General features: G+C 34.0%; 102 protein-coding genes and 1 other RNA gene (1 of these 103 running past the window's edge). 50 read left to right on the top strand and 53 right to left on the bottom strand.

Translation table 11 applies throughout. The features are described from left to right. The 9 genes from EIG86_RS11975 to EIG86_RS11935 all read right to left on the bottom strand — a co-directional run. A protein-coding gene (locus tag EIG86_RS11975; protein ID WP_127846418.1) for a phytoene desaturase family protein crosses the window boundary here: on the bottom strand, positions 1 to 147 show its beginning. It extends 1,320 nt beyond the left edge of the window; 147 of the gene's 1,467 nt are visible here — the first part of the coding sequence; the start codon lies at positions 145 to 147; its stop codon lies off the left edge, out of view. A gap of 1 nt (position 148) precedes the next feature. Next, positions 149 to 1,048 carry a MerR family transcriptional regulator gene (locus EIG86_RS11970; protein ID WP_127846417.1) on the bottom strand — a complete coding sequence of 300 codons (900 nt, stop codon included), beginning with the start codon at positions 1,046 to 1,048 and terminating at the stop codon, positions 149 to 151. A gap of 139 nt (positions 1,049 to 1,187) precedes the next feature. Then, a complete protein-coding gene (gene map / locus EIG86_RS11965; RefSeq protein WP_127846416.1) occupies positions 1,188 to 2,009 on the bottom strand; it encodes a type I methionyl aminopeptidase in 822 nt (273 codons plus the stop codon). 4 nt (positions 2,010 to 2,013) lie between these two features. Next, complete coding sequence (locus EIG86_RS11960; RefSeq protein WP_127846415.1) at positions 2,014 to 2,436, bottom strand: BT0820 family HAD-type phosphatase; 423 nt, start codon at positions 2,434 to 2,436, stop codon at positions 2,014 to 2,016. A 12-nt stretch (positions 2,437 to 2,448) separates the two neighbouring features. Further along, complete coding sequence (locus EIG86_RS11955; RefSeq protein WP_127846414.1) at positions 2,449 to 3,021, bottom strand: thioredoxin family protein; 573 nt, start codon at positions 3,019 to 3,021, stop codon at positions 2,449 to 2,451. Then, positions 3,018 to 4,538, bottom strand: a complete 1,521-nt coding sequence (gene gpmI / locus EIG86_RS11950; protein WP_127846413.1) for a 2,3-bisphosphoglycerate-independent phosphoglycerate mutase — start codon at positions 4,536 to 4,538, stop codon at positions 3,018 to 3,020. The genes EIG86_RS11955 and gpmI overlap by 4 nt, the downstream gene beginning before the upstream one ends. A 52-nt stretch (positions 4,539 to 4,590) precedes the next feature. Continuing rightward, positions 4,591 to 5,331, bottom strand: coding sequence for a M15 family metallopeptidase (locus EIG86_RS11945; RefSeq protein WP_127846412.1), 741 nt, complete (start codon positions 5,329 to 5,331; stop codon positions 4,591 to 4,593). Continuing rightward, the gene (locus EIG86_RS11940) at positions 5,331 to 5,768 is read right to left on the bottom strand and encodes a GNAT family N-acetyltransferase (RefSeq protein ID WP_240032219.1); all 438 of its coding nucleotides are present in this window, start codon (positions 5,766 to 5,768) and stop codon (positions 5,331 to 5,333) included. Before EIG86_RS11940 ends, EIG86_RS11945 begins: the two co-directional genes overlap by 1 nt. Before the next feature lie 5 nt (positions 5,769 to 5,773). Further along, positions 5,774 to 6,322, bottom strand: a complete 549-nt coding sequence (locus EIG86_RS11935) for a ClpP family protease (protein WP_127846410.1) — start codon at positions 6,320 to 6,322, stop codon at positions 5,774 to 5,776. A gap of 123 nt (positions 6,323 to 6,445) precedes the next feature. Between EIG86_RS11935 and EIG86_RS11930 the strand changes: the two genes are divergently transcribed. The 5 genes from EIG86_RS11930 to EIG86_RS11910 all read left to right on the top strand — a co-directional run bounded on the left by EIG86_RS11930 (position 6,446) and on the right by EIG86_RS11910 (position 10,458). Further along, on the top strand, positions 6,446 to 6,874 hold the full coding sequence (locus tag EIG86_RS11930) for a hypothetical protein (protein ID WP_127846409.1): 429 nt from the start codon (positions 6,446 to 6,448) through the stop codon (positions 6,872 to 6,874). A 68-nt stretch (positions 6,875 to 6,942) separates the two neighbouring features. Continuing rightward, positions 6,943 to 7,389, top strand: a complete 447-nt coding sequence (locus tag EIG86_RS11925) for a DsrE family protein (RefSeq protein ID WP_127846408.1) — start codon at positions 6,943 to 6,945, stop codon at positions 7,387 to 7,389. Between the two features lie 11 nt (positions 7,390 to 7,400). Next, entirely contained in the window at positions 7,401 to 9,035 is a 1,635-nt protein-coding gene (locus EIG86_RS11920) for a bifunctional metallophosphatase/5'-nucleotidase (protein WP_127846407.1), read from the top strand. A 20-nt stretch (positions 9,036 to 9,055) separates the two neighbouring features. Next, positions 9,056 to 9,484: a DsrE family protein gene (locus EIG86_RS11915; protein WP_127846406.1), complete on the top strand. Its 429-nt coding sequence runs from the start codon at positions 9,056 to 9,058 to the stop codon at positions 9,482 to 9,484. Beyond that, positions 9,484 to 10,458: a YeiH family protein gene (locus tag EIG86_RS11910; RefSeq protein ID WP_127846405.1), complete on the top strand. Its 975-nt coding sequence runs from the start codon at positions 9,484 to 9,486 to the stop codon at positions 10,456 to 10,458. The genes EIG86_RS11915 and EIG86_RS11910 overlap by 1 nt, the downstream gene beginning before the upstream one ends. A gap of 57 nt (positions 10,459 to 10,515) precedes the next feature. Here EIG86_RS11910 and EIG86_RS11905 read toward each other — a convergent pair whose 3' ends face one another. Genes EIG86_RS11905 through msrB (EIG86_RS11895) form a run of 3 tightly spaced genes read right to left on the bottom strand, consistent with a single transcriptional unit; the run spans position 10,516 to position 11,923 of the window. Beyond that, complete coding sequence (locus tag EIG86_RS11905) at positions 10,516 to 11,046, bottom strand: hypothetical protein (RefSeq protein ID WP_127846404.1); 531 nt, start codon at positions 11,044 to 11,046, stop codon at positions 10,516 to 10,518. After that, positions 11,033 to 11,440, bottom strand: a complete 408-nt coding sequence (gene msrB / locus EIG86_RS11900) for a peptide-methionine (R)-S-oxide reductase MsrB (protein WP_127846403.1) — start codon at positions 11,438 to 11,440, stop codon at positions 11,033 to 11,035. Before msrB (EIG86_RS11900) ends, EIG86_RS11905 begins: the two co-directional genes overlap by 14 nt. A 6-nt stretch (positions 11,441 to 11,446) precedes the next feature. Beyond that, positions 11,447 to 11,923 (bottom strand): peptide-methionine (R)-S-oxide reductase MsrB, encoded by a 477-nt coding sequence (gene msrB, locus EIG86_RS11895; RefSeq protein WP_127846402.1) that lies wholly within the window; start codon positions 11,921 to 11,923, stop codon positions 11,447 to 11,449. A 123-nt stretch (positions 11,924 to 12,046) separates the two neighbouring features. Here msrB (EIG86_RS11895) and EIG86_RS11890 point away from each other — a divergent pair, with 123 nt between their 5' ends. From EIG86_RS11890 to EIG86_RS11875, 4 genes are read left to right on the top strand one after another with little or no spacing between them, the layout of a single operon-like run. Next, positions 12,047 to 12,868: a M48 family metallopeptidase gene (locus tag EIG86_RS11890; RefSeq protein WP_127846401.1), complete on the top strand. Its 822-nt coding sequence runs from the start codon at positions 12,047 to 12,049 to the stop codon at positions 12,866 to 12,868. 12 nt (positions 12,869 to 12,880) lie between these two features. Beyond that, positions 12,881 to 14,200 (top strand): MFS transporter, encoded by a 1,320-nt coding sequence (locus EIG86_RS11885; protein ID WP_192901735.1) that lies wholly within the window; start codon positions 12,881 to 12,883, stop codon positions 14,198 to 14,200. A gap of 11 nt (positions 14,201 to 14,211) precedes the next feature. Continuing rightward, a complete protein-coding gene (locus EIG86_RS11880) occupies positions 14,212 to 15,141 on the top strand; it encodes a phosphatase domain-containing protein (protein WP_127846400.1) in 930 nt (309 codons plus the stop codon). A 2-nt stretch (positions 15,142 to 15,143) separates the two neighbouring features. Beyond that, positions 15,144 to 16,022 (top strand): diacylglycerol/lipid kinase family protein, encoded by an 879-nt coding sequence (locus EIG86_RS11875; RefSeq protein WP_127846399.1) that lies wholly within the window; start codon positions 15,144 to 15,146, stop codon positions 16,020 to 16,022. A 64-nt stretch (positions 16,023 to 16,086) separates the two neighbouring features. Here EIG86_RS11875 and EIG86_RS11870 read toward each other — a convergent pair whose 3' ends face one another. Genes EIG86_RS11870 through EIG86_RS11855 form a run of 4 tightly spaced genes read right to left on the bottom strand, consistent with a single transcriptional unit; the run spans position 16,087 to position 20,502 of the window. Next, on the bottom strand, positions 16,087 to 18,411 hold the full coding sequence (locus EIG86_RS11870; protein ID WP_127846398.1) for a M1 family metallopeptidase: 2,325 nt from the start codon (positions 18,409 to 18,411) through the stop codon (positions 16,087 to 16,089). Positions 18,412 to 18,463: 52 nt separating this feature from the next. Next, on the bottom strand, positions 18,464 to 18,958 hold the full coding sequence (locus tag EIG86_RS11865; RefSeq protein WP_127846397.1) for a DUF6702 family protein: 495 nt from the start codon (positions 18,956 to 18,958) through the stop codon (positions 18,464 to 18,466). Then, positions 18,955 to 19,707 carry a hypothetical protein gene (locus tag EIG86_RS11860; RefSeq protein WP_127846396.1) on the bottom strand — a complete coding sequence of 251 codons (753 nt, stop codon included), beginning with the start codon at positions 19,705 to 19,707 and terminating at the stop codon, positions 18,955 to 18,957. The genes EIG86_RS11865 and EIG86_RS11860 overlap by 4 nt, the downstream gene beginning before the upstream one ends. Before the next feature lie 9 nt (positions 19,708 to 19,716). Then, a complete protein-coding gene (locus EIG86_RS11855) occupies positions 19,717 to 20,502 on the bottom strand; it encodes a carboxypeptidase-like regulatory domain-containing protein (RefSeq protein WP_127846395.1) in 786 nt (261 codons plus the stop codon). A 108-nt stretch (positions 20,503 to 20,610) separates the two neighbouring features. Between EIG86_RS11855 and pepE the strand changes: the two genes are divergently transcribed. Genes pepE through EIG86_RS11835 form a run of 4 tightly spaced genes read left to right on the top strand, consistent with a single transcriptional unit; the run spans position 20,611 to position 23,147 of the window. Further along, positions 20,611 to 21,312 carry a dipeptidase PepE gene (pepE, locus tag EIG86_RS11850; RefSeq protein ID WP_127846394.1) on the top strand — a complete coding sequence of 234 codons (702 nt, stop codon included), beginning with the start codon at positions 20,611 to 20,613 and terminating at the stop codon, positions 21,310 to 21,312. Then, a complete protein-coding gene (locus EIG86_RS11845; RefSeq protein ID WP_127846393.1) occupies positions 21,313 to 22,227 on the top strand; it encodes a glutaminase in 915 nt (304 codons plus the stop codon). It abuts the gene before it with no gap. A 51-nt stretch (positions 22,228 to 22,278) separates the two neighbouring features. Further along, positions 22,279 to 22,581 (top strand): Sec-independent protein translocase subunit TatA/TatB, encoded by a 303-nt coding sequence (locus EIG86_RS11840; RefSeq protein WP_127846392.1) that lies wholly within the window; start codon positions 22,279 to 22,281, stop codon positions 22,579 to 22,581. After that, a complete protein-coding gene (locus EIG86_RS11835) occupies positions 22,581 to 23,147 on the top strand; it encodes a phosphatase PAP2 family protein (RefSeq protein ID WP_127846391.1) in 567 nt (188 codons plus the stop codon). The genes EIG86_RS11840 and EIG86_RS11835 overlap by 1 nt, the downstream gene beginning before the upstream one ends. Here EIG86_RS11835 and EIG86_RS11830 read toward each other — a convergent pair. From EIG86_RS11830 to ribD, 3 genes are read right to left on the bottom strand one after another with little or no spacing between them, the layout of a single operon-like run. After that, positions 23,131 to 24,006, bottom strand: coding sequence for an EamA family transporter (locus EIG86_RS11830; RefSeq protein WP_127846390.1), 876 nt, complete (start codon positions 24,004 to 24,006; stop codon positions 23,131 to 23,133). The two genes, EIG86_RS11835 and EIG86_RS11830, sit on opposite strands and share 17 nt — an antisense overlap. Continuing rightward, positions 24,003 to 24,611 (bottom strand): HAD family hydrolase, encoded by a 609-nt coding sequence (locus EIG86_RS11825; protein ID WP_127846389.1) that lies wholly within the window; start codon positions 24,609 to 24,611, stop codon positions 24,003 to 24,005. Before EIG86_RS11825 ends, EIG86_RS11830 begins: the two co-directional genes overlap by 4 nt. Beyond that, positions 24,604 to 25,647 (bottom strand): bifunctional diaminohydroxyphosphoribosylaminopyrimidine deaminase/5-amino-6-(5-phosphoribosylamino)uracil reductase RibD, encoded by a 1,044-nt coding sequence (gene ribD, locus EIG86_RS11820; RefSeq protein WP_127846388.1) that lies wholly within the window; start codon positions 25,645 to 25,647, stop codon positions 24,604 to 24,606. The genes EIG86_RS11825 and ribD overlap by 8 nt, the downstream gene beginning before the upstream one ends. Positions 25,648 to 25,888: 241 nt before the next feature. On the opposite strand from ribD, the gene EIG86_RS11815 reads away from it, so the two are divergent. Both EIG86_RS11815 and EIG86_RS11810 read left to right on the top strand, forming a co-directional pair. Beyond that, entirely contained in the window at positions 25,889 to 26,374 is a 486-nt protein-coding gene (locus EIG86_RS11815; RefSeq protein WP_127846387.1) for a GNAT family N-acetyltransferase, read from the top strand. Between the two features lie 38 nt (positions 26,375 to 26,412). After that, positions 26,413 to 26,790: a methylglyoxal synthase gene (locus EIG86_RS11810; RefSeq protein ID WP_127846386.1), complete on the top strand. Its 378-nt coding sequence runs from the start codon at positions 26,413 to 26,415 to the stop codon at positions 26,788 to 26,790. On the opposite strand, the gene EIG86_RS11805 is transcribed toward EIG86_RS11810, so the two are convergent. After that, entirely contained in the window at positions 26,787 to 27,197 is a 411-nt protein-coding gene (locus tag EIG86_RS11805; RefSeq protein WP_127846385.1) for an acyl-CoA thioesterase, read from the bottom strand. The two genes, EIG86_RS11810 and EIG86_RS11805, sit on opposite strands and share 4 nt — an antisense overlap. A gap of 184 nt (positions 27,198 to 27,381) precedes the next feature. Here EIG86_RS11805 and dnaA point away from each other — a divergent pair, with 184 nt between their 5' ends. From dnaA to ligA, 6 genes are all read left to right on the top strand, one after another. Continuing rightward, positions 27,382 to 28,812 (top strand): chromosomal replication initiator protein DnaA, encoded by a 1,431-nt coding sequence (gene dnaA, locus EIG86_RS11800; protein ID WP_127846384.1) that lies wholly within the window; start codon positions 27,382 to 27,384, stop codon positions 28,810 to 28,812. Further along, complete coding sequence (locus EIG86_RS11795) at positions 28,809 to 29,264, top strand: low molecular weight protein-tyrosine-phosphatase (RefSeq protein ID WP_127846383.1); 456 nt, start codon at positions 28,809 to 28,811, stop codon at positions 29,262 to 29,264. Before dnaA ends, EIG86_RS11795 begins: the two co-directional genes overlap by 4 nt. An 11-nt stretch (positions 29,265 to 29,275) precedes the next feature. After that, a complete protein-coding gene (locus EIG86_RS11790) occupies positions 29,276 to 29,998 on the top strand; it encodes an SAM-dependent methyltransferase (protein ID WP_127846382.1) in 723 nt (240 codons plus the stop codon). Positions 29,999 to 30,071: 73 nt separating this feature from the next. Further along, positions 30,072 to 30,698, top strand: a complete 627-nt coding sequence (locus EIG86_RS11785) for an IMPACT family protein (RefSeq protein WP_127846381.1) — start codon at positions 30,072 to 30,074, stop codon at positions 30,696 to 30,698. After that, complete coding sequence (prmC, locus tag EIG86_RS11780) at positions 30,695 to 31,543, top strand: peptide chain release factor N(5)-glutamine methyltransferase (protein WP_127846380.1); 849 nt, start codon at positions 30,695 to 30,697, stop codon at positions 31,541 to 31,543. The genes EIG86_RS11785 and prmC overlap by 4 nt, the downstream gene beginning before the upstream one ends. 111 nt (positions 31,544 to 31,654) lie before the next feature. Continuing rightward, a complete protein-coding gene (gene ligA, locus EIG86_RS11775) occupies positions 31,655 to 33,658 on the top strand; it encodes an NAD-dependent DNA ligase LigA (protein WP_127846379.1) in 2,004 nt (667 codons plus the stop codon). Positions 33,659 to 33,811: 153 nt separating this feature from the next. On the opposite strand, the gene EIG86_RS11770 is transcribed toward ligA, so the two are convergent. Next, positions 33,812 to 34,726 carry a bifunctional metallophosphatase/5'-nucleotidase gene (locus EIG86_RS11770; RefSeq protein WP_127846378.1) on the bottom strand — a complete coding sequence of 305 codons (915 nt, stop codon included), beginning with the start codon at positions 34,724 to 34,726 and terminating at the stop codon, positions 33,812 to 33,814. 4 nt (positions 34,727 to 34,730) lie between these two features. After that, the gene (locus tag EIG86_RS11765) at positions 34,731 to 35,486 is read right to left on the bottom strand and encodes a 5'-nucleotidase C-terminal domain-containing protein (protein ID WP_127846377.1); all 756 of its coding nucleotides are present in this window, start codon (positions 35,484 to 35,486) and stop codon (positions 34,731 to 34,733) included. Between the two features lie 215 nt (positions 35,487 to 35,701). Between EIG86_RS11765 and EIG86_RS11760 the strand changes: the two genes are divergently transcribed. From EIG86_RS11760 to EIG86_RS11660, 18 genes are all read left to right on the top strand, one after another. Then, a complete protein-coding gene (locus EIG86_RS11760) occupies positions 35,702 to 36,268 on the top strand; it encodes a helix-turn-helix domain-containing protein (protein WP_240032218.1) in 567 nt (188 codons plus the stop codon). A gap of 106 nt (positions 36,269 to 36,374) precedes the next feature. Continuing rightward, positions 36,375 to 38,378: a cation:proton antiporter domain-containing protein gene (locus EIG86_RS11755; protein WP_127846376.1), complete on the top strand. Its 2,004-nt coding sequence runs from the start codon at positions 36,375 to 36,377 to the stop codon at positions 38,376 to 38,378. 63 nt (positions 38,379 to 38,441) lie between these two features. Further along, positions 38,442 to 40,301 carry a M61 family metallopeptidase gene (locus EIG86_RS11750; protein WP_127846375.1) on the top strand — a complete coding sequence of 620 codons (1,860 nt, stop codon included), beginning with the start codon at positions 38,442 to 38,444 and terminating at the stop codon, positions 40,299 to 40,301. Positions 40,302 to 40,403: 102 nt separating this feature from the next. Then, the gene (locus EIG86_RS11745; RefSeq protein ID WP_394342217.1) at positions 40,404 to 40,907 is read left to right on the top strand and encodes a DUF6913 domain-containing protein; all 504 of its coding nucleotides are present in this window, start codon (positions 40,404 to 40,406) and stop codon (positions 40,905 to 40,907) included. Beyond that, positions 40,907 to 41,788: a 4-hydroxy-tetrahydrodipicolinate synthase gene (gene dapA, locus EIG86_RS11740; RefSeq protein ID WP_127846373.1), complete on the top strand. Its 882-nt coding sequence runs from the start codon at positions 40,907 to 40,909 to the stop codon at positions 41,786 to 41,788. Before EIG86_RS11745 ends, dapA begins: the two co-directional genes overlap by 1 nt. A 64-nt stretch (positions 41,789 to 41,852) precedes the next feature. Further along, positions 41,853 to 42,671, top strand: coding sequence for an outer membrane protein assembly factor BamD (locus tag EIG86_RS11735; protein ID WP_127846372.1), 819 nt, complete (start codon positions 41,853 to 41,855; stop codon positions 42,669 to 42,671). After that, on the top strand, positions 42,668 to 43,006 hold the full coding sequence (locus tag EIG86_RS11730) for a DNA-directed RNA polymerase subunit omega (RefSeq protein ID WP_127846371.1): 339 nt from the start codon (positions 42,668 to 42,670) through the stop codon (positions 43,004 to 43,006). The genes EIG86_RS11735 and EIG86_RS11730 overlap by 4 nt, the downstream gene beginning before the upstream one ends. 3 nt (positions 43,007 to 43,009) lie before the next feature. Further along, positions 43,010 to 44,209 (top strand): bifunctional phosphopantothenoylcysteine decarboxylase/phosphopantothenate--cysteine ligase CoaBC, encoded by a 1,200-nt coding sequence (coaBC, locus tag EIG86_RS11725; protein ID WP_127846370.1) that lies wholly within the window; start codon positions 43,010 to 43,012, stop codon positions 44,207 to 44,209. Between the two features lie 4 nt (positions 44,210 to 44,213). Beyond that, positions 44,214 to 45,104, top strand: coding sequence for a type IX secretion system protein PorD (gene porD, locus EIG86_RS11720; RefSeq protein WP_127846369.1), 891 nt, complete (start codon positions 44,214 to 44,216; stop codon positions 45,102 to 45,104). 61 nt (positions 45,105 to 45,165) lie between these two features. Then, positions 45,166 to 46,818, top strand: a complete 1,653-nt coding sequence (gene recN / locus EIG86_RS11715; protein ID WP_127846368.1) for a DNA repair protein RecN — start codon at positions 45,166 to 45,168, stop codon at positions 46,816 to 46,818. A 39-nt stretch (positions 46,819 to 46,857) separates the two neighbouring features. Then, a complete protein-coding gene (locus tag EIG86_RS11710) occupies positions 46,858 to 47,670 on the top strand; it encodes an enoyl-ACP reductase FabI (RefSeq protein ID WP_127846367.1) in 813 nt (270 codons plus the stop codon). A 167-nt stretch (positions 47,671 to 47,837) separates the two neighbouring features. After that, positions 47,838 to 54,935, top strand: coding sequence for a fibronectin type III domain-containing protein (locus EIG86_RS11705; protein WP_127846366.1), 7,098 nt, complete (start codon positions 47,838 to 47,840; stop codon positions 54,933 to 54,935). Positions 54,936 to 55,074: 139 nt separating this feature from the next. After that, positions 55,075 to 63,990, top strand: a complete 8,916-nt coding sequence (locus EIG86_RS14290; protein WP_240032217.1) for a DUF4397 domain-containing protein — start codon at positions 55,075 to 55,077, stop codon at positions 63,988 to 63,990. Between the two features lie 75 nt (positions 63,991 to 64,065). After that, entirely contained in the window at positions 64,066 to 65,073 is a 1,008-nt protein-coding gene (locus EIG86_RS11680) for a glycosyltransferase (RefSeq protein WP_127846365.1), read from the top strand. Further along, positions 65,070 to 66,020, top strand: a complete 951-nt coding sequence (locus EIG86_RS11675; RefSeq protein ID WP_127846364.1) for a YbbR-like domain-containing protein — start codon at positions 65,070 to 65,072, stop codon at positions 66,018 to 66,020. The genes EIG86_RS11680 and EIG86_RS11675 overlap by 4 nt, the downstream gene beginning before the upstream one ends. After that, a complete protein-coding gene (gene coaE, locus EIG86_RS11670; protein ID WP_127846363.1) occupies positions 66,017 to 66,613 on the top strand; it encodes a dephospho-CoA kinase in 597 nt (198 codons plus the stop codon). The genes EIG86_RS11675 and coaE overlap by 4 nt, the downstream gene beginning before the upstream one ends. 63 nt (positions 66,614 to 66,676) lie before the next feature. Further along, a complete protein-coding gene (locus tag EIG86_RS11665; protein ID WP_127846362.1) occupies positions 66,677 to 68,242 on the top strand; it encodes a sensor histidine kinase in 1,566 nt (521 codons plus the stop codon). Positions 68,243 to 68,246: 4 nt separating this feature from the next. Beyond that, complete coding sequence (locus tag EIG86_RS11660; protein WP_127846361.1) at positions 68,247 to 68,969, top strand: response regulator transcription factor; 723 nt, start codon at positions 68,247 to 68,249, stop codon at positions 68,967 to 68,969. A gap of 51 nt (positions 68,970 to 69,020) precedes the next feature. Here the strand turns inward: EIG86_RS11660 and miaA are convergent, their stop codons facing one another. The 5 genes from miaA to EIG86_RS11635 form a co-directional block, all read right to left on the bottom strand. Then, on the bottom strand, positions 69,021 to 69,929 hold the full coding sequence (miaA, locus tag EIG86_RS11655) for a tRNA (adenosine(37)-N6)-dimethylallyltransferase MiaA (RefSeq protein ID WP_127846360.1): 909 nt from the start codon (positions 69,927 to 69,929) through the stop codon (positions 69,021 to 69,023). Between the two features lie 159 nt (positions 69,930 to 70,088). Beyond that, positions 70,089 to 70,889 carry an ion transporter gene (locus tag EIG86_RS11650; protein WP_127846359.1) on the bottom strand — a complete coding sequence of 267 codons (801 nt, stop codon included), beginning with the start codon at positions 70,887 to 70,889 and terminating at the stop codon, positions 70,089 to 70,091. A gap of 139 nt (positions 70,890 to 71,028) precedes the next feature. Continuing rightward, positions 71,029 to 71,745 (bottom strand): potassium channel family protein, encoded by a 717-nt coding sequence (locus EIG86_RS11645; RefSeq protein ID WP_127846358.1) that lies wholly within the window; start codon positions 71,743 to 71,745, stop codon positions 71,029 to 71,031. Positions 71,746 to 71,747: 2 nt separating this feature from the next. Further along, the gene (locus EIG86_RS11640; RefSeq protein WP_127846357.1) at positions 71,748 to 73,484 is read right to left on the bottom strand and encodes a TrkH family potassium uptake protein; all 1,737 of its coding nucleotides are present in this window, start codon (positions 73,482 to 73,484) and stop codon (positions 71,748 to 71,750) included. A gap of 2 nt (positions 73,485 to 73,486) precedes the next feature. Further along, a complete protein-coding gene (locus EIG86_RS11635; RefSeq protein WP_127846356.1) occupies positions 73,487 to 74,851 on the bottom strand; it encodes an exonuclease domain-containing protein in 1,365 nt (454 codons plus the stop codon). A gap of 360 nt (positions 74,852 to 75,211) precedes the next feature. On the opposite strand from EIG86_RS11635, the gene EIG86_RS11630 reads away from it, so the two are divergent. Continuing rightward, positions 75,212 to 75,640: an Hsp20/alpha crystallin family protein gene (locus EIG86_RS11630; protein ID WP_127846355.1), complete on the top strand. Its 429-nt coding sequence runs from the start codon at positions 75,212 to 75,214 to the stop codon at positions 75,638 to 75,640. A gap of 61 nt (positions 75,641 to 75,701) precedes the next feature. Here the strand turns inward: EIG86_RS11630 and EIG86_RS11625 are convergent, their stop codons facing one another. The 7 genes from EIG86_RS11625 to EIG86_RS11595 all read right to left on the bottom strand — a co-directional run bounded on the left by EIG86_RS11625 (position 75,702) and on the right by EIG86_RS11595 (position 85,061). Next, positions 75,702 to 76,214, bottom strand: a complete 513-nt coding sequence (locus EIG86_RS11625) for an NADPH-dependent FMN reductase (RefSeq protein ID WP_127846354.1) — start codon at positions 76,212 to 76,214, stop codon at positions 75,702 to 75,704. 17 nt (positions 76,215 to 76,231) lie between these two features. Beyond that, a complete protein-coding gene (locus tag EIG86_RS11620) occupies positions 76,232 to 77,374 on the bottom strand; it encodes a geranylgeranyl reductase family protein (RefSeq protein ID WP_127846353.1) in 1,143 nt (380 codons plus the stop codon). A gap of 35 nt (positions 77,375 to 77,409) precedes the next feature. Beyond that, positions 77,410 to 78,069, bottom strand: coding sequence for a YggS family pyridoxal phosphate-dependent enzyme (locus EIG86_RS11615; protein ID WP_127846352.1), 660 nt, complete (start codon positions 78,067 to 78,069; stop codon positions 77,410 to 77,412). Between the two features lie 61 nt (positions 78,070 to 78,130). Next, entirely contained in the window at positions 78,131 to 81,730 is a 3,600-nt protein-coding gene (locus tag EIG86_RS11610; protein WP_127846351.1) for a PAS domain S-box protein, read from the bottom strand. A gap of 206 nt (positions 81,731 to 81,936) precedes the next feature. Next, a complete protein-coding gene (locus EIG86_RS11605; RefSeq protein ID WP_127846350.1) occupies positions 81,937 to 83,175 on the bottom strand; it encodes a DUF1015 domain-containing protein in 1,239 nt (412 codons plus the stop codon). 2 nt (positions 83,176 to 83,177) lie between these two features. Then, the gene (locus EIG86_RS11600; RefSeq protein ID WP_127846349.1) at positions 83,178 to 84,068 is read right to left on the bottom strand and encodes a 3-hydroxybutyryl-CoA dehydrogenase; all 891 of its coding nucleotides are present in this window, start codon (positions 84,066 to 84,068) and stop codon (positions 83,178 to 83,180) included. Between the two features lie 27 nt (positions 84,069 to 84,095). Beyond that, positions 84,096 to 85,061 carry a Gfo/Idh/MocA family protein gene (locus EIG86_RS11595; RefSeq protein ID WP_127846348.1) on the bottom strand — a complete coding sequence of 322 codons (966 nt, stop codon included), beginning with the start codon at positions 85,059 to 85,061 and terminating at the stop codon, positions 84,096 to 84,098. Positions 85,062 to 85,294: 233 nt separating this feature from the next. Between EIG86_RS11595 and EIG86_RS11590 the strand changes: the two genes are divergently transcribed. Together EIG86_RS11590 and EIG86_RS11585 are read left to right on the top strand one after the other, a co-directional pair. After that, positions 85,295 to 85,936, top strand: a complete 642-nt coding sequence (locus tag EIG86_RS11590; RefSeq protein ID WP_127846347.1) for a protein-L-isoaspartate(D-aspartate) O-methyltransferase — start codon at positions 85,295 to 85,297, stop codon at positions 85,934 to 85,936. A gap of 4 nt (positions 85,937 to 85,940) precedes the next feature. Continuing rightward, on the top strand, positions 85,941 to 87,230 hold the full coding sequence (locus EIG86_RS11585; protein WP_127846346.1) for a T9SS type A sorting domain-containing protein: 1,290 nt from the start codon (positions 85,941 to 85,943) through the stop codon (positions 87,228 to 87,230). Positions 87,231 to 87,232: 2 nt separating this feature from the next. Here the strand turns inward: EIG86_RS11585 and EIG86_RS11580 are convergent, their stop codons facing one another. Next, the gene (locus EIG86_RS11580; RefSeq protein ID WP_127846345.1) at positions 87,233 to 89,719 is read right to left on the bottom strand and encodes a DUF5686 and carboxypeptidase regulatory-like domain-containing protein; all 2,487 of its coding nucleotides are present in this window, start codon (positions 89,717 to 89,719) and stop codon (positions 87,233 to 87,235) included. Positions 89,720 to 89,728: 9 nt separating this feature from the next. Continuing rightward, the gene (smpB, locus tag EIG86_RS11575) at positions 89,729 to 90,193 is read right to left on the bottom strand and encodes an SsrA-binding protein SmpB (RefSeq protein WP_127846344.1); all 465 of its coding nucleotides are present in this window, start codon (positions 90,191 to 90,193) and stop codon (positions 89,729 to 89,731) included. Positions 90,194 to 90,277: 84 nt separating this feature from the next. On the opposite strand from smpB, the gene EIG86_RS11570 reads away from it, so the two are divergent. Beyond that, positions 90,278 to 91,030 (top strand): DUF6503 family protein, encoded by a 753-nt coding sequence (locus EIG86_RS11570; protein WP_127846343.1) that lies wholly within the window; start codon positions 90,278 to 90,280, stop codon positions 91,028 to 91,030. A 2-nt stretch (positions 91,031 to 91,032) separates the two neighbouring features. On the opposite strand, the gene EIG86_RS11565 is transcribed toward EIG86_RS11570, so the two are convergent. Continuing rightward, positions 91,033 to 91,623 (bottom strand): histidine phosphatase family protein, encoded by a 591-nt coding sequence (locus tag EIG86_RS11565; protein ID WP_127846342.1) that lies wholly within the window; start codon positions 91,621 to 91,623, stop codon positions 91,033 to 91,035. Between the two features lie 3 nt (positions 91,624 to 91,626). Beyond that, a complete protein-coding gene (locus tag EIG86_RS11560; RefSeq protein WP_127846341.1) occupies positions 91,627 to 92,760 on the bottom strand; it encodes an esterase-like activity of phytase family protein in 1,134 nt (377 codons plus the stop codon). Between the two features lie 52 nt (positions 92,761 to 92,812). Here EIG86_RS11560 and EIG86_RS11555 point away from each other — a divergent pair, with 52 nt between their 5' ends. Then, positions 92,813 to 93,004 carry a CsbD family protein gene (locus EIG86_RS11555; RefSeq protein WP_127846340.1) on the top strand — a complete coding sequence of 64 codons (192 nt, stop codon included), beginning with the start codon at positions 92,813 to 92,815 and terminating at the stop codon, positions 93,002 to 93,004. An 80-nt stretch (positions 93,005 to 93,084) separates the two neighbouring features. Here EIG86_RS11555 and EIG86_RS11550 read toward each other — a convergent pair whose 3' ends face one another. The 3 genes from EIG86_RS11550 to EIG86_RS11540 are packed head-to-tail and all read right to left on the bottom strand — an operon-like array spanning position 93,085 to position 95,687. After that, a complete protein-coding gene (locus EIG86_RS11550; protein ID WP_127846339.1) occupies positions 93,085 to 94,128 on the bottom strand; it encodes a peptidylprolyl isomerase in 1,044 nt (347 codons plus the stop codon). 6 nt (positions 94,129 to 94,134) lie between these two features. Beyond that, positions 94,135 to 94,677 carry a gliding motility-associated peptidyl-prolyl isomerase GldI gene (gldI, locus tag EIG86_RS11545; RefSeq protein WP_240032216.1) on the bottom strand — a complete coding sequence of 181 codons (543 nt, stop codon included), beginning with the start codon at positions 94,675 to 94,677 and terminating at the stop codon, positions 94,135 to 94,137. After that, complete coding sequence (locus tag EIG86_RS11540) at positions 94,674 to 95,687, bottom strand: DHH family phosphoesterase (protein ID WP_127846338.1); 1,014 nt, start codon at positions 95,685 to 95,687, stop codon at positions 94,674 to 94,676. The genes gldI and EIG86_RS11540 overlap by 4 nt, the downstream gene beginning before the upstream one ends. Positions 95,688 to 95,858: 171 nt before the next feature. On the opposite strand from EIG86_RS11540, the gene EIG86_RS11535 reads away from it, so the two are divergent. Further along, on the top strand, positions 95,859 to 96,278 hold the full coding sequence (locus EIG86_RS11535) for a nucleoside-diphosphate kinase (RefSeq protein ID WP_127846337.1): 420 nt from the start codon (positions 95,859 to 95,861) through the stop codon (positions 96,276 to 96,278). Between the two features lie 78 nt (positions 96,279 to 96,356). On the opposite strand, the gene rny is transcribed toward EIG86_RS11535, so the two are convergent. From rny to EIG86_RS11515, 4 genes are all read right to left on the bottom strand, one after another. Beyond that, positions 96,357 to 97,919 carry a ribonuclease Y gene (gene rny, locus EIG86_RS11530; RefSeq protein ID WP_127846336.1) on the bottom strand — a complete coding sequence of 521 codons (1,563 nt, stop codon included), beginning with the start codon at positions 97,917 to 97,919 and terminating at the stop codon, positions 96,357 to 96,359. Positions 97,920 to 97,964: 45 nt separating this feature from the next. Next, positions 97,965 to 98,078, bottom strand: a non-coding RNA gene (gene ssrS, locus EIG86_RS11525) — 6S RNA. 52 nt (positions 98,079 to 98,130) lie between these two features. Beyond that, positions 98,131 to 98,424, bottom strand: coding sequence for a cell division protein ZapA (locus EIG86_RS11520; protein WP_127846335.1), 294 nt, complete (start codon positions 98,422 to 98,424; stop codon positions 98,131 to 98,133). A gap of 1 nt (position 98,425) precedes the next feature. Further along, on the bottom strand, positions 98,426 to 98,716 hold the full coding sequence (locus EIG86_RS11515) for a hypothetical protein (protein ID WP_127846334.1): 291 nt from the start codon (positions 98,714 to 98,716) through the stop codon (positions 98,426 to 98,428). Positions 98,717 to 98,866: 150 nt separating this feature from the next. Between EIG86_RS11515 and EIG86_RS11510 the strand changes: the two genes are divergently transcribed. The 4 genes from EIG86_RS11510 to EIG86_RS11495 are packed head-to-tail and all read left to right on the top strand — an operon-like array spanning position 98,867 to position 104,113. Then, on the top strand, positions 98,867 to 100,105 hold the full coding sequence (locus tag EIG86_RS11510; RefSeq protein WP_127846333.1) for a M48 family metallopeptidase: 1,239 nt from the start codon (positions 98,867 to 98,869) through the stop codon (positions 100,103 to 100,105). Positions 100,106 to 100,131: 26 nt separating this feature from the next. Further along, positions 100,132 to 102,351: a RelA/SpoT family protein gene (locus EIG86_RS11505; RefSeq protein ID WP_127846332.1), complete on the top strand. Its 2,220-nt coding sequence runs from the start codon at positions 100,132 to 100,134 to the stop codon at positions 102,349 to 102,351. 19 nt (positions 102,352 to 102,370) lie between these two features. Further along, on the top strand, positions 102,371 to 102,829 hold the full coding sequence (locus tag EIG86_RS11500; RefSeq protein WP_127846331.1) for a Fur family transcriptional regulator: 459 nt from the start codon (positions 102,371 to 102,373) through the stop codon (positions 102,827 to 102,829). A 6-nt stretch (positions 102,830 to 102,835) separates the two neighbouring features. After that, positions 102,836 to 104,113, top strand: a complete 1,278-nt coding sequence (locus EIG86_RS11495; protein ID WP_127846330.1) for an adenylosuccinate synthase — start codon at positions 102,836 to 102,838, stop codon at positions 104,111 to 104,113. Positions 104,114 to 104,276: 163 nt separating this feature from the next. On the opposite strand, the gene EIG86_RS11490 is transcribed toward EIG86_RS11495, so the two are convergent. From EIG86_RS11490 to EIG86_RS11460, 7 genes are all read right to left on the bottom strand, one after another. After that, a complete protein-coding gene (locus EIG86_RS11490) occupies positions 104,277 to 105,092 on the bottom strand; it encodes a hypothetical protein (protein ID WP_127846329.1) in 816 nt (271 codons plus the stop codon). Between the two features lie 88 nt (positions 105,093 to 105,180). Then, entirely contained in the window at positions 105,181 to 106,383 is a 1,203-nt protein-coding gene (locus EIG86_RS11485) for a bifunctional alpha/beta hydrolase/OsmC family protein (RefSeq protein WP_127846328.1), read from the bottom strand. Between the two features lie 275 nt (positions 106,384 to 106,658). Then, the gene (locus EIG86_RS11480) at positions 106,659 to 108,278 is read right to left on the bottom strand and encodes a family 16 glycosylhydrolase (RefSeq protein WP_127846327.1); all 1,620 of its coding nucleotides are present in this window, start codon (positions 108,276 to 108,278) and stop codon (positions 106,659 to 106,661) included. A gap of 166 nt (positions 108,279 to 108,444) precedes the next feature. Further along, the gene (locus tag EIG86_RS11475; RefSeq protein WP_127846326.1) at positions 108,445 to 109,332 is read right to left on the bottom strand and encodes a phospholipase A; all 888 of its coding nucleotides are present in this window, start codon (positions 109,330 to 109,332) and stop codon (positions 108,445 to 108,447) included. A 359-nt stretch (positions 109,333 to 109,691) separates the two neighbouring features. Next, positions 109,692 to 110,384, bottom strand: coding sequence for a hypothetical protein (locus EIG86_RS11470; RefSeq protein ID WP_127846325.1), 693 nt, complete (start codon positions 110,382 to 110,384; stop codon positions 109,692 to 109,694). 682 nt (positions 110,385 to 111,066) lie between these two features. Next, positions 111,067 to 111,525 (bottom strand): MgtC/SapB family protein, encoded by a 459-nt coding sequence (locus EIG86_RS11465; RefSeq protein ID WP_127846324.1) that lies wholly within the window; start codon positions 111,523 to 111,525, stop codon positions 111,067 to 111,069. 211 nt (positions 111,526 to 111,736) lie between these two features. Beyond that, the gene (locus EIG86_RS11460; RefSeq protein ID WP_127846323.1) at positions 111,737 to 112,141 is read right to left on the bottom strand and encodes a hypothetical protein; all 405 of its coding nucleotides are present in this window, start codon (positions 112,139 to 112,141) and stop codon (positions 111,737 to 111,739) included. Between the two features lie 359 nt (positions 112,142 to 112,500). On the opposite strand from EIG86_RS11460, the gene EIG86_RS11455 reads away from it, so the two are divergent. Continuing rightward, the gene (locus EIG86_RS11455; RefSeq protein ID WP_127846322.1) at positions 112,501 to 112,920 is read left to right on the top strand and encodes a ribosomal maturation YjgA family protein; all 420 of its coding nucleotides are present in this window, start codon (positions 112,501 to 112,503) and stop codon (positions 112,918 to 112,920) included. Between the two features lie 43 nt (positions 112,921 to 112,963). Here EIG86_RS11455 and EIG86_RS11450 read toward each other — a convergent pair. Beyond that, on the bottom strand, positions 112,964 to 115,343 hold a 2,380-nt coding region (locus EIG86_RS11450; protein WP_127846321.1), incomplete at its 5' end, for a choice-of-anchor I family protein.

Here is a 115,343-nt window from a genome sequence, read left to right as displayed (position 1 = left end):
GAATCCCTCAGCTTTCATTTGTCTTGCACGTCCTCCAATACCATCGTTTTTTTCAAATATTTGAACATTATTTCCATCTTTAGCTAAATAACATGCTGCTGCTAATGATGAAAATCCAGATCCTATGACAGCAATATTTTTCTTCATTTTATAAATTTAAAGTCAATTCTGATATATCTGTAAACGCTCGAATGCCTAATGGTAGACTTTTATTTTCTTCTAAAAGTTCTACAGCTTTTCTACCTAGAATCCAGTATTGACTATCATTTATACTACAAATTTGTTCTTTGAAGTTTTCTAAATATTCCATCACATTATCTGGCTTGATGGTCAGATAGCTAATAAAAATTGTATTATCAAATAATGAAGATAGGTAAGTTAAATCTTCCATAGGTGTACTTTGGCCTAAAAATATAGCCTTGTATCCATGAGAAAGTATTTCATAATTGGCGTAATACAGACCAATATCATGAATTTCTTCGTTAGGAAGGAACAGGATAAATACTTTATCTGTTTTTGGTGCTTGTTCTTTTTGAAGCTTTTCTATGTTGATAAAAAGCTTTTGCTTCACTAAGTTAGAAATGAATTGCTCATGCGCTGGTGTTATTGTTCCAGCTTGCCATAACATTCCTATATCAATCATTAATGGAATGAAAACATCGTTGTAAATTTCAGAAAAAGTTTTTGTTGTGAGGAGGTTCTCGTATGTTTTCAAGAAAAGTGCCTGGTCGAAATTCATCATGGACACTTTGAAGGATTTCAAAGCTCGACTTGCATTACTTTTACTGGTTGTTATGCTTCTTACTAGTTTTGAAACTTCGTCATCATCCATTTTAGAAATTCTGGATATTTTATATCCATTTTCATTTAAAAATGCAATGTTTAGAATCTTCTGAAGTCCGGTGACACCGTAATTTCTAATATTTGTTTCGGTGCGCTGAGGAGTTAGAACACCATATCTCTTTTCCCACATTCTTATTGTGTGAGCTTTGATACCGCTTAGAGATTCTAAATCCTTTATACTGAAGTTTTGTTTAATATTTCCCATAGTTCCATTTAACAATAATCAAAAATATTAATTATTGTTTCATCTTGTTTAAAAAAACAAGTTAAATATTAAACAACTTGGTTAAAACTTTGCTAATATAAATTTTAGGTATCCGGTTTTGAACTTTTTGAGCTTGGTTTTATTTCAAATTTGCTAAATCCAATCGGAATGGATTTTCTTCTTCAGTTTCGATTCCTAAAGCTTCATAAACATAATCGAAGGTAGAAAGTAATCTAGGTTCACCGTTTACGATTGCGACGTCATGTTCGAAATGAACACTTGGTTGCCCATCCGAAGTCAAAATAGTCCAACCGTCTGGCAGTTGCTTTATACGCTTGGTTCCCATATTTATCATAGGTTCTATGGCAACAGTCATTCCTTCTACGAACTTCTTTCCACGACCGCGTTTACCATAATTAGGCATTTCTGGATCTTCGTGCATTGTTTTTCCTAAACCGTGACCAACTAATTCTCTGACTACGCCATAACCGTGTTTTTCGGTGTGTTTTTGAATTGCATAACCAACATCACCAACACGATTGCCTAATTTGAATTGTGCAATACCTTTATATAATGATTCTTTGGTAACTTTTATAAGTTTTTTTACTTCCTCTGTGACCTCACCGACTTCAAAGGTGTAAGCATGATCGCCATAAAATCCATTTTTTACCGCACCACAATCAATAGAAATAATATCTCCATTTTCTAGAGCTTTTCGGTTTGGAATACCGTGAACTACCTGAGAATTTGGACTCATACATAAAGTATTAGGAAAGTCGTATAATCCTAAAAAACCTGGGACAGCTCCGTGGTCACGTATGAATTCTTCAGCAAGTTTGTCTAGTTCCAAAGTGGTAACACCTGGTTTGACTTCCTTAGCTAAAATTCCTAAAGTTTTAGATACAATTTGTGCACTTTCATGCATCAATGCAATTTCTTCAGGTGACTTTGTAATGATCATTAATTTACTTTTTAAAAATTGATTTAAAAAATCCTCTATTTTTTTCTTCTTTAAATTTACTGTATTCGCTATCCTCACCGATTAATTCTCTATAAATATTTCCCCAACCATGAAAACCTCCTATATTTCTATCATCTATAAAAACATCGGCGTTGATTTTTCTACTTATGTTATCGGAAGTTTCTTCTTCGGGATAACTTTTGTTGATAGCATAAAATGAAATGCCTTTGTCTTCGCAAAACTTTACGGCTTCGTCTAATTTTTCGCCACTTCTATAGGTCCATAAAATTAATGTGAAACCTTCATCTTGAAGCTTCCTGAGTGTTTCAAAAGCAAACAGCATTGGTTTGCCAATATCTGGGAATTTATCTTCCACAATTGTACCATCAAAATCTATCGCTAGTGTTGGTTGTCTAGATGAAATCATAATTAAATTTATTTAGAAATCTTCATAACTGTGTTTATAATCTTGTCCTGAAACAATTTTTAAAACATCACTTTCTAAATTTTCTTGTGCAAACTCTACAAAACGATTAATTTCTTTTCCATCTTTATAAAAAATGATTGTAGGAACGTGATTCACATTAAGTATTTCTCTTTTTTCTTCAGACACTTCTGGAACAACTTTGTCACGATTGACACCGACAATCTTAAGTTTTTCAATGTCAAAATTAGATTCATTTAGAATTTTAATCATTCTAGGGAACTCGCGTCTACTATCTGGACACCAAGTTCCAAGATAAATTTCAATATTGAAATTATTGTTTTTAAGATGTTCTTTAATTTCAGTTAAAACTTTTTCATCAGGTTTGTAAGTTTTGTAATTAGATTCAAACCATTTTTTATTTTTTGTTGCTTTCAATTCCTCTAATGTGAATTCGCCTAGCATTAATTCATATCTCTGAGAAGTAATATCTTCAATAGTTTCGCTTTCTATTTTAAGATTATTAAAACTTGAAAGACCGACAATTGCAACAAGGCTGAAGACTAATATTTTCAATATATTTTTCATTGTAAAAGTGAGTTTTGAGTCATTAAATCTGGCTTCTCGATGTCCATTAAATCTAAAATCGTTGGTGCAATATCACCTAAAATTCCATCTTTTATACTTTTTACATCTTTGTCGACCAAAATGAAAGGTACTGGATTTGTAGTATGTGCGGTGTTTGGCGAGCCGTCTGGATTGATCATCATTTCACTATTTCCGTGATCGGCGATAACAATGACAGCATAATCTTGATTTTCTGCTTCAGTGACAACGTCTTTTAGACATTCATCCACAGTTTCACAAGCTTTTACTGCGGCATCAAAATCTCCGGTATGACCTACCATATCAGGATTTGCAAAATTTAAACAGATAAAGTCCCCATTTTGTTCAGAAATTTCTTTTACGATTTTGTCACGTAATTCGTAGGCGCTCATTTCTGGTTGCAAATCGTATGTTGCAACTTTTGGTGAATTTACCATGATTCTTTTTTCGTCTCGAAAAGGTTCTTCTCTACCGCCAGAAAAGAAAAAAGTGACATGCGGATATTTTTCAGTCTCAGCGGCTCGTATTTGAGATTTGCCGGTGTATTCCAAAACTTCGCCCAGTGTAGCTTTTATATTGTCTTTTTTGAAAACAACATTAATATTTTTGAAAGTATCATCATATTTTGTCATTGTAACAAAATATAAAGGTAAACTCTTCATATCGTTCATTGGGAAGTCTTTCTGACTTAAAGCTTGAGTCAATTGGCGACCTCTGTCTGTTCTAAAGTTGAAGAAAATAACTAAATCACCTTCTTCAATTTTTGCGACAGGTTTGTCATTTTCAGTAATGCAAATCGGCTTGATGAATTCATCTGAAACGCCTTCATCATAACTTTTTTGTAAAATTTCAGATGGATTTTCAGTATAAGCTTCAGCTTCGCCTTTGACTAATAAATCATAAGCTTTTTCTACACGTTCCCAGCGTTTATCACGATCCATGGCGTAATATCTGCCAATAATACTTGCCAATTTAGTGTTTGTTTTATTGAAGTTTTCTTTTAAATCTTCAATAAAACCTTTTCCAGAATGCGGGTCAACGTCTCTGCCATCTGTAAACGCATGCACATATTTTTTAGAAATACCATAATCTTCGGCCGCTTTGGTAAGGCCTTTTAAATGGTTGATATGCGAATGCACCCCACCGTCACTAACCAGACCTAAAAAGTGAACAGCTTTATTATTATTTTTGGCATAATCAAAGGCTTGTTCTAAAACAGGCTCATTTTTTAAAGTATTTTTTTCCACAGCCATATTGATTTTTACCAAATCTTGGTAAACAATTCTGCCAGCTCCCAAATTCATGTGTCCTACTTCAGAATTTCCCATTTGACCTTCTGGAAGTCCAACATTCATTCCGTCAGTACGCAGAGTGGCGTGTGGATATTTTTTGTATAAACTATCTACAAATGGCGTGTTGGCTTTATCTACCGCTGAAACTTCCTTGGATGGAGAAATTCCCCAACCGTCTAATATTGTAAGTATGACTTTTTTTCCCATTGCAGATTATTTTTTGCTAAAATATGAATTATTCATAGATAATTTCAAGTCTTTAAGATGGCATTAAGCTTGGATTGATCCCTAAGCTATATTTTTCAAAATAATTATTCATGAATTCTGAATCTAAAACTAATTTGCCTTCAAAATTCAATTTTTCCCAAGATTTTCGATAATTTTCTGATTGCTGAATGTTTAAAAAAGTCAAGGATTTTGGTTTGTATGAATAATGCCATGGCTCGTATTGAAAACCACTTCTATCGAAATTGTCCGTGTAAACCAGGTGAAACCCAAATCTTTCAGAATTTTTGTCCAACCAGGTTTTTAGCTTGCAAAACGCACCGTTTCCATGATAATTTTCTGCTAAAAGCAAATCTCCTTTAGGTCGAGTAACAGCGCCATCGATTAAGTCGATGTCGGTTCCCCAATGGTGACGTGAAGTTCCGGGAATAGAGGAGAAGGCGATAATTTTTTGAACCGCGCCTTCAGCAGAAAGTTCTTTAGTGTAATTCTTGAATTTTCGTTCCCAAATCGCTTTTTGTCTGGCAAAACTACGGTAACCTGAGACTATTCTTAAATCAATGCCTTCTTGTTTGGCTTCAGATTTCATCTGCTGAAATGCAGAAAGTGTGTCCATTTCCAATGGAATTTCAGATTTGGACAAATGCTTATCATCAATACCTAATACTTGATTGACCTTAATTTCATTTTGAAAAAAACCTCCATAAAACGACCAAGGTAAACTAGAAAAAACTGCTGCTTGACTTGATTTCAACAAAAAATCTCTACGTTTCATTATACAAGTTTTGACATTCTAAAATGTGGTCCGACTTCTGGAATTAAAAATTCTTCGGAAATGATTTCGTAACCAGATTTCTTATAAAATGAAACAGCTGAACTTCGCGCGTTGCACCAAATCCATGAAGGTTGAGTTTCTTTTATTTTAGATTCAGCAAAAACTAGAAGTTTTTTGCCTATGTTTTGTTTCCTAAATTCAGAACTTACTGCCATGCCTCGTAATTGGAATTGTTTTGAACTTTCAATTTCAATACAATTTTTTTTGAAAATACTTAAGATACCTATTATTTCTGAATCAAAAAAAGCACCAAAATGCATGGTGCTTTTTAAATAATCGCCTTCAAAAATACATTCTTCAGCGTTTTTTCCTGGTCTTAAAATTTTATTTCTAAGTGGGATGCAGTCTTCTGCAGAAATATGATTGAAGTGAAGCAAAATATTTATTCTAAAATACCGTCAGCAATTCCGTATTCAACAGATTCTTTGGCATCCATCCAATAATCTCTGTTGAAATCTTTCATCACTTTTTCAAAATCTTGGCCACAATTATCTGCTAAAATTTGAGCACTTAATTCTTTGGTTTTCAAAATTTCTTTGGCTTGAATTTCAATATTTGAAGCTTGCCCTTTAGCACCACCGAGTGGTTGGTGAATCATAACCTTGGCATGTGGTTGAATATAACGTTTGCCTTTTGTGCCAACGGACAATAAAATAGAACCCATAGAAGCCGCCAAGCCGCTACAAATTGTAGAAACAGGACTTTTTAAACTAGAAATCGTATCGTAAATCGCAAAACCATCAGTGACATAACCGCCTGGACTATTGATGTAAAGCTGAATTTCATCTTGACTTTCCATGTCTAGATAAAGCAGTCGGTCGATAACGTGTTTTGCGCTTTTGCCGTCCACCTGACCGTTAAGGAAAATTTTACGGTTTTCTAAAAATTTCTTATCTATTAAATCTTGAACTTTTCCTGATTTATCGCTCATGTTTTTATTTTTTTAAAATGTAAAATTAAAATTTAATTTTTAATCCAAGCCGATTATTTAAAGAGTATTAACGTTGCAAACTTCATTTTGGTCATGGGATTGAAATAACAACTATTGTAACAGATGTTACTAAAGGCTTTTATTGAAATACTTATTATTGCAAAAACAATTCAGCCAAATATTTTGAAACCGATAATTGCACTTATTTTTGTATTGATTTATGTCACGCCAAGTTCTGCTATGTTGGTTTCAGACTTGACGTTGACAGAAGTTGAAGTAAAACGTAGTTGCAAAAATAAAATTGAATTTCAGAACAAAGCTGAAGCACTCGGCATGCCAGATTTGGGAATGATTTCCAATGACAAATCGTCAACTTCAGACTCAAATCAACAACACTGTATCGAAATTTGTTCAAATTCCGCTGATTTTATAGAAAATCAGGAATTTGAAATTTACAGACCAAAATTTCACTTCAGTCATACTGAATTTTACAAGGTGTTTTATAGATCACCTTTTCTTTCCGAACAGAAACAACCGCCCAAACAGTTTTAGAAATTTACTGTAAAGTATTGAATTCTAGAAATTCAAACTATTTTTTTTAAAATTCTAAAACTAAAATCATGTTATCTTATAAAATATATAAAATCAGCATTTTGATGCTGTTGTTTTTTAGTGCGAACATTCTAAATGCACAAAATTCTTTGTCTCCTGAAGTCGTTTTGGACTTGAAACAATCTGAAAAATTTGTCATGGGTGTCAGCACAGAAAAACACTTCAGATTTGCTTTTGGCACTTTTCAGGAAATGAAATCTAATGACTTAGCCGATAAAAATTTCGAAATTGTAGTCTGGGGGAAAATTGTCCAAAAATTAATCAAAGATGGAGATTTAGCTGAATTTGTGAAAAATCAAAACTCTTCTAACATGAAAGTTAGCGTTTGTGAAGTTGCCATGAAAAAACTAGGCGTTTCCAAAACAAACCTAATCGACGATTTTGAAACTGTTCCCAACGCTTTTATTCGAATTTATCAGTTACAAGCGCAAGGTCATAATGTATTCATTCCTTAAAAAATAAAACAATGTTGAAACAAATTATAGTTCTCATTTTTGTAGGATTGACAGTTCTATCCTGCAAAAATGCAAATGAAAATTCAAAAGAAAAGAAAAATAGCGACACCCAAAAAATCACCATTTTGCAGACTGCCGACATTCATGGTCAAGTGAATGTTCACGATGAATTTTTCTGGGAAAATAACGAAATTATTTTCAAAAGACGTGGTGGCATGGCGTCTATCAAAACGCTTTTTGATGACGTAAAATCCGAAAATCAAGATGCTACAATTGTATTGGACGGGGGCGATTTAATCCAAGGCAGTGCAGTTGCAGCTTTATCTGAAGGTCAAATTTTTCCTGACATCGTCAATAAAATGGGTTACGATTTTCTTATTCCAGGAAACTGGGAAGTGGTTTACGGAAAGTCAAAAATGCTTTCTGCTCTGCGGGCATACGAACCGCAAGTTATTGCGGCCAATATGTACGATGAAGCCAGCGAAAATCTGCTTTTTCCGCCATATTTTATCAAAGAAGTTGGTGATACAAAGTTAGGATTTATCGCTTATAACGATCCAGAAATTCCGGTAAGACAAAACCCATCTTTCAGTAAAGGGATTGATTTCAAATCCATAGAATCCAATTTGTCTGCGTTGATTTCTGAATTGAAAACAGAACAAAACGTTGATATTTTGTTTTTGGTGACGCATATTGGAATTGCCAAGCAAGTTCATTTGGCAGATCAAGACATTTTAAAAGATATCGATTATGTTTTGGGCAACGACACCCACGAACGCATCCGGAAACCTTTACAAAGAAAGTTTGCAAAAGTTACTGAACCCGGCGCTTTTGGAAGTTTTGTCGGTAGTTTGGATTTGGAAGTTAAAGACGGAAGAATAATCAATGAAACATATGATTTGATGGAAGTTGATCCAGAAAAATATCCGCCAGATCCTGAAGTTCAGAAATCTATAGATTCCGCACTTCAGCCTTATAAATCCAAAACAGATCAAATTTTAGGCTACACAAACACACCGCTTTATCGATATTTTGTGGTCGAAAATCCGATGGACAACATGATTACCGATGCAGCCAGATGGAAAATGAATACAGATATTTCGTTATCCAATGGTTTTAGATTCAGCCCGCCGTTGGTGCCGAAAGACGGAAAACCAGCCGCAATCACATACAGTTACATTTGGAATATGTTGCCTGTCAATGAAAAAGTTAAAACCGGAGAAGCTAAAGGTGAACAAATAAAAAATTGGCTGGAGCAAGAATTGCACAATGTGTTTGCAGAGGTTGGGACAGAGCGTTTCGGTGGCTGGTTAGTCCGTTTTTCTGGAATGGAACTAGAATTTAATGCTAAGGCAAAGAAAGGAAATCGAGTTGTAAATCTGACAGTAAATGGCGAACCGATGGATATGAATAAATACTATTCAATTTCAGCTTGTCGTCGTGATGGCGAGGCTTTGGATATGATTTGCAGATTGCCAAACGTGAAAAATCCCAAAGTTCATGATTTCACAATTCATGAGGTTTTGGCAGAATATCTAAAAACAAAAGATACCATTTCTCCAGTGAAAGATGGACGTGCTAAAGCTTTAGATTTAGGTGAAGACGTGCTTTCACAGTTACCCGATACAGATTATCATTTTCATTAGAAAACTAAAAAACACAAAAAATGAATTTTTTTAAACATATTATATTTGTCTTAATTCTGACATTTGGATATTCAAAATCTGCAAACGCACAGTCTGAAAACGAAGATTACAAAGTTGTTTTTCAACTGACGGACGCTTCTCCAACAAGTCAAAAAGCCTTGGTCAATCAATTGAAAAATTTAACTCGTGATTGGCCGTCTGCAAAACTCAGTGTTGTTGTACATTCGGGCGGAATTCAGTTTTTGGTTTCAGAAGGTTCAAATTATGGTGTTGAATTGGCAGAATTGGAAGCCAAAGGAGTAGAATTTAAGGCTTGCGAAAACACCCTGAATGCGAAAAATATATCGAAATCAGAATTATTTGATTTTGTAAAATTTGTTCCGATGGGCATCAAAGAAATTGTTGAAAAACAAGCTGAAGGTTGGTATTATATTAAAGCAGGAATTTGATGATGAAAAAAATAGTAAAGTGGAGTCCTGGTGTATTTTTGGCACTCGGACTCACTTTCTTAGCAGAGTTTATTTCAGAATACAGCTTTTGGTTGAATACAACCAGCTTGGCGTTGATCTTTGGAATTGTGCTTGCCAATATTCCGATTTCACTAAAACCAATTCAAAGTGGCATGGCTTTTTCTGAAAAAAACATTTTGGAAACTGCTATTGTTTTGATTGGGTTTGGACTGAATTTTTCCGTGTTGGGAGAAATAAATTCAGATTTCTGGTGGTTTATCCTTTTCAGCGTTTTGGCAGTTATTGCTTTGGCTTTATTTTTTGGTAAAATTTTCAAACTTGACCCAAAGCTAAATCTTTTGCTCGGCGCCGGCAGTGCTATCTGTGGTTCCGCAGCAATTGGCGCAATTTCACCAATATTGAAATCTAAAGAATCCGAAACTGGCATGGCTATCGGAATTATCAATTTGCTGAGCACCATCGGTTTGTTTCTTCTACCAATAGTTGCTGTGTATTTGCATTTTAGTCAAGATGAAACCAGTTTTTTTATTGGTGGCGTTTTACAATCAATGGGACATGTCGTTGGTGCGGGGTTTTCGGTGAATGAAGAGGTAGGCGTTTTGGCTACCGTGATCAAAATGGGACGCGTATTGTTACTTATTCCGCTTTTGTTGATTGTTTATGTGACTTTCAGTAGTAAAAATCAAGCTCAAAATCAAAACGTTGGTTTTCCATTCTTCATCATATTTTTTCTAGTAGCCATCGGTTTTAGTCAGTTTTCTTTCATTTCAGAAGCGATGACATCAGAAGTGTCAAGTTTTGGAAATTTTCTTCTGAATGTTGCCATGGTTGGTATTGGCTATAAAATCAAACTAAAATCTTTGTTTCAAATTGCTGGTAAATCATTGATTCTTGGTGTATTGCTGTTTTTGTTTCAAATCTTACTTTTTATTAGCTATATTAACTATTTTTAAATGCAAAAGACCTGAAATTTCTCTCAGGTCTTTTATTTATTTCTGAAATGAGGATTTTTAATTCAATTTCTCTATTTCATTATTATTCGTGGCTTGCATTACAGATTCTAGATTATTGAGATTCACATTTGGGTTATTTTCAGCAAAATCCGCTGGCAAAATAGCAATTCTAAAGATTTGGTTGAAAATGAACGCATCTGGTAAAGTATCTAAATTGGTATTTCCATTTAAAAAGATCTTTACATCAAAAAATGTATGATTAAAATTATAGACCACTTGGCTGCCATCATTAAAGAAAAAACTTTGTGGAAGTGGCGTCCAAACGTCAACTGGTCCAGATGAATCACTGATTTGTTCCTCCAATAGATAAACCATTACGACATCGCTTTCAAAAACTTCTACATCTAACGGAAATTCATAATTGGTCGCATAGTTGTTTTGAGGAAGCAAATCAGCTTCAATTTCATAAATATTGCCAATAATGGCTTCTCCACTTCCTGGAGGTCCTGGAGGTCCAGCAGGACCGCGATCGCCTTCACAAGAAATAAGAAATAAAATTCCTAAAAGTATTGTGCTAATTTTTTTCATCGTTTTTGCTTTTATGATTAATACTGATTGAATTCACGCAATAGCGTTTTCCGGTATCTGTAGGACCGTCATCGAAAATATGACCAATATGTCCGCCACAGTTGGAACATAGAATTTCTATGCGTTGCATACCCAAACTCACGTCTTTTTTATACTCGATTGCGCCTTCAACAGAACTGTCGAAACTAGGCCAACCACAGTTGCTTTCAAATTTTGATTCACTGTCAAATAGCAATGCATCGCAAGCTTTGCAGTGGTATTTTCCATCTTCGAAATGGGTGTTGTATTTGCCAGAGAATGGTGGTTCCGTTCCTTTTTCTCTTAAAATTCTAAAAGCTTCATCAGAAAGCTCTTCTCGCCATTCAGCTTCGGTTTTGTCAATTGCTTTTTTCATAATATTTTATTGTTTTTCAGGGATAAAATCTAAGGCCACACCATTTATGCAGTGTCTTTTGCCTGTGGTTTCTTCTGGGCCGTCATTGAAAATGTGTCCTAAATGACCGCCGCAATCTCCACAGAGTGCTTCGGATCTTTCATATCCAAGTTTTTTATCAGAACTTAAGGCTAAACTACCATCAATTGCTCTGTCAAAACTTGGCCAGCCAGTGCCACTTTTGAATTTGTGTTTGGTTCTGTACAATTCATTTCCACAAGCTGCGCAAACAAATGTACCAGGCTCAGAAATGTCGTTCAGTGGACTTGAAAATGGTCTTTCGGTACCTGCTTTTCTCAAAACTTCAAATTCTTTTGAAGTGAGTTCAGCTTTCCATTCCTCTTCTGTTTTTTGAATTTTAAAATCTGAATTTTCATCCTGTTGTGCTTCAGATTTACAAGAAATCAAACTTAAAAAGACAATCGTAATAATAAGATTTTTCATTTTTTTATTTTAAAAATAAACTAATTCTAACGATGTTTATTCAAATTTCACATTTCAATGGGATTTTAAAATCAATTTTATGATTAGATTTGATTTTGTGAATAACCCTGAAAAATATTTTAAATGAGTAAGTTCAAATTTTATACCAGTTTTGTTTTGGTATTTTTTTTAATGAATTGTGGAACAAATCCTTTCACGGGGAAAAGTACATTAGCTTTGGTGCCCAATTCACAAATATTACCAATGTCTTTCGAGCAGTATAATAAAGTTTTGGAAGAAGCAAAAGTTGTGAATGGTACTGATGACGCGATAATGATAAAACGTGTCGGTCAAAAAATCGCTAATGCTTCTGAACGTTATCTGCAAGAAAATGGATATCCAAATTATACAGACAATTATAAATGGGAGTTTAACCTTATTGAAGACGATCAGGTTAATGCCTGGGCAATGCCAGGTGGGAAAATTGCATTTTACACAGGAATTTTGCCGATTGCAGAAAATGAAACTGGAGTGGCTGCCATTATGGGTCATGAAGTAGCGCACGCTTTAGCAAATCATGGTCAGCAAAGAATGAGTGCTGCACAAATTCAACAAACTGTTGGAGCGGTTGGAACAATCGCTTTGGGAAATGAAGATCAGCAAACACAAGAATTATTTGCTACGGCTTATGGTATTGGTTCACAAATTGGAGTGATGTTGCCTTTTAGTAGAAAACATGAAACGGAAGCAGACAGAATTGGGATTAAACTCATGGCAATTGCGGGTTATGATCCTGATGAAGCTTCTGAATTATGGAAGCGAATGAAAGCTAATTCTGGAGGAAATTCTCCGCCACAATTTTTGAGTACACACCCGTCCACCGATGAAAGAATTAAAAATTTGAATGAATGGGCACCTGAGGCTAAAAAAATCGCAAAAAAATATGGCGTTACAAATTTTGAATAATTGAACCTGAAAATTAGAAAACTTCCAAAAGGTCATAAAAAGCTCATCAATGCATGGGCTTTTTACGATTGGGCAAATTCGGTGTATCCACTTGTGATCACTTCTGCGGTATTCCCGATTTACTACGGTGCTCTAACCATTATTAAGAATGATGAAGGCGAAGTTCTAAACGATACGGTTAATTTCTTAGGTTTTGATTTTAATAATGATGCGCTAATTAGTTATGTAACTGCAACTGCATTTTTATTAATTTCTGTAATGAGTCCTTTTCTAAGTGGAATAGCAGATTATATGGGGAATAAGCGGGTGTTTATGAAATTTTTCAACTACCTGGGAGCTGCATCTTGTATTGGTTTATTTTGGTTTTCACTTGATTTTTTGTGGTTTGGTTTGTTGTGTTATTTTCTAGGTCTAATTGGTTTTTGGGGCAGTATTGTTTTTTATAATTCCTATTTACCAGATATTGCTTTCAAAGAACAGCAAGACCGAGCTTCGGCCAAAGGCTTTTCTCTTGGTTATATTGGCAGCGTGATTTTACTTTTGCTTTGCTTGAGTATGATTTTATTTCATGAGAGTTTTGGTTTTGAAAGTGAAGGTTTGCCAACAAGAATTTCATTTATTCTAACAGGAATTTGGTGGATTGGTTTTAGTCAATATACCTACCTGTATTTACCAAGAGGCACTAGAAAAGGGGAGATGCGAAACAAAGAATTATGGTTGAATGGTTTTAGAGAGTTGAAGAAAACTTATTTCAAAATAAAACAATCCATTCAATTGGAACGCTATTTACGTGCATTTTTTGTTTATAGTATGGCAGTTCAGACCATCATGTTAATCGCTACTTATTTTGGCGTAGGCGAAATTCAGTGGCCAAAAGGTGAATCTACGACAGGCTTGATTGTGAGTATTCTTTTGATTCAAATTATAGCCATTTTTGGCGCTAATTTAGCATCGAGATTAGCCACGAAATATGGAAATATAAATTTACTAATCGGCATAAACGTGATCTGGATTTTTATTTGTGTTTATGCGTTTTTTATTACAGAACCCATTCAATTTTATATTACAGCATTTTTTGTTGGTTTGGTCATGGGAGGCATTCAGTCTTTGTCCCGTTCAACCTATTCAAAATACATCCCTGACGATACAAAAGATACGGCTTCGTACTTTAGTTTTTACGAGGTTTCGGAAAAAGTTGGAATTGTCATAGGCATGTTTATCTATGGTTTTATTGCACAAATAACTGGCAGTATTAGAAATGCAATTATTTTTCTTATTTTGTTTTTTCTTGGCGGAATTTATCTTTTAAGCAAAGTAAATAAAACTCAATAATATTTTTGACTATGGCTTTTTTATGGCATCTAAGCATTATTCAACTCGACCAAAAAACTTTGGTCACAGGAACTGTTTTGAAAAATAAAACAAGTATTATTCAAAAGCCTAAATCTATTTTTGGAAATTCACTTAAGGTTTTGAAATCTTATTGGAAAAAACCTTATTCTGACCGTTCAATTTATTTGAAATCTGATGAAAAATCTTTAAGTCTGAAAACAGACTCTAAAGGCTATTTCTTTAAAGTATTTGATGCTTTTCAATCTACCAATTTTGATTTTTATGATGAAAATGGCAATATTTTAGAACCAACTCAATCCCATCCTTTTGTATTTAAAAATAAATCCGGATTGATAGAAATTATCTCTGATATTGACGACACAGTAATTCATTCTCACACTGCTTCAGCTTTAAAACGTATTTATACTATACTTTTCAAAAGGCCTAATAAGCGTAAGAAAGTACTATATATCAGTGCGCTTTTAGATTTTTTTGAAAAAAAAGATTTCAGAATTTTTTATTTGTCCAAAAGTGAAAGTAATCTTTTTGGGTTAATTACTTCCATTTTTAGATTCAATGATGTTCCAGAAGGTCCTTTGCTATTGACGCCATATTTGAAATTTAAAATGCTTTTCAAACCGAGTAAAGGTGAACACAAACTCAAATTTTTGAGGGCTTTGATTTCCAATTTGCCACAGAAAAGATTCATTTTAATCGGTGATGATACCCAAAAAGATATGGATATTTATAAACAAATTGTCAATGAATTTGAAGACAGGATTATAAAAGTTTATATAAGACAAACTGGTTTTAATGTCGACGAAATACAACAATCTAAATGGGAAAGTTTGAAAAATTCTGGTGTAGAATGTGTTTATTTTCAAGATGATTATAATATAGAAGAAGAAATTCAAAACTTAAATCAACTCATAAGCCAATAATTATGGATATCTTACTTGTAGTAAATCCTATTTCTGGTGATCAGGATAAAACTGATTTTTTGAATTTTGCTCGCTACAGGTTTGAATTGAAATCAATTAAAGCCCAAATTTTTGAAACTACAGGAAAAAACGATGTTTCTGAAATCAAAAATATTTTATCCAAACATTCACCTGAAAAAATTATTATCGTTGGTGGCGATGGCACTTTGAGTTTACTGACACCAATTCTTAAAAATTTTGATATATCGATTGGTTTTATCCCAATGGGATCTGCAAACGCTATGGCAATAGAATTTGGAATTGATGATTTTGCGGAAAATTTATTGGTGAAATATATTGATTCTGATAACTTTTTCAACACAGATTTACTTTTAATCAATGATAAATATCATTTGCTTCATATTGGTGATGTTGGCGCAAATGCTAATTTGATTTTAAAATATGAAAATGATGACAGTCGAGGACTCATAACATATGCAAAACATTTCTTTTCAGAATTCAATAATCTTTCTAATTTCAAAGCTAAGATTGAAACTGAAAACCTGAGTTCTGAGTATAGTGGAGTCATGTTGGCAATTTGTAACGGACGTAAATTTGGTACTGGTATTGCTTTGAATAATATCGGAAAACTGAATGATGGTAAATTTGAGATTGTTTTAATAAAAGCTGTAGATTTCACGGATTTGCTAAAAGCTGCCTTGTCATCATTAAGCGATGAAACTTATGATATCGATAACTTTGAGGTTATTCAAACCAATAATGCAAACATTTCCTTCGAAAAACCGATTTTGCTTCAAATAGATGGAGAAGTGGTTGAGAAAGTATCTAACTTGAAAATTAAGGTTTTAACTAAGGTTTTGAAATTTATTGAAATCGATTAGGTTGAAATAAAAAAGCCGATTAACTTATAGTCAATCGGCTTTTTTCTATTACTAATTTTTAAATTTAATCTTCGTTTTTGAATTTATCAAACTCACTTTCGGACTCTTCTCTTGGCCAAACGTTATTTGAAGTATCCACATCTGCAGTTTCTTGATTTGGATCTACTTCAATTTTTACGATTTCTTTTTCAGAAAGAATCGCCTTTTTAACCTCCTCATCATTTTTTCTCCATACTTGAACTGGATATTTTACCATTTTGGAAGTACCATCTTTATAATGATATTTTACAATTAATGGCATGACAAGTCCGCCAGGCTTGTTAAAAGTGATTTCATAAATATGATTTGGTTGCTTCATGGCATTGATTTCCATTTGTGTGAAATTATCCATCAAATATTCGTGAAGTTTTGGTGCATTTTCAAAAGGATCATCAGATTTCATAGACTCGTCGAATTCATCGCTGTCAGCACTTAGTAAATACACAGCATCATCAGTTCGTGGATCTTCTTCAGGATTATCTATACCATATCTTTTCAATAGTGCTTTTCCTTCTTCCGTTGGATTATTTGTAATAAAATAATTTGTAACATCTTCTACACCAATATCTACATAATCTGTGGTGTAAAACCAACCTCTCCAAAACCAGTCTAAATCAACTGCGGATGCATCTTCCATAGTTCTGAAAAAATCTTCTGGAGTTGGATGTTTGAACATCCATCTTTGTGCAAATTTTTTGAAAGAATAATCAAACAACTCAGGTCCCATAACGGTTTCTCTTAAAATATTTAGAGCAGTTGCAGGTTTTCCGTAAGCATTATTACCAAGTTGATATACTTGCTCAGGATTAGTCATGATTGGCGAAATGTAATCTTGATTACCTTTCATGTAATTTACAATTTTACTAGGTTCTCCTCGTCTCGACGGATATTTTTCAAAGGTTTGTTGGTTCCCTTTCAAGACTTCAGGATATTTCTTTCCAAATTCTTGTTCAGATAAATATTGCATAAAAGTATTTAGTCCTTCATCCATCCAGCCCCATTGTCTTTCATCGCTATTGACAATCATTGGGAAAAAGTTATGACCTATTTCGTGTATAATTACACTCATCATACCGTATTTAACTCGGTCTGAAATATTACCATCTTCGTCTGGGCGTCCATAATTCCAACAAATCATAGGATATTCCATCCCCTGACTTTTTGCATGAACAGAAATTGCTTTGTGATAAGGATATTCGAAAGTATACTTGCTGTAAGTTTCCAATGTACTTGCCACAGCTCTTGTTGACCAGTCTTCCCAAAGTGGATTTCCTTCTTTTGGATATAAAGAAACGGCCATCACATTTTTGTCGCCAACTTCAACTGCCATCATATCCCAAATAAATTTTCTAGACGTTGCAAATCCAAAATCTCTAACTTGTTCAGCTTCAAACTCCCAAGTTTTAGTTTTAGTGGCATTTTTCTTTTCGTTAGCTATCGCTTCTTCTTCAGTAACAATTAGCACAGGTTTATCAAAAGTTTTTTGCGCTTTTTCATAACGATCCATCATTTCTTTACTGAAGACATCTTTTCTATTTTGAAGTTTTCCTGTGGCATCTAAAATATGATCTTCAGGAACTGTAATGTTTACTTTATAATTCCCAAAAGGTAAAGACCATTCTCCGCTTCCCCAGAATTGATAATTCTGCCAGCCCTCTTTGTCATTGTAAACTGCCATTCTTGGGAAAAACTGTGCAATTACATAAGCACGATTATCGTCTTCTGGAAAATATTCGTAACCAGAACGACCGCTATTTTCAACGTGATTGTTGATAAGGTAGTTCCATTTGATTGAAAACTCAAAACTATCGCCAGAAGCTAAAGGTTCTGCCATTTCAACTCTCATCATTGTGTAATTAACCGTGTATGGAAGTGGACTGCCGTCTTTGTTGACACTTACAATATTGAAACCACCTTTAAATTCCGGTGACATGTGAGAGTTTACAAAGCTTGATGCTGGTGTTACAGGAGAAAATTCACTGCTATTTTTATCTCTCGCTGGACTATCTTCTTTTCTTATATTTTGGTCGAGTTGAACCCATAAATATTCCAAATCGTCAGGAGAATTGTTGGTGTAAGTTATGGTTTCCTCACCATAAAGCATCGTATTTTCATCATCTAGGATAATGTCCATTTCGTAGTCTGCCGTATTCTGATAATATTTATGACCAGGTGCACCAGAAGCTGTTCTGTAAACATTTGGTGTAGCAAATTCATCGTAAAGCTGCCTAAATTTGTTCTGGTTGGTGTGTCCTTGTTGTTTCTCTTCGGTATTTTCTTCTTGAGCAAAAACACTTGCAGAAACGAAAAACATCGCCATAAAAAGCGATAAGTATCTTAAATTATTCATATTTATTTAAATTTTGGATGCTAAAATAAAGTTTTTTTGAGTAATTATTAAATTAAAACTGAATCAATTTGGAACCGATTTCTTTTTCTAGGATAAAACTTTGCTTGAAATCCTTGGCTTTAAAATGAATCATATTTTTCTGTTCTTGAAATAAATCAGTAAGAATTAGATTTTCAATTTCAATACTTTTAAATTCTGGGATATTTTCTATTTCAATGAACAAATAAATCATGTCATCTTCATATTTTTTACCTAAATAATTCAATTTTTGTGTGTCCTTATCTATACTGATTTCAAACTTGTCATTGATGTATTTTTCAACATAATATTCTGTTTCGCTCTTTTCCTGACCCGGAATTAAAACTAAATCTTTGCGATACCGTTTGTTTAGAACATCTTCAAAGTCATCTATAAAAACTCTGGAAATAATCTGAAGACTCTTTTCATCTTCAATATATTCAATATCGGTTACGCTAAGGTAAAATTCGTGCGTATTAGAACTGAAAATGACAGAAAACGCAAAAATAAATGAGGATAATAATTTCATTCGTCGCTATTTTTTAGTGCAATATAATCTACAGCTTGTGTTTTGAAAGCTTCTATTAATAGAAGTTTATCATCTTTAAGAAATGTATTCATAAAATCTTGGCTTTCTGCGCAATAATAAGCGAAATCTTCGTGGTATTTAGGCTCAATTTTCAGGTCGTCTTCAAAGAATTTATAAGACATGCTTGCCAAAACTCTTTGCTGATTGTTTTTTAATTCAGCATTCTCAATGCGTTGTCTAAGTTTCTTCATTTGGCCATTGAGCGACATGATAATGTAATCTAGCGGAACGCCGCCACCGCTAGAAGTTGCAGTATACAAAGCACGTTTTTCAGGAGATAATTTTCTAGGCTTGTTAAATCCGAATTGCCTTTGGTCTAAATAATGAGTTTGAACTTGTTCTATATCTTTTCCTAAATCTCCGCTAAGGTCATATTCTGTCAAAACCACTTCATCGAGTTCATTAATTTGCATTTCCATAAAAATGGAATTCCTAGTCTCAAGATGCTTTTCGTCAACTTTCAAAGTAAAAGTTTTGTGCTGAAGTGAAGTGAATAAAATGGAATCGCCAAGTTTTGCTGGAATCTCAAAATCACCATTTTTCGAAGAAACTTGTCCCAATTCCTGGTCGATGTTTATGACATTGATTTGATAAGTTTCAATAGAGTCGGCATAAATTTTGCCGCGAACAGCATCATTTTGAGATTGCGCCCAAAATGAAATTAGACAAAAAATCAGGAAAAGTCTCACAAGCTTATATTATTGGTTTTTGAAATTTTTAGATTCTTTTATCAAAAACTCAATTAATTCTAATTCATTGCCTTCTTTGAGCATTTTTTTATCCAAACCTCTATCTTCCACATAGAAAATAAAATTATTAATTTCATCTTCTTCAATGTCAAGATGTTTTTTGAAAAATTCGTCATTATATATTTTGCGAACCATCACATCGGCATCTTCAGATAGCTTTCTTTTGTTTTTTGAAGTTTCATTGGACTGAAAGATTTCTCTAAATATATTGGCAATATTCAAACCGTTTTTGATGAATCTTTGTTCTGTTGTGATATTCTCATTTATAGTAATAGATCGCGGGTTAGGTTGCGAACCTGCATAACCTCGAACTACAGAATCAGAGTCTTCCACAGGGGATTTTATGTAATTTTCTTTTACTTTTTTGGCATCGACCTCTATATTTCCATCTAAATCATAAGGTTGAACAATCACTTCTTCTAAAGTGTTGACTTCATCCTTAATAGTGACGTCCATTTTTTTATTTTTCACAATATTTTCATCTACAATTACCGAAAAAGTTTGATATTGAACAGCTTTAAAAGTAAGTTTATCGTCAACTTTTACTGAAATCCCAAATTGTCCGTATTTATTTGTAACAGTGCCTTTTTCAGAATTTTGATTGTAAATTTCAATTCCTTTGACTTCACCGTTTGGCGGAACATTCACTTTTCCAGCAACATAGACGCGATCATCTATTTGTGCAAAACTGAATTGAAAAAGTAAAAGACATAAGCTCGTAAAAATGAATTTCATAGGGATTATTTTTATTACAATTTACAGAAATATTTGGATAACAATGAAGAAAATCCCTACTAAACTTTTGTTAAGCTTAAATAGCTTGTGTAACTTTAACGAAAAAAGATGAAAGCAATAATTGCAAGCACATCTACGGTTCATGGAAGCGGATATTTAGAATATTTATCAGAAACTTTATCTGAATTTTACAAAAATATAGATGAAGTTCTGTTCGTCCCATTTGCCCGACCTGGTGGGATTTCTCACGACGAATATACCTTGAAAGCAAAAAAGGGTTTACAAAATCATGTGAAATCTGTGATTGGTTTGCATGAATTCAAAGATAAAGTAGAATCAATTCAGTCGGCAGAAGCAATTTTTGTTGGCGGTGGCAATACGTTTTTATTGGTTCAGCAGTTACATCAATTAAATATAATGTCAGTTTTGGCTAAAGCGGTACAATCTGGAACACCATATCTGGGGACAAGTGCTGGAAGTAACATTTGTGGGCTAAACATGCAGACAACAAATGATATGCCGATTGTGTATCCGCCAAGTTTTGAAACTCTAGGTATTTTGCCATTCAATATCAATCCGCATTATCTAGATCCAAATCCGGATTCTAAACACAAAGGGGAAACTCGTGAAACACGTTTGAAGGAATTTCAGAATTTGAATAATATAAATGTAATTGGTTTGAGAGAAGGAAGTTGGCTACAAGTAAATGATGGTGTTATTCGTCTCAAAGGCAAGCCTAAAGCCAGAGTTTTTGAAATTGGACATGAAGCTTACGAAATAAATTCTGATGAAATTATTAATTTGAATTAAATGGATTATCAATCAATATTAAATATTATTCAGCGAGAATTTCAGCCTGAACCAAATCTGGGTAAAGTAGCGGCCTATATTCCTGAATTGTCTAAAGTCGACCCGATGAAATTCGGTATGTATTTGTATTGTCACGACGATTCAGCTTTTGAATTTGGCGACAGTCAGGAGAAATTTTCAATTCAAAGTATTTCTAAGGTGTTTACACTTACAATTGCTAAAGAAGTTATGGGCGACGAACTTTGGAAACGTGTTGATGTTGAACCTTCTGGAACACCATTTAATTCTTTGACGGAATTGGAGCGAGAACACGGAATTCCTAGAAATCCTTTTATCAATGCGGGTTCTATTGTTATAGCCGACAGTTTACTAAGTGTTCTGGAAGATCCCAAAAACGATCTGTTGAAATTTGTAAGGAAACTTTGCGACGACGATAATATCAATTACGACGAGTCTGTCGCTAGGAGTGAACGTAAACATGGTTATAGAAACAAAGCTTTGGTCAATTACATGAAAGCTTTAGGTAATATTAAAAATGATACAGAAGACATTTTAGATTTTTATTTTCATCAGTGTTCTATTGCCATGACTTGCGGGCAACTCGCCAGGGCGTTCATGCTTTTTGCAAATGAAGGCAAGCATTTTAGAACTGGCGAAATAGTCATCGCGCCACAAAGCGTAAAGAGAATTAACTCAATTATGCAGACTTGCGGATTTTACGATGAAGCAGGAGAATTCAGTTATCGCGTCGGTCTACCAGGAAAAAGTGGAGTAGGAGGTGGAATTGTAGCAGTTCATCCAAAGCGGTATTCTGTAGCGGTTTGGAGTCCGATGTTAAACCCTAAAGGGAATTCTGCTTTAGGTATGAAAGCTCTGGAAGAATTAACCACACTCACTGGTTTATCAATTTTTTGAAGTTGTAGAATAAATTTTATTTTATCTTTTGCTTCTTAGTATATTTGCACCATGATTACACTACCATTATTTATCAGCGGAACTGAAATTGCCTTTATTTTATTTGTATTGGTCATGGTTTTTGGTGCAGATAAAATTCCTGAAATGGCTCGATTTTTTGGGAAAACCATGAAATCTTTTCGACATGCTACCGATGAAATAAAAACTGAAATCACCAAGCAGAAGAAAGATTACAATGTTGATTTTGACATTAAAAAAGAATTTGAAGAAGAAAAGAAAAGCATTGAATCTGAAACCACTAAAGTTAAAGAAGATATAGAAGATGCTGTTGGGCCGATTAAACGTCGCTTTTAATGCAACTCAATCCTGCAAAATGGGATATAGAATTAATGATTTTCCTCAATAATTTGAGTCCAAATTCATTAGATTCATTTTGGGTTTTTGTGACACATTCCAAAAACTGGATTCCCTTTTACATTTTTCTATTGGTTTTATTTTTTATAAAGACAAGCTGGAAATCTGGTTTATTTGGAAGCTCTCTGCTACTAATCAATGTTGGTTTTATTCATTTCATCACAGAGTTGACGAAGTTCTATGTACAGCGATTACGCCCAAATTTTGCTGAAGAAATTTCAACCTCGCTCAAAATCCTTTACGAACCTCAGAATTTTAGTTTTTTCTCAGGTCACGCTTCTACATCATTCGGAGCGACAGTTTTTATATATTTATGTTTGAAATCTCGTTTCAAACATCTAGGCTGGATTTTTATCTGGCCAATTTTATTCTCGCTTAGCCGAATATTTGTCGGCGTACATTATCCTAGCGATATTATTGTTGGTGCTTTTGTGGGAACAATTCTGGCAATTATAATGTCCAAAGTCTACTTCAAGTTTCAGCCTAAATTCAATTCAAATAGGTAATTAAAATAATACTGAGAACAGCAATTAAAATTCCAAACCAATTTTTAGGAATCAACTTTTCTTTAAAAAATATAATACCTAAAATAGTTGAAAGCAATACGATGGAAACATTGTTGATGATAAAAATACTAGAATCATTTAAACTTTCAATCCGTAAGGCTTTGATGAAAAAATAAATCGAAAAATAATTGGGAATGCCAAGTGCAAAACCACCCAAAACGTCTTTCCAGCGATACCGATTTTTTTTGTTGAAGGCTTTAAAACAGTAAACGATTATTCCCGAAATACAGGCGAATAAAAACGTATTGGCAGAAAATAATGGAACATCAGCATCGGAAACATAGGTGTTTTCCAGAAATTTCAAACTGCTTTCTATAATGCCACTTCCTAGGAAAACTAATAAGGGAAATATAAAATATTTCATATCTATATCCAGTCCGTCTTTTTTTCTTACAGAAACCAAATACACGGAAAATAAAGCCATCAAAATGCCAATAATTTTCAGAATTCCTAAAGATTCATCATAATAGAAAATCACAAACACAACAGGGATGGCGACACTCATTTTGCTAGCCACAGAAACCACTGACATTCCGCCTTTTTGAGTCGTTGCAACCATTAAACTGAAAACAACAATAAACATGACTCCAAGAAATACAGAACCCAAAAACCAATCTTTGGAAACGGTGTGCAAAAGCTCATCGAAATTTGTATTTTCTTGCATTGAAACGCCCAATATGAAAGCAGTGAAATAATTAATGATTAATGCGTTCAGGGTGTTTATTTTGAATTTTCCAAACAGTTTGAAAACGATATAAATCGTACTTGAAGATAAAATACTGAGCAGAAGTACTATCAAAATAGGTCTTTTTTAATTGAAAATAAATCCGTAACATCTTCTTTGCCAGCTTGTAAATGCCAAGTATGAATTCCTAGTTTTCTTGCGGTTTTGGTGTGAATTTCTGTATCGTCTACAAAAAGTGCTTCATTTGGATTCAGATTGTTTTCACGTAAAACGAATTCAAAAATATTAGCATTTGGTTTTCTGAAATGAATTTCATGCGACAAATAAAATTTATCGAAACAAGCTCTAAATTCTTCAAAAACCGAAATATTTTCCTTCACCCAATCGATATGTAATTCGTTGGTATTGCTAAGTAAAATCAATTTATATTGCCCTGAAATTTTCAGTTCTTTTAAAAAATCCAATCTTGATTCTGGAAATTCAATTAAAATAGAATTCCAAGCTTTTGTAAATTCATTTTTGCTTAAACCTTCAAATTTTTCAACATAGAAATCGACAAATTTTTCTGAAGAAATTTCACCTTTTTCGTAAGCTTCATTATTGGCAATCATGGATTCATCAAAATCCTGAATTCCGAATTTTTGTAATTGTTTTTGAGTGGCGCTTTTATCAAGAGTCAAAAAAACATCGCCAAAGTCGAATATTATGTTTTTAATCATTATAAAAATAGTTGAGTTGGTCGTTTTCAATTTGTATTTCAGAATGCGGATTTTTATTCAAAATAGGTGCTTTTATGCCAATTTCAATAGCATTTTCGCCTGTAAATACACGGGCTTCATCCCAAAGATCTTCATTTATAAAATTTTGTAAAGTTACGCCGCCGCCTTCAATAATAACAGATTGGAGATTGTGTTGGTGCAATTTTTCAAGAATTTGTGTTGGTATCTTACTTTCAAAATCTAAGGCTTCAAATATTAAATTAGTGTCATCAATCGGCTTGAAATTTTTGCTGTGAAAAACGATCGTTTTCACAGATTGATCAAATATGTGATGAGTTTTTGGAATCTTCAAATCTTGATCAATTACCACTCGCACTGGATTTTCGCCTTTCCAAAGTCTGGTATTTAGCTGCGGATTATCTTTTATGGCTGTGTTGGTGCCAACCAAAATACTTTCTTCTTCGGCTCGCCATTTATGAACCAATTGCTTCGAATATGCATTCGAAATCCAAATAATATCGCCTACAATTTGATCGGGAGGCGCAATGAAACCATGTTTGGTTTGCGCCCATTTTAGGATGACATAAGGCCGTTTTTTCCGATGAAATGTAAAAAAACGCTTATTCAAATCTTCGCATTCGTTTTCGCAAACTCCTACGGTAACTTGTCGTCCGGCTAAAAATAATTTTTCAATCCCACGTCCAGCAACTTTTGCAAATGGATCTACTGTGCCGATGACAATTTTCGGGATTTTCTTCTCGATTATCAAGTCGCTGCATGGCGGTGTTTTTCCGAAATGACTGCAAGGTTCTAGCGTCACGTAGATAGTTGATTTTTTTAATAAATCTTGATTTTTAACCGAATTTATCGCCCGAACTTCAGCATGTTCATCCCCAGCACGGATGTGCCAACCTTCGCCAATTATTTTGCCTTTGTAAACAATAATACTTCCTACCAAAGGATTTGGGTAAGTTGTACCCAAACCGTTTTTCGCTAGTTCAATACAGCGCTTTATATAATATTCATTTGTGTTCACTCAACAAAAGTATGAAATCCACAAATTACATTTTTCATTTTGAATATGGTTTTTTAATATGATTTTGAAAGTTAACCAAATCCGTATATATGATATTGATATTTAGTTAATTAAAAGAAGTTTGAATTTTTAGGGTTGAAATTCACTTTCATAAAATTAAAAGCAAAATCAGTTTTACAATTTTTTTAGCGTAGAATCTTTGTTTTTATGTGTAATCTTGCGTTTTAATTTTAGAAAAAAAATGAGTAACATTCAAATTCGAAAAATAAAACAATCCGACAATTCAGAAGTGGCTGAAATGATCAGATATGTTTTGGTAGAGCAGGGCGCACCCAAAGTTGGCACGGCTTACGAAGATCCTATTTTGGACGAGTTGTTTGAGTATTACGATACAGATAGAGCGGCATATTTTGTGATTTTGGAAGACGGAAAAATTATGGGAAGTGCTGGAATTTCTCATTTGGAGGGTGCAGAATCAGAGATTTGCGAATTGCAAAAAATGTATTTTCACCCAAAAGTTCGTGGTCGCGGTTTAGGAGCAAAAATGATGAGTGTTTGTCTCGATTTTGCCAGAGCAAATGATTTTAAAAAATGTTACATTGAAACATTGCCAAATATGACTGCGGCTCAAAAACTTTATAAGAAAACTGGCTTTGAATATATTGAAAATCGTTTGGGAAATACAGGACATTATTCGTGTACAATTTTTATGCTAAAAAAATTGTAGAACCTGCACTGAAAATATTATTTTTACAAAAAACATTTATGAAAATCGCTATAATCGCCCACGATGGTAAAAAGCCTGAAATGGTCAATTTTTTGAATAAAAACAAAAGTAAACTGAAGCAAGTTTCACTTGTTGCTACAGGAACTACAGGTAACCACGTTGAAAATACTGGCTTAAAAGTTGAAAAGAAACTTTCTGGACCACTGGGAGGCGATGCTCAAATAGCTGCTTTGACTGCTGAAAAAGAATTGAAAATGATTTTATTTTTCAGAGATCCGCTAGGCAAGCATCCGCATGAACCAGACGTTCAAATGTTGATGCGTATTTGCGATGTGCACAATATCCCAATTGCAACCAATCCCGCTACAGCTCAACTTTTAATAGATGCTTTCTTTGCAGGTGAAAAGTTAGGCTAACTTGTGAAACTCGAAATTAACTCTTGAGTTGATTTAGGACAGCGCATCGGTTTCATTGAGATTTTATCAACAAATACTAAGACCGTTTCTCCTGTAGTTATCAATTCTTCATTTTTGAAAATTTCGTATTCAAAAATAATTTTCACATCTGGCATTTTGTTCAGTTTTGTGATGACTTGTAAAGTATCTCCAAATTTCGCTGGTTTTTTGAAATTTACATTCAATCTTGATAAGGGAAGCATGACACCATTTTTTTCCATTTCGTGATAATGCATACCTACTTTTTGAAGCCAATCTACACGAGCCAATTCAAAATAAATTGCATAATTTGAGTGATGCACGACACCCATTTGATCTGTTTCAGCGTATCGAACTTCAAGTTCTGTTTTGGTGATAATTGGCGTCATTTTAATTAGATTTTGATTCGTTTTTCAAGTATGTCAACAACCTTTTAAGTATGAGAAAAAAAAACGACAATTTCAACCTGAATTTCATTTTTTTATTAATTATTTTGTTTTCATATTTGTCAACTCAAAAGGAAAAAAAGCCCCTGCGCTCAATTGTGTGTAATTAAATATTTTAAGCTTAACTATGTCAAAATCAGCTACTTCGGTTTGGAATAATTGCCTTGGATTTATAAAAGACAATATTTCCGATCAAGCCTACAAAACTTGGTTTCAACCTATTGTTGCTGTAAAGTTGAACGATAAATCTTTGAGCATTCAAGTGCCTTCAAAATTCTTTTATGAATGGCTAGAAGAACATTATGTTGACCTGCTCAAAGTTTCCCTAACAAAAGAAATTGGAAAGGGTGCAAAACTGGTTTATGTCATCAGAATGGAAAATGCAGATGGCAACAGACAACCTTTCACAGAAAAAATTCCAAGTTCACAAAGATCACATGTCAGTTCTCAATCTGTGAACATGCCATCGAGACAAAAAGATCCTGAATTAAAAAATCCTTTTGTAATTCCTGGAATCAGAAATTTGAAAATAGATTCTCAACTCAATTCCAATTATAGTTTTGAAAATTTTTTGGAAGGTGAATCCAATCGACTGGCAAGATCTGCGAGTATGGCCGTTGCTAACAAGCCTGGCGGCACTTCTTTCAATCCGCTATTGATTTTTGGTGGCGTTGGTTTAGGAAAAACACATTTGGCACACGCCATTGGTTTGGAGATTAAAGATAAGTTTCCTGACAAAACGGTGCTGTATATTTCAGCAGATAAATTTACTCAACAATACATTGATGCTATTGCTAAAAACAATCGCAATGATTTTATACATTTTTACCAAATCATAGATGTTTTGATTGTAGATGATATCCAATTGATTTCTGGTAAAAAAGGAACGCAAGATGTCTTTTTTCATATTTTCAATCATCTACATCAAAATGGAAAACAGGTAATTTTAACCAGTGACAAAGCGCCGGTAGATATGCAAGATATTCAGCAGCGACTGTTGTCTAGGTTCAAATGGGGGCTTTCAGCAGAATTGGAACAGCCAGACTATGACATGCGGATCAAAATAATAAGAAGCAAGTTGTATCAAGATGGTGTAGAAATGCCAGATGAAATTTTGGATTACGTTGCCAGTAGAATTACAAGCAATATCCGAGAATTGGAAGGTGCAATAATTTCACTAATAGCTCATTCTTCTTTTAGTAAAAGTGAAATTACCATTAATTTGGCTGAGCAAATTGTCAAAAATTACGTCAAAAATACAAAGAAGCCTATTTCTTTAGATGATATTCAGGAAGTTGTCAGTGATTATTTCCACTTGGAAATAGAAGAGTTACAGTCGAAAAGTAGAAAGAGAAATGTTGTACAGGCACGACAGATCGCAATGTATTTTGCCAAAGAAATCACCAAGACTTCGTTGACAGATATCGGTAGAAAAATCGGAAAAAGAGACCATTCCACAGTTTTACATTCTTGTAAAATTGTTTCAAATTTGCAAGAGTCGGATAAGCAATTTAGAAAGTTTATTCAGGACCTTGAAATAAAATTTAAGCAATTATGAGAAAAATACTGATGGTTTGCTTGGGAAATATTTGTCGTTCGCCTTTAGCAGAAGGTATTTTAAAATCTAAACTCGCAACCGAAGGTTTTCATATAGAATCTGCTGGAACATCAAATTATCACGAAGGCGAACTGCCAGATCAACGCTCGATAGATGTAGCTGCTAAACATGGTTTGGATATTACAGACCAAAAAAGTAGACCATTTAGTCAGGATGATTTTGATAAATACGACTTAATTTTCGTCATGGACACTTCAAATTATCAAGATATTTTGAAAATGGCTAGAGACGAAAACGACGAGGGAAAGGTAGAATTGATTTTGAATAAAATCTATCCTGGTGAAAACCGGGATGTTCCAGATCCGTATCATGATTCTATCAACGGATTTGAAAATGTTTATCAAATGCTCGACGAATCATGCACTGTGATTGCTAAGGAACTTGAGAATTAGAATCAAAACTCATGGAAGATCAGCCTACAAAAAAAGGTAAACTATTCTTAATCCCAAATCGTCTGGGGGAATTACCACCTTTGGAGGTTTTACCGCTTTCAATACGAAAAAAGATCAACGATATAGATCATTATATTGTTGAAAATGAAAAAGTAGCTCGGCATTTTATTAAGAAAATTGTCCCCAGTAAATCTCAACCTAACTTAGAATTTCAACTCCTCAATAAGTTCACTTCAGAATTAGAAATCCCAAATTTTCTTGATCCTTGTGAACAAGGTATTGACATGGGTTTATTATCCGATGCTGGATGTCCTGGCGTTGCCGATCCAGGTGCGCAAATTGTAAGCTTAGCGCATCAGAAAGACATTAAAGTTGTGCCTTTGGTCGGTCCTTCTTCTTTACTTTTGGCGATGATGGCAAGCGGAATGAACGGTCAAAACTTTACTTTTCACGGTTATTTGCCAATAGAAAAATCTGAACGCAAGCAGTTTATAAAAAAAATTGAAAAACAATCTAAAGATTTTGAACAAGCACAAATTTTTATTGAAACGCCCTACCGAAACAATAAACTATTGCAGGCTTTAATCAACATTCTTCAAGCTTCTACTAGAATTCACGTTTCAGTTGATCTAACTCTTTCTACAGAATTTGTAAAAACTCAAACTGCCGAAGCTTGGAAAAAGACCTCGATAGATTTACACAAACGTCCAGCTATTTTTATCATTCAAGCTTAAAATAAAGATTGAGACGCTTAGGTGTCTGAAATACTTTATATTTAGGATTTAATGCCTATCAAAAGTCAAAAAATTGGAAAAAGACGCTTACAAAACGATTTCAAAACCTGGGAATGAAGCTTTATATAAAGAAAAAGGCAGTAAGTTTTTTGCTTATTCTTTTCCAGTGCAATCTGAAACTGAGGTTGAAGCGGCTTTAGACGAATTGAAAACCAAACACCACAAAGCGAGTCACTTTTGTTATGCTTGGCAAATCGGTCAAAATTATGAGCATTTTCGTGTCAATGACGACGGTGAGCCTGGAAATTCGGCTGGTATGCCTATTTACGGCCAATTGCAGGCTTACGATGTAACTAATATTTTGGTTGTGGTGGTGCGATATTTTGGTGGTACTAAACTCGGTGTTGGCGGCTTGATTTCAGCTTATAAAATTTCAGCACAGATGGCTTTGGATGAAAGCAAAATTCTCTCCAAAACCATCAATTTAGAATTTGAAGTTCACTGTGAATACGATAAAATGAACTTGGTGATGCGAATGGTCAAAGAATATGATTTGAACCTCGTTCATCAAGATTTGGCCTTGGATTGCAATTTCAAAATTAGTGTTAGGCAAAAAGATTTTCAATCTATTTTTGAAAAATTTAAAGCGATTTATGGTTTAGAAGTTTCAAGTGAATTTGCTCAAGACGAAGAAGAATGACAGATTTGAACAAAATAAAGTCAGATTTTTTTGATGTTTTGAAACCGATCTACGAAGTTGAAGAAATCAATAATTTTTATAAATGGCTAGCTGAAGATTTGCTGAATTTGAGCAAATTAGATTTGATGATGAACTCCGGAGTTCAATTAGAAAGTTCAGCTTTAGAACAATTCAAAAATGCCCAAAATCGACTTCAAGCTGAAGAACCGATTCAATATATTCTTGGTTATGCGGAATTTTTCGGTTTGAATTTTAAAGTGAATCCAGCAGTTTTAATTCCAAGACCGGAAACCGAAGAGTTGGTCGAATGGATTTTGGAAGATCTCAAAACTAATAAAAACAATCTTTCAATTTTAGATTTAGGCACTGGAAGTGGCTGTATTCCAATTACTTTGGCTAAAAAATTGAATTCCAAACAAATTTCCGCTTTAGATATTTCTACTGAAGCACTTGAATTGGCAAAAGCAAATGCCAAACTCAATCAGGTTCAGGTTGAATTTTTTCAAGCTGATCTTTTAGCAATTGGAAAATTGCCAATTTCAGCTGAAATTTTAGTCTCCAATCCACCTTATGTAAAGCAAGATGAGAAACTTCAAATGCAGAAAAATGTGTTGAATAATGAACCGCATTTGGCATTGTTTGTTGAGAATAATGATCCGCTTATTTTTTATAGAAAAATAGCAGAATTAGCTATTAAATCTATAAAAACTGAAGTTATTTACTTAGAAATCAATCAATATTTGGCAGAAGACACAAAGCTTTTATTCGTAGACTTTGGTTTTAAATCTGTGGAATTAAAAAAAGATTTCAGAGGAAATTTTAGAATGCTGAAGGCTTTTAAATAACGCTATATTTTTATTCTAAATCTATTTCATTTCAATACAAATTATACTAAATTTATATTCATAAACACGAATATAGAATTGTTTAATTAATTCTTATAACGCCCTGAAATCATGGATATTCAAACTGAAATCGAAAATTTACGTCAAGAACTTCACGAGCACAATTACAACTATTATGTATTGGATTCGCCTGAAATTTCTGACTACGATTTCGATATGAAGTTGAAAAAACTTCAGGAGTTGGAAGATCAATATCCAGAATATAGAGATGCAAATTCACCAACGATGCGGGTTGGGGGAGAAGTGACTAAAAATTTTAAAACCACAGTTCACGATTTTCCGATGTATTCATTGTCCAACTCCTATTCCAAAGAAGATTTGGAAGATTGGTATGTGCGTATCAAAAAAAATATAGAGGAAGAGGTCAATTTTACTTGCGAATTAAAATACGATGGCGCGTCAATCAGTTTAACCTACGAAAACGGCGAATTTCTTCGAGCCGTGACTCGCGGTGATGGAACGCAAGGTGATGAAGTGACAAATAATGTGAAAACAATACCATCGGTTCCTTTGAAATTGAATGGCGATGGTTTTCCAAAGCGATTTGATATTCGTGGTGAAATAGTTTTGCCACACGAAGGTTTTGCGAAACTAAATGCGGAACGGGTGGAAAATGGCGAAGAACCTTATGCAAATCCAAGAAATACGGCGTCTGGCAGTCTGAAACTTCAGGATAGTGCCGAAGTTGCCAAACGTCCTTTGTTGTGTTTGTTATACAATATTACTGGCGAAAATTTGAAAATAGAAACACAGTTTGAAAGTTTAGAAAAAGCTAGAAATTGGGGTTTTAACGTGCCAAAAGAAGCCAAATTAGCCAAAAATATGGATGAAGTCTTGGCTTATATCAATTATTGGGACGAGCACAGACACGATTTGCCTTATGAAACCGATGGTGTTGTGGTGAAAGTGAATAATTTGCAACAACAAGAAGAGCTCGGTCACACGGCAAAATCGCCACGTTGGGCAATGGCTTACAAATTTAAAGCAGAACAAGTTTCCACACTTCTGGAAAGCATTTCTTACCAAGTTGGTCGCACAGGCGCGATTACACCAGTTGCAAATTTGAAACCTGTTCAATTGGCTGGAACCACGGTGAAACGTGCTTCTTTACACAATGCAGATCAGATTGAAAAACTTGATGTGCGTGAAGGCGACACTGTTTTTGTTGAAAAAGGTGGCGAAATCATTCCTAAGATTATTGCAGTAGATTTCACCCAACGAGATCCAGATTCTGAACCGACAAATTATATTGAAAACTGTCCAGAATGCGACACACCACTTGAGCGTAAGGAAGGTGAAGCGCTACACTTTTGTCCAAATTCTGATGGTTGTCCACCGCAAATTATTGGTAGGATTCAGCATTTTATTTCAAGGAAAGCTATGGATATCGAAGGTTTGGGGGGCGAAACTGTAGCCTTGTTGGTTCGAGAAGATTTAATAGAAGATTATGCCGATTTGTATATTTTAAAAAAAGAAGATGTTTTGCCATTGGAACGCATGGCAGAAAAATCTGCTGAAAACCTGATCAATGGTATTCAGGCTTCAAAATCAGTGCCTTTTGAACGGGTTTTGTTTGGACTCGGCATTCGGTATGTTGGTGAAACAGTCGCAAAAAAATTAGCAAAACACTACAAAAGCATCGATGTATTAGAATCGGCTAGCTTTGAAGATTTAATTGAAGTGGATGAAATCGGTGAACGAATTGCGCGAAGTGTCGTCGATTTTTTCAGTGATGAAACCAATAGAAATAGAATCGATCGCTTGAGAGATTACGGTTTACAACTGGAAATTTCTGAAGACGAATTGACCAACCAAAGTGAAAAATTAAAGGATTTGACGATTGTAATTTCAGGCGTATTTGAAAAGAAATCACGCAAGGAAATTCAAAAACTCATTGAAGATCACGGCGGTAAAAATACAAGTTCAATTTCTAAAAAAACAGATTATCTTGTCGCTGGTGAAAATATGGGTCCAAGTAAACTCACAAAAGCAGAAAATTTAGAGGTTCAGATTATTTCTGAAACTGAATTTTTGGAAATGATAGGAGTTGAATAACTGTAGCTAATCAGTTTCATAATATATTCAATTGCTTTATGTAAGTAATTTGCTGTCAGTGTTTTTGCGTGCTTTGCGTTTTTTTTGTGAGCTTGGCATGAAATAAAACTTCGATTTTCAATATATAAAATAGACTAATTTGTTACGATTTATTTAAACTTCAATGACTAAACTTTTGTTTTCTGAATTGCCTTTTTCATCGAAATAAAAATCGATGCGACCGAGGTTAATTCCCGCCCAACCAACTTGATTGACGAGTACTTTTTTATCTTCAGAATTATTGACAACACTTGGTTTGTCTAAAAACGTATGCGTGTGTCCGCCGATGATTAAATCGATATTTTTGGTCTGTTTGGCAAGTTTCAAATCATCGATTTTATCAGACTTGTATTCGTAGCCCAAATGTGATAAACAAATGACCAAATCGCAAGCAAGTTCGTCTTTTAAAATACGACTTTCTTCAATAGCGATGTCGACTGGATTCAGATATTTAGTTTCTTTGTAAAGATCCTTGGAGACTAAACCTTCAAGTTCGATTCCGAGCCCTAATACGCCTATTTTTAAGCCATCAACTTCATAAATTTGATGAGGTTTTACTAAGCTTTCCAAACTCGTATTTTTTAAATCATAATTCGCATTCAGCAAATCGAATTTGGCATGTTCTAGTTGCGCCGCAATATTATCGATACCGTTGTCGAATTCATGGTTTCCAATGGTAGAAGCATGATAACCTAATTTACTCATGATTTTGTACTCCAATTCACCGCCATAAAAATTGAAATACGGCGTGCCTTGGAATGCGTCGCCAGCGTCTAAAACCAAAGTATTCGGGTTTTCGTTAACAACTTGTTTTATATAACTAAATCGTCTGGCTGCCCCACCTTGATTTGGGTATTTAGTATGATTCTTTGGAAATGAATCTATGTGGCTATGCACATCATTGGTGTGTAAAATCGTCAAATGTTTTTTGAAATTTTGTTTAGAAAATGAACTCAAAATTCCAATGCCGCCAAATGCTGTGACCGCAGAAACAGCGCTGGTTGTTTTTATAAAATCAATTCTTTTCATGGCTTTAGTTTTTACGTTGCGTGAAACGTTTATCTTGAATTGGAGCAATTGTATCGTGAACTTTGAAATAATCTATAAACAGATTTCTAAGTTTATAATTTAAATATTCAACACTTTCGGCATTTTCAAAAAAAGTCATATTATCACCGCCTTTTAGTAAATAATCTGAAGTTGCTACGAAATAGTTTCTGTCATTTCTAATTTGCTCGTTATTAACCAACGCGCTTTGTAAATTGCCATCAGAATTGAGTTCAATTTTAAGTCCGCTAAAAGGGTGGGCAATTTTTGCAGACACTAAATAATCTATAAGTTTTTTAGTTTGATCTGGACTCAACTCCACGACAACGACTTCATTTTCAAAAGGCATGATGTTGAAAGCCGTTCTTGTGGTGATGTCGCCAGCATTGATGCCAGAACGAATGCCACCAAAATTCAGCAATGCTAAATCGATATTCTTGTTCGTTCTCTCATGAAAAATAGGATCGCCAATTTCGATGACAGCATCAGCCATCATATTTCCGATTGCAGTATTCAAATCCGTGTCCGTTTTGAACATTGACTCTGGCGTGAAAGCGAGAACTTCATTCATTTCAGCTTCGATTTTGTCTCGATAAGGTTTGATAAAATTTTCAATCGAATCGTTTTTTTCAATTTCTGGGTTGATGTTGATTTGCTGACCTGAAATTTTTACAGGCTCAACTTTGGCATCCTTGCAAGACACGAAAAGTAAAATCGTAGCAAAAAATAATACTGACTTCATAAGAAATTATTTGTGTCAAAGATAATGTGTTTGATGAATTCTGAAAGTTAAATGAAGTTCAAGGTATTTTAAAATAGTTGGATTTAGTTTTGTATTTTTACTGAAAACACTACAAATACTCATTTTGTCACAAATGTCATAGAAATGTCGCCAATGCGTCGCAAGGCTAAACTGAGTTTCAACTTAAATTTGCGTCATTAATGTTTATTTCAAAAATGATGAAAGAATTAGGAACAAAACTCAAAGAAGCCAGAACACGTAAAGGTTTTTCTCAAGAAGATTTGGCTGAACGTTCTCAAGTAAATTTGAGAACCATTCAGCGTATTGAAAACAACCAAAACGAACCCAGAGGAAAAACATTGAATTTGCTCTGTCATGTTTTGGAAATTAATACTGAAGATTTACTTGATTATGGCAAGCATGAGGATCGGCAATTTATTGTATTTTTTCATTTATCGGTGTTGACTTTTTTAGTCATTCCGCTTGGGAATATTATTTTGCCATTAATTCTTTGGTTGACTAAAAAAGACAAAATTATCGACCTTAAAAATGTGGGTGCTGCTTTGCTGAACTTTCAAATCAATTGGTCAATTCTATCATTTATTTCAATTGCTATTTATACTTATATGAAAATTATGCATTACGGTGTTTTTGAAATTCTACTTTACATATTTTTTGGACTTCAGATTTTGAATATTACATTTCCAATATATTTTGCAATAAAAGCGAAGCAAGGCAAAACTAAAAGTTTATATCCGAATCTTCTAAAATGGATTGATTAATTCAAAGATTTCAATTAACATACTTGAATTAAGCTGATTTTTTAAGATTTTAGAAAGTGTTTAAGTCAGCTAAAATGGTATTTTTGAATTTAGAAATATTCAATATATGGAAATCCCTTTATTAAAGGAAATAGTTGTTGTTTTAGGCATTTCAATTGTAATTATTTTAGCATTTCAGAAGCTGAAAGTGCCATCTATTTTGGGGTTTTTGTTGGCTGGAATTATAGTTGGTCCTAGTGCATTCAATTTGCTGAGTTCTCATCATGAGGTTGAATTACTTTCAGAAATCGGTATCATTTTCTTGTTATTTATTATTGGTATTGAGTTGTCTTTCAGTGGATTGATGAAAATCAAAAAAACTGTCTTTGTCGGTGGTGGTTTACAAGTTGGCGGGACAATTTTACTTACGGCGCTTTTAGCGATGGCTTTGGGTGTAGAAATCAATACGGCTGTGTTTTTAGGATTTCTAATTTCGCTAAGTAGTACGGCAATTGTACTTAAAATGCTACAGGAGAAAGGTGAAATAAAATCACCACACGGGCGAGTGGCTTTGGGCGTTTTGATTTTTCAAGATATTATTGTAGTTCCGATGATGTTGCTCACACCGATTTTAGCTGGGAAATCTGAAAATGTTGGTGAAACTTTATTAATTCTGTTGGCAAAATTGATTGGCGTTGGCTTGGTAGTATTTGTTCTCCAAAAATATATTGTGCCTTTTATTTTTAAGTTAGTTGTAAAATCTAAAAATAGAGAATTATTTATTTTAACGACCATAGTATTTTGTTTTTCAGTTGCCTGGCTTACATCTTCAGTTGGCTTGTCTCTGGCTTTAGGTGCGTTTTTCGCGGGATTGATTATTTCAGAATCGGAATACAGTCATCAGGCTACGGCAAATGTTTTACCTTTCAGAGAGATTTTCATCAGTTTCTTCTTTATTTCAGTTGGTTCATTGTTGGATCTCTATTTTTTCATCAGCAACGTTACTTATATTTTATTGTTTGTACTGGCAGTTTTGGTTATCAAAATGCTGATTGTAGGTCTAACTACTGCTTTGTTGAAGTATCAACCAAGAACAGTATTTATGGCATCATTTAGTATTTTTCAGGTTGGTGAATTTTCATTATTACTTTCAACGGTTGGACTTCAAAATGATATTCTTCCAGACGAATTGTATCAATATTTTTTAGCGGTTTCAATCATAACAATGGCTTTGACGCCTTTCATATTGCAAAAATCTCATAAATGGACTGAGTTTTTATTGAAAGCCCCAATTCCGAGATCAGTGAAACGCCGATTGGATGCGAGAAAAATAGACCAAAGCAGTAAAGAGGTCGACCATGATCATGATTGGAAAGACCACGTGGTCATTATTGGTTACGGTATAAATGGTAAAAATATTGCGCGAGTTACGGAACACATTAATATTCCGTATGTGATTGTTGATATGGATTACGATGCTATTCAAATTGCAAAAAGAAAAAATCAACCCATCGTTTTTGGAGACGCCTCTGATCCTGAAATTTTGAAACACATCAATATTCAAAAAGCTCGGGTGGTTGTAATAGCCATATCAGACCCAAATGCGACTAAGAAAATAATTACAACTGTAAGACTTTTTTCACAAACAGTTTATATTATTGTTAGGACTCGCTACGTCAAAGAGATCGATGAAAATATGAAAATCGGTGCCGATGAAGTTATTCCTGAAGAATTTGAAACTTCTATTGAAATATTTACTCGTGTTCTGAAACAATATATGGTTACACAAGACGATATTCAACAGATTGTTACGAGTATAAGATCCTCTGACTATGAAATGTTGACAAGTGTGAAACCAGCTTCTAAATCTGCTGTTTTTCAACAACTTAATATTCCAGATAAAGAAGTTGCAACGCTCCATGTGCAACATGGAAACAACGATATTGCTGGCAAAACTATACAGGATTCTGGTGTGGCAAAAAATTATAATGTTACGATTTTAGCAATAAAAAGAGGTAGAAAATACATTTCAGATATCAAACCAGATACAAAAATTGAAATTGACGATTTGGTTTACATCTTTGGTACATCTGAAGACATCAACAACTTCAATAAAGTTCTGAAATTTTAAATTAGAATTTGTAACGAAAACTATTCATAATCGTCCAATTGATAACTTAAAAAATTTTTTAAAATGAAAAAAATAATACTTGCGATGTCTCTCGCAGTTTTGGTGTTTAGTTGTAAATCTACTAAAACAAGTGACGCTGATATAATTGAGGTTGATGTCGCGCTTCACGAAATTGAAAACGACCAAGTTCATGTTACTGTAAATCCTGGGAAAGTAAAATCAGAAACCATTAAGTTTTATATTCCAAAAACAGTTCCTGGAACTTATGCCATCAATAATTACGGTCAGTTCATTGAAAATGTCAAAGCCTTCGATTATGACGGTAACCAATTAAATGTGACGAAAGAAGATGAAAATACTTGGGTAATTTCTGAGGCTACAGATTTTGATAAAATCATATATTACGTCAATGATACTTACGATATAGAAGGCGAAGGCGGAGTGTTTTCCCCAGCAGGAACCAACTTTGAAAAAGATGACAATTTCATGTTGAACTTGCATAGTGTTGTGGGTTATTTTGAAAATATGAAGGAGAAAACTTATAAGTTGAATATTCATCGTCCAAAAAATTTGGTAGCTTCAGCTTCATTGCCAGTAACCAAACAAACAGTAAACGAAACCTATACAACCGATGAATTTACCACTTCAAGATATTTTGGTGTCATAGATCATCCAATCATGTATGCAGAACCAGACACTACAAGTTTCGATATCGAAGGAATGAAAGTATTATTGAGTGTCTATTCACCAAACAATGTTTATTCTACAGAGGATTTGAAACCTTCATTAGAAAAAATGGTTCAGGCACAAAAGTCTTTTTTAGGTGAAATTGATAATACCAATATTTACGCAATTTTGCTTTACTTGTCCGATATGGAAGAGCAAGATGCGCGTGGATTTGGTGCTTTAGAACACCATACATCTACTTCTGTTGTATTGCCAGAAACTATGCCGTTGGAACAATTAGAAGAAACGATGACTGATGTTGTGTCTCATGAATTCTTCCACATTATCACACCGCTTAATATTCATTCTGAGGAAGTGCATTACTTCAACTATAACAATCCAGATATGTCTAAGCATTTGTGGTTGTATGAAGGGGTTACAGAATATTTCGCCAATCTTTTTCAAATCAATCAAGGTTTGATTTCTGAAGAACAATTCTATAACAGAATGAGCGAAAAAATTCAAACTTCAATGGGGTTTGATGATACAATGTCATTTACTAAAATGAGTGAAAATATTCTGAAAGATGAATATAAAAACAGTTACTATAACGTTTACCAAAAGGGTGCATTAATTGGTATGGCATTGGATATTCGATTGAGAGAATTGAGCGATGGTGAAATGGGAATTTTGGATTTGATGAAACAATTGATTTCAAAATATGGAAAAGATAAGCCTTTTCAAGATGACGAATTGATTAACGAAATCGTAGAAATGACTTACCCTGAAATCAGAACCTTTTTTGATAAACACGTAATTGGAACGACACCAATTCCTTATGATGAATATTTTGCAAAGGTTGGCGTAGAAAAAACTGAAACAAAAACAAAAACAGGTTATTTTTTAGATGGTCAAACTCCATTCATAAACGTTAACCAAGAAACTGGAGAAATTTTCTTTAGAAAAAGCTACCCTATGAATACTTTTTTTAGCGAATTAGGTGTAGAAGGCGGAGATATAATCAAAACTATCAACGGCAAAGAATACAGTTTGCAAAACATTCGTCCACTAGTTATGTCTTCTATGAGTTGGGAAGAGGGACAAGAATTTACCATGACAGTAGATAGAGACGGAGAAGAAGTAACTTTTGAAACCAAAACTGAGCAACCATTTATAACTAAAGAATCATTACAATCTATGGATTTAGAGGCTTCTGATGAGCGATATAAATTAAGAGAAGCTTGGTTGAAAGAATAAAATAGTCAAAAAATAATTTTTAAAAAAGTTCGGTGGCCTCTGCCGAACTTTTTCCTTTTATTGTAGCTAAAAATATTACTTTTGATTTTTAAACTTTAAACATTGCTGGAATCTATTAAAACTTACTTTTTAAACAGAAAATTGAATTCATATTTGAAGTCAAGGAGAAAGTTCAATATTAATTCAAATTCAGTTGGGGTGCTTTACAATGCCGATCAGTCTGACAAATATCAGATTATGCAACAATTGGAGAAAAGCTTTCAATTTAAGCCAAATCAAGTTTATTTTTTAGGATTTAGTCAGCATCGTTTTGATAAAGTTGAAAAGCCAGCAGATGTTTTCATTGCTAAAGATTTCTCCCTTTTCGGTGAAATAAAATCAGATAATATTCAGAAATTTGTTAAGGAGGAATTTAAATTTTTATTCAACTATTTCAAGGCAGAGCAATTGTATTTAGATTTGGTCTCTGTTCAAACTCAGGCAGAGTTGAGTATAGGATTTCATGATTCAAATATAAAGTTGAATGATTTGATGATTTCAACAAACTTGGAAAATCCTGATTTTTTCAAAGAAAGTTCAAACTACATAACAAAAATAAAAAGATAATGAGAGATTCATTTATAGGAACCGGAGTGGCTTTAGCTACCCCATTTACAAAAACGAAAGAAATTGATGTTGAAGCTTTGAAAAAGTTAGTTCATTTTCAAATTGATAATGGCATAGATTATATTGTAGTTTTAGGTACTACCGCAGAAAGTGCTACTTTGACTAAGGCAGAAAAGAAATTGGCTAAAGATACCATCATAACAGAGAATGCAGGCCGTTTACCATTGGTTTTAGGACTTGGCGGAAACGATACCAAACAACTTGTTGAAGATATTCAGAATGAAGATTTAGAAGGTTTTGATGCACTTTTATCTGTAACTCCATTTTATAATAAACCTACTCAAAATGGACTTTACAAGCATTTTGAAGCAGTTTCAAAAGCATCACCTTTGCCGATTATTCTGTATAATGTACCAGGAAGAACGGGTGTGAATATGTCGCCGGTTACAGTAACGCGTTTAGCAAATGATTTCAAAAATATTATCGGCATCAAAGAAGCAGCAGGAGATTTGGTACAAGCCATGCAAATGATTAAAGATACGCCAGAAAATTTTTTAGTGATTTCTGGAGACGATATGATTACTTTGCCAATGGTTTTAGCAGGTGGCTCTGGTGTGATCTCGGTTATGGCAGAAGGGTTTCCAAAATCTTTTTCCCAAATGGTGAAATTCGGTTTGGAGCGAAATGTTGAAAAGGCTTTTAATTTACATTATAAACTTATGGATGGCATTGATTTGATATTTAAAGAGGGTAATCCTGCTGGAATCAAAGCGGTTTTTGAACTCAAAAAAATAGCCACTTCAGAAGTTAGACTTCCTTTGGTTGAAGCTTCAAAAGACTTGAAATCTGAATTATCTCATTTCATCGAACAAATGAAATAACCAACATTTTTCAACGTTTTTATATTCGGGTATTTATCCTTAATTTTGCAAAATATTTTAGTCTATGAAACAATTGCTTTTACTTTTCTCAATTGCCATTTTGCTAGCTTCGTGTAGCGAGTATCAAAAAGTGCTCAAGGAAAAGGAAATTTCGCCAAAATATGAAATGGCGAAAACAATGTATGAAAAAGGTATGGAAACCGGTAGGAACAAATACTACCGTAAAGCAATTCGTTTATTCGATCAGATTTTGCCGCAATATAAAGGTAAACCATCAGGACAAACTTTGTCTTATATGAATGCCAACTCGCATTATCAATTAGGAGATTTTTATTTGTCTGGATTTTTGTTTGAACGTTTTACAAAATCTTATCCAGATAGCGAAAAAGCAGAAGAGGCTTTTTTCAAAAGTGCCAAAAGTTATTATGAAGTTTCACCAATCTATAGTAAAGACCAAGCCGATACAAAAACGGCTTTAGGAAAACTTCAATTTTACGTTGATACTTATGAAGATGGCGAGTATTTTGAAGAAGCCAATGCAATGATTCAGGAGTTGAGTGTGAAAATTGAAAAGAAATATTACGAAATCGCCAAGCAATATCACCATACTGAACGATATAAAGCTGCGATTCAGGCTTTTGAAAATTTTATTTTGGATTATCCTGGTTCAAAATTCAGAGAAAAAGCCTATTTCTACAAATTTGAATCGGCTTATCTTTTGGCAATCAACAGTATTAGTGAATTAGTGCCTGAGCGACTTGAAGAGGCTAGAATTTTTTACGAAGACTATTTGAAATATTACAGTGAAGGCGAGCTTTATGACCAAGCAAAAATTTACGCCTTAGATATAGAAGAACGTTTACAAAATCAAGATGAATTATGAATTCAAACATTAAAAATACCAACGCTCCAATTAGTACAACAACCATTAACAAAAACAAAGTTGATGCACCAACAAATAATATTTACGAAGCGATTTCAATTGTATCCAAAAGATCCAATCAAATCAATTCTGAAATGAAAAAAGAATTGTTGGAGAAATTAGATGAATTTGCTACTTACAACGAAAATCTTGATGAAGTTTTCGAAAACAAAGAACAAATCGAAGTCTCTAAATTCTATGAAAGATTACCAAAACCACATTCTATAGCAATGGAAGAGTGGTTGGATGACAAAATCTATTATAGAAACACCAAAGAGAACACAGAAGAAGCTTAAGACATGAGTATTCTAAGCGGCAAACATATCCTTCTTGGAGTTACTGGTGGAATTGCCGCTTATAAAACTGCTTTCTTGGTCAGGCTTTTTAAAAAAGCAGGTGCCGAGGTCAAAGTTATAATGACTAAGGAAGCTGAAGAATTTGTTACGCCATTAACTTTGTCAACACTTTCAGAAAATCCAGTTTTGTCTTCGCTTACTGATGAAGAAAAAAATTGGAACAATCATGTTGAATTGGGTTTATGGGCAGACTTCATGTTGATCGCTCCAGTCACAGCAAACACATTATCCAAAATGGCATCTGGCAACGCTGACAATTTGTTGCTTACAACTTATTTGTCTGCAAAGTGTCCTGTATATTTTGCTCCTGCTATGGACTTGGATATGTATAAGCATAAGAGCACAAAAGCAAGCATCAATACGTTGGTAAATTATGGCAATAAATTTATCAAACCTGGATCTGGAGAACTGGCAAGTGGTTTAGTAGGTGAAGGCAGAATGGCAGAACCAGAGGAAATCGTCCAATTTTTGGAGAAAGATGTTTTATCGCAATTACCACTTTATGGTCAGTCAGTCATGATTACCGCTGGTCCAACTTACGAAGCTATAGATCCAGTTAGATTTATCGGAAATCATTCTAGTGGAAAAATGGGTTTTGCATTGGCAGAAACTGCTTTAAAACTTGGTGCCGAAGTTATTTTAATCAGTGGTCCAACAAATTTAAAGTTGGTCAATTCAAATTTAAAATTAATTGCAGTACAAAGTGCTCAAGAAATGTTTGAAGCTGCTAAATCTTATTTTGAAAATGTTGACATTGCTATAGCTTCAGCAGCGGTTTCGGATTATCGACCAAAACAGCAATTTGATGACAAAATAAAAAAGAAAACAGAATTACTAACTTTAGAATTAGAGCCAACACCAGATATATTAAAGTATTTAGGATCCCAAAAAAATAATCAAATTTTAATCGGTTTTGCTTTGGAAACTTCAAATGAAATTGAAAATGCAAAATCTAAATTAGAAAGAAAGAATTTAGACTTTATTGTTTTAAATTCGCTCAAAGACAAAGGTGCAGGATTCAAAACAGATACCAATAGAATACGAATTATAACAAAAGATGATATTTTGCGTTTTGATATCAAATCTAAAACGGAGGTTGCAGCGGATATTTTTGATCAAATTCTAAAAATGAATTCAAAATAAAACTATGAAATTTATTTTTACATTTCTAATTGGTATTGGCATTGTGCTTTCTTTCTCTGCTCAGGAGCTAAATGCAGAAGTCGTCGTTGACGCTCAACAAACAGGGCGTTCTCAACTTTCTATTTTTAAAACTTTAGAACAATCCGTGGATGAGTTTATTAATAATACCAGTTGGACTTCTCAAAATTTAAAAGAACATCAAAAAATTAAATGTAGTTTTTTTATCATTATTCAAAACTATGATTCAGACCAATTTCAGGCATCAATTCAAGTGCGCTCATCTAGACCTGTTTTTGGTTCCACAATGACTACACCTGTTATGAATATTAACGATGGTGATTTTAGCTTCAAATATCGTGAATTTGAACCTCTAAACTATAGTACGAATTCCTTCAGCTCCAATTTGGTTTCAACAATTAGTTTTTATGTTTACACGATGTTGGGTCTTGATGCTGATACATTTTCAGAACTTGGTGGAGATTCTTATTTTGAAGAAGCCCGACAAATCGTAAATGCTGCCAGCCAGCGTGGTGGTCCTGGTTGGAAAGATTCGGGAAGTTCACAAAGTCGGTATTCTATAAATCGTGACTTGTTATCTCAAAATTTTGTAAATTTTAGAAAAGGACTTTATGTCTACCATAGACAAGGTCTGGATATGATGTATGAAGATGTAGATACTGGCAAACAAAATATTTTGTCGGCTGTAGATTTGATTTCAGAAAATGCAAAAAATCGCCCTAATTCAGCATTGATTAGAACTTTCTTTGATGCTAAAGCAGACGAAATAATGAAAGTCTTAAATGGCGGTCCAGAATTAGAAATTTCTTCAACTCTGAGCACATTGAATCAAGTCGCGCCTGTTCATAGCCGAACTTGGCGAATGATTGAAAATTAATTTCACATATTCACTTAATATTTATTAGCTTAGCATTCGGAATTTTTTCAATCAATAATTTGTGCTAACAGCTTTAGGAATAAAAAATTACGCTTTAATAGAAGATATCAGTTTAGACTTAACTGAAAACTTTTCAATAATTACTGGAGAAACCGGCGCTGGAAAATCTATTATTCTAGGTGCTTTATCCTTACTTCTTGGCAAGCGTGCCGATTTGAATGCTATTCGTGATTCAGAAAAAAAATGTGTGATAGAAGGTCACTTTCTGATTGCTGAATACGGTTTGAAATCACTTTTCGAATCTAATGATTTAGACTACGAAGATGAAACCATTATTCGTCGAGAAATATTACCTTCCGGAAAATCACGTGCTTTTGTCAATGACTCGCCAGTAAAATTAAGCAATCTGAGCACGGTAGGAAACCATTTGATTGACATTCACAGTCAACATGAAACGCTTTCTGTAGGAAGCACAAATTACCAATATCGAATTTTGGATATTGTGGCGCAGAATGCAGACATTTCCAAAGAATATCAAGCCAATTTCAAAAAATTTCAAGTTTTAAAACAAGAATTTGAAACCTTAAAAATTCAGCAACAAAAAGCAGATGAAGCTTATGATTATAATCTTTTTTTGCTCACTGAACTAGAAGAAGCAAAGCTGAAACCTGGCATTCAAGAAGACTGGGAATCTACACAAAATAAACTTAGTCACGTTGAAGAACTGCAAGAGCGCATCGGTACAAGTGTGAATTTATTTGAAGATGAATCTATTGGCATTATTACACAGTTGCGAGAGGCGAATCAAAATTTTCAAAAAGTATTTCAGTTGGATTCTAGTTTCAAAGATTTATCTGAACGCATTTCTAGTGTGCTGATAGAAATGGAAGATATTTCACAAGAAACCCAAAATGAATTTGAAGAACTTGAAGTTAATCCTGTTTTGCTTGAAGACATCAATTCTAAATTGGAAAACCTTTATAATCTTCAGAAGAAACATCACGTTGACAATATTGAGAATCTAATTGAAATTCAATCTGAATTAGAAGAAAAAGTAAGTCTTAAACAAAATGCAGAAGCTGAACTAAAGAAATTTGAAAAAGCTATTTCAGAACAAAAGTCGAAATTAGAATCTATTGCAAAAGAACTTTATAAGAGTCGTAAAAACACTACCAAAATTATAAAAACTTCAGTTGAAAACATGCTGGCTGATTTAGGAATAGAAGATGCGCAATTAAAGATTGAGAGTGAATTTACTGGTGAATTTGCTGCTAGAGGCGCAGATCATTTTCAATGGTTGTTTTCAGCAAATAAGGGCAATGCTTTACAAGACATCAAAAAAGTAGCATCAGGTGGAGAATTGTCACGAATTACTTTAGCTATTAAAAGTTTGTTAGCGCAATACGACAATTTACCAACAATTGTATTTGATGAAATTGACACTGGTGTTTCTGGAGACGTGGCTAATAAAATGGGATTAATTATGCAAGATATGGCAAAATCAATGCAAGTTATTTCGATTACCCATTTGCCACAAATTGCGGCAAAAGGAGAGAAGCACTTCAAGGTTTTTAAAACAACAGTCAATCAGAAAACACAATCCAACATCAAAGTTTTATCGAAAGAAGAACGACTTCAGGAGTTAGCAGAAATGCTTGGTGGCGATAAAACTTCAGATTCAGCAATGGCACATGCCGCTTCTTTGTTAAAATGATTAACTTTACATAATATTCATAATTAAAATTAAAATCAAATGTCATATAATTTATTAAAAGGAAAACGAGGAATTATTTTCGGTGCTTTAGATGAAAATTCTATCGCATGGAAAACTGCAGAACGTGCTCATGAAGAAGGCGCGAGTTTTGTGTTGACCAATGCACCTGTAGCATTACGTATGGGAACGATCAATAAATTGGCAGAACAAACCAATTCTGAGGTTATTCCTGCTGATGCGACCAAAGTTGAAGATTTAGAAAACTTAGTTGAGAAGGCTCAAGAAATATTAGGAGGGAAAATTGATTTTGTATTACATTCTATTGGGATGTCTGTAAATGTAAGAAAAGGCAAACATTACACCGACCAAAATTATGATTGGACGCATAAAGGTTTAGATATTTCTGCGATGTCTTTTCATAAAGTAATGCAAGTGCTTCATAAGAAAGAAGCTATGAATGAATGGGGAAGTATTGTAGCACTAACTTATATGGCAGCCCAACGCGTATTTCCAGATTATAATGATATGGCAGACAATAAGGCATATTTAGAATCTGTTGCTAGAAGTTTTGGTTATTTCTTTGGAAAAGACAAGAAAGTAAGAGTCAATACAATTTCCCAATCTCCAACACCAACATCTGCAGGGCAAGGCGTCAAAGGTTTTACTGGATTCATGAATTATGCAGATAAAATGTCACCTTTAGGAAATGCGACAGCATTGGAGTGCGCAGACTATACGATTACTTTATTTTCAGATTTAACTAAAAAAGTAACGCTTCAGAATTTATTCCACGATGGTGGCTTTTCTAATATGGGCGTTAGTCAGGAAGTCATAGAAGCTATGGAAGATTAGCGAAATTGATTTTAACATAAATTAATTTAAAGCCTTGTTCTTAGAATAAGGCTTTGTTTTTTTTATATTAAAAATGCGTTAATATTTAGTTGTGAATTTGTTTTTTATTTCAATTTGGTTTTCTATTTTTACTTTCAATTATTAAAACATAATTTAAATAAGTTATTATGAGACAAAAATTACTATTTTATTTGATAATTCTGCTAGGAAGTTGGCATCTGTCAGCTCAGGATTATTGTGTTGATGGCGGACCGTCAAATGATTTTGATACAAACCTAGAATCTGTTGATTTGGTAGGTGAAAATGATGTTATTTCTTTTACTGGTTGCAATGGAACTGGTACTGGAGGAGGAATTACAGGTGTTGAAGATGTGACGTCATCACAAACTGCAGATTTAGTTGCTGGTAATACCTACACAGTTGATGTTTTATTTGGTACTTGTGGAGGAAATTGGGCAAGTATTGGTGAGGCTTGGATTGATTTTGATTCAGATGCTATTTTTGAAAGTGGAGAATCTATTGGAGATGCTTCAGGAACTCCGCCTTACCCTATGTCAAACTTTACATTTACAGTGCCAAGTGATGCTGTTAATGGTTCTACAAGAATGAGAATAATGCAAAGAGAAGGCGGTAGCATACCTTTGGATCCTTGTGCTAGTTTTACTTATGGTTCTGTTACAGATTTTGAAATTGTAATTAGTGGAGGTGTTGATATAACTTGCCCGCAGCCGTTTGGTTTAGAGTTGGTTGAAACTTTTGCAGAAACTGCCGATTTTACTTGGGACGAAGTTAGTGAAGCAACAGATGGTTATCTTTGGGAAGTTTATGTTACAGGAGATGATCCAGAAGTTGATTTACCCGTGGTTACTGGCTCTGCTTCAACCAATGCAGCTAATGTAACTGGTTTAACTGAATTAACTGATTACGACTTTTATGTGCAAGCAGATTGCGGTGATACAGACGGAACAAGTGTTTTGGTTGGACCTGAATCCTTTTCTACAACACCTTTTTGTATTGCACCAAATACATTTGAATTTAATAATTTAGAATCTACATCTGTAGACTTGTCTTGGTCAGCTGTGCCTAATGCTTCAGATGGATATGAGTGGATAGTTATGAATTCAGGAGATGATCCTGAAACAGATACACCTGTACAATCAGGAACAGAAAGTGAAACCACAACTTTAGTTTTAGTAACAGGTTTAAGTTCTGCCACAGATTACGAAGCTTATATTACAAGTGATTGTGGAGCAGGTGGTTTAAGTGAAATATCAGCGCCACTTCTATTTACAACGCCTTGTGACACTTTTGTAGCTCCTTTTGAAGAAGATTTTGCTTCTGATTCAACACCTAATTGTTGGTCTGAAACAGGTGATGCTGCATGGGAATACAGTACAGGAGCTGGATATGCTGCTTCAGATGTTGATGATAATACAGTCGGTGGAGGTACCAACTTTGCTTGGATGGATGGTTCTGATAATGGTGATGGAGAGGTGTCTTCATTACTGACACCTTTTATTGATGTGTCATCCTTGTCTAATCCTGCTTTGCAGTTTTTTGCTTTTAGTAATAATACGGACGATGCTGCTATAAATATATTAGAAGTTGAATTTTACGATGGTGCAGCTTGGAATACTTTGCTTACTCAAGATTCTTTACTAGGAGAAGATTGGGTGAGATTTATTCTTGATTTAGGAAGTTATACCATTACAGGTGATGTGCAGTTTAGATTCACTGTGACAGGTCAAGCTAATGGTGGCTTTGCTTATTACAATGATATCTTATTAGATGATATTAGTGTAGATGAAGTTCCAACATGTTTTCCAATTTCTAATTTAGATTTTTCAAATATTTCAGAAAATGGCGCAGATTTAACATGGGATAGTGGTTCAGATGAGACAGAATGGGAAATTGTGTACGGTGAACCAGGTTTTGATCCTGAAACAGAAGGAGAAACTGTTGTAGATGATGATGGATCTCCAAGCTTTACAGTTACAACTATGGATCCTGCTACGACTTACCAAGTGTATGTTAGGTCTTCTTGTGGAAGCGGTGATTTTGGAGATTTTGGTAGTTCAGTAACTTTTACAACTGAATGTGTTGCTTTTGCAGCTCCTTTTTATGAGAATTTTGAAAATAGTGGAGAAATTCCAAACTGTTGGACTATGTCAGGCGGCGAAGATTGGATTTTTAGTAATGATCCAAGTGGCGAGCATATAGGCGATAATGGAACTGTTAATAATTCAACTTTATCTGGCGGATATTTTGCATGGATAGATGATTCTGGATCAGATGACCCTAGTATATTGACTTCACCAGAAATTGATATTTCAAGTATTACTAATCCAGAACTTACGTTTTACCAAATAAGTGATAATGAAGGAAATGCTAGTGCAACTTTAGATGTTGAATTCTACGATGGTGCTGCTTGGACTAATGTTGGAACTTATAATACCAATACAAATGATTGGGAGCAAAGGGTAGTTGACCTAGATAATTTGAGCATTACAGGCAATGTAAGGGTGAGATTTACGATTACAGGATCAAGTAGTTTTTACGATGATATTGCTATAGATGATGTTAGAATTGATGAGGTCTTAAATTGTGATGCACCAGAAAATGTTGTAGCAAGTAATGTATTAACTAATAGTGTTGATTTATCTTGGGATGATAATCCAGATGCAACAAATGGTTATATTTGGGAGGTTTATCTAAATGGGGTTAATCCAACAACAAATTCACCTGAATTTACTGGAACAGTGCCAGCAGGAACAACTTCAGAAACAATTAGTGGACTAAATTCTTCTACAACTTATCAAGCATATTTGATTTCTGACTGTGATGCAGATGGACAAAGTTTTGTGTCTTCTTCGGTTACTTTTACGACGGAGTGTGATGTTTTCGTCGCTCCTTTCTATGAGGATTTTGAGTCTAATGGAGATAATTTACCAGATTGTTGGTCTAGAGCAGGGAATACTGATGAAGAATGGGTATTTACTGATCCTCCTGGTTCAGGTTATGTTGGTTCAGGTGGCACGTTAAATGGAAATTCAGAAAGTGACGGTGGACTTGCTTGGGTAGATGATTCCACACCACATGCTATAGATACAAGATTGGAAACTCCATTGATTGATGTTTCAAGTTTAAGCGTTCCTCAAGTATCTTTCTACCGCATTAGTGATAACGAAGGTAATTCTAACGTTGACTTTAGAGTAGAAGTTTGGGATGGTGCTGCCTGGAGTGAAGTTTACTTTAGTAATCAAAATACAGTGAACGAAGAGTGGGAATTAATAGAGGTGCCACTAAATAATATTACTATTACAGGTGATATTAAAGTTGCTTTTATCATTGATGAAAACAATGGTACTGACTTTTATGATGATGTTGCTATTGATGATGTAAGAGTAGATGAAGCGCCAACTTGTTTGAAACCATCAAACCTTACTGCTACTAATGTTGGTGATACGTCTTTTGATTTAGCTTGGGCTAATCAAGATGATGCTGTAAACGGTTTTACATACTATGTGTTTGCAGCGGGAGATGACCCAGAAAACGATACTCCTCTATTTACAGATGTCGTTAGTGCTGGTACTTTCTCAACTACAATTTCAGGACTTTCCGCTTCTATAGAATATGAAATTTACATTGAAGCAGATTGTGATACAGCAGGCTTGAGTGATTTGTCTAATCCATTATCTGTTACAACTGCAGGTTGTCCTGTTGAGGATCAATGTGAGTATACTTTCATTTTGACTGATACATGGGGTGACGGTTGGAACGGTAATACAATGGATATTATCCAAGATGGAGTGACTATCGCTACAGTTGGAAGTGACTTTGGAACAGGAGATGAGCAGATAGAAATAGTTACATTATGTGATGGTGCAAACTTTGAATTGTATTGGAATTCAGGTGGCTCTTTCGCTGGAGAGGTAGGTGTTGAAGTTTATGATTTTGCACTTAATAATGTTTACACAATGACACCAGGTTCAGAATCAGCCGATTCTTCACTGTTTACAGGTAATGTTGATTGTACACCAGCTACTTGTCCAGCACCAGAAAATATCACATTAGATAATTTAACATCTACAGAAGCTGATTTCTCTTGGGATGCTGTAGCTGAAGCTACAAATGGTTATCAATGGTTATTATTTGATTCAGGTGCTAACCCAGATACAGATACTGCAGTAGAATCTGGTACTGTTACGACTGAAAACGTTACAGTAGATAGTGGACTTGTTATAGGAGATGAATATGATTTCTATGTACAAGCAGATTGTGATGCAGACGGCTTGAGTTCTTTAGGATTTGTTATTCCAACAACTTTTGAAGTTCCATGTCAAACTTTTATAGCACCTTATATTGAAGATTTTGCTGATAATTCAATACCAGCATGTTGGAGTGAAAATGGAGATGATTCATGGGATTTTAGTACGACTGCTGGCTACGCAGCAACAGATGTAGAAGACCATACAATGGGCGGTGGTACTAATTATGCTTGGTTAGATGGTTCAGGAAACGCAGATGGCGATGTTACTTCTTTGTTAACACCTATGGTTGATGTGTCAACGCTTAGTGTGCCAACTTTAGAATTCTTTGTTTTTAGTAATAATACTGATGATGCTGCGATTAATATTCTTGAAGTGGAATTTTATGATGGGGCAAACTGGAATACAGTTTTACTTCAGGATACTTTATTGGGAAGTGACTGGGCTGGTTTCTTGGTTAATCTTACTCAATTTAATATTACAGGAGATGTGCAAGCAAGATTTACTGTGACTGGAAATGCTAATGGTGGATCTACTTTCTATAATGATATTTTAATTGATGATGTTGGTTTTATAGAAGCGCCATCTTGCTTCCCACCATCTAATGTTTCAGAGTCAAATATTACAAATAACTCTGTAGATCTAAGTTGGGATGCTGGTGCTGATGAAACTCAATGGGAAATTATTTATGGGGAGCCAGGTTTCGATCCTTTAACTGAAGGTTCTACAGAATTAGATGATGATGGAACTCCTGGTTACACATTGTCTGGTTTAAACTCAGGTACAACGTACCAGTTATATGTGAGGTCTTTCTGTGGAACAGATGATGTAAGTACTTTTGCTGCTCCGGTTACTATTACAACAGAATGCGATACTTTTGTAGCTCCTTTCTACGAGGACTTTGAATCAAATGGAGACGAAGTGCCAAACTGTTGGTCTAGAGCTGGAAATGCTAATGAGGAATGGGTGTTTACTGATCCTCCTGCATTTAGTTATGTTGGTTCAGGTGGTACGTTAAATGGAAATTCTGAAAGTGATGGTGGACTTGCTTGGGTAGATGATTCTGATCCGCATGCCATAGACACTAGACTAGAAACCCCATTCATTGATGTATCTGCTTTAACAGTTCCTCAGTTATCATTTTACCTGATAAGTGACAATGAAGGTAATACTAATGTTGACTTTAGAGTTGAAATTTGGGATGGTGCAGCTTGGAATGAAGTGTTCTTTAGTAATCAAAATACTGCTGATAATGCTTGGGAAGAAATTATTGTATTGTTTGATGATTTAACTATTACTGATGATATAAAAGTCGCCTTTATAGTTGATGAAAATAATGGCACAGATTTCTATGACGATGTCGCAATTGATGACGTGAGAGTGATGGAAGCACCAACTTGTCCTAAGCCAAATGATGTTGTAGTTCAAAATGTTCAAACTAATGATGCAGAAGTAACTTGGACTCCAGCTGTAACTACACAAACTGAATTTGATATTGAAGTTGTTGAAGTTGGAAATACGGCTTCTGGAACACCAACTTATGAGAATGTTACAGAAAATCCATTTGTGATTACAGGTTTAGATTCTGAAACTAGCTATGTAGTTTTTGTTAGAGCTGATTGTGGTCCTGGTGATGAAAGTCTCTGGGTTGAATCTGATGAGTTTACAACTCAAATAGAACCTGTTGTAGTATTCCCAGGAGAAATGTATCAAGATGATTATTGTTACGGAAACAACGAATTTAAAGAATGGTTGTTTTTATCTTCTGACGGAAGTCCATTAACAATTTCATTTAACTCTGGAACTGTTGAATTTGACAATAACAGCGCTATTGACTTCTTTACTATTTATGACGGCTCAAATGATGAAGGTGCAGTGTTGTATGATTCAGATGTTGATGGTGGTGATTTAACAGGTGTTGAGTTGACAGCATCCTCTGGTAGCATGTACATTACTTTAGTTTCTGATATTTACGCATCTTGTCAAGGTGGTCAAGGAGATGATCAACAAGAAGCTTTAGACTTCAATGTTTATATTGATACTGAGCCAAATGGATTTGCTTCAGTGCAAATTATTCATAATTCGCCTGATCCAGCGGCAAACATGGTAGACATTTACCTTTACAGTACATTGTTGGTCGATGATTTAGAATTTAGACATGCTACTGAGTTTGTAGATATACCAGCAGATCAAGAAATTGTGATTGGTGTTGCGCCTGCAAATAGTGAGTCGGTTAATGACGTTATTTATACAATGACAAACACTTTATCGATAGATGAAAATTATGTTGCTGTCGCAAACGGAGTATTAGATCCAACTCAATTTGATTCCTCTATCAACACTATTGATTTTGGTATTGATGTTTATTCTGGAGCAAGACAAATGGCAGATAATCCTGAGAATACAGATATTCTTGTTCATCACGGTGCGCCTGATGCTCCAGCTGTAAATGTTGAAGAAACTGAAATTCCAGCTGGTGAAATAATCAGTAATATTAGTTATACTGAATTTCAAGGTTACTTAGAGTTAGAGCCTTTGGCTTATCAACTCCAAGTTGAAACTGTTGATGGTACAGTAGTTGGTGCTTATGAGGCTTTATTAGGAACCCTAGGTTTAGAAGGTCAGGCAGTTACTGTTGTAGCTAGTGGTTTTGTGGATTCTGCGAATAATCAAAACGGTCCTGAATTTGGTCTTTGGGTAGCCACTTCAAACGGTGGACTAATGCTTCAGTTGACAGAAGTACCGGTTTCAGCTAGAGATTTCAACAATTCAGACTTTACATATTATCCTAATCCTGTCAGTGATATGTTGAATATTAAAACTTCATTTATTGTTGATGAAATTGAAGTATTCAATATGATAGGTCAAAAGGTTATAAATCTTAAGCCAGGAGTTGAGAATCCAGCTTTAGACTTACAACGTCTTCAATCTGGTGCTTATATGGTTAAAATTAAATCAAATGAGCAGACTCAAACCTTTAAGATTATTAAGGAATAATTTAAAATAATTTAACTTTAAATTAAACTCCCTTCTGGATATATCAGAAGGGAGTTTTTTATTTAAACAATCATTATGAAATGTTTTTGATAAAATTTTCATATATTCGTTACTAATAACCTCTAAAATAAATAAAATTATGAAGAAAATTACGTTGTTAACAATGCTGTTCTCAGTGATGTTAACATTTGGTCAAACAACGACGATCAATTTTGATGTTGATGCTAATTGGATTCCGAGCGCGGATGGTTCAATTACAAGTTATCAAAATGGTCATTCCTTTGTAGACGGCGTGTTTTCAGCAATAGCTGATGATGCGTTAAGACAAGGGAATGGAGGTCAAGATGGTTTTCCTGGTGCGCTGGGAGATTATGCTTGGCGTTTAAGAAATAACGATGTAACATCTTGGACAGCTACTATTGCTTCTGGGGGAGTAGACGACTTTTCTGTAGCTATTAGACGCTGGGATGGTAGCCCATCTCCAGATTTTAACCTAGAGTATTCTGTTGATGGTGGTACAACATGGGAATTTGTCGCTCTTATTAACAATGCTTCATTAAATGATGCAAGCGACTGGGTTACTTTTACAGGTTCAGTTCAGAGTTCTGAGGATGATATCCTCGTAAGAATTGTGCCCAATTCTAGTGGAGAACGTATTATGATTGATGACTTTTCATGGTCAGCTTTTTCTTCTGCGCCAATTACTCCAACAACATCAGCTCCAACGCCTGTTGAAGCAGCGGAAGATGTAATATCTATTTATTCTGATGCTTATACAGATGTCTCTGTTGCGAACTATGACCCAAACTGGGGACAGCCAGGTCACACCTTAGTGAATACTACATTTGATCCAACAGGTACAGGAACAGATTTTGCTTTGGCCTATCCCAATTTTACCTATCAAGGTACAGATATTGGGGCTAATCTAGATTTATCTGATATGGATTTTCTTCATGTTGATATCTGGGTTGCTGCAGGAACAGACCGACAGGTGAAAGTGTCGCCGATTAATAACGGGACAGGAGTATCTGAAATATTGGTAGAAGTGCCTTTAACCCCAGGTTCTTGGAATAGTGTAACTTTAGATAAATCTGATTTTATAGGTATGACATGGGATTCTGTCTTTCAATTGAAATTTGATGGACAGTTCAATAGTGATGGCACTGCAAATACAACACCCTTCGATATTTATGTAGATAATATTTATTTCAGTCAAGAGCCTATTGTTGAAAACGGTGAAGATTGTTCAACTGCTTTTGTTGTAGATCAAGTTCCTTACACAGATTCAGGAGATACGGCTAATACAGGTAACAATTATCTGAATACCGACAGACCAACTATAGATAATGTTCAGTATAGTGATGGTACTGGATCTGGATTTTACTTAAATGGTGACGATACTGTTTATGCTTTTACACCAGATGAAAGTGGAATCTATAACTTCGAATTAACAAACATAGGAAGTTGGGTTGGGTTTTGGCTTTTTGAAGGTTGCGAGCCATTTTCGAATACGGTGGCTTACCATACATCAAGTAATTCAAACCCTAGGATTCTTTCTGAAATAAATCTTACTGCTGGACAAACATATTATGTTGTTATTTCTACATTCCCTACTCCAGATTCTACAACTTATACACTCGATATTTCTCAGATTACATGTCCAACTCCTCAGAATCTTGTGACAAGTAACTTGAGTACAACAAGTGTTGACTTAGCATGGGATTCTGTGACTAGTGCAACTGAATATGAATGGTTGGTTTTTAATTCTGGAGATGATCCAGAAGTTGATTCACCATTATTTAGTGGAATCGTTGATGATGGGTCGAGCCAAGCAAATATTTCAGGTTTAGCTTCTGCAACAACCTACGATGCTTATGTTGTTGCAGTTTGTAGCGATACCGATGAAAGTGATTTAAGTTCTGTCATAGAGTTTACTACCGAATGTGATTCTTTTGCAGCTCCTTTTTCAGAGAATTTTTCCTCTAGTGATACACCAAACTGTTGGTCGGAATCTGGAGATAATTCATGGGATTTTAGTACTTCTGCAGGATTTGCAGCTTCTGATGTTGAAGATCATACAGATGGCGGCGGAACTAATTTTGCTTGGATGGACGGATCTGATAATACGGATGGTGAAGTTTCAACACTTACCTCTCCTTTTATTGATATATCAGGATTAACTGAGCCAGAATTAAGATTTTTTGCATTTAGTAATAATGTTGATAGTGATGCTGTTAATATTTTAGAAGTAGAATTCTATGATGGGTCAGTCTGGAATAATGTTCTGACACAAAGTGAACTTCTTGGTGCTGATTGGGTTGAGTTTAATATTGACTTGACTAGTTTTACCATTTCTGGTGATGTTCAAATTAGATTTACTGTCACTGGTCAAGAAAATACTGGAGATACTTTTCATAACGACATATTAATTGATGACGTAGAAATCGACGAGCCAATTTCTTGTCCAGCTGTAGTTACATCAACCATAGCAGTTTCCAATATAAGTTCAACAACAGCCGATATAACTTGGGTTGAAGAACCACTTGCCGTTGATGGTTATGAATGGTTTGTTTATGAAGCAGGAGATTCACCTGAAAACGATACAGCTGTTGCTAACGGGTCAACTACTGATTCAGCAACAGTTACTGGTTCAATTTCTGGTTTAACCCCTATTACAGACTATGATGTTTATTTGCAAGCTATTTGTGGAGACTCAAATGAAAGTGAGTTGTCTTCTGCGGTTTCTTTTACAACAGCATGTTCTACCGTTTCTGCTCCTTATAATGAAAACTTTGATGCTGACCCAACTTCAATTCCAGATTGTTGGACACAAGGTGTCAACAACGCTGAAGATTGGGAGTTCGCTGACACACCAACAGGACATATAGGTGATGCTGGAAGTTTTCCTAATTCATCAGCTAGTGGAAATGGTTTTGCTTGGGTAGATGATTCTGGTGACCACAATCTTGATACACGACTTGAATCACCATTTATAGATGTTTCAAGCTTAACAGTTCCTGCAGTAAGTTTTTACTTCATTAGTAATAATGAAGGAGAAACAAATGTAGACTTTAGAGTAGAAGTTTGGGACGGAGCAGCATGGAATGAAGTTTTTTTCAGTAATGAAAATTCTGAAAACGGAGCCTGGGAAGAAGTTATCGTTGATATTTCAGCCCTTAACATTACAGGTGACATCCAATTAGCTTTCATCGTTGACGAAAACAATGGAACCGACTTTGATGATGATTTAGCAATAGATGATGTTTCTGTAGATGAATTACCAACTTGTCTTAAACCAGAGAATGTACAGATTTCAAATATTTCTAATAATTCGATAGATTTATCTTGGGATGCAGAATCAAGCGCAACTAGCGGTTACACATGGTTTATTTATGAGGGTGGTTCTAATCCAGAAACCGACACTGAAGTTCTAACAGGAACTACTACAAGTACAAATGTAACTATAAGCAATTTTTCTGTCGTTGATGTTTTTAGTTATGATGTTTATGTTCAATCTAACTGTGGAGATTCTGATAGCTTACTTTCGCTACCTGAAAGTTTTACTATAGATGTTTGTGATCCATCAAATCAGTGTAACTTTACATTTGAACTTACGGACACTTTTGGTGACGGGTGGAACGGAAATACCATGGACGTTATACAAGCCGGTGTAACTGTAGCTACCTTAGGAAGTAACTTTACGGATGGTTCAACTACCACAGAGACAGTTGCTTTATGTGATGGTGTTGACTTTGAACTATATTGGAATGCAGGTGGTTCATTTGCAGGCGAAGTCGGCGTTGAAGTATCAGATCCAAATGGTATTTCTTTATTTTTAAAGAGCCCAGGATCTGGTAGCCAAGACTCTTCATTGTTTACAGGTTTAGCTGAGTGTCCATCTTGCCTTTCTCCTACTGCTTTTTCTTTGGATTTAGTAGGGACAGATTCAGTAGACTTTAGTTGGACAGGTAATGATGGTGCAGTTGATTATTCATGGTTCATATTTGAATCAGGTGACTCTCCTGAAACTGATACTGAAGTAGATTCAGGTATTACTACAGATGAGAATGCTACATCTGTCGCTTTCTTAGTTACAGGTGTTAATTCTTATGACATTTACATACAAACTAATTGTAGCAATAATGAAGAAAGTGCATTAATTGGACCATTTAATTTTGAAGTTGCATTATGTGATGTAGAAGATCAATGCGTCTATACATTTGAATTAACTGATTCATTTGGTGATGGATGGAACGGAAACACAATGGATGTAATTCAAGACGGAACAACAGTTGCTACAATTGGATCAAGTTTTACTAATGGTTCAACACTGACTGAAAACATATCACTGTGTAGCGATATTGCTTTTGAATTATACTGGAATGCTGGTGGAAGTTTTGCAGGTGAAGTTGGAGTAGAAATCATTAATCCTGACGGATTAAGTGTATATACTAACTTGCCTGGAGATGGTTCTCAAGATTCTTCCTTATTTACAGGTGTAGCTTGTCCAGCTCCGATTTTTGCTAATGCTCAAATCATCCATAATTCACCAGATCCAGCAGCATCGATGGTAGATGTTTATGTGGATGGCGCATTAGCTCTAGATGATTTTGAATTCAGAACAGCAACGGAATTTATTGAATTGCCAGCTGGTGTAGAAATAGATATAGATATAGCACCATCAACAAGTGCTGATGTTACAGAAAGTATTTATACTATGAGTACAACATTGGCTGAAGATGAAATGTATACCATTGTAGCCAATGGCGTGCTAGATCCGACTCAGTTTGACAGCTCTGTAAATACTATAGATTTTGTTTTAGATGTATTTACTGGCTCTCTAGAAGTTTCTGGCGATCCTGCTGAAACAGATGTTTTGGTTCATCATGGTTCTCCAGATGCACCAACAGTAGATATTGTTGAGACAAGTGTTCCTGCTGGAATTTTAGTTGATGACATTTCTTATTCTGAATTTGATGGATACTTGAACTTGGCTTCTGGAGATTATACAATAGATGTAACTACAGCCGATGGTTCAACAGTTGTGGCTTCTTATGAAGCACCATTAGCAACATTACAATTAGAAGGTCAAGCCTTAACTGTAATTGCGAGTGGATTCTTAGATCCAACAGCAAATCAAAACGGTCCGGCATTTGGATTGTGGGTTGCACTTCCTGATGGTGGTGATTTAATTGAATTACCAGTTGCATCTTCAATCCCATCGAATGATAATGTATGCGACGCAATTCCATTAACGGTAGGCGCAACTTCTACAGGAGATGCTTATACGAATGTCAATGCTACAGCAGAAACTGATGAACCAGTTCCAGCTTGTTTCAATGATGGAATAAATGGGTCAGTTTGGTTTACTTTTGTAGCACCAGCTTCAGGAGAGGTTGAAGTATCTACAGATATATTAGGAGCTACACTTGTTGATACTGAAATTGCAGTTTATGAATCTCCAACGGATTGTTCAGATTTAAGCACATTTGGTGCTGATTTAGAATGTGATCAAGACGGTGGTAATATTGTTGGATTTGGATATACGTCAATTATAGAAATTGATGCTTTAGTTCCAGGTGATACTTACTATGTACAAGTAGATCAGTGGGGTACAGCTGACCCAGGTACTTTTGGAATAGAAGTTAAGGATACAAATCCCCCTTGTCCAGAACCAACAAATTTAGCTATTAGCAATATTACTGATAATTCAGCTGATTTATCTTGGGATGATGTGACTGAGGCTACAATTGGTTTTGAATGGCAAGTTTTTGAGTCTGGAGATAATCCAGAAACAGATTCCCCAATAGTTAATGGTACTACAGGTGCTGGAGAAACATTAGCCAATATTATTGGTTTAACATCAAATACAACATATGACGCATATGTATTATCAGATTGTGATACCGATGGAACAAGTATACTTTCATCTGCAGTTACTTTCTCTACTTTGTGTGATACTGTGTATACAGTTCCTTTCAATGAGACTTTTAATTCTGACTCTGATTCAGAAAATTGTTGGATAGTTTTAGATGAAAACGGAGATGGAGATGCTTGGAACTTAGATTATACTTTAAATCCATTTGAAGGTAATGAAGTTGCTGCTTTAAATACAGATTTTAACTCAGGAAACAACAATGACTGGTTAATTTCTCCAACGTTAGATTTAACAGGAAATGATCAATTGACTTTCCAAGTTAGAGTTCAATCGAGTGGAGAGCCAAACGATTTTGAAATATTACTTTCAACATCTGGTACAGAAACAGCTGACTTTACCGAAGTAATATTACCTCTTGATTCTTACGATAATGTTGTATATCAGGAAATCACTGTTGATTTGTCTAGCTACACTGGTGAAGTTCATATAGCATGGCATGTTCCTCAAGGAGGGTTAGATGGCTGGAGACTTTATGTTGATGACGTAAACGTTTCGGAAATACCAGAATGTTTTAAACCTACAAATGTTCAAGTGGATAATATAGCAGCTTTTACTGCTGATATATCTTGGGACGATGAACCAACTGCCTCAGTAGGATATGAGTGGTTTGTATACAATTCTGGAGATGATCCTGAAACTGACACGCCGGTTGCATCAGGAACTACCAATGCTGGAGAAATTACGGCTTCAGTATCAGGTTTAGAATCCGATACAGATTATGATGTATACGTTCAATCTGATTGTGATACAGATGGTGTTAGTGATTTATCTAATGTAGTTTCGTTTACTACAGAAGTTTCATGTTTAGAACCTGTTAATTTAATCGTAGATTCTTCAACTCAAGATGGTGCAAACATTTCTTGGGATGAAGAACCAAATGCAGCCAATGGTTATAATTGGTTTGTTTTTGAAGCTGGTAACGACCCTGAAACTGATACACCTCTACAAACTGGGAATACCGATAGTTCTACATTCAGTGTTACTATTGCTGGTCTTTCTGGAAACACAGAATATGACTTTTATGTACAGTCAGACTGTGGTACAGTCAATGGAGTAAGCGTTTTATCAGACTCAGTTTCTTTCTTTACTTTGCCTCAAGCGGTAATCGTTACAGAAGGTGTCGTTGAGTCCGATAATTATTGCTATGGTAATAATGATTTTCAGCAATGGTTATTCACTTCAGATGATGGTTCTCCATTAGTTATTGACTTTACACAAGGTTCAGTTGAAGCTAATACATTTGCAGGTGGCACTTATGATGACTTGGTCATTTATGACGGAACAGATCAAACAGGAACTGTTCTTTATGATTCTGACTTAGATAATTCTGATGTTGGAGACTTAAGTGTACTAAGTTTTGTAGCAGACTCTGGTTCTATGTTTATTACACTAGAATCTGATTTTACTAATTCTTGTGACACAGGTCAACAAACTGAAATATTCTTTGATGTATTTATCGAAGTAGAACCTGTTTTAGCTACTGCTCAAATCATTCACAATTCACCAGACCCAGCAGCATCTATGGTAGATGTTTATGTTGATGGTGTCTTGGCTGTAGATGATTTTGAATTCAGAACAGCAACGGAATTTATTGAGTTGCCTGCTGATGTAGTTATTAATATAGATATCGCACCATCAACAAGTGCTGATGTTACAGAAAGTATTTATAATATGAGTACAACATTAGCTGAAGATGAAATGTATACCATTGTAGCCAATGGCGTACTAGATCCGACTCAGTTTGACAGTTCTGTAAATACTATCGACTTTAACTTAGATGTGTTTATAGGTTCTCAAACCGTCTCAGGCGATCCTGCTGAAACAAATGTTTTGGTTCATCATGGTTCTCCAGATGCTCCAACTGTAGATGTTGTTGAAACGAGTGTTCCATCTGGAATATTAGTTGATGACATTTCTTATTCTGAATTTGAAGGCTATTTGAATTTACCTACTGGAGATTACACAATAGATGTAACTACAGCCGATGGTTCAACAGTTGTGGCTTCTTATGAAGCACCCTTAGCAACATTACAATTAGAAGGTCAAGCTTTAACTGTAGTTGCAAGTGGTTTCTTAGACCCAATAGCAAATCAAAATGGACCTGAATTCGGTCTTTGGGTTGCACTTCCTGATGGAGGCGATTTAATCGAACTGGCTCTAATTCCAGAACCTGTATTTGCAAGAGCTCAAATTATCCATAATTCACCAGATCCAGCAGCCACAATGGTTGATGTATATTTGAATGGTGTATTAGCAATAGATGATTTCGAGTTCAGAACAGCTACAGAATTCATAGATGTACCAGCCGAAGTTGCTATAGATGTTGATATTGCTCCTTCTACAAGTGCTGATGTTTCAGAAAGTATTTACAATTTAAATACTACACTTGTTGAAAATGAAACTTATATCATTGTTGCAGACGGTGTCTTAGATCCATCTCAGTTTGATACTTCTGTTAATAGTCCAATAGACTTTGGTCTTGAAGTTTATACTGGTGGTTTGGAAGTTGCTTCTGATCCTGGTGATACTGATGTTTTAGTTCATCATGGTGCTCCTGATGTACCTGCAATAGATGTAGTTGAAACATCTGTGCCTGTTGGTCCAGTATTTACTGATTTGGCTTATACAGATTTCCAAGGTTATACTTCATTTATAACTGACGATTATATCATAGACATTAATGGTCCTGCTGGATTAATTGAAAGCTATGAAGTTCCTTTAGATGAACTAGGTCTCAATGGTGCTGCTATTGTAGTTGTGGCCAGTGGTTTCTCAGAACCTGTGAATAATCAAGGTGGACCAGAATTTGGATTATGGGTAGCATTAGCTAGTGGAGGACCGCTTGTAGAACTTCCTATAGATATAGTTTCTACAGATAACTTCAATGCTAATAATTTTAGTTTTTATCCAAATCCAGTTAAAGATATGTTGAATATTAAAACTTCATTAAACATTGATGAAATTACAGTATTCAATATGTTGGGTCAGACTGTTGTAAAAGTGAAACCTAATGCTGCAAACCCAAGCTTAAGTCTTGAGAACTTGCAAGCAGGTGCTTACTTAGTGAAAGTTGAGAGCAATGGTAATTCTAAATTGATTAGAATTATCAAAGAATAATTTCAACTTAAATATTTAAATAATGAATCCCGAGGCTTTAGTCTCGGGATTTTTTATTTGTAATATATTTGAAGCATGAAACATTTGCACTTTTCATTTATTGTTCCGGTTTATAACCGTCCTAAAGAAATAGAGGAACTTCTTGAAAGCTTGACCAAGATAGAAGATGATTTCGAAGTCCTAATTATTGAAGATGGATCAACAGAAACATCAGAACATGTTATTGAAGAATATAAGACTAAACTCAAACTTAAATATTTTAGCAAAAGTAATTCTGGTCCTGGTGATTCTCGAAATTTCGGAATGAAAAAAGCAAAAGGCAATTATTATATTATATTAGACAGCGACGTTATTTTACCAAATACATATTTGAGCGAAGTTAGAGAAGCACTTCATGCGTATCATTTTGATTGCTTTGGAGGTCCAGATCGTGCTCATCAAAATTTTTCAGACACCCAAAAAGCCATCGATTACGTTATGACTTCGTTTTTGACTACGGGTGGAATTCGTGGTAGTAAAAATTCCAAAATTTCTACTACTTATGAACCAAGGAGTTTTAATATGGGTCTGTCTAAAGAAGCCTTTCAAGAAACGCAAGGTTTTTCCGATATTCATCCTGGTGAAGATCCTGATTTATCAATAAGACTCAAGCAAAAAGGCTTCAATGTTGGCTATATACCAAAAGCATTCGTTTATCACAAAAGGCGAATCGATTTTTCGAAATTCAAAACTCAAGTCAATAAGTTCGGCTTAGTTAGACCTATTTTGTTAAAACGCTATCCTAATACAGCTAAAATCACCTATTGGTTTCCATCTGTTTATGTCGTAGTGTTAGTTTTATCTTTGTTTTTTATCGTTTTCGATTATCATTTCATTGCTTATTTCCTTTCTTTATATTTATTTTTATTACTAATTGATGCTTCTGTGACCCATAAGAGCTTAAAAATTGGATTACTGACCTTATGGGCAACCCAAATTCAGTTTTTTGGATATGGCTTGGGATTTTTGAATAGTTATTTTAAAATTCATATATTGAATAAAAACCCAAGGGAAGTTTTTCCTAAATTATTTTTCCAAAAATGAATAAAAATCGACAGTTCAAGACTATAAAAACAAATCTGAGTAAGCGTAATTATAAAGCTTTTATCTTTTTTCTGTGTTTTACTTTGCTGATTTGGATTTTTGTTCAGTTATCTAAAAATTACAACCAAACAGTAGAGTTTAATTTTGAAATCACAAATACTCCCAAAGATATTGTAGTCGAAAAAAAATCGAAATCTGTCGACTTTCAACTGAATGAAACAGGTTTTAAGTTATTATCTCTGAACCTGTTCAATCAAAATTATAGAATAGATTTTAAACATCTTAAAGTTGAAGATGCCTACCTAACTTATGATTTATACAAAGATATTTCTGAAATTGTGAAGAAATTTAATTTATCAGAATCTGAATTAAAATTAACCCAAAGCACTTTAAACTACGAGTATTATAAACTTAAAACTAAAAAAATAAAGGTTATTCCAAACCTACAGGTTGAATTCAAGTTGGGTTATGATTCGGTTCAAAATTTTAAAGTAATGCCCAAAATGGTAAAGATTTCGGGCAAAGATTCTATATTGAAAGAAATAGATTCTGTACACACAATCTCGAAGACTTTCACAGATGTATCAGATACACTTTCTGGTAAAATTCAACTTAAGACTGAAGATTTCGAATTGGTCAATTTTTTTACAACTCAAGTTGAATATCAATTGGTTGTTGATCGTTTTACTGAAGGCAAAGTACAAGTTCCTATAAAAGTCGTCAACTTACCACAATATGCAGAGGTAACAACATTTCCCAAAACAGTTGAAATAAGTTTTAAAACCAGCTTGTCAAATTTTGAAAAAATTGATGAAAATGATTTTACTGTAGAATGTGAATATAAAGAAGATGAAGACTTCATGATTCCAAAAATTGTTGAGCATCCTAAATCACTCAAACATCTGAATTTGAATATTAATAAAGTTGATTATTTGGTAAAAAAATGATAAAAGTAGGGTTGACAGGTGGTATTGGTAGTGGAAAATCTACAGTAGCCAAAATGTTTCAAGAATTAGGCGTTCCTGTATTCATTGCAGATGAAGAAGCCAAAAAAATTCAAAAAACCAAGTCAGTTTTAGAACAAATGACCGCAGTTTTTGGACAAGGAATTTTATCTGAAAACGATGATTTAGACCGAAAAAAATTAGCGGAAATTGTATTCAATGATGATAAAGCGCTAAAAACCCTGAACAGCATCATACATCCTGAAGTTCATAAAGCCTTTATGAAATGGATCAGTAAACAAAATTCAGAATATATAATTTATGAAGCTGCTATAATTTTTGAAAAAAAAAGACAAGACGATTTCGATTTCACTATTTTGGTAACTGCACCAAAGCAACTTAGAATCCAGAGAGTAGTTGCACGAGATTCATCCAATCCAAATTCTGTTCAGTCAAGAATTAGTAACCAATGGAGCGATGCTAAAAAAGCTAAACTTGCGGATTTCGTTATTGAAAATCTAGATTTAAAACAAACTCAGCAAAGAGTTCGTGAACTTCATGAAGATATTTCAAAACTTTCAGATAATTCCATTTGATTTGATGTTAACTTTCGGTTAAATGCTATTTGAGCCTTTAATTAAAAAGTTAATTTTGACGGAATGAATAAAAAGATTTTCAAATTCATAATTGTTTTGATGAGTGTTTCCCTTGTTGGAATCATTTTCGTGCAGGGCTACTGGATTAAAAACACAGTAGAAAGCAACGAAGAGCAGTTTTCTATGGGAGCTAAGCAAATTCTCATCAATGTTGTTCAGCAGTTAGAAAAACAAGAAATAGATAAATATTATTTCGAATTTGCTGCTTTAGCTGATTCTGCGACTCCTGTAGAAACTCAGTTAAGTGAAATTTTTCAGTTGAAAGAAGATGAGATTTCCGCAGATTATTTTTTGTATTCAAACAGTATTTTTCAGGAAGATTATAAAATTGCATCTCCTTTTTTAGCTGAAAATCAAGATTCGGTTGAATTTAAAAAACTAGTGAACAGAAAAGTTACTGCCGTAATGCGGCGAAATGATGTCGATGGAAATACTTTGAGTGCGCTCGAGCGTTTTGAAAAAATAAATAATCTGGAAGACGAACAGAAATATTTGTGGTTGGACGCAATTAAAGAAATGGCGTCTAAAATTCCGATTCATAAACGTATTGACACAATCGAGATCAAGAATTTGATTGATGAGCAAATGCAGAAAAGGAATATGGATTCAGATTATGAATTTGGCATTTATAGCAATGCTTTGTCAACAAAAGTGAAAACAGCCAATTTCGAATTGAATTCACCTTCAACTTACGGAATTCCTGTATATAGTTATAACGATACGAACTCAGACTTTCAATTGTTTATCAATTTTAAGGATAAAAATAAGCAAATTTTGTCATCTATTGCTTTAATGGGCGGTTTGTCAGTAATGTTTACTTTGGTTATTGTTTTAGCCTTTTCTTCTGCAATCGGTCAATTGATTCGTCAAAGACAGATTTCACAAATCAAAACCGATTTCATTAACAACATGACTCATGAATTTAAAACGCCTATTGCTACAATCAATTTGGCTTTGGATTCTGTGAAAAACCCAATGATTTCAAAAAATCCTGACGCTGTTGATCGCTATTTGAACATGATTAGAGAGGAAAATAAACGGATGCATGCTCAAGTAGAAAATGTTTTGAGAATTTCAAAACTGGAGCGCAATGAACTAGATATTGAAAAAGAAAAGCGTGATTTGCACGATATTATAGAAGACGCTGTAAGTCACATCAACTTAATTGTTGAAGATCGCGGAGGTTATATAAAGACACATCTTGAAGCATCTCGTGACAGTGTTTTGGCTAATGATTCTCATTTTTCAAATGTTATTGTAAACATTTTGGACAATGCAGTAAAATATTCAACGGACGTACCCGAAATAGATGTTTATACTGAAAATGTAAGCAATTTTATTTTGTTGACTATTTCAGATAAAGGAAGCGGAATGAGCAAACAGGTTCAAAAGAAAATTTTTGAAAAATTTTATCGAGAACACACAGGAGATGTTCATAACGTAAAAGGGCACGGTCTTGGATTAGCTTATGTAAAAAGAATCGTTGAAGATCATCACGGTGAGATATCTGTGACAAGTGAAAAAGGAAAAGGAAGTTCATTTATAATTAAATTACCATTAATATCATAAATATATGGAAACTGAAAACAAGAAAATTTTATTAGTAGAGGACGATCCAAATTTTGGAATCGTATTGAAAGATTATTTAGCCATGAATAACTACGACGTTACACATGCTAAGAACGGTATGGAAGGCTTTGAGAAATTTAAAAAAGGCAACTTCGATCTATGCATATTAGATGTCATGATGCCATACAAAGACGGTTTTACTTTAGCAAAAGAAATTAGAGCTAAAAATGAAGACGTTCCAATTATCTTTTTAACTGCGAAGGCTATGAAAGATGATGTTTTAAAAGGCTATAAAGTCGGAGCTGATGACTATTTGAATAAACCATTTGACAGTGAAGTGCTTTTGATGAAAATCAAAGCCATTATGCAAAGAAAAAGTTCTGATAGTTTAGCAGAAAGTAAACAATTTGAATTTACGATTGGTAATTTTCACCTCAATTCTAAACTTCGTTTCTTAACTTATAAGGATGAAGAACCTATCAAATTATCACCAAAAGAAAATGAATTATTGAGGCTTTTGGCATTATATGAAAATGATTTGATGCCAAGAGAGTTGGCATTGACAAAGATTTGGAGAGACGATAACTACTTTACATCAAGAAGTATGGATGTTTATATCGCCAAATTAAGAAAATACTTGAAAAAAGATGAAACCGTTGAAATTTTAAATATCCACGGAGAAGGTTTCCGTTTGGTTGTTAGAGGTTCCGACGGAAAAGGAGCATAAATTCTTATCTTTTTTCAGTTTCAAAATTACCTATCGTAATAATTGATTTTATTATGATAGGTGTTTTTTGTTTATAAATTCTGAAATTTCTTTTGCAGAGGTTTCATATGGAAACCATCGAATGTCTTCATCTTTTTTGAACCAAGTCATTTGTCGTTTAGCAAATCTTCTTGTATTCTTTTTTATTTCCGAAATAGCTTCTTCTAAAGTAATTTCATCTTCAAAAAACCTAAACAATTCTTTATAACCAACGGTGTTTAAAGCATTCAAACTTTTGTGTTTGTAAAGTGATTTAGCTTCGTCAACCAATCCATTTTCAATCATTAAATCTACTCTCTGGTTGATTCTTTCATAAATAATTTGTCTTGGAGCATCCAATCCAATTTTTATAGTTTCAAATGAACGTTTTGGTTTTGGTTGATTCAAAAATTTAGAAAATTTTTCTCCTGAACTTAAAATAACTTCTAATGCCCGGATTATTCTTCTAGGATTTTCCTGATCTATTGTTGTATAATATTCAGGATCTTTTTCAGCCAATTCATTTTGAAGTTTTTCGATGCCATAATGCTTCAGAATAGTATTCAGATTTTCTCTAACTTTTGGATCAATATCTGGAAATTGATCCAAACCTTCTACTACAGCTTTTTCATACAAACCGCTACCACCAACCATTATGGCGATATTGTTTTCAAGAAAAATTTCACTAAGCTTTTTAATTGCGTCTTTTTCAAAATCACCAACATTATAATTTTCAATTATGGAACGATGTTGTATAAAATGATGAGGAATTTCAGCCATTTCCGAGTCTTCAGGCACAGCAGTTCCTATCGACATTTCTTTATAAAACTGCCTAGAATCACAGGATAAAATTTCTGTGTTGTAAATTTTCGCCAAAGCGATGCTTTTTGAAGTTTTGCCTATTGCCGTCGGACCAATTATTGAAATCAGTTTTTTTGTCATAATTCAAACTAAAATTTTTCTGTTAATTATGGTAAATTTCGAATAAAAATTGAATTCTAAAACTATAGATTTTCAAAGATTTCATGATTTTGAAATTTCTGTAACTGAAGATTTTCAAAATTTATTTTATTCAAATTAAAAACTGTTTTAATAAATAATTTATCTTTTCAAATCATAGCCACATTTATGACAAAATTGAGCGTCATCTTGATGTATACTTTCTCCACAGTTGTAGCATACTTGAGTATTTCTGGAAACATTTTCTTTTGTCATTTCTGCCGTAACAATTCCTGTTGGCACAGCTATAATACCATAACCAAGTAGCATAATAAGAGTAGCTATGAATTGACCTAAAGGCGTTACAGGGTGAATGTCTCCAAATCCAACAGTTGTCAAGGTTACAATTGTCCAGTAAATCCCAATAGGGATAGAAGTGTAGCCGTTTTCGGGTCCTTCTACAAGGTACATAATAGTTCCAGATACAAAAGCTATTATGATAACACTGTATAAAAATATCAATATTTTAGGCATGCTCTTTTTCAAGGCGACTGAAACTACAGAACCGGCTCCAGTATATCTTGCTAGCTTAAGCACTCTAAAAACTCGTAGTAACCTTAAAGCTCTTAAAGACAATAAGGCTCCGGAGCCAACAAAAACTAATGAAACATAAAGTGGAATTGTAGAAAGAAAATCGACTATACCATAAAAACTAAGAATATAATTTTTTGGTTTTTTTATACTGATAATTCTCAAAATATATTCAATTGTAAAAAATATGGTAATAATCCATTCTAAAGTAACAAACAAAGAATGGTATTCTAAGCTAATTTGTTCAACAGAGTCGAGTACCACTAATGCGAGACTTACTACAATTACAATCAGCAAAGCCACATCGAATACTTTTCCAGCTTTTGTGTCTGCCTCGTAAATTACTTCATGAACCTTTTCTTTCCAAGTCATACTGATTCAAAATTATTTTTTGTTTTAGCTTTAATTTTTGATTGAAAAAGCTAGAAGCGCTAAATTTAGGATAAATAAAACTTTATTTCTTATGTTTTGCTTTAGATTCCGATATAAAGAAACATGTTCGAACTTTTCGTCAATCCTTAGAAGTCTTTTTATCAATAAAAGTATTTATATCACTATTTTTTCCAAAAATAACCAGAATTTCTTTTTCCTTCAATTTTTCTGTTGGATCTAATATTCCACGAATTTTATCTTCTCTTTCATTTTCACTTACCTTATCCTCATTTTCAGAATCATTATTATCTTCATTTTTTTTAATAGTAGTCAGAATGAGAAGATTATGTTTCTTCCTTAAGTCTAATTCCTTTAGCGTTTTACCAGCGAATTTTTCTGGAAGTTCTATCTGTACAATACTAAAATCTTCATTAAGCTCAAAAGAATCCAATATATTTTTAAAGTGAAGTTTATTTGACCAGCGCTCGGCGATTTCAGCTTCAGGATGAACAATCTTGTCAACACCAATAGCTTGAAGAACTTTTTTATGTAAAGGATTCATAGCTCTAGTGATAAGTTCTTTAACGCCTAGGTTTTTGAAAAGAGCCGTTGTCATAATGTTTTCACCTTGGTCTTCTCCAATAGCAATGACTACGACATCGGTTTCGTCTAGAGGTAAGTCAGAAACTTCAATTTCATCGGTAGCGTCCATTCGGATGGTATGTGTGATTTTTTCTTTAAAATAATCTACCTTGTCCATATTTTTATCAACTCCTATAACTTCATTATCTAGAGCTGTAAGTTTTTGAGCTAGTGAGGCACCGAAATTGCCTAATCCTACAATGATATATTTCATAATTAGTTAATTAATATTTCTTCTGTTGGATAATCATAATTTTTTTGCTTTATTTTCTTAAAAACAGCAACGACAACTGTCAGCATGCTTACTCTGCCTACGAACATCGTAAAAATAATGACCAATTTTCCCAATTCGCTAAGTCGGTCTGTAATTCCTAAGCTTAATCCAACTGTTGAATAAGCTGAAAAGGTTTCAAAAACCAAATCAAATAGACTCAAGTTTTTTTCGCTTAGACTTAAAACCAAAGTGGAAAAGCCTATAACAATCAAAGATAGCGCAATAATAGCATAAGATCTTCTTATAGATATATTGGAAATTTCTCTCTTGAAAACTTCAATTCTCGACTTTCCTCTAGCTAAACTTAAAATATTCAAAGTAGATATTGCAAGTGTACTCGTTTTTATACCTCCGCCAGTTGAGGATGGGGATGCGCCAATCCACATTAGAAGTAAAATGAATAATAAAGTCGGTAAAGTCAAAAGAGATGTATCTACGGTATTGAATCCTGCTGTTCGCGGAGTAGCAGCCGTAAATAGAGCAGTTACGATTTTTCCAAATCCACTATGCTCGGCTAAGCTGTTGTTAAATTCTAAAATATAAATAACGACCAAGGCAATGGCAGTCACAATAAAAGTTGTAATCAAAGTGATTCTACTACTCAAATTCAAAACCCAAGGTTTGAAATCTGCTTCCCGTCCAAAAACTCTTTTTACGCTATATCTAATGTATTTGACTATATTTTCAACTATGGGAAAACCAAGCCCGCCTACAATAAAAGAAACAATTACTACAAGTTGAAGTCCGTAGTTGAATCTGAAACCAGTTTCATTAAAACTATTGGTTAAAGTTGAAAACCCCGCATTACAAAATGAAGATATAGCATGAAATATGGAAAAATAAGCCTGATCTGAAAAACCTTTAAAGTCTGAGCTTTCTAATGAAGAATAAATCAGAAGTGCTGAGACCAACTCAATTCCGAATGTGATTACAATGATATATTTTAAAGTTTTGAAAACTGTACTCAAAGATTTAGAACTTGTAATGCTGTTCAAAGTAAGCTGATTTTCATAGGTTGAGCCTCCTTTAAAAAAATAGCTAAAAAAACTTGTAAAGGTCAAAATACCTAAACCACCTATTTGTATTAGGCAAAGAATTATAGTTTGACCTAAACCTGTAAAATAACTTCCTGTATCTACCACAATAAGACCAGTTACACAGACTGCACTGGTAGAAGTGAATAAAGCGTCAATAAAACTAATGCCTGAGTGGGTTGCATTAGGAAGCATGAGGAGGAAGCTGCCAATTACTATAATCGTCAAAAAACTAAGTATGAATAGTTGAGCCGGATTAAGAATAGTCCGATCAATTGAAATTTTAATATCTGAAGACTCCCTAATGAAAGTAAGAAGGATTGCTAAATTTAACCAGTTGTCCCTAATTACTGAACTTTCTAAAATCTGAAAATCTAAAACTACAAAATGCCTAATCAGTACAAAAATCGAAAATAAAACTGAAATCAAATCAAAAACAACAACACCTTTTTTGGGAAAATCATCATTTTTATAATACCTAATTGACGTTGAAGTAATTCCTAAAATAATAACCGCAACGTAAAAAATATTATAAGTTTTGCTCAAATAATCAGAATGTTCAAAGCCAAAGTCGAAAACCATAACTACTAAACCTATTAGGCTAAGTAAGAACGAAACAGTATGGATTTTCAAATTTCTATTCATGCTTATAACCTGTGGATTTTCAAGTTTTTGTTTCGTTTTCTTAAATAACTTTGAATAATATGTTGTGCGTCTCTGTCATTTTCAATTGAATTCAACATTGTTTTCAGTTTATTAATATTACTGATTTCAGTATCTGCATTCACAAAGCCAATCGCACAAAGTTGACCGTCTTCAATAATGATAAGACTTTTTTCTGCTGAATGACGGCCACGATCCTGAATTACCATATTTTTATGTTCAAAATCATAATAATCTATTAGTTTCTGAACACGTTCATTATAAATTTCTGCAGACTCTTCCGTTACACAAGCACCATTACATTGCTTTATTGTATAATTGAAGCAAGCGCCTTTAGTTTGATGTAAACCTGTCAATTTCTGGCAAAGTTCGTACTGTTCCAGCATTCGCTCCATGAAACTTTTACCCTGTTGGTAGTTAGTGAAACTCGTGATATATCTAACATTTGGTTTTACTTTCGACAAGCTTAAATTCAAATATCCCAAATCATCTTTGAAAACATATAAAGCGTAGCTGAAAATGTTTTTCACCAAAGCCCGATTGTATTTTGGTTGCAAACGTTTAATGGCTTGATTTTCTTTTAGTAAAGCTTGAAGTTCATTACCAGTAATCTCAAATTCAACCTTTTCAACCTCAGATTGAATTTGCTTCGATTTATGATTATCACTCGTGAAATGTTGTTGAGAACGCTTTTTTAGATTCTTGCTTTTACCAACGTAAATAACTTCTTTAGATTTGTTCAGGAAATAATACACACCAACACTTTCTGGTAAAGTTTTGACTAAATCTAAAAGATCTTTATCAAGCTTTTGATAAATTTTCTTATTTAGGTTTTTCTCTAAAATTGCTTTATCAGGATCTTTTGCTAGCAGCATTTCAAACAATTCAACGGTCGCTAAAGCATCGCCGCTAGCACGATGTCTGTTTTTGATAGAAATACCTAAACTTTTAACCAGCTTCCCTAAACTATATGAATTATGACCGGGCAATAAAACTTTTGAAAGTTTTACGGTGCAAAGTGTGTTTCTTTCGAATTCGAATCCCAATCGGTTGAATTCTAAACGTAACATTCGGTAGTCAAACTTTGCATTGTGCGCTACAATTGTACAGTCTTCTGTAATTTCAACAATGCGTTTGGCAACTTCATAAAACTTTGGCGCAGTATGAACCATTTCATTATTGATGCCAGTCAGCCCAACTACAAAAGATTGAATTCTTCGCTCAGGATTAATGAGACTAACAAACTCATCAACGATTTTCTCGCCATCGAATTTATAGATTGCAATTTCAGTAATGCCTTCTTCATTAAATTTTCCGCCAGTGGATTCTATGTCTAAAATAGCGTACAAACTTGCTAGTTGAATTTTAAGTGCACACAAAAATAAGGATATATTTCTTACTGAAACTGAAGTGAAAAATAAAGTTTGCTATAGCATTGTATTGTTAGTTTTATTTATGAAAACATCTTTTTTTTAAGTCTATTCAACATAAATTGACTTGATCATGATTTTTGTTTTTATCGATTTCAGATTTTTCAGCACAAAACAGACAATATGTCGCTTATTTTTCGTTAATAACAGACAAAACGGCAGTAAAAAGCTTGGTTTTATAGTGTAAACTTTTAAAAATCACATCGAAACTTGTCTAAAGAAGGTTTGGTATCTAATTTGACTAATTGAGAGTAAGTTTAACATTAAAAAAAACAAATTATGATACCAGCAAAATTTTCTAATCAGAATCTAAGTTTATTGGATAGATTGTTTAATACAGACTTAATGTCTCCAGATTTTACCGAACCAAATACAACAATGCCTTCGGTAAATATCAAAGAAAACGATGATCGTTTTGAAGTAGAAATGGCAGCTCCAGGTCTAGAGAAAGAAGACTTTAACATCGAATTGAATAATGACGAGTTGCGTATTTCTTCAGAAAAGAAATTTGAAAATGAAGAAAAAGAAGGCGAACGTTTTACTAGAAAAGAATTCAGTTATCAGTCTTTCAAAAGAACTTTTACTTTGCCAACAACTGCTGATGGTGAAAAAATTTCAGCAAATTATGTAAACGGTGTGTTGCGTGTGAGCATTCCTAAAAAGGAAGAAGCTAAACCAAAACCACCAAAGCAAATCACAATCAAATAGTTTTAGAGTTTTTGAATTAGTCAAAAAGGCGCTTTTTTAAGCGTCTTTTTTTGTTTTAAAATCAACCCAAAAGTGAAATTGCAGTATTAATCATCTCTTTTGTTTCTTCATCAAGTTCAATTGTTTCGTGATGCACTTTCATATCAGTTTTGTAAAGTGGTAATTGGCTAACGATTTTAGATTGCATGGTTTGTAAAGATTGTAACAGTGATTTCATAGCAAATTCTCCGCGTGGCTCTTTTGGTGTAAAAGTAATTGGCAATACGCGTTTTTCAGAAAATTCCCCAGAGTGTGTACACCATTCAATCATGTTTTTCAAAACAGCAGGAATGTTGTGCGTATATTCTGGCGTGCTGATGATAACCGCATCAGCATCTTCTAATTTTTGTTTGAAATGTTGAATATTTTCTGGAATTCCAGATTCCAAAAGTTGCGGTGAGAATAATTGAAATTCATCCAAACCTTCGTAAACTTCCATTTGATGTTTATCTTGAATTAATTTCTGAATACTTTTCAACAAATAAAAATTGCTGCTATTTTTACTCGCTGAACCAGAAATGCCAAGAATATTCATGTTTACTCTTTTTTAAATTAAAGTTTCAACTTCAATTTTTGTTTTATTTTTTGTTTGAAATCGGCAGGGTAGGAGCGGTCTCCCATAAAAATATCGGTCATATATTCTGCGGCTCGCTGTCCAAATTTTTTCAAAAGTAAATTTCTAGTGGTTTTATTTTGATAAAATAATTCAGCTAAACGCACGCCGATATTCAGCTCAGGAATTAATTTTTCTTCAAGTTTCGATTGATAAATTTGCTTAGCTTTTTCTAAATCTAAATCGCTTTCAGTAATAGATTTTGCAGCTAAAATTCCACTGTAAATTGCATTGGAAATACCCTCAGCAGTTACAGGATCTGCAAAACCTGCTGCATCACCACACAAAAATACATTTTGCTTAACAAAACCATCTTTTCTAGGTGAAATTGGAATGATAAAGCCATGCGCTTCAGATTCTAAAATTTCAGAAATTCCCAATGTTTTCAAATATGTTTGATAATGAGATTTCAAATCGATTCCCTTTTTGGCTTTCATAAAATTTCCGACACCAATCGATAAATGTTTTGCTTTAGGAAAACACCAGCCATAGCCATAAGGAACAACATCAATATCGAATCTGGCTGAAGTTGATAAACTTTCGAAATCTGCTTCAGGGACTTTTATTTCGTATTCCAAAGCTGGACACATCATTCGCGTTTCTTGCCAACCAGCCATTTTTGAAGTTGGACTTAACGCGCCATCCGCAGCGATTACAAATTTAGTAGTAATTTCTCGTCGACTGGTTTTTAGCTTGGCAATTTCGCCCAATTCCAAAGCTAGTAATTGTTCTTCTTCAAATATCGTTACACCAAGTTTTTCAGCCTTTTTGGTGATCAAATGGTCAAAATCATCGCGCATAATCATGCTGATAATTGGCCTGTCTCTTTTGGTTTTGAAAGCTAATTTCTTAGCATCAAACCTGATGTCAACATCGAAAAATTCTCTTTCTACAGCTTCAGAAATTTCAAATGGAAGATGGCGTCTCCCGCGATACACCAAACCACCGCCACAAGTTTTATAACGTGGTAGTTTTTCTTTTTCAATAATTGCAACTTTTAGATTGCTCTCGGCCAATTCAAAAGCTGCTGAAGCGCCTGCGGGGCCACTGCCAATAATAACGACATCAAATTGTGGATTCATAGAAATTGATGAATTTCAGTAAATGTAAATTAATTTTATTTTCTAGCGCCAAAAATAGAGCTACCAATGCGCACCATATTGCTGCCATGTTCAAGAGCTATTTTGTAGTCGCCACTCATTCCCATAGAAAGCGTGTCGAAATCTGGCATTTCTTGAGAAACTTCGTCGTAAAGTGATTTTAAAACTGAAAATTCTCTGTGAATTTGTGCTTCATCGTCTGTGAAAGTTGCCATTCCCATTAGTCCTTTAAGATTCACATTTTTTAATTCTGAAAGTTTTTCGTCTTTTAGAAAAGCTCTTAACTCTTCTGGTGACATACCGTATTTTGAATCTTCCTCGGCAATTTTCACTTGCAGTAAACAGTTGATAATGCGATCATTTTCTTCAGCACGTTTATTGATTTCCTTGAGCAATTTCATTTTATGAACCGCATGAATTAAATTCACATAAGGCGCCATATATTTTACTTTGTTGGTTTGGACATGCCCAACCATATGCCACTGAATGTCTTTTGGTAAAGCTTCCGACTTGTCAGTCATTTCTTGAACTTTATTTTCACCAAAATTACGCTGCCCAGCATCGTAGGCTTCCATCAAATCCTGGTTAGGTTTGGTTTTTGAAACTGCAACTAAATCAACATTTTCGCCTAATTCTGCTTTAAATTCTTTGATTTTTTCTGAAATGGAAAATTCCATAAATTATTTTTTATTTCAAAGATAATCGAAAAATAAAGCTTTATGTCTGTGAAAGCGATATTTAAACATTATCAAATTTTTGTGTGCGATGTACGATTTCGTGAATAATTTCATCAAGTGATTTTGCAGATACTGCAATCATGGATAAAATTTCTTTCATTTCATTTTTATCCTCGATGACATCTTCTAAAAGATCAACTAAAGCCATAATTTTAGTAAGTGGTGCTCTCACTTCGTGAGATTGTTTCCAAGCGATATCTTTTAGGGCTTTGTTTTGGGCTTCGATCGCAAGAATATGCTTTTGTCTTTCAGTCACATCTCTTGCTACACCATAGATTTGGTGATCTTCTTTGGAATGGCTAAACGTCCAATTCAGGAACATTATTTCTCCATTTTTATCTTGAAACCTATTTTGTAATTGAATTTTGGATTGATAAACTGATTTTTTCAAAAGCTTGTTGAATTCTTCAGAAGAATCTTCCTTATGAATAAAATCTTGAAGTTTCATATTGAATAATTCTTCTTCAGCATGCCCAAGTAATTTGCATCCGTTTTTATTCATTTTTTTGATTTGACCATTTTCATCAATAACACAAATAATATCGGGAACTGTCGCAAAAACTTTGTTCAAGTTATCTTCAATTTTTTTACGGTTTATTTCTCCGCCCAAAGTTGACTGTAAACTGTTTATGTAGAATTTTAAATTGCTTATATCAATATAAGTTTGTTTCAAGCCAAAAATAAAAACAGCGACTACATTATTATTATATATAACTGGCAAGCCAATAAGTTTTTTGATGCCTGATTTATCAAAGATTTTCTTTCTTAATAAATTTTTGTTTTCCGGGCTATTATTGATGGAAACAATTTCTTGTCTTTCCCAAACAATACCTGGTAAACCTTCACCTTTTTCATAAATATGTTCGTGGCTAGTTTCTTTATAAAATTCTTCGCTTCCTAATTCTTCTGAATAATGATTAATTAAACTTATTTTAGTTTGATCGTTATTTGTAAGCCAAACTTCTGCCAAATGAAAGTCCGAAAGTCTAGAAAAATACTTTAGTACTTTTTTTAAAGTTCTCTTTAAAGTTTTGGTCTGGTTGAAAATCTGACTGATTTCTATCTTTATTAAATCTCTGATTTCTTTTTGCTTCTGCTTAGTAACATCTCGTTCTATAGCAATTAAATGAGTGAATTCTCCTTTTTGATTTTTAACCCCGTTTATTTTAAAATTTATCCAAAACGGATCTCCATTTTTTTTATAATTAATTGTAGTTAATTCTGTAGAATGGGATTTTTCTAAATCTTTTCTTACCTTATCAAGACCTTCTCTGTTGGTTTCTGGTCCTTGCAAAATTCGGGGTGTTTTACCTATAACTTCAGCTTCTTTATAACCAGTCATTTTTGTAAAAGCTTGGTTTACATATACAATTCTTGGGCCAGGTTCAGAAATCGGATTTGCTTCTGTAATCAAGACAGCGTCTGTGCTATTTTCTATGGCACTTTCCAATAATAATTGTTTTTCACGGGCTTGGTGTTCCAAGGTTATGTCTCTTAGAATACCAATAGTGCAGTCTGCTTTTCCATCAGGTGTTCTAAGTATATATCCAAAACATTTTACGTATGCATAGTCACCTTTTGCATACCGAAATCTAAAATTTGCTTGCCATCTTTTTTTGTTTTTTTCTATGGCATTCTTAATTGTATCTTTTAGGTATTGCTTGTCTTCTGGGTGGCAATTATTCCAAAAAAAATCAGGACTTTGTAGAGAACTTGGATTTTCATATCCAAAGCAAGATTTTAAACTATCTTTCCAAAATATTTTATTTTCGTTGAGTTGCCAGTTGAAAATGACATCCTTTGTTGCTAAGTTGACGTATTTATAAGTTTTAAGATTGTCTTTAATGACTTTTTGTCTTTTATTATTTTGGAAAATTACGCTCAAAAGTGAAGCGCTTCTTTTGAAAAAAAGTAATTCTTTTTTAGATGGCTTTCTTGGAGTTTTATAATAGATTGCAAATGTAGAAATCACTTTTTTATTTTCTCCAAAAATTGGTGTAGACCAGCAAGAACGGTAGCCAAAAGGTAGTATAAGATGTTTGAAATCTTCCCAATTTTTATGAGTGTTGATGTCTTCTGCAATGATAGTTTGTCCTGAAAAAGCTGACGCGCCGCACGAACCAATGTTTTTGCCAATCTCAACCCCATCAATCATGTCGTGGTATGCTTTTGGCATAGAAGGAGAAGACAACGGTTTTATTTTTTTATCTATAATATTTTGAATGCTAATGTGCATCTCAGGAAAAATATTTTCTAAATCTTTCAAATATTCATCCAAAGATGTTTTAAAGTCAAATTGTTGATTGATGATATTAGTTAAAAGTTGAGTTTCAGCACTTTCAATCTTAGATTGTAATTCTGCTTCACCAACGTTAACCGCTGTTCCAATTATACATTTTCTGCCTTTGTAATCTATAATTGAAGCTGAAAACTGATGAGGTATCAATTTTCCACTTTTGATTTGTAAATTGGTTTTGACTGAAGTTTGACCTTTTGTCCTGACTTTGTTTATATGCTTTTGAATAAGATTTTTTGAATATTCATTAAAAAAATCTAGAGGTTTCATCTTTTTGATTTCAAAAGGCTTATAACCAGTGACTACTTCTAATTTGTTATTCCAAAGTATGAAATTTTGATCTTCATCGATAAGATATAAAATATTCGGTAAATTCTTTATAATATCACGATTGAAAATTTGTTCTTGAGATAGCTGAATTTCATTATTTCTTTGCTGAGTTACATCCAGCATGATTCCTCTTAAGGTAAGTCGGTCATTTTCGTTCTTGAAAACTTGTACTCTGTCTTGGATCCATTTGTAATCTCCACTTTTGGTTAGCATCCTGTAAGTAAAAATATGATTTCGTCTATGTTTTACCTCATTTTTACAAAAATCAATAGCCCAATTTCTATCTTCCGGATGTAAGTGATTTTCCCAAAAATCTTTGTCTGTAATCCATTTTTCAGTTTCATACCCCAGTATTTTTTTAGCTTGAGGACTTACATATGTATTTTGAAATGTTTCAGCATCAGCTTCCCACAAAATACCGTCAACAGGTGTTTTGTCTATGAAATTATGATAAAGATTGGCATCTTCTTTAAGCTTGTCAGACTTGATTTTTAAATCGGCTTCAGCGGCTTTCAGTTCAATAATTTTAGTGATTTGCTTGGCAATAGTTTGCAAGTATTTCAGTTTCTTATCTGAAATTTGATTGGGTTTTTTGTCTAAAACACATAAAGTGCCTAAAATGATTCCAGAACTGGTTTTGAGCTTTACACCAGCGTAAAATTCAATTTCTGTTTTAGGAATGGTTTTTTCATAAAAATTACATGCTTTGATATCGTTTATGACAAGATTTTCTTTGTTGTCAATAATTAAGTTTTGGCAAATCGTATTTGAAATAGAAATACTAGTTTTAGAAACTCCAAATGCAGATTTACAATATAAGTTTAAATCTCCAAAAAACGAAAGCACACAAATCGGAATTTCACAAATTTCAGAAGCAAGTTCAGTCAAATCGTCGAAATCAGAATTTTTTCCTGTATTCAAAAGATTTAAACTTTCTAAATAGTGAAGCCTGTTTTTATCGTTAAATAACTGCATTGGTAAGCCTGATTAATTTAAATTTACTTTATTAAATTTTCCACTGATTTTATACACGCTAACCAAATGTTTTCATTGAAAATTGTATATTAAACGGATTCTAAATTAAGGATAATATGGCGAAAAACAAGACGTGGATTTCACTTTTTTTGCTATTTAAAGCTAAAAATTATGAATACTTGATAATGTGCTGAAAGTGAATTCCTTTAAAACTCGTAGATAGAAATACCACTTCTCAATTTTGGTTCGATATAGGTTGTTTTTGGTGGCATGACCAAGCCTTCATCGGCAATGGTTTTGATATCCTTTATCGTGACTGGAAACATTCCAAAACCAACTTGGTATTTTCCTTGGTCTACTGCACCTTTGACATAAGCCATATCTTTTTGACTTTGTGCATAAGATAATCTTGGGCTGTTTTTCAAATTTTCTATACCGAGAATTGGCTTCAAAATTGTATCGTATAAAATTTGAGCATCCAATTCTGATAGTGCATCTTCAAAATTATAGCTCTTTTTTCTTAATTTTAATGCATAAAAATCACCATCCAAATACATGCTGAAGTGATGTTTTTGGCTAGGCTTGTAGTAATGTTGTTTTAAATTTTCTATTTTATAATTCGCATCTAGTTTAATCAGAAATTCGTCCTTAGTCAAACCATTCAAATCTTTTACCAATCGGTTGAATTCGTAGATTTTTAGTTGGCTTTCTGGAATGAAGAATCCCATAAAAAAATTGTAGGCTTCTTCACCAGTATGCTTTGGGTTGTCCTTTGCAAGCGATTGTTTCAAAGCTACTGATGACGAACTTCTGTGATGACCATCTGCAATATAAAAATGACTCATCTTTTGAAATTCAGAACAGATAGTTTCAATCATATCTTTTTGATCAATAACCCAAAAATAATGTGTTTCGTGAGAAGTGGTTGTGAATTCATATTCAGCACGATTTGCCATTAAATTTTTGGCAATATTTTCTATTTCAGAATTATCGGGATAAGTAAGTAAAACTGGATCTGCATTGAAATGAACTGTTTTTAAATATTCTGTAAAAACTTCTGTTTTTTCTGAAATCGTATTTTCATGTTTTTTAATAAGATCGTTTTCGTAGTCTTCAACACTCGCAGCACCAACTATTCCTATAAATTCAACTTCATTTCTATGAACGATTTTGTGTAGGTAAAAACAAGCACTTTCATCTTGTTTGAAGTTGCAATCTTCCTTAAATTCTTCAAACCGATTTTTAACTAAATTGAATCGTTCTTCACCAGAAATTTCAGTATGATATTTATAACCTGGATTTACGATATGCAAAAATGAATAGGGATTGTGGTCTAGTCTTGCTTCTCGTTCCGATTTAGAATAACTTTCATACGGACGAGAAGCAATTAGACTCACTTTATCACGCGTAGGACGCGTTGCTTTGAATGGGATGACTTTCGGCATTCTTAGCTTGTGAATTGTTCAGATACTTTTTCTGCCTTTTTGCTTTCGCTATAGTCGTAAAAACCTTCTCCAGATTTTACACCCATTTTACCCGCACGAACCATATTCACTAATAGTGGGCAAGGCGCATATTTTGGGTTTTTGAATCCGTCGTACATGACTTCCAAAATAGATAAACAAACGTCTAGACCAATGAAATCTGCCAATTGAAGTGGTCCCATTGGGTGAGCCATACCAAGTTTCATCACGGTGTCAATTTCTTTGACACCAGCGACGTTGTTGTACAAAGTTTCAACCGCTTCGTTGATCATTGGCATTAAGATTCTATTGGCTACAAATCCTGGATAATCATTGACTTCTGTTGGTACTTTTTTCAAGTTTTTGGACAATTCAACAATAGTACTTGTAGTTTCGTCACTGGTATTGTAACCGCGAATAATTTCAACCAATTTCATAATCGGCACAGGATTCATAAAGTGCATTCCGATGACTTGCTTAGGTCTGTTCGTTACGGCTGCTATTTTTGTAATCGGAATCGAACTTGTGTTACTCGCTAAAATTGTTTCATCTGGACAAACTTTATCCAATTCTCTGAAAATATCTAATTTTATTTTTTCGTTTTCAGTTGCTGCTTCCACTACTAAACCCGCATATTCTGCACCTTTAGCCATATCTGTGTAAGTTGTGATATTGCTTAAAGTTCGGTTTTTATCATCTTCAGAGATTTTTTCTTTAGCGACCATCCTGTCTAAATTTTTGGTGATCGTAGCAATACCTTTATCTAAACTTTCTTTCGAAATATCGATTAAACTTACCTTATAATCAAATTGAGCAAACGTATGTGCAATGCCATTTCCCATAGTTCCTGCACCTATAATCGCAATATTTTTCATAGTTATAAAATTTATGATTGTGTATGTTTATTTTTCAAATGCTTCAATAACCTGTATGGCGACACGCAAGGCTTCAGTGGCTTGTTCTAAAGTCACAATTGGCTCGGTGTCATTATTTATTGCATCGGCAAAAGTTTCCAATTCATCTAAAATCGCATTGTTGACTTTAATGTCGGGATTGTCAAAATAAATTTGCTTTTTGACGCCTTCTGCATTCTGCAAAATCATATCGAAATCACCAGGCTCCTCAGGCGCATCTTTCATTTTGACCACCTCAGTTACTTTTTCCAAAAAATCTACTGAAATATAAGCATCTCTTTGGAAAAATCTGGATTTACGCATATTTTTCAAAGAAATTCGACTAGCGGTTAAATTTGCCACGCAAGAATTTTCAAACTCAATCCTAGCATTTGCAATATCTGGTGTTTCAGAAATTACAGAAACGCCACTGGCATTTACTTTTTTCACTTTAGAATCGACAATACTCAAAATAGCATCGATATCGTGAATCATCAAATCTAAAACCACCGGAACATCAGTACCACGCGGATTGAACTCAGCCAAACGATGCGTTTCGATGAACATCGGCTGGTCTATTTTGTCAATTGCTGCACGAAATGCAGGATTGAATCGTTCCACATGTCCAACCTGTCCTTTGACTTTGTTTTCTTTTGCCAAACGAATTAATTCTGCGGCTTCAGCAACAGTGTTGGTAATTGGTTTTTCTATAAAGACATGAACACCAGATTGTATAGCTTTTTTTGCCATGACAAAGTGAGATAATGTTGGTGTGACAATGTCAATAACATCAACAGATTTTAATAATTCATCATAATCTTCAAAATGTTGATAACCGAATTCTTTTTCTATATTGGTGGCAGATGTAGCATTGGTATCATGAAAACCAATTAAATTGTATTTTTTTGATTCCTTGAGCAATCTCAGATGAATTTTACCAAGATGACCTGCGCCTAAAACCCCTACTTTTAGCATAAAATTTATGGTTTTTCACAAAAGTAACATTTCTTTTTAAGTTAAAGTTGTTTCTAAAGCCTTATCAAGTCATTTTTGAACATATTAAAACTCCGAAGCTTTATTTTTAATTTACTTTCAGCTTTGTTGAACTAAATTCAAGATAAAAATAAACGTAAAATCGATGTTTAATAAGTTAAACTCTTTAGGATTTTTTTCTAATTTTACTCTCGCAATTAAAATAAGTTAAAGCATTGGAAGACAGTTATCGGCAGCAAGGAAAGCGAAAAATACTAGTAGAACAAATTCGAGAAAAAGGCATTAAAGACGAAAAAGTATTGGCAGCAATTAACGCTATACCGCGACATTTATTTATGGATAGTAGTTTTGAAGATCATGCGTATCAAGACAAAGCCTTTCCAATCGCTGCAGGGCAAACGATTTCTCAACCTTATACGGTTGCTTTTCAAACTGAATTATTGCAAGTGAAATCTGGCGAAAAAATTTTGGAAGTCGGAACAGGAAGTGGTTACCAAGCGGCAGCACTTTGTGAACTTGGCGCTAAAGTTTATACCATCGAGCGTCAATTGGAACTTTATAAAAAAACCAAAAATTTTCTTCAAAAAATCGGCTATCGACCAAAATACATGAGTTTTGGAGATGGTTATAAAGGTTTACCGGAATTTGCGCCTTTCGATAAAATTATTGTAACAGCTGGCGCACCTTACATTCCTAAAGCACTTCTATCACAACTAAAAGTTGGCGGCAGAATGGTGATTCCTGTTGGTGAAGATCCACAAATTATGACTCTCCTAAAGCGTCAATCTGTCAAAAAATTTGAAAAAGAAACATTTGGTGAATTTCGTTTTGTACCTTTATTAGAAGATAAAGCTTGAAGCTATGAAATCACTTTTTGTACTATTAATATTTTCAGTTTCTCTTCAAATACAAGCACAAAATTACACCAGTTTTAAAGTCGGAAGCGGAAACGATATTTCGACAAATCCAGAATTTGGTATTTGCCTGATGGGCGGAGCAACTGAAAACGACAATGCCATGCAGTGGCTTTTGAATCGTGCAGATTCTGGTGATGTTTTAGTTTTGAGAACTTCTGGCAGCGATGGCTATAATGATTACATGATGAACCAATTGGGCGTTAACCTGAATTCAGTTGAAACGCTTGTGATTCATAATGAAAATGCTGCAGCAGACAATTATGTATTGAATGCTATTGCTCAAGCAGAAGTCATTTGGTTTGCTGGTGGCGACCAGGCAGATTATGTAAATTTTTTCAAGGACAACGCTATTGAAGATTTACTCGATGCACACATTAACACAAAACAAGCGCCAATTGGTGGAACTAGTGCTGGAATGGCAATCCTAGGTGAGTTTTATTTCGATGCACTCAACGGAACCGTGACTTCTTCAGAAGCGATGTCCGATCCAATGGCAGATGAAGTTTCCATAGGTAAAAGCGATTTTTTAGATTTACCTTTCCTAAGTCAGACCATTACGGATACGCATTACGATAATCCTGATCGTCGTGCGCGTCATACCGTTTTCCTCTCTAGAATTGTTGCAGAAACTGGTGAACGTGCTTTTGGAATTGGAGTTGAAGAATATACTGCCGTTGTTATTGATGAAACTGGCCAAGCTTCAGTTTTTGGTGATTTCCCAAATTTTGATGATTTTGCTTATTTCATACAAGCGAATTGTCTGATAGATTTTCAACCAGAAACATTGATGGAAAACACTGCATTGACTTGGGATTTGAACAATGAAGCCGTTAAAGCTTACAAAATTTCAGGAACTAGCGATGCAACAAACACTTTCAACCTGAATAGTTGGCTTTCAGGAAGTGGTGGAAGTAGGGAAAATTGGTGGGTTAATCAAGGTGAATTCTTTTCAGAAAATGGAAATGCAATTGACTGCGAAGATTTGAGCATTCCTGAAACAGAACGGATTTCTTTCACAATTAGTCCAAATCCTTTTGAAAATTCAATTAATATTCAAACAAAAGCTGAAATACAAAGTCTTGAAGTCTTTAATTTAAAAGGGCAAAAACTCTTAGCATTTTATAGTCCAAATTACTATCAGTTCGATTTGAATACTTTGAATTCAGGAATCTATTTGATGAAAATTTCTACTTCATTAAATCAACAAATAATCAAGCGAATTATCAAAGAATAACTTTATAAATCGCCGATAAAATTCAATCCAAATATAAATGCTCCACTTTGCCAACCGCCTTGGTAAGGTTTGACGTAATCTATTCTGAAAAATCTAATCTGACCAAAACCTAAGTTGTCCAAACCTAAAGAGAATTCTGAGTATGGCTTGTTGTTGGCCGTAAATAGCGATTTCGCTCCAGCAATCAGATTGAAATTCAATTTATTCAACAACGGGATTTTATTTAAAATATAGCCATTAAAATTATGTTCGAAATGTACATCTGCATAATTTTCGTTTGTCGACAACGCATAGTAGGGCAGAAGGTTGAATTTGTTCAAATAATTTGTAGAAGAACCAATTCGAGTTTGATTGCCATCAAAATGCTTGTAATCTAAAAATGAAATGTCATCTGCATTGAAAAATAATCCTCCGTTCAAACTATAAGCAAAGTTTCCAAATCTTGAAATATCAAAATCATGCGTAATTCTGGTTTTCAAAACATCAAAATTGTAATCGCTAATATCCGATAGAAATCCCTTTTGGTAATTGAAACTCAACACAGGGTATTTGTTGCTGTAGTTATTGTATTTGCCATTTGGCGTCAATGTGTAAGTTTGGTTAAAATGAATTCTACCGCTCAGATTAAACTTTAGAATATTGTGTGAAGGGAAAAGTTTGGATCCAAAATCGAGTGGTGCTAATGGATTATTAGAAGTGAAACCGCCATTATCATCACCGATTATTTGTGAATTTGTCGCATTAATCAATGCTTTTCTGCGTTGAAATTCTAAACCAGTATTCAACTGAATGCCGTTCCAAAACTCTTCGCTGTAAGCAACACGAGCGAAAATTTTATCATATAATTTCAGATAATTTCTTTCAAAAAACACTGAAGCTACAGACGAAACCAAAGGACTAATCGGATTGGTGTTGTTGATTTGTTCTGTTTTTATTCCACCAGAAATAGTAAGGTAAGGATCAGAAAAATTATTGAATTTTTTTCTAAAAGTTGCTGAAGTACGAAAGCGTTCGTCTGAAAATCCATAACTGATATCGCTTCTTATTTCCCAAAATTTCCGATACGTGCCAGCGGTATCTTTTTGCCTGTAATATAAATCTGTGTTGATGTTGAATCCTTGAACTGTGTTGTATCTTAAGCCAGTCAATCCGCCAAAACCTGCTTCTTGATGTGTAAATGAATTTTGCCAATTATATCCTAAAATAGGATCTAGCAATTTGAATTTATTTCGAGCCGTGTCCACAGAATCTTTGTACGCAGGAGAATTCCACACAGTTTGAATACTGTCTTTTCTTTGATAATCTCTAACCTCTAAATTAGTCAATGGTATCGGACGATTGCGTTCCCAATACAAGCTGTCTTTTTGATTGGCATTTTCTTCGAAAGTGACCACCGCTTTGTTGAAAAAATCCTCTTCAAAATTCGGTTCAAAATCATAATTTTTATAAGATGCCACGAAATTACCTTCTCCAGAAATACCAAATATTTTCCAATTGAAATCAATTTTTTGAGAAAACAACACCCAAAATTCATTTGCTTCACTATAAGTGAAAGTTTGGTTGAAATTAATTTCTTCAACCACTTCAACTTGAATAGATTTTCCAGTAGTTTTCAATTCCACACCATAAATTTCCCAAGTGTCTTCTATAATATAGATATAACCACTGAAAACGATGTCATTTGGTCGTTTTGGAATTACTTTCACCTTGTTGATTAAAAATCCATTATCATCATAAAACGTTCCTTCTAATTTGTAGTCATAATAATTGAAAGCAAAATTAGCAATTGGCGACACGAGGTTTTTACCTAAATCCACCGTGTTTCTGTAAAAAGACACATCAAAATCTTGTGCAGAATTGAAACTGAATCCATTGTCATTACCACTAACTTTAGAAGCGATTATGTTTTCCTTGAATCGATCAGGACTTTGATAAGCAATGTCAGATACGGTTTCGCTGAGGTAAACCACGCCACTTCTAGTAGAATCTAAACTTCCACCCATATCGCCAACTTCCTGACCCATAATTTTTTCAGGAACATTTTCAACTTCCCATAAACCTTTGGAATAAAACTCTGCTTTAAATTGTTGGATTCTAGCCAAGTTTTTTTTGCGCTCTGCAATGGCATTTTGAATAATTCTAATAGCTGGATCTTCATCATTTTGAATCACAACATCATCTAAACTCGTGACTTTATCGATCATTTCAACTTCTAAATATTCAGTTGAATTTTCTGAAGTGACTTCAATTTTTTGAGTTTCAAAACCTAAAAACTTAAAAATAATGAGACTTTTATCTTCAATATCAATATTCAATCTGAACTCGCCATTTTTGTTGGTTGTCGTTCCATTAAAGGTATTGTCTTCATAAACATTTACATTTTGCAAAGGATTGCCAACAGTATCTGTCACTTTTCCAGATATTTGCGAAAAGCTTGATATTGAAATCAATAAGATTAGGACGAGGCTAAAGTTTTTCAGAAAATCCATAAGTAAATTTTAGGTATTGTACGTTTTATTAATGCGTCCTAATTTTCGTTTGGCGTCGCGGTCTTTGATGGTTTCACGTTTGTCATGGAGTTTTTTACCTTTACACAAAGCAATTTGCATTTTTGCAAAACCACGGTCGTTAAGGAACATTCGTAGCGGAATAATAGTTAGTCCAGAATTTTTAACTTCTTTGTGTAGTTTGCGCAATTCTTGTTTATTAAGAAGTAATTTTCTGGCACTTTTGGGATCGTGATTGAAATGCGTGGCATGAGAATATTCTTGAACATGCATATTAATAACGAAAAGTTCACCTTTTTCATTAAATTCACAAAAGCTTTCTGTAATCGTTGCTTTGCCTTCCCGAATCGATTTTATTTCGGTACCGGCTAAAACAATACCTGCAGTGAATTTATCCAAGATTTCATATTGAAATCTGGCTTTTTTGTTTTTTATATTGATTTTATTCTTTGTCATTATTCTTTTTAATTTAGCCAAAAATAAGATTTTGAAAGGTAAATCTAAATCTAACGACCAAGTTTATAACCAAATTCCATGATAATGAAATATTTTGCGGCTTTTAGTATTTTTTTATTACTCTCTTGTTCAGATTCAGAAGAAATCGAAAACAAGCTTTCTGAAATTATTGTCGAAAAGGCGATTGAATATTCAGGAAAACAGAAATTGAATTCACATGAATTGGAATTTGATTTTCGCGATTATCACTATAAATCTGTGCCAAATTGTAATGGTTTTACACTTTCTAGAATTCAACACGAATCTAAAGTAAAAGATGTTTTGAAAAATGGAAAATTGACGCGTTATCGAAACGATTCAATCGTAGAATTGGCTGATTCTACAGCTTTTAAATACAAAGAGTCATTAAATTCGGTACATTATTTTATGCAATTGCCACTTAGGCTTCAAGATCAAGCGGTGAATAAAAAGTATATAGGCAAAGATACAATCGAAAACAAAATTTACTATAAAATACAAATTACTTTCGACGAAAAAGACGGCGGTGAAGATTTTCAAGATGTTTTTCAATATTGGTTCGAAAATGAAACCTTTTCTATGGATTATTTGGCGTATTCATTTATGACAAATGGCGGCGGTTTGCGATTCAGAAAAGCCATCAATCCTAGAGAAATCGACGGCGTAAAATTTCAGGATTACGAAAATTACAAGCCAAAATCTGATACAGCAAAACTTTCAGAATTAAGTAAACACTATAAAAATGATGAGTTAGAATTGCTTTCAAAAATTGAAAACGAGAATATTCAATTGAAACCTAAAAAATTGGATTGTGAATGAAGCTATTCCATAGTTTCACCATTCATTTTAAGCTGAAAGACTGAATCTTTAACTTTCAAATCTTTGGTAATTTCAACTTGGAAAATGGTGTTGTAATTGTCTTCATCTAAATTTTCATACTTTTTTGATTGCAAAATTTCATTGACGAATCTTGGGTTGGTATTGCTGTGGCCAACAATCAAAACATTTTTTCCATAAGTATTTTTCCAAAATTCTTTGGTAAATAAAGTGTCCGCATTGGGATCAAAATCTTCTATGCGAGAGCGGTAGTAATGCGCAGTTGGTATAATTGTTTGCAAATTCCGTTTGTAACTTGTGGCATACAAAGCATCTAAATTTTTCTTTTTGAAAAATTCTGAAATAAAAGCGGCGCGCTCCAATCCTTTGTCTGTCAATTCTGGATCGTCGTTTTTAGGATCGGAGGTGTCTTTTTCGGCATGTCTGACGAAATAATATAAGGTTGACTTTGGTGTTTCAGTTTCAGAATCTGGAATATCGAACTGAAAATTTGAAATTTCTTTATCGTTGTTTTTATCACTTTTGCAAGACATAATGAAGAGGCTTAAAATGCTGAGTATCAAAATTTGTTTCATGAATTATAGTTTTATTTCAAGTAAAATGATTTGGTTCAATTGTTTGCCAAATCTATTGAAATTATTGTCAGAAATCAAGATTAATGTTGAATTGCCATTAGGAAGTTTTGGACCAAAGCACAGACCTTCAATATTATCTATAATTCCATTTGTTAATTTATTTTTTATGGATTTAAAATCAAAAACTAAAGTCTTCTCAGCATAGGAAATCTCATTTTTTTGTGATTTCAATTCTGAGATTGATTTCGTGTCAGTGGCTTTGGAAACATCGACCAAAAATAATTTCACATTGTTGCCTTTGCTTTTGTGACCTGCGGAATACGCGCGTTCCAGAATCAATAATCGATGCTCATCAATTGCTAAAATCTCTGTTAATCCATTGAGGTAAAACGGTAAAAGTGGGATTTTTGTAACTCTGTCTAAATCCATGGCGAATTGCTTTGTAACTTGTTCAGTTTTCAAGTCAAAGTAACTAAGCCTAATCGGTGAATTGGTGTTTATTAGTTTCGGTTTTGGTCCGTCCTTGGCTAAAGGAAGTTCGTTAGCAAACCAAAATCCTTTGGAACTCTTATCGACACTCAAACCTTCAAAAACACCGTTATGTCTAGGTTTATTCTCGCCCCCAGTTTGGAAATATTCTGGTAAGTTATATTTTTTTTCAAATTCTCCTGCTAATGAAGTTTTAAAAATTTGCGGTGACTTTTCTTTGGTAATATTTCCTTCTGTAGAAATTAAAAACCCATCTTGAAAATAACGAATGGATTCCATATCTAGACTTTCTTTGGTGTAGAAATCGCTTTCTATATCATTCAGTTGAATTGTGTTTTTAAAAACTAATTTATCGATTTTTAAATTATCGATTATGAATTCAGCCTCGTATATAATTGGATTTACTGGAGAATCATTTACCAATACAATATTTTTATCATTTCTAAAATCTACTCCAGAAATTCCGCCATATTCTGCATTTTGAAATTGAAAGTCTTTATTAACTATATATTCATCTAGAAATTTTACGGAAAAACGCTTTGATTCATCAGTAGCAAATTTTGTAGTTTGACAACTGCATATAGTTAATAGGAGAATTAATAGCTTTAAATATGTGATTTTATTGCTATTATAAGTAATATTTAACATAAAAAACAACAGTATTTGTTATATTCGAGGTAAATCAATAAAAACTATAATTATGAACACTACAGAATTAGAAGGCAAATTTAACCAAGTTAAAGGAAAGTTGAAGCAGAAATATGCTGAAAAAATTTCAGAAGACGATTTGCAATATTCAGAAGGCAAATTCGATGAAATGTTAGGTAAGCTTCAAGAAAAAACCGGTAAAACCAAAGAAGAATTAGAAAAAGAAATTAAAGATTTAAAATAGTTCTAGCGTTCCACTAAGCTAGAAAAAGCCCGCAACTTGCAAAAGTTGCGGGCTTTATTATTTATAATATTTAATTTACTCTATTCTATACTGATGAGTTCCAAATCAAAAATTAATGTTGAATTTGGTGGAATTGGTCCTGTGCTTCTCGCACCATAAGCTAGGTTTGATGGAATTATAAAACGGGCTTTTTCACCTGTTTTCAACTTTTGCAATCCTTCATCCCAACCTGGAATAACTTGGCCAACTCCAACTGTAAACTCAATTGGCTTACCTCGGTCTCTTGAAGAATCGAATTTCTTACCATTCATTAAATATCCTTCATAATGAACTTTGACTTTTTGTCTAGGTTTTGGTGACTTGCCAGAAGGGTTTTCTTCCTCTATTTTATAAAATAATCCAGATTCAGTTTCTGTAAATCCTTCGGTAAGTTTATCCATTTCAGCTTGTCTTTTTGCTTCTTCTTCAGCCATTTTAGTTACATGATCTTCCAATCCCTTTTCAAAAGCGGCTACAGCGTCAAATCCTTTTGCATCACTGCCTTTTCTGATGATGTTTAGCTTTTCAATAATTACTTTTTCAATAGGTTTGTCTCCAGGTTTTTTAGTTTCTACTTTACCGATTTTGCTAACAACATCTTCACCTACAACTAATTCGCCAAATACAGAGTGCTTGTTGTTAAGATGTGGTGTTGGTGCTAAAGTGATGAAAAACTGACTTCCATTGGTGTTTGGACCTGAGTTTGCCATTGATAAAACACCTTTTTTATGTGTTACTTCAGGGTCAAATTCGTCTGGAAATTTATAACCAGGTCCGCCTTGACCATTTCCTTTAGGATCCCCACCTTGGATCATAAATCCATCGATAACGCGGTGAAAAATCAAACCATCATAAAAAGGTTGACCTTTGTATTCCTCATCAACTTTTGGATGTTTACCTTCAGCTAATGCAACAAAATTTCCGACAGTCATCGGAGTCTCCTGAAAATGTAATTCGGTGACAAAAGTTCCCATGTTGGTTTGGAATTCAGCGTACATTCCGTCTTCGAGATCAGGATATTTGTCTTGACAACTAATTGTAATCATAGCTATAATGGCAGCTAAGTAAATATTCACTTTTTTCATTTTAATTTAGTTTTTGATTTTTATTTCATTTAAAGTTACAGTAGATTTCAAAGGAACGTGCGAACCTATTTTGTCATTATCACCATAATATCCATAAGCGTGGTGAGATGGAAACAAAAATGTGACAGTTTCACCTTCTTTCATCAATTTTAGTCCTTTTCTCAATCCAGTGAAAATTTCTTCTTGGTCAATTAAATAAGCACGCTCACCAATTTCTTTCCTTGAGTAAATTGTATCACCTTCTAAACTCAATAAATTATAGTTGAATTCAACTTCGTCACCGAATTTTGGCGTGATACTATCATTTTCTTTTTTTACTTTATAATAATACCAAAAACCAGAATTCGAAGTGATGTAGGTGTTTGTTGTGTCTGAAGCTATAATCTTTTGAATTTTATTTTCCTCTTTTTCTAAGATTGCTTGATTCATCTTAAGTGAAGATGAAGTATAACTTTTTGTAGATTTTGAAATCGGTTTTCTTGCTTCAGGTGTTTTGCAGGCAAAACAAACTGTAAGCAAACCCAAAATCAGCATTAAATTTTTTATCATAATAAATCGCTCTTGTATTGCTGAATAATTTCTTCAAATTTAATTAAAGTTTCGTCTAATGCAAGGTTGCTTTTACCACCTGCAGCATTTTTATGACCGCCACCATCATAATGTTTTCTTGCAAAAGTGTTCACATCAAAATCGCCTTTAGAACGAAACGAAATTTTAATAATATTCTCTTGCTTACTTTCAATGAAAATCACAGCAAATTTTATACCTTTTAAGGATAATCCATAATTTACAAAACCCTCGGTGTCTCCTTTTTTGAAATTAAATTCATCCAAATCTGCCTGAGAAAGTGAAATATATGCAGTGTTCAGTGCTTCTATGACTTTTAGATTTTGCAAAGCTCGGCCTAAAAGTTGAAGTCTACTATAGGAGTTGTTGTCGAAAGTATCACGATGTATTTTGCTGTTATTTGCGCCATGATCAATCAAATCTGCAATGATTCTATGCGTTTTACTTGAAGTCAATGGAAATCTGAAAGAACCTGAGTCTGTCATAATTCCAGTATAAAGGCAGGTAGAAATATCTTGATCTAAGCTTTGTTTCTGATCTAAAACTTCGATAAAATCATAAATCAATTCGCAAGTTGAACCCACCATTGTGTCTACTAACTGAAATTTTGCATAATCGTCTGGCGACTGATGATGATCTATCATCACAAAAGTTTTATCCAATGTTTTCAAAAAATCACCAAGCCGACCTGTTCTGTCTAGATGATTGAAATCGAGGGTGAAAATTAAATCAGCTCCAGATAAATTTTCTTCGCACTTTTCAGCATCTTTATCGTAGATCAAAATCTGATCGTTTCCAGGCATCCAATTTAGAAAATCAGGATAGGAATTTGGCATTATGACTACAGTATTTTTACCTTGTTTTGCCAATAAATGCGACAAGGCTAAAGTAGAACCCAAAGCGTCTCCATCTGGGTTTTTATGACCAATAATACAAATATTTTTTGCGGATTTTAAGCTGTCTTGTATTCCGTTTAATTCGATTTTTTTCATAATTCTCAAATGTACAAATTCTAGTGAAAGCAATTGCAGTACAAGTTTGGGTTTATTCAATTTATAAGATTTTATTCTGAAAAATTTTAGATATAAATTTCAACTTCAAGTGCGAATGGCTACTTATTCTTTTGAAATGCTTACTTTTGCACAAAAATTAAATCAAATACAATGGCAAGCAATAGAACATTTACTATGCTGAAACCTGATGCATTGGCTAAGGGTTACATCGGTGAAATCTTGAATCAAATTACAGGCTCAGGTTTCAAAATTGTGGCGATGAAAATGACACAAATGACCGAAAACGACGCAAAAACTTTTTATGAAGTTCATAAGGAACGTCCTTTTTATGGGGAACTTGTTGACTATATGACAAGCGGACCAATTGTGGCAGCAATTCTTGAAAAAGAAAATGCTGTAGATGATTTCAGAACTTTAATTGGCGCGACCAATCCAGAAGAAGCTGCTGAAGGTACGATCCGTAAGAAATTTGCAACCTCAATTAGTGAAAACGCTATCCATGGTAGTGATTCTGATGAGAATGCTAAAATTGAAGGAAATTTTCACTTTTCTGGAAGAGAGCAATTCTAAATTTTACTTCAGTAAAAGATAACAAAAAAGCTGTTTCAAATTGAAACAGCTTTTTTTATTTAAAATATCTGAATAAATTTACTTGGCAATATTTATAGCACGTGTCTCACGTATGACGGTCACTTTTACTTGACCTGGATATGTCATGTCAGTTTGAATCTTCTGCGAAATCTCGAAAGAAAGCGAAGACGCCTTTTCGTCTGTAACTTTTTCACTTTCAACGATTACTCTCAATTCACGTCCAGCTTGAATAGCGTAAGCTTTTTTCACACCACCAAATCCAAACGCAATGTCTTCCAAATCTTTTAGTCGTTTAACATAAGAATCTAAAACTTGGCGTCTTGCACCAGGTCTTGCACCACTAATGGCATCACAAACTTGAACAATTGGAGATAGGAGTGAAGTCATTTCTACTTCGTCGTGGTGAGCACCAATTGCGTTACAAACCTCGTCCTTTTCGCCATATTTTTCAGCCCACTGCATACCTAGTATTGCATGCGGCAGTTCTGTTTCAGTTTCTGGCACTTTTCCGATATCATGCAATAATCCAGCACGCTTGGCAAGTTTAGGATTCAATCCTAATTCTGAAGCCATAATGCCACAAAGTTTGGCAACTTCTCTCGAGTGCTGTAAAAGATTTTGTCCATAAGAAGAACGGTATTTCATACGTCCAACCATTTTGACCAATTCCGGATGTAACCCGTGAATTCCTAAATCAATAATTGTACGTTTTCCGATATCGATAATTTCTTCATCAATCGATTTTCTTGTTTTCTTGACGACTTCTTCAATTCTAGCTGGGTGAATTCTACCATCGGTCACCAATCTGTGAAGGGATAATCTAGCCACTTCTCTTCGGATAGAATCGAAGCAAGATAAAATAATAGCTTCAGGCGTATCATCCACAATAATTTCTACACCAGTCGCAGCTTCTATAGCGCGAATATTTCGACCTTCACGACCAATTATTCGTCCTTTTACATCGTCACTTTCTAAGTTGAAAACAGATACGCAATTGTCGACAGCTTCTTCTGTACCAACACGTTGAATAGTGTTGATGACAATTTTCTTGGCTTCTTGTTGGGCCGTCATTTTGGCTTCTTCAACTGTGTCTTGAATCATTTGCATGGCTTCCGCTTTAGCAGTTTCCTTAAGCGATTCCATGAGTTGCGCTTTGGCATCGTCGGCACTCAAGCCGCTGATAACTTCCAGTTGATTGATCTTACGCTGAAGAATCTTGTCGATTTCTTCTTGTCGTTTTTCAAGATATTCTGTTCTGTAATTGTAATCTTTCAGTTTTTCCTCAAGATCAGCATTCATTTTTTTATTTTTTGCCAATTCGCTTGAGACTTGAGACTCCTTGTCTTTAGTGCGTTTTTCAGCATCGCTGATTTTTTTGTCACGAGACATAATAACTTTTTCGTGCTCAGATTTGAGCTCGATAAATTTCTCTTTGGCTTGTAATATTTTGTCTTTTTTGACGCTTTCGCCTTCTTTTTCAGCCTCTCGGATGATTTTTTCAGCTTCTTTTTCTGCAGATTTCAGCGTGCCTTTTGCACTCTTTTTGTCTAGATTTTTTGAAATTAAAAAACCGATGACCAATCCTACTATTGCTGCTATTATTGTAATTGCTATTTCCATAATTTATATATAATAAAAAAGCCTGTATTAGTGTCGTTTTGTATAAAACTCCGTAAAAACAGGTTTAGGGCTACTCAGCTGATCAAGGATCCGCTTCACAAAAGTGGCGGCTTGCTTTAGCAACTGAAACTCACCCTTTTTAATAGTTAAGTGTTGAGTTTATCAAAAAGGTAACGACTAATACAGGCAGTGTCGATTTATGTAATGAACGTTAGTTTAATTGTTTCTTGATCATTTCGTCCAAAGTTTCAAGTTTCATTTCGACTTGATTAATTTCACTTTTAGATGAAAGTTGACTTTGTTCGATTTCTGCAGCAAATTGCAAAGCGCTCATGGCAAGAACGTCTTGTTTGTCTCTGACTGCATAACTTTGTTCAAGTTTTTTGATGGTATCACTAATTCGCTTAGCAGCCTTTCTAAGGCCTTCTTCTTGCTCCGGTCTAATGGTTAATGGATAAACGCGGTCTGCAATCGATAATTTTATTTTTAGCTTATCTGTTGACATTTTAATCTGCTAATTGAATAATGCATTCATCAATTTCTTTAATCAAACTATTTATTTTGAGTTTTGTTTCTCTTTTATATTCGCTACTGCCAAGCATTGCGTTGGCTGTTCTGAGTGTTTTATTCTCTTTTTTTAAAAGTTCAATTTCAGTGGCTAATTCTGAAACTGAAGTAGAATTATTATTGAGTTGATGTTCTAATTCGCTGTTTTTTTGTTTTAAATTTTTGTTCTCAAGCATCAACTTTTTGATGCTTTCTTCCAGAGAATCCAGATTTTTTATCAACTTACTCATCTACAACTTTCGTAATGCCTAACCGCAAATTTAGTATCTATTAATGAATATGACAATAGTTTTGCAACTTAAAATCCAAATTGATTTTCAGAATTGGCTTTAAGATTGTAATTATCAATTTTCAAGTAGTAGTTTTGTGAAAAAAAATATATGACGCCGCAAGCTTTGTTTTATATTATTATCGGTATTATTATCTTGAATTTTTTGTTTGAAACTTTTTTGGATTTTCTGAATGCCAAACGTTTCTCCGCAGATTTGCCTGATGAGGTTAGTGATATTTATGATGAAGATGAATACCAAAAATCTCAATCTTATAAAAAAGAGAAATTTAAATTTGGACTAGTGGAATCTACATTTTCATTGATTTTGGTTTTAGCTTTTTTCTTCTTGGACGGTTTTTATCTGGTTGAAGATTTTGCACGCTCTTTGGTTTCAGAACCGATTTTAGTTTCATTAATTTTCTTTGGCATTATTTTTTTAGGAAGTGATCTTATTACGACGCCTTTTTCTTATTACTTCACCTTTGTAATCGAAGAAAAATACGGATTCAATACTTCTAGCAGAGCGACTTTTTTTATTGATAAGTTGAAATCATGGATGATGGCTATCATTGTTGGTGGAATTATTCTAACACTAATTTTATTATTTTTTCAGTTTTCAGGTGAAGATTTTTGGTGGTATACTTGGATCTTAGTTGCATTATTTACCATTTTTATGAATATGTTTTACTCCAAACTCATCGTGCCTATTTTCAACAAACAGACATCATTAGAGGAAGGTGATTTACGAAACAAAATTGAAAAATATGCTCGTAAAGTAGATTTTCAACTCGACAATATATTTGTAATTGATGGTTCGAAACGAAGCAAAAAAGCCAATGCTTATTTTTCAGGTTTTGGCAAAGAAAAACGAATCACTTTATTTGATACTCTTGTCAATGATTTGGACAACGAAGAGATTGTAGCTGTGTTGGCGCATGAAGTTGGGCATTATAAGAAAAATCACATAATTATTAACTTAGTATTATCTATCATAACTATCGGTATCACGCTGTGGTTGTTGTCTTTATTTATAAATGAACCTTTATTATCCCAGGCTCTAGGTGTAGAAAAACCTAGTTTTCATATTGGTTTGATTGCTTTTAGCTTTTTATACACGCCAATTTCAGTCGTCACTGGATTACTAACCAATGCTTTATCTCGAAAGTTTGAATATCAAGCCGATAATTATGCAAAACATACATTTGCAGCTTCACCATTAGTTTCAGCATTGAAAAAATTATCCAAAAAAAGTTTAAGTAATTTGACGCCACATCCTTTATATGTTTTTGTTCATTATTCTCATCCTACAATGATCAAACGATTTAGAAATTTGAAAAATAATTCGTAATTTCATTAACCCAAACTGACGAACTTATGGAAATCACCGATGCGTATATAGAGGAAGAGAAAAAAGAAATAGCCAAACAATACAAAAAATTACTTAGAATCAGTTATCGAACGCTGACAAGCGAGGATAAAAAACAAATAAGAAAGGCTTTTGAAACTGCTGTTGAAGCCCACAAAGACCAGCGAAGGAAATCAGGGGAAGCCTATATTTTTCATCCCATTGCTGTGGCAAAAATTGTAGCTTACGAAATTGGTTTGGATGCAACTTCAATAGTTTCAGCTCTTTTGCATGATGTAGTTGAAGACACAACTTATTCTTTAAGTGATATTGAGCAAATGTTTGGGGAAACCGTGGCAAGAATTGTAGATGGGTTGACTAAAATTTCCAGCTTAAAAAAAGACGGAGATATTTCAATGCAAGCAGAAAATTTTCGAAAAATGCTGCTTACTTTGAATGACGATATTCGCGTCATTATAATAAAAATTGCTGATCGATTGCATAATATGCAAACTATGGACTCAATGAGAGCTGACAAACAGGTCAAAATTGCTAGTGAAACGCTTTATATTTATGCGCCGCTTGCTCATAGAATTGGGTTGTATAATATAAAAACTGAATTGGAAGATTTGAGTCTGAAATATACTGAACCTGAAGTATACAAAGATATTTCAAATAAAATAAAGGAAAGCAAAGAGGAACAAGACCAGTATATTAAGGATTTTTCTAAGATTATTTCCGACGCTCTAGAAAAAGAAGATATTGAATTTGAAATCAAAGGACGACCAAAATCAATTTATTCCATTCGGAAGAAAATTGTAACACAAAATATTTCATTCGACGAAATTTACGACAAGTTCGCTTTAAGGATTATTTACAAGTCAAATTCTAGTAACGAAAAGTTTCTAGCGTGGAAGATTTACTCTATTGTTACAGATTATTTCAGACCTAATCCAACACGTTTGCGAGACTGGATTTCTTCTCCAAAAACTACAGGTTACGAAGCGCTTCATATAACCGTTATGGGGCCAAAAGGACGTTGGGTAGAAGTTCAAATTCGTAGTGAACGCATGAATGAAATTGCAGAAAAAGGTTACGCTGCTCATTATAAATACAAACATAAAGACGAGGCACAGGACGAGCAAGGTTTAGATTTATGGCTGAATAGACTCCAGGAAGCACTTGAAAACAACGAAATGAACGCAGTTGATTTCGTCGAGCAGTTTAAACTCAATTTATATTCGAAGGAAATTTTTGTCTTTACACCACAAGGCGATTTAAAATCTTTACCGAAAGGTTCGACAGTTCTTGATTTTGCATTCGCCATTCATACAGATGTTGGCTATAAAACAAGAGGAGCCAAAGTGAACGGTAAAATTGTAGCTTTGAGTCGAGTTTTGAAAAGTGGCGATCAAGTTGAAATTATCACGTCTTCCAATGCTAAGCCAACTAAAAACTGGCTAGACTATGCCACAACTGCGCGAGCAAGAACCAAAATAAAATCAGCTTTAAAAGAAAAGCGGAAACAGATAGGAGAAGAAGGGAAAGAGATTCTCCGACGAAAGTTGAAGTCACAAAAAATTGAACTCAACGAAAGATCTGTAAATGAAATGGTGAATTTTTTCAAACTAAACACTAGTTTGGACTTATTCTTTAGGGTTGGTATTGGTACTATAGATAACAAGCAAATCAAAGAATTTGCATCATCCAGAAGCAATGCTTTAGTGTCCTTTTTCAAAAATAAAATACGCCGTTCGCCAGTTAAAAACGAAGAAAAAGTTGAAGATGACGTTACCGATAAATATGATCAACTTGTGTTCGGTGATGATGAGCAAAAGTTAGATTATAAATTGGCAAATTGCTGCAATCCAATACCTGGAGACGAAGTTTTTGGTTTTACCACAATCAACGACGGGATCAAAGTTCATAAGAAAAACTGTCCAAACGCAATTCAGCTTCAGAGCAATTACGCTTATCGAATTCTGAAAGCAAAATGGATAGATTCTAGTCAAGAGGAATTTAATGCAAACATAAAACTGACGGGAATCGACGATTTAGGTTTGGTCAGCCATATTACAGATATTATTTCTAAAAGTTTAAATGTGAATATTCATAGTTTGACTTTTACAAGTAAAGCTGGTGTTTTTGAAGGTGCTATTGTAGTGAAGGTGAAAAATTTAACCATTTTGAATACTTTAATTCAAAGATTGAAAAAAATCGATGGAATAGATAAGGTTACACGTGAATAAAAGCTTATTTTTGTAGAATATGATGAATAAGGACAATTTAAAAAATGATTTAGCGGTTGTAAAAAATGTTTTTACCAAGTTTTTGGAAAGCAACGGACACCGTAAAACACCCGAGCGTTACGCCATCTTACAAGAAATTTACGAAAGTGAAGAACATTTTGATATCGAATCTTTATATATCAAAATGAAAACCAAAAATTATAGAGTAAGTCGCGCCACGCTATACAATACTATAGATTTATTATTGGATTGTGGATTGGTGAGAAAACATCAGTTTGGTAAAAATCAAGCGCAATACGAAAAATCATATTTCGACAAACAACACGATCACGTCATTTTGACCGATACCGGTGAAGTGATTGAATTTTGTGATCCAAGAATAGAATCTATAAAATCAACTATTGAAGAAGTTTTCGATATCACAATCGATAGACATTCATTATATTTTTACGGAACTAAAAAACAAAGCAAAGACTGACAAAATATGGCAGTAGATTTACTACTTGGACTCCAATGGGGAGATGAAGGCAAAGGAAAAATTGTTGATTACCTCACAAAAGATTACAATATTATAGCAAGATTTCAAGGTGGTCCAAATGCAGGTCACACCCTAGAATTCGATGGCATCAAACACGTTTTACATACAATTCCTTCTGGGATTTTTCATAAAACAGCAATCAATGTTGTCGGAAATGGCGTTGTCATTGACCCTGTAATATTTCAAAAAGAACTTGATGGACTCGCAAAATTTGATATAAATTTTCGTGATAAATTATTGATTTCAAGAAAAGCACATATTATATTGCCAACACATCGTCTGCTTGACGCAGCTTCCGAAACTTCCAAAGGGAAAGCGAAAATTGGTTCAACTTTAAAAGGAATCGGACCGACTTACATGGATAAAACTGGCAGAAACGGTATTCGCGTTGGTGATTTAGAATTAGACAATTGGAAAGAAAAATACAGGCAACTGGCCAATAAACATCAAGCTTTAATAGAATTCTATAATGTTGATGTTCAATATGATTTGAAAGAGCTTGAACTGCAATTTTTTGAAGCAGTAGAAGCAATAAAAAAATTGAAGTTTATAGATTCTGAAGAATATCTTCACCAAGCACAAGAAGAAAACAAGACTATTTTAGCTGAAGGTGCACAAGGTTCGCTCTTGGATATTGATTTTGGTACTTATCCATTTGTAACTTCTTCTAATACCACAGCTGCTGGAGCTTGTACAGGTTTAGGTATTGCCCCGAATAAAATTAAAAACGTTTATGGAATTTTCAAAGCTTATACCACACGAGTAGGTAGCGGTCCATTTCCCACTGAATTATTTGATGAAAATGGCGCAAGAATGGCGAAAGTTGGTCATGAATTTGGTGCAACAACCGGCCGACCAAGACGTTGCGGTTGGCTAGATTTAGTCGCATTGAAATATGCTGTTCAAGTAAATGGTGTTACCGAATTGATGATGATGAAAGCAGATGTTTTAAGCGGTTTTGAAACTTTGAAAGTTGGAGTTGCTTATCGTTATAAAGGCGAAGAAATTAAACACTTGCCTTATAATATTGAAGCTGAAAATCTCGAACCAATATATAAGGAATTCAGTGGTTGGAAAGAAGATATTACTAAGCTGAAAAATGAAAATGATTTACCTCAGACTTTAAAAGAATATATCAAATTTATAGAAGACGAGGTTAAAGTGCTGATTAAAATTGTTTCGGTAGGTCCAGACCGTACTGAAACGATTATCAAAAATCAATAAAAATATCGTGGGTTTGACCTCAGATATTTTTCAACTTAAAAACTTTGAGATTTTTCTCAAAGTTTTTTTTTCCTTAAAGCATTTCCAGCCCGGATTCAAGCCAAAAAAATCTCGCTAAAACTAAATTTAGCGAGATTAATTATCTTATAGTATAAACTAATACTTATTCTTCTAAAGTAATTGTTCTTGTCACATTGTTGAACGGACCTTCAATTGGTATTAGTTTTTCATCAACTAAAGTCAATTCAATTTTATTTTCACCCATTGGCATATTTTCAATAACATGAGGTATCCATTGGTCAATCAAAAATTCTTGGTTATTGACTTTAACTTTTACTTTGTTTCCATCTTCTCCAATCTCTGTATTTACCAGGAAAAAATCTAAAAGTATTTTTTCGGTATCTTCACCTTTATAGGTTCCTTTAGGACGACTGTAGAACAAATGTTCGGCAGCGAAATCAACATCCATCTTAAGATCTTCAGTAGGTTCTCCAGCGCGTATTTTTTTCACAACAAAAGAATTTGGATTTTTAACAGATTCATGATATGATCTGGATAAAAAGGCTAACAAAACGTGGTCACCTTCTAAAATAGTCTTGCTGAATTCTGGTTCATAGTGTGCGGAGTAAGGACCGTTATCCAAAATAAAATGGATATGCTGACCTTTGTCAGAATTTGCCAATCCATTTTTACCGGCATTTTCTGATTGAACTCCAAGTTCATAATTTTCAACCTCAAAGTCAAAATCGACTTTACCGTCTTTGACTTTTATAGTTTGTTCACCTGGATGTGTTAATTTGGCATCTGGAAATTTTGGAGATTCCATTGCTAAAGGCTCAATGGTTATAATCGTATCCAATACTCCAACGGCTTCCTCTTCAGTAACTTCGTTTTTATCATCTTTTTCGTCGCTATTTTGCTTACAACTTGTCAAAATTAAAGCTGTAAATAAAAAAGTTAATAATGTTATTTTTTTCATAGTGTTTGTGATTTAATATTTTGTAAATGTAAGGATTTAAAAAAAGACCATAAAAAATATGCATTATCTTAACATTAAATTTTAATTTTTAAAGCAATTCAGTATTTACCTTAACCTCATTATGAATTAGCGTACGATGTACTGGGCATTTATCAGCGATTTTTATAATGCGTTGCTTTTGTTCATCATCTAAATCTCCAATGCATTCAATTTTTCTCTTAAAGACATCAACTTTTTGGGTTTTTCCATCAGAATCTTCGATTTCCTTTTTATTATGATTGATGTGAACTTTCACTTCTTTCATATCCCAATTCTTACGCCTGACGTACATTTGGATGGTCATTGCAGTACATTCAGCCAATCCTGCGGACAACATTTCGTATGGTGAAGGTCCAAAATTATGACCACCCAAACTTTTAGGTTCGTCGCCAATTAGCTGAAAATCGCCAACTTTCATTGGTGTGGTAAATTTGTCTTCTTTTTTGAGTGTTGCTGCGACTTCACTGTTACTTTTGATTTCGGGAGGAGATTCAAGGTTCAAATATCGTTTTGTCCAAGCTGCAATTACACCACCGGTATATTTTGAATCTTGGCTATCACTCAGCAAATGATCGGCTTGGTCTAGACTCACAAAACTTTTAGGATGGTGGGCGAGAGTGTAGAGTTTTTCAGCATTTTCAATACCAACAATTTTGTCTTGTGGCGAATGAAATATCAAATATGGTTTTTTTAGGTCATTCAGAAAAGAGTCAACATTCATATTTTCAATGTCCTGAAGAAATTTTCGTTTTATTTTGAAATCACGTCCACCAATATTTATAGAAATAGATTCTGAATTATCGTTTTTTGATTTGGTATTTATCAAATTTTTGACATGTTCAGGATTACATGGGCTTGCAATACTTACTACGGCCTTGATGTTGTCCAATTGTTTTGCAGCAAAAAGTGCCGCAGTTCCGCCTAAAGAATGACCAATGAGTAGGCTAGGAGCTTGATAATTTTTCTCTAAGAAGTCAGAAGCTTCTATTAAATCTTCAATATTATGCGAAAAATCAGTGTCTTCAAAATCACCTTCGCTTTGGCCTAAACCAGTGAAATCAAATCTTAAAACACCTATTCCAGCATCTGCCAAAGCCATAGATATGTATTTGATGCTTTTCAGATTCTTACCACAGGTGAAGCAGTGTGCAAAAATCGCAAACGCTTGCGGATGTTGTTGGTTTGGAAACTCGATACGTCCTTCTAATTCCTGTCCGTTTTTATTTTTGAATTTTACTTTTTCTAAAGCCATTATAGAGGTTTAAATAATTTTAAAGATAAGTCGTAATTTACGATATGACTTTCAATTTTGGATAAAAAATTTCAATTTGAAAGCTAACCAAAACTAAAAATTAAGTAAACACAAGCAAAATTATTTTGGAAATACAGACTTCATCAACAATTCATTTCAAGAGAATTTATCTCAAAAAAAATCATTCAGTTTTAAAAGAAAAACGATTTCAATTAAATATTGAAATCGTTTTTCTTTTAAATTCAAATAAGGCTTCAGAATAAATTTGTTGAGTTTTATTTTTTAATAATTTTAAAAAACTGACTTGTATTTTTACCTTCAATTTTGAAAATATAAACACCAGATTCCCAAGTTGACATGTCTATGGAATTTGTTCTGCTTTTGAGTTCTTCAGTTCCTATAAACTGTCCTTGCACAGTAAATATAGAAGCTTTACTTCCAATTACAGATTCAGGTATTTCTAAAGTGGTTTGCGTATTTGCTGGATTTGGATAGATACGAACCTCTGTTTTGACTATTTGATTTTCTGTTCCTAAACCATCTTCCTGATAAATTCTTACGTAGTCCACTTCGAATGTGCTTTCTGTAAAGTTGTTTGAGATACTTGGCTGGATTGCTGTATTGAGCAATAAATATTGATCCGAGTCAAATGGCCATGTGGCAGCATCTTGGACTTCTGGTTGATATGTGTAATGTTCAACACCATCGACGCTAAAAACCATTCTGTCTGGATACCAGTCTAAAGTATACGTGTGAAATTCTGTAGAAGCTGTCGGAATAACTTGTCCTCCATGGTTTATAGTGCCGCCATAACTAGAAGGAGTGTGCATTGCGCTTTGAACAAAATTTTGATTGGTTCCCCAATGTTCCATAATATCTATTTCGCCACAAGCTGGCCATCCAGTTGTGCCAAAACCTTCATTGTACCAATATGCGCCATTTTCGCTGATGTTTTTACCCAACATCCAAATCGCAGGCCAAGTCCCAACCCCAGTTGGTAGTTTTGCACGAACTTCAACTCGACCGTAAGTGAAGGCGAATTTAGAATTCAAGCGTGCTGAGGTGTAATTTTTTGTGACGCCTTGGTCAGTGAAAGTTTCAGCTTTAGCCACCAAATTCATGATGCCGTCTTCAACATAAGTGTTTTCCAAACGATCGGTATAATGTTGAACTTCACCATTGAACCAAGAACTTCCATTTGGGATCTCTGTTTGATGAAACCATTTACTATTGTCAAGAGCGCCGTCTTCGTCAAATTCATCTGACCAAACCAATTCGTCATAAACTGGGTCATTGCCAGGATTACCAGAACCTTGTTCTTCACCTTCAAAATAAAAATCGTCAATAAATGCTAAAACTTCGTCAGTATTGTTTTCGCCATTAATTTGCAAAACCACTCTATTGAAGTCGCTTCTACTTGACGGTGGAGGAGAGTTTGGGTCTAAATTAATATAATTGTCGTTCACAAAATTGAAAGTTACTTCCTGCCATTCATCCAAACTTAAGTTTTTAATGACTTCACTTTGGGTAGACCAAGGCTCGTTGATGTTTGCATTTTGCAGTTTCAAGGAAATTTGATTGTTTTGGTTGCCCGTAATTCCATCAGAGGGCACATAAATTTTTAAGGAGAACTCAGCATTTTCCGAAATATTAATATTGGTTTCAGAATTGAAGCCAATATTGGCATAAGCACCGCCATTATCTTGATATTCTAAAACTGTAGCTGAAGGATTGTTGCTATTGATGTATGGATTATTTTTTTCGGTATTTAACAAACAATCATCAGCAAACCAACTATTGATACTAGAGTTGCCTTCAAAATCATCTGTTAATGTTTGGGAAAATGCACTAAATCCAATTATAAATAAAAAGCTTTGTAATATTATAGATCTCATATTCTTTTTTAATATTAATTTTTTTCAAAAGAATCCAAATATAGAAATTTAATCATGATATGATGAACAGCTTTCGCGTTTTCTTTAAAAGTATACTTTCTCAAACTATTGATTAACTGCTGATTATATTTCAAAAACACCTACTTTTTAACTTTAATTCATGATTTTACCAATCTATAAAAGATATGCCTATACCTAAAGTTGTTTGATTATGATTGTAGTCGATGAGGGTTTCACCATAGCCTGTAAACGCTTGGAAGTGAAGTCGTAAATTTGATTTTACTGAATAAAAATAATTAAGTTCCAGACTGCCTCTGTTTTCATCGAAATCCAATGAGTTTTTACCGATTAGGTTGATACTGTGCTTGCCTAAATTGTAAATTAAAGTGGCTTCTAGTCTGCCGATGTAGTCGCTAATTCCTGGATTGTCATCTTTGTCTGAACTCTCAAGCCTTATCCAGGGTTTTAAATACATTTGAAAGTTATCTTTTTCGAAAGCGGCGTGAAACATAATTCTATTCCAACTTCTTGACCTTGGTAAATCTCTCCCGTTGGATTGATGATTGAAACCGAAACCTGCCATTCTCAGGTCAACACCAAAGATATCAACTTTCATAGGAAAATTAACAAAAATCTCTGGTTCATAATTCAATTCTCGAAATGGTCTTGAAATAGGATTATTATAGACTTGCCAGTTGGCCAATTGGGTATATCCTAGCCATATATCGCCATATCCAAAAAGGAAGGATTGTATTAATTTGGTTTTAAAACTTAACTGGAATTTGGCTTCTACACTATTATAATTTTGTGTTTCAGTAAAACTATTGTCAGGATTTGCACTTTGTGGAAGTTCATTAGGATTGCTCGACCATCTTGCTGGCAAAACGTAAATTGGCTTGTAAAAGGTAAGTTTAAAAGTTCCATTTTTATCCTCATCGTCCAATTCCCAACGTTCTGACAAGGTTTTTTCAATGACATCATCTTCTCCAAAAAATGATTGCGACTGAGATGCAAAACTTATAAAAAGAATAATAAAAAGGTAGTTTAGTTTCATTGAATAAAGTATAAAGTGCAAAAATACAGAGAGTTGAAGCAGCTTGTGATTTTACCATCACAATCTTTTGATAATTGTTTGTATGCTTCATCAAGTTTTAAAATAAAAATGTGCTGTATGTTCATATTGAATATTAAATCAATAAACTCAAAAGTATTTTCAATTTTGAACAGTTTTGCTTTAAAACAAAAACAGCCGAGCAATTATGTTCAGCTATTTAAAAAGAAATTAGACGATTGCGTTGATATTGTAAAATAATATTCTGAAGCGTTTCCTGAATTTAATAAAAGATAATCAAAGGAATTTGAAAACCAGAATATATATTAATTATTGAGAAAACCGACTGAAGTTACTGAAAATTAGGGCACCTTTGTTACCGCTGGACTTTTATCCTTCAATTCGAATGTTCTTAGTGCCATGTTGGCATCCTCTTCATTATCAGTAAAATAATATTCACTGGCTTTGTAAGTGATTTGGTAAACCTCTCCTTCAGCTGTGCTTCGTATATAAGTTTTGTAAAGTGAACTTGCAAGACTGAAATTATTTGCTCTGTTTGTCGCTTGGTATCTGGATTCTGTGATATAAAACGAATCCGAGACTTTGTTCACTTCCAAATCAATTTCATCAATTTGTTGGGCTTTGTTTTTTATTTCTTCCAATATTGCATCTATTGTTGTGTTTTTATTTTTGAATACATAAACTTCAACAAAAGAATGCTGCGTATTCGGTTCAGTTATTTTATGTTTTACTGACTCATGTTTAACTTCACTTTCTTTGCTACCTATGACTGTTTTAGGATCTCCATTAATTGTGTCCAAATAAATGTAAGAATCATAAAGTTTTTTCTTAGGACTTACTCGGAATATACTATCTCTTGAATCTCCAGCTGTCATGGAGTTGAAGCTTACCCAAGATTTCGGATAATAGACTCTAAAATCTTCATTTTCAAACACCTTGACGCGTTTTTTTAGTTCTGAATGATAAACAATATTTGAAGCAGAACTGCAAGACATTAAAACGACTAAACTAATGAGAGACAAAAGGAATTTCATGGATATTAGAGATTTGGTTGAATTAAGTTGAATTTAAAAGATATATATCTTTAAAACTGCAATATATATATCTTTTAAAGATTTATAATTATGTAAACATGAAAAAATATTTGAATTTTAGAAGGAATAATTATAGAATCTTAAATTAAGACTTATTGAAAAGAAGAAGTATAAAAGGAAAAGTAAAAATTATGTTTGTATTTTTCATAAATAGACTAACCCAAAAATAAAACTAAACCTAAAATCAAAGTAAGCAGTATAAAACTTGAAATTATAATAGTTATAAGCAACAACTTCCTTTGTTGTTTTTTGATTTTGGCCCTAATCCTTTTCAGTTCTTCTGGCGAAGCTTTGCGTTTTAATAATTTATCAAATTCCCCTTCTGAACTCTTCGTAGGAAAGTTCTTCCGCTCAAAGTGAACCAAGTCTTTTTTTCTGGAATTATTTCTAAGTGAAATAATCATTGATTGAACAACGCCGAAACTCATGTTTCAATTTTATTGATTAATATTTAGTCATCATCAGGTAATGTTTGTTAAGAATTTATATCTTAGGACTTGCTGATTTTATACTTTAAAAATAACGATTTTTAGCTAACCTCCAAACATTATAACATTATGGAAAATATTGAAGATTCAACTGAGTTTTGAAATCTCAGTTCCTTATTTCCCTTACTTGCCAATCAAACTTTCTTATTTATACTTTTTGCCACTCTGTTGATGATAAGTAATAACACAGTCGCAGAAACAGATAACACGTATTGTTCCAATGCAACCGCAATGCCAATACCAGCAGAGAAAAGAACAGTTGCTGCAGTAGTAAGATAATACACCCGGCTTTCATCATTGGCTTTTAGAATGGTTCCTGCACCTATAAAACTAATGCCTAAAATAATGGCTTCAATAATCCTGGTGGGGTCGGGCTGAATAACATCCTGCAATCCGCTTTGGATATAACTATCAACAAGTACTTTTCCTAAAGATAAAATTAAAGCTGAAGACCCGCCAACAATCATATTGGTTCTAAAACCGGCGGGTTTATCTTTTACTTCTCTTTCCAGTCCGATAAATCCGGTCAAAACCGCTGCAATTGCTACATTCATGAGTATCAGTAACTCACCATTCCAGTTAATGTCTAGCATAAAAAAACTATTTTGAGTTAAAGTTAAAACTAATAATTGAACTACTAAAATTTACAAAATTCTTAGAACTTAGTTTTCAATGCTTAAATTTTAAAATGAAATCGGAATAATTTGAAAATAGAAAAAAGCCTTACGAATCTACGTAAAGCCTTTTTTATTGAATTTTCATATCGCTAAAGAAAATCAATCATCAATTAATTTGCTCTAAAATTTAAGATAAAGTGGCGACTAAAATAGCGATAACAATTAAAAGCATCATTAGCCAAAACCAGATGCCGACTGCAATTGCCGGTCCTACTGGATCTGTTGGTTCTTCTTCGGGTTTAGGATTGGCATAGAACTCTTTGTATCTTTGCCGATCTATTCGAGAAGGTGTTGTTGCTGCAAGAATAAAAGCAAATATGAGTCCGATAAAAAGAAAATCGAACCATGCAACCTCCCAGTAAACTGGACCCACTGGTTCAGAAATTGCTGAAGCAAGCCAAATTCCACCTATAATAATTAACAAAAACGGCCAAAAAGAACCCCAAGGACCTCTTACTTTAAACCCATAAAAAAATATTGCGCCAATAAAAATTGCAGTAATTAAAATTCCAAATAATTCTATCCATTCCATAATTTTAATTTTTTTGGTATAAATTAATATTTGTTCATATAAAATTATTAAAAAGAATAGTAATTGTTTAAGTATATGATGTTTTAACATGAAAATAACTAACCTGTTAAAATATTATTCAAGCATGAATGATACGCGTCATCATGACTAATACTAAGTGGAGTAAAGATAATTCAGTAATGAATTATCTTGTGATCACAAAAACCGGAGTTAAAAGTTTTTGATTGGGTATTTTCTAAAAAATGTTTCGAAGCGAAGTTTCAAATTCATATTTGTTCTCAATTTTCATAAGATACTAAGGAATATTTTGAAACTTTTTAATTACTTTCAGTTTGAAAAGATGAAAGACTAAGAAACTAATGACTAAGCCTAAGCACTTCCCTAAATCTTTGTTTTATGCCTTTTTAATGCTCTTAAGTATTGGATTTGGTTTAGCGTCTAGGCGTTTGAATTTGGGGATTCCAACGGAGGTCAATTTGTATTTGGGAGATGCCATTTGGGCACTGATGGTCTATTTTGGTTTCAGAATGTTTTGGCCAAGATTAGCGATTATTCAGTCAGCGATTTTAGCAATTAGTTTTTCTTTTGCAATTGAAATCAGTCAATTGTATCAAGCAGATTGGATCAATGAGATTCGTCAGACGCTTTTGGGCGGACTTATTTTGGGTTTTGGCTTTTTGTGGAGCGACTTGGTCGCCTATAGCATAGGCGTTGTTTTTGGTTTTGGGATAGATTATTTATTGATAAGTCAATTTATAAAAAACTCTCCTAAAGTTTAGAACCTTAGGAGAGTAGAGTAGAAGGATGAATTTTTTTGTTTTTCTATAGTTTTACAAATTTGTAAGATTCACCGCTTGCAGATTTCAAAATATAAATACCTGCTTGCAAGTCTTCAACCTGTACATTAGAGGAATCTTTCACAGATTTCACCAACTGACCATTCAAATTATATACAGAATAATCTGATGACGCTGAAAGATGCAAAGTTGATTTTACTGGATTCGGATAAAAAGTGAATTCATTATTGTCAGGATTAAAAGATTTCACACCCAAAGTATCATTATTGATGGCATAAACAGAAACCGTTGCAGACACTTCATTGGAAATAACTAGCAAACCAATGTCTAAAGCATTTTGATCTGCAGGAATATAAAGAATACCTTCAGGACCTAAGTCGCCAGATTCTTCGCCGCCTTCTGTAGCATCACGATTGTTTTTGTAATCGATAAACTGAGGTGCGTTTGGATTAGTGACATCGTAAACCATTACGCCGCCAACACGTTCCAAAATTACAAATGCATACATGGCATCATTGATTTCTTGAACGATCACACCTTCTGGCTCAACACCTTTGTTGTCACTACGGTTTTTGTAATTATTGTTGGAGTTACTGGCATTAAAAATTTCAGAATATACAGGATCTGCTGCGATGATTCTTTCAAAATCATTACCGCTATCGTAAACTTGAACTCCGCTTTCAGCTTCATAAATACTGAATGAACGCCCACCGTAAACATGAATTTCTTCAAACAAACCATCATCATTAGAATCACCAGAAGCATTGGAAATATTGATGGCTGCCAAGTTGGATTCCATCGCTAAAATTTCAGCATTGGTAAATACGCTTGGATCAAGTTCGTATCCAGCATCTCCAAGATTCACTTCTTCTTCGTAAGTGTCGTATTCACGAGCATCACCTTCATTTGCCGTAACGATATAAGTCGTTCCATCTACCATATAAGTGGCAATTCCATCTGGCATATACATGCCTTTGATTGGCCAAGTGGCATCGAAAATAAAATCTATATTATCATTAACATCCAAGCTGTTTTCAGTTAAACTATGATCTTTCAAACCATAAGGAATAATAGATTCTACAACAGAATTTACTAAATCAACCACGGCATAAGCGTTGTTTTCTTGTAAACTCACATAAGCACGTTCAGAATTTTCACTAACTACAATATATTCTGGTTCTAAATCCTGAGAAACAGTTGCATTTGGACCAAAAATTCTCACATCATTGGCAAGCAAAGTTGCGAGTTCAGAATCGAAGGCATTAAAATCTAAATTTTGAACTTCAGTTTGGGTGATATTGTCTAAACCGCCAGTCACATCTATTACAGAAACGCTTCCTTCTGGGTCAATGCTATAATCTGCATTTGGTTGGCCTTCATTAGCGACCAAAAGCTTTGTGCCGTCTGGCGTAAATGTAAGCATATCAGGCAAAGCACCGACTTCAACCGTTTGTGGATTGTTGCCGTCTGTGTCTGTAAATAACACAAAACCATTGTCAGTTTCTACTGAATTTGCCACTGCAATAGCGACCAAACCGTTCTTAATTGCAACACTTTGTGCGCTTGCGCCATAAGGAGTAACATCTATATTTGTTGAATTGACTAAGTTGGCAGGATCTGAAAAATCTACAATTTCAATGTGTGTGTTGTTCACCACAAAAAGACGTTGCGTGTCTTCGTCGAAAGCAGTGATTTCTGCAGTTCCATTTTCATCAACCAAATGACTTGTCAAAAGGCTAATGTCCAAAATATTTTCTGAAGCCGTTGGTGCTTGGTTATCATCATCCAAAATATAAATGGCGTGATAATTTGTACTGCCCATTTCCGCATTCAAAATATTGGTAAGTTGAAGTACAAAAAATACATCTTCAGTATCATTGGAATTGTCTGTAATATCTACAGTGAATGTTGTTGAAGTTTGACCTGCAGCAATACTTAAGTTTTGTGTACTAAAGTTGAACTCGTTTCCATTTTCAGCAGAACCGCCGTCTAAAAGTTCAACGTCGAACGTGATGTCTTCTGAAGCCGCCTCATTCAAACTAACTTCAACAGAAATTTGACCTTCATCTTCTTGAACGCTTACATAACTTTCACTAAAATCAAGGAAAATTTGAGTCACCGCATTGCCATTTCCAGGCGAACCAATATTTGGTACATCGCCATTGTCGCCACCACCGGCAATAGTTGCTACTGCACCGTTCATATTGCCAACTGCACTGAATTCACCTAATTCTAAATCGTAAGTTTGCCCATCGTTAGCGTCCGTGTCTGGATAAGTTCCCAAAGCAATTGGTTGAGAAGATGAAGGATTACCAATCCAAAGATTGACAGCATCACCGCCGCCGCCTAAACCAGAACCGTCAGTATAACCAATTTGAACACCCGTTAAGTCAATAACTTGACCC

The sequence above is a fragment of the Psychroflexus aestuariivivens genome (assembly GCF_004010055.1).
Taxonomy (GTDB): domain Bacteria; phylum Bacteroidota; class Bacteroidia; order Flavobacteriales; family Flavobacteriaceae; genus Psychroflexus; species Psychroflexus aestuariivivens.
The sequence above is the reverse complement of the archived record's forward strand: the minus strand, read 5'-3'. Positions and strand labels throughout refer to the sequence as shown.

Excerpts from the sequence above, each read along its gene's own strand:
- EIG86_RS14290 (WP_240032217.1), top strand. The coding sequence starts at position 55,075 with ATGAAGAAAATTACGTTGTTAACAATGCTGTTCTCAGTGATGTTAACA.
- EIG86_RS11960 (WP_127846415.1), bottom strand. The coding sequence starts at position 2,436 with ATGATTTCATCTAGACAACCAACACTAGCGATAGATTTTGATGGTACA.
- EIG86_RS11910 (WP_127846405.1), top strand. The coding sequence starts at position 9,484 with ATGATGAAAAAAATAGTAAAGTGGAGTCCTGGTGTATTTTTGGCACTC.
- gpmI (WP_127846413.1), bottom strand. The coding sequence starts at position 4,538 with ATGGGAAAAAAAGTCATACTTACAATATTAGACGGTTGGGGAATTTCT.
- EIG86_RS11905 (WP_127846404.1), bottom strand. The coding sequence starts at position 11,046 with ATGAAAAAAATTAGCACAATACTTTTAGGAATTTTATTTCTTATTTCT.
- EIG86_RS11870 (WP_127846398.1), bottom strand. The coding sequence starts at position 18,411 with ATGAATAATTTAAGATACTTATCGCTTTTTATGGCGATGTTTTTCGTT.
- EIG86_RS11475 (WP_127846326.1), bottom strand. The coding sequence starts at position 109,332 with ATGAAACTAAACTACCTTTTTATTATTCTTTTTATAAGTTTTGCATCT.
- EIG86_RS11625 (WP_127846354.1), bottom strand. The coding sequence starts at position 76,214 with ATGAATATTCTTGGCATTTCTGGTTCAGCGAGTAAAAATAGCAGCAAT.
- EIG86_RS11770 (WP_127846378.1), bottom strand. The coding sequence starts at position 34,726 with ATGAAAAGAATTGATTTTATAAAAACAACCAGCGCTGTTTCTGCGGTC.
- EIG86_RS11795 (WP_127846383.1), top strand. The coding sequence starts at position 28,809 with ATGAGAAAAATACTGATGGTTTGCTTGGGAAATATTTGTCGTTCGCCT.
- EIG86_RS11805 (WP_127846385.1), bottom strand. The coding sequence starts at position 27,197 with ATGACGCCAATTATCACCAAAACAGAACTTGAAGTTCGATACGCTGAA.
- EIG86_RS11555 (WP_127846340.1), top strand. The coding sequence starts at position 92,813 with ATGAACACTACAGAATTAGAAGGCAAATTTAACCAAGTTAAAGGAAAG.
- EIG86_RS11605 (WP_127846350.1), bottom strand. The coding sequence starts at position 83,175 with ATGCCGAAAGTCATCCCATTCAAAGCAACGCGTCCTACGCGTGATAAA.
- coaBC (WP_127846370.1), top strand. The coding sequence starts at position 43,010 with ATGAGTATTCTAAGCGGCAAACATATCCTTCTTGGAGTTACTGGTGGA.
- EIG86_RS11970 (WP_127846417.1), bottom strand. The coding sequence starts at position 1,048 with ATGGGAAATATTAAACAAAACTTCAGTATAAAGGATTTAGAATCTCTA.
- EIG86_RS11735 (WP_127846372.1), top strand. The coding sequence starts at position 41,853 with ATGAAACAATTGCTTTTACTTTTCTCAATTGCCATTTTGCTAGCTTCG.
- EIG86_RS11540 (WP_127846338.1), bottom strand. The coding sequence starts at position 95,687 with ATGAAAAAAATCGAATTAAACGGAATACAAGACAGCTTAAAATCCGCA.
- EIG86_RS11615 (WP_127846352.1), bottom strand. The coding sequence starts at position 78,069 with ATGGAATTTTCCATTTCAGAAAAAATCAAAGAATTTAAAGCAGAATTA.
- map (WP_127846416.1), bottom strand. The coding sequence starts at position 2,009 with ATGATCATTACAAAGTCACCTGAAGAAATTGCATTGATGCATGAAAGT.
- EIG86_RS11945 (WP_127846412.1), bottom strand. The coding sequence starts at position 5,331 with ATGAAACGTAGAGATTTTTTGTTGAAATCAAGTCAAGCAGCAGTTTTT.
- EIG86_RS11675 (WP_127846364.1), top strand. The coding sequence starts at position 65,070 with ATGAATAAAAATCGACAGTTCAAGACTATAAAAACAAATCTGAGTAAG.
- EIG86_RS11640 (WP_127846357.1), bottom strand. The coding sequence starts at position 73,484 with ATGAATAGAAATTTGAAAATCCATACTGTTTCGTTCTTACTTAGCCTA.
- EIG86_RS11500 (WP_127846331.1), top strand. The coding sequence starts at position 102,371 with ATGATGAATAAGGACAATTTAAAAAATGATTTAGCGGTTGTAAAAAAT.
- EIG86_RS11630 (WP_127846355.1), top strand. The coding sequence starts at position 75,212 with ATGATACCAGCAAAATTTTCTAATCAGAATCTAAGTTTATTGGATAGA.
- EIG86_RS11665 (WP_127846362.1), top strand. The coding sequence starts at position 66,677 with ATGAATAAAAAGATTTTCAAATTCATAATTGTTTTGATGAGTGTTTCC.
- EIG86_RS11550 (WP_127846339.1), bottom strand. The coding sequence starts at position 94,128 with ATGAAAAAAGTGAATATTTACTTAGCTGCCATTATAGCTATGATTACA.
- EIG86_RS11935 (WP_127846410.1), bottom strand. The coding sequence starts at position 6,322 with ATGAGCGATAAATCAGGAAAAGTTCAAGATTTAATAGATAAGAAATTT.
- EIG86_RS11560 (WP_127846341.1), bottom strand. The coding sequence starts at position 92,760 with ATGTTAAATATTACTTATAATAGCAATAAAATCACATATTTAAAGCTA.
- msrB (WP_127846403.1), bottom strand. The coding sequence starts at position 11,440 with ATGAAAAAAGCAATTGACAAAACCGAAGCTGAATGGCGAGAAGAGCTT.
- EIG86_RS11650 (WP_127846359.1), bottom strand. The coding sequence starts at position 70,889 with ATGACTTGGAAAGAAAAGGTTCATGAAGTAATTTACGAGGCAGACACA.
- EIG86_RS11855 (WP_127846395.1), bottom strand. The coding sequence starts at position 20,502 with ATGAAATTCATTTTTACGAGCTTATGTCTTTTACTTTTTCAATTCAGT.
- EIG86_RS11755 (WP_127846376.1), top strand. The coding sequence starts at position 36,375 with ATGGAAATCCCTTTATTAAAGGAAATAGTTGTTGTTTTAGGCATTTCA.
- EIG86_RS11730 (WP_127846371.1), top strand. The coding sequence starts at position 42,668 with ATGAATTCAAACATTAAAAATACCAACGCTCCAATTAGTACAACAACC.
- EIG86_RS11760 (WP_240032218.1), top strand. The coding sequence starts at position 35,702 with ATGATGAAAGAATTAGGAACAAAACTCAAAGAAGCCAGAACACGTAAA.
- EIG86_RS11570 (WP_127846343.1), top strand. The coding sequence starts at position 90,278 with ATGAAATATTTTGCGGCTTTTAGTATTTTTTTATTACTCTCTTGTTCA.
- EIG86_RS11470 (WP_127846325.1), bottom strand. The coding sequence starts at position 110,384 with ATGAAATTCCTTTTGTCTCTCATTAGTTTAGTCGTTTTAATGTCTTGC.
- EIG86_RS11710 (WP_127846367.1), top strand. The coding sequence starts at position 46,858 with ATGTCATATAATTTATTAAAAGGAAAACGAGGAATTATTTTCGGTGCT.
- EIG86_RS11880 (WP_127846400.1), top strand. The coding sequence starts at position 14,212 with ATGGCTTTTTTATGGCATCTAAGCATTATTCAACTCGACCAAAAAACT.
- EIG86_RS11840 (WP_127846392.1), top strand. The coding sequence starts at position 22,279 with ATGATTACACTACCATTATTTATCAGCGGAACTGAAATTGCCTTTATT.
- EIG86_RS11600 (WP_127846349.1), bottom strand. The coding sequence starts at position 84,068 with ATGAAAAATATTGCGATTATAGGTGCAGGAACTATGGGAAATGGCATT.
- EIG86_RS11750 (WP_127846375.1), top strand. The coding sequence starts at position 38,442 with ATGAAAAAAATAATACTTGCGATGTCTCTCGCAGTTTTGGTGTTTAGT.
- EIG86_RS11510 (WP_127846333.1), top strand. The coding sequence starts at position 98,867 with ATGACGCCGCAAGCTTTGTTTTATATTATTATCGGTATTATTATCTTG.
- EIG86_RS11865 (WP_127846397.1), bottom strand. The coding sequence starts at position 18,958 with ATGAAATTATTATCCTCATTTATTTTTGCGTTTTCTGTCATTTTCAGT.
- EIG86_RS11610 (WP_127846351.1), bottom strand. The coding sequence starts at position 81,730 with ATGCAGTTATTTAACGATAAAAACAGGCTTCACTATTTAGAAAGTTTA.
- EIG86_RS11495 (WP_127846330.1), top strand. The coding sequence starts at position 102,836 with ATGGCAGTAGATTTACTACTTGGACTCCAATGGGGAGATGAAGGCAAA.
- ligA (WP_127846379.1), top strand. The coding sequence starts at position 31,655 with ATGGATATTCAAACTGAAATCGAAAATTTACGTCAAGAACTTCACGAG.
- EIG86_RS11890 (WP_127846401.1), top strand. The coding sequence starts at position 12,047 with ATGAGTAAGTTCAAATTTTATACCAGTTTTGTTTTGGTATTTTTTTTA.
- EIG86_RS11480 (WP_127846327.1), bottom strand. The coding sequence starts at position 108,278 with ATGAGATCTATAATATTACAAAGCTTTTTATTTATAATTGGATTTAGT.
- EIG86_RS11955 (WP_127846414.1), bottom strand. The coding sequence starts at position 3,021 with ATGAAAAATATATTGAAAATATTAGTCTTCAGCCTTGTTGCAATTGTC.
- EIG86_RS11835 (WP_127846391.1), top strand. The coding sequence starts at position 22,581 with ATGCAACTCAATCCTGCAAAATGGGATATAGAATTAATGATTTTCCTC.
- EIG86_RS11680 (WP_127846365.1), top strand. The coding sequence starts at position 64,066 with ATGAAACATTTGCACTTTTCATTTATTGTTCCGGTTTATAACCGTCCT.
- EIG86_RS11645 (WP_127846358.1), bottom strand. The coding sequence starts at position 71,745 with ATGAAATATATCATTGTAGGATTAGGCAATTTCGGTGCCTCACTAGCT.
- msrB (WP_127846402.1), bottom strand. The coding sequence starts at position 11,923 with ATGAAAAATCTTATTATTACGATTGTCTTTTTAAGTTTGATTTCTTGT.
- EIG86_RS11485 (WP_127846328.1), bottom strand. The coding sequence starts at position 106,383 with ATGGCTTTAGAAAAAGTAAAATTCAAAAATAAAAACGGACAGGAATTA.
- coaE (WP_127846363.1), top strand. The coding sequence starts at position 66,017 with ATGATAAAAGTAGGGTTGACAGGTGGTATTGGTAGTGGAAAATCTACA.
- prmC (WP_127846380.1), top strand. The coding sequence starts at position 30,695 with ATGACAGATTTGAACAAAATAAAGTCAGATTTTTTTGATGTTTTGAAA.
- dnaA (WP_127846384.1), top strand. The coding sequence starts at position 27,382 with ATGTCAAAATCAGCTACTTCGGTTTGGAATAATTGCCTTGGATTTATA.
- EIG86_RS11565 (WP_127846342.1), bottom strand. The coding sequence starts at position 91,623 with ATGAAACAAATTTTGATACTCAGCATTTTAAGCCTCTTCATTATGTCT.
- EIG86_RS11515 (WP_127846334.1), bottom strand. The coding sequence starts at position 98,716 with ATGAGTAAGTTGATAAAAAATCTGGATTCTCTGGAAGAAAGCATCAAA.
- EIG86_RS11875 (WP_127846399.1), top strand. The coding sequence starts at position 15,144 with ATGGATATCTTACTTGTAGTAAATCCTATTTCTGGTGATCAGGATAAA.
- EIG86_RS11920 (WP_127846407.1), top strand. The coding sequence starts at position 7,401 with ATGTTGAAACAAATTATAGTTCTCATTTTTGTAGGATTGACAGTTCTA.
- gldI (WP_240032216.1), bottom strand. The coding sequence starts at position 94,677 with ATGATAAAAAATTTAATGCTGATTTTGGGTTTGCTTACAGTTTGTTTT.
- dapA (WP_127846373.1), top strand. The coding sequence starts at position 40,907 with ATGAGAGATTCATTTATAGGAACCGGAGTGGCTTTAGCTACCCCATTT.
- EIG86_RS11580 (WP_127846345.1), bottom strand. The coding sequence starts at position 89,719 with ATGGATTTTCTGAAAAACTTTAGCCTCGTCCTAATCTTATTGATTTCA.
- porD (WP_127846369.1), top strand. The coding sequence starts at position 44,214 with ATGAAATTTATTTTTACATTTCTAATTGGTATTGGCATTGTGCTTTCT.
- EIG86_RS11465 (WP_127846324.1), bottom strand. The coding sequence starts at position 111,525 with ATGCTAGACATTAACTGGAATGGTGAGTTACTGATACTCATGAATGTA.
- EIG86_RS11915 (WP_127846406.1), top strand. The coding sequence starts at position 9,056 with ATGAATTTTTTTAAACATATTATATTTGTCTTAATTCTGACATTTGGA.
- EIG86_RS11790 (WP_127846382.1), top strand. The coding sequence starts at position 29,276 with ATGGAAGATCAGCCTACAAAAAAAGGTAAACTATTCTTAATCCCAAAT.
- miaA (WP_127846360.1), bottom strand. The coding sequence starts at position 69,929 with ATGACAAAAAAACTGATTTCAATAATTGGTCCGACGGCAATAGGCAAA.
- EIG86_RS11765 (WP_127846377.1), bottom strand. The coding sequence starts at position 35,486 with ATGAAGTCAGTATTATTTTTTGCTACGATTTTACTTTTCGTGTCTTGC.
- EIG86_RS11460 (WP_127846323.1), bottom strand. The coding sequence starts at position 112,141 with ATGGAATGGATAGAATTATTTGGAATTTTAATTACTGCAATTTTTATT.
- EIG86_RS11705 (WP_127846366.1), top strand. The coding sequence starts at position 47,838 with ATGAGACAAAAATTACTATTTTATTTGATAATTCTGCTAGGAAGTTGG.
- EIG86_RS11595 (WP_127846348.1), bottom strand. The coding sequence starts at position 85,061 with ATGCTAAAAGTAGGGGTTTTAGGCGCAGGTCATCTTGGTAAAATTCAT.
- EIG86_RS11455 (WP_127846322.1), top strand. The coding sequence starts at position 112,501 with ATGACTAAGCCTAAGCACTTCCCTAAATCTTTGTTTTATGCCTTTTTA.
- EIG86_RS11505 (WP_127846332.1), top strand. The coding sequence starts at position 100,132 with ATGGAAATCACCGATGCGTATATAGAGGAAGAGAAAAAAGAAATAGCC.
- EIG86_RS11585 (WP_127846346.1), top strand. The coding sequence starts at position 85,941 with ATGAAATCACTTTTTGTACTATTAATATTTTCAGTTTCTCTTCAAATA.
- EIG86_RS11925 (WP_127846408.1), top strand. The coding sequence starts at position 6,943 with ATGTTATCTTATAAAATATATAAAATCAGCATTTTGATGCTGTTGTTT.
- EIG86_RS11520 (WP_127846335.1), bottom strand. The coding sequence starts at position 98,424 with ATGTCAACAGATAAGCTAAAAATAAAATTATCGATTGCAGACCGCGTT.
- EIG86_RS11825 (WP_127846389.1), bottom strand. The coding sequence starts at position 24,611 with ATGATTAAAAACATAATATTCGACTTTGGCGATGTTTTTTTGACTCTT.
- EIG86_RS11535 (WP_127846337.1), top strand. The coding sequence starts at position 95,859 with ATGGCAAGCAATAGAACATTTACTATGCTGAAACCTGATGCATTGGCT.
- rny (WP_127846336.1), bottom strand. The coding sequence starts at position 97,919 with ATGGAAATAGCAATTACAATAATAGCAGCAATAGTAGGATTGGTCATC.
- EIG86_RS11490 (WP_127846329.1), bottom strand. The coding sequence starts at position 105,092 with ATGAAAAAAATAACATTATTAACTTTTTTATTTACAGCTTTAATTTTG.
- EIG86_RS11810 (WP_127846386.1), top strand. The coding sequence starts at position 26,413 with ATGAAAATCGCTATAATCGCCCACGATGGTAAAAAGCCTGAAATGGTC.
- EIG86_RS11660 (WP_127846361.1), top strand. The coding sequence starts at position 68,247 with ATGGAAACTGAAAACAAGAAAATTTTATTAGTAGAGGACGATCCAAAT.
- smpB (WP_127846344.1), bottom strand. The coding sequence starts at position 90,193 with ATGACAAAGAATAAAATCAATATAAAAAACAAAAAAGCCAGATTTCAA.
- EIG86_RS11620 (WP_127846353.1), bottom strand. The coding sequence starts at position 77,374 with ATGAATCCACAATTTGATGTCGTTATTATTGGCAGTGGCCCCGCAGGC.
- EIG86_RS11815 (WP_127846387.1), top strand. The coding sequence starts at position 25,889 with ATGAGTAACATTCAAATTCGAAAAATAAAACAATCCGACAATTCAGAA.
- EIG86_RS11930 (WP_127846409.1), top strand. The coding sequence starts at position 6,446 with ATGTTACTAAAGGCTTTTATTGAAATACTTATTATTGCAAAAACAATT.
- pepE (WP_127846394.1), top strand. The coding sequence starts at position 20,611 with ATGAAAGCAATAATTGCAAGCACATCTACGGTTCATGGAAGCGGATAT.
- EIG86_RS11845 (WP_127846393.1), top strand. The coding sequence starts at position 21,313 with ATGGATTATCAATCAATATTAAATATTATTCAGCGAGAATTTCAGCCT.